The organism is Rhodopseudomonas julia (assembly GCF_030813515.1).
Lineage (GTDB): Bacteria > Pseudomonadota > Alphaproteobacteria > Rhizobiales > Afifellaceae > Afifella > Afifella julia.
Window position 1 is genome coordinate 1,301,432 of record NZ_JAUSUK010000002.1, and the last position, 113,603, is coordinate 1,415,034.

Genomic DNA, 113,603 nt, shown 5'->3' on the forward strand with positions numbered 1-113,603 from the left:
AAGCGGTCTCGCCTGGGAGGCTCCGGCGCCGTTTGAACCTGGCAGGAGCCTCGCGCAGGCGCTTCTGGAGCCAACCCGCATCTATGTCCGCCCTCTCCTTTCGGCGATCCGTGAGACGGGCGCCGTGAAGGCTCTGGCGCATATCACAGGCGGCGGATTGCCGGAGAACCTGCCAAGGGTCTTGCCTGACGGGCAAGCGGTTCGCATCCACCTCGACGAGATTCCGCTGCCCCCGGTTTTCTCCTGGCTCGCGAAGAGCGGACCAATCGAAGAAGCCGAGCTCCTGCGCACATTCAACTGCGGTGTCGGCATGGCCGTCATCGCGGATGCCGATGCTGCCGAACGAATCATGGCGCATCTGACGGCTGCGGGTGAAAAGAGTTTCCGTCTCGGCGAGATCGAGCCGCGGGAAGACGCGGCCGTCGTGTTCGAAGGCAAGCTCGCGCTGGACGAGAAATAACAGTGAAAACAGCGATTTTGATTTCCGGGCGCGGCAGCAATATGCGCGCCCTCGTCGATGCGGCGCGAGAGCCCGACTTTCCCGCCTCGATCGAGCTGGTCCTTTCCAATCGCGCCGATGCTGCCGGTCTCACCTATGCCGCCGATGCGGGTATTGCGACCGCGGTACTCCCGCATCGCGATTATGAGAGCCGTGAAGCCTTTGAAGCCGCCCTCGATACGACGCTGCGCGAGGCCGGAATCGAGCTTATCTGTCTTGCCGGCTTCATGCGGCTCCTCTCCGATGAATTCGTCGAGGGATGGCGCAATCGGGTGATCAACATCCACCCGTCGCTCTTGCCGGCCTTTCGAGGCTTGAGGACGCATGAACGCGCCCTGGCGACAGGCGTGCGCGTGCACGGAGCGACGGTCCACTACGTCCGGGCCGAAATGGACGATGGACCGATCATCGTTCAAGGCGCCGTGCCGGTCCTTGCGGACGATACCTCAGAAAGCCTCGCGGTACGCGTCCTGGCAGCAGAGCACCGGATCTACCCGCTCGCTCTTTCCTGGGTCGCGGGACGCAAGGCCCGGGTCGTGGCCGAGAAGGTCATTCTCGAGGGACTGCCGACATCGGAGGATGCCGTTTTGATTGTGCCCTCCGGTGAACAGCAGGATTGAGGCTCCATCTCCTCAGCGCGTGCAGGCCTCGAAAGCCTGAACGTATTTCGCCTGTGCCGTCTTCGGAATCTGACCGCTGGTGACGAAGGCTGCGGCTTCGGGTTCGCTCATCTGCGGCTCAAGCCGCTTGGCGAGACACGAACAATCCCTTGTCACACTCTTCAGCGCGTCCCCTTCCCGCTTGCGCCATTCCGCGTAAACGCATGCGTCGGCCAGACGATTGCGCACCGTCTCATGCGTCATGCCGGCCGGCAGCGTCGTAGGCGCGGAACCTCCCTGGCAGGCTGCCAGCGTAAGGGTCGCAAAAACGAGGGAAGGAACCGCCGAGAACCGCATCTTCATCTCCAGAAAAGAGGCGCGATATTCTCCGCACTCCTCACTCAGTCAAGCTGCACTGGAGCAACACAGGGCGCAATTCGCACCGCATTGTCATGGAAGGCAGCCCCGCCATAAGGCGCGACCGCATCGGCGCCCGTCAGTGCGTTGATGCCGCGTCCTCCTTGATGCGCCTTATTCGGCCAGATGCCTTCGGCAATCAGAGTACCGCGCTGCTGACCATCGCTCAGGCGCACATGCAGCCGACAAGCGCCGCGCCGGCTGGTGAGCTCCACGAAATCCCCATCGTTGAGGCGGACAGCTTCCGCATCGAGCGGATGCATCATCACCTCGGGGCGTTTCTCGCGCGCCCGACCGGAGGGCGTTTCCGAGAAGGTGGAATTCAAAAATGAGCGTGCCGGCGCGGTGACCAGGCGGAAGGGATAGTCCTCATCGGCCGTCTCGATCGCCTCCCACTGATCGGGAAATTCGGGGAGAGATTCCCAAGGTCCGAGCGCCTTGCCGTCCTGCGGGCGGTTCGGAGCGGCAAAGCGGCCCCAATCGGGCGCGAACCGGAACTTGCCATCGGGAAAGCCGAAGCCGTTGAGATAATGCGCCTCCTCGAAGCCCGGCTGACAATCGATCCATTTGTTCTTTTCGAGCGTTGCGAGGTCACCCCAGCCGGACGCCTTGAGCAGCCAATCGATATGCTCGCGTGCGCTCATGGCGAAGCCTGGATGCTCGGCGCCAAGACGCTTAGCGAGGCCCGTCACGACCTGGTGGTTCGTGAGGCAACCCTGCGGCGGCTCGACGAGTTTCGGCCCGAACAGGATGTTCTGATGGCCGCCGCCTTTGTAGATGTCGTCATGTTCCAGGAACATCGTCGCCGGCAGCACGATGTCGGCCATTTCTGCCGTGTCCGTCATGAACTGCTCGTGCACGGCGACAAAGAGATCGTCGCGCATGAAGCCGCGCCGCACCTGTTCCTGGTCGGGCGCGACATTCATCGGATTGGTGTTCTGAATGAGCATGGCGCCTACGGGGGGACCGCCCTTGAGATCGGCGTCATTGCCGCAAAGGATCGGGCCGATGCGCGACTGATCGAGCATGCGCACGGAGGGGTTGAGGCGATCGAGGCCGGCGATCATCGTCTCGTCGAGATGATAGATGCCACCGTTGTTGTGAAATGCCCCTCCCCCCTCATGGCGCCAGGCGCCGGTGACGGTGGCGATACATGAGGCGGCGTGCATGGCGACGGCGCCATTGCGGCTGCGCGTAAAGCCGTAGCCAAGGCGCATGAAGGTCTTTGGCGTCTTGCCGATCCAGGCGGCGAACGTCTCGATGTCCTCGACGCAGAGGCCGGTGATGGACGATGCCCATTCCGGCGTCTTTTCCTCAAGATGGCGTGCGAAGTCCTGAGGGCGATCGCTGAAGCGATTGAGATAGTCCCAGTCGGCGTGGCCATCGCGGAAGAGAATATGCATGACTGCGCAGGCAAGTGCTGCGTCGGTGCCGGGTTTCAGGCAAAGAGCGAGGTCCGCCTGTCGCATCGTGGCGTTTTCATAGACATCGACCACGACGAGCTTCGCTCCGCGGGTTTTCCGAGCCGTGGTCGCATGGGTCATCACATTGATCTGCGTCGCGACCGCATTGGTGCCCCAGATGACGACGAGATCGGATTTTGCGATTTCGCGCGGGTCTGGTCCGGTCAGGCTGCCGGTGCCGGCGACATAGCCGGTCCATGCCATGTTGGTGCAGATAGACCCGAACTCTCCAGAATAGCGCTTCACGTGGCGAAGGCGGTCGAGCCCGTCGCGCTGCACCAGTCCCATCGTGCCGGCGTAATAATAAGGCCAGACGGCTTCAGACCCGTATTTCGTCTCTGCCTTGACGAAGGCCTCGGCGATCTCGTCGAGTGCTCGTTCGGCAGAGATTTCCTGCCACGCGCCGTCCCCCTTGGCGCCCTTGCGCTTCAGGGCCTTCGTGAGCCTGTCCGGATGATGCAGGCGCTCCGAATAGCGCGCGACCTTGGCGCAAATCACGCCTGCCGTATAATCGTTCTCGGAATTGCCCCTGAGCCTGCCGACGCGCCCGTCGGGCAGAATTTCCACCTCAAGTGCACAGGTCGAAGGGCAATCATGCGGGCAGGCGGAATGGCCGGTTCTGACCGGCGTCATGTCATTCATTCGAATTCTCCAAGCGACAACAGTCGCTTACCTGCTCCGGCAGGTCAAGATGCTCAGCTGGAGGTGGGTCTTGCGGCATGCCGGACAAGCAGGCCGAACAGAATCAGCGCCACCGCCTGGTGGGCGAGCGCGATCGGCCATGGAACGACGAGAAGGAGCGCCAAAATTCCAAGCGCCACCTGACAGATGACGACGGCCAGGATCAGCGCGAGATCGGAGGACCAGCGACGGACCGCAAGGCGCCACAGACCATATCCGATCACAAGCATTGCCAGCACATAGCCGCCGATGCGGTGATCAAACTGAACGGTCGTGATGTTGTCGGTGAAATTGTGCCAAAGCGGCTGCATCGCAAGAAGGCCTGCAGGCACGAAGCGCCCGTCCATCAGCGGCCAGGTGTTGTAGGTCAGGCCGGCATCGTGCCCGGCGACGAGACCGCCAAGAGCAATCTGGACGAGGGCCGCGATAGAGATGAAGCAGGCCGCAATACTGCCCGCAGTGGCGCGCCGCACGACTTCAGCGCCGCCAAGGCGCGCATGCGTGGCAATCAAAAACCCGAAGAAAAGGCTCGCGAGCGTCAGATGCAATGACAGCTTGACGGGCGCGACCGCGATCATCCCCGGTTTCAAACCCGAGGCCACCATGATCCAGCCGACGAGGCCTTGAAGCCCGAGAAGGAGCCCGCCGGCGAAAAGCCACAGGCCGAGACGGAGCGTCAATTTCCCGGCAATGGCGAAGCCTAAAAGGCCGACGAGATAGACGGCACCGATGAAGCGACCCAACTGGCGGTGCGTCCACTCCCACCAGTAAATCTGCTTGAACTCGCCGAGGCTCATGCCCCGGTTCATCAGTTCGTATTGGGGTGTCGCCCGGTACCGATCGAACTCGTCTGCCCAGGCCTCGTCCGACAAAGGCGGCACGGCACCCACGACCGGCTTCCACTCGGTGATTGAAAGACCGGAATCGGTCAGCCGCGTCATGCCCCCCACAAGCACCATGACGAAAACCAGAAAGGTCAGGATCGCCAGCCAGAGCCTGACACTGCGCAGCCGCATCCAGGAAGATGTGAATGTTTTGGAACGCGGCCCAAAGGAAGTCTGCGCAAAGGGCAAAATGCTGTCATCAAAGGACATCGGCGTCGTCCCGTCTGATATGCCTGTGAGCCAGTTCTCGCCTACGCGACACCGCGGCCCGGCACAAGAGATTGAAAACGACGTCCATTGCGGCTAGCTGCCTCTATGCGTCAGAAATACCGCAAACCGATCGGCACCGTTCTTCTTGTCGTGTGGGTGATCTTCTACAGCCTCACCGCGATGACAATCGGAGCCGCAAAGCTTCCCGGCACAAGCGGGCTCGTGCAGCTTGCCTATTATGCGGTTGCCGGTATTGCCTGGGTGATCCCAGCTGGCGCCATTATCTGGTGGATGGCACGTCCCGACCGCGCTTGAAGGCATTTTTTGCCTGCAAGAGCGGCTCCGCGATCCGCCATAGGCCGGGTGCGAGCAAGATCTCCTGATAATCGACATCCTGGTAATAGCCGTTCACCGAAACCCGCGGCAGGAAGCGCGGATCGGAAGACGCTCGGAGCGTGCCTGGCGTCGTCAGGAAAGCGGCCGTCATTCCTGCTTGTGCGGCAAGCTCGGCCTCGCGCATCCCGACGGCACCGGGAAACCCGTAGGGATAGGCAAGAAGGTCGGGCCGTCTTCCTGTCTCTTCGGCAATGCGATCCGCGCCTTCCTTGATTTCTGCAAGCGCGCTTTCCGCTGACAGTTTGGCGAGCGCAGGATGGGTCATGGTGTGGGCACCGATCGTCGCGAGAGGATCTTCTGCGAGCAGACGTACCCCGTCCCAATCCAGAACCAATTCCTTGGTCAACGCTCGTTCATCGAAATCATGGGCTTCATAGAGACGTCCCATGACCTGGCGATGTCGGACACCATCCAGGTCGAAGAGCAACGCATGCCGCCACGCAGCAAAGGCCGCATACTTCTCCCCGGCGGTTGAGGTCGGCATCCGGCCCGGCCCCTCGCCTTTCACCCCGAATTCTACATTCGTTGCAATCATGCGCTCCAGTGCGACCCACCAAGGTGCGGCGGTGCGGTCGCAAAATCCTGCGCAGATGAAGGCCGTGAATGGAGCCTGATGCCGTCTGAAAACGGGAAGCGCGTCCTCTAGATTGTTGCGGAAGCCATCATCCAGCGTGATCGCGACATCCTGTGGGGATGCACGTCCCGCCATCTGATTGGCCACCATCTCTCCAAGAGGCACGATGCGCCGGCCTGCGCCTTTCAGCAATCTCAGAAGCGCATCCAGAAAATCGGGCGCAATCACGAGACCCGCATTGGGAGCGAACGCAGCGGGAGGTTCCGGCTTCACTTCGTGCAAAGTGAGAACAAGCCCGCTGCCTTTAGGCTCCGCCGGCAACCAACGCGCCGCCTTCGTGAAGGCAAGACCGTTCAGCGCCAAGTGAATTGCCTGGTGACGTCGACTCACCTCATACCTCGTTTTCGCTTCCCTCTCTGCAGGACCTTCAAGCAGCCTCTTCGGCCGCCTCCGGCTCTGCACCATCCTCGCCCGATCGCTGCAGGAGAATGGCATTGCGTGCGCCCGCTTCGGTCGCCTGGCGGTGAAGCCTGCGGCGTGCGTCCGCTCCCATATCTTCATCGCAAACGAGGACGGCGAGATCTGGCCGAACATAGTCGCTCGGCCAATCCTCAAAGCGGTCGGCCAGGAGGACGACACGGTCATACGTGTTGCTCAAGGCTCCGATGACGAGGCTGAGACGCTGCAAGGGCGGATCCTCGGCCATCGATCCGAGAGGAATGAAATGGACGCGGCTATCGCCGTCGAGACGAATGGCATCGCCGAAGGGTGCGTCACCGCTCAACAGGTCACCCAGTCCCGGGCCGCCGTCGCGGTCGAGTGCCGAGGCGGGCTCCACTCCGATGTCGAGGAGAATAATGCGCAGCGAAGCCGTGCGAACCGCAAGACGGCAGGCGCCCAGTGCTGCATCTCCGGCGGTTGGGCCGCCGTCACCCGCAAAGAGAACCGTTTTCAGACCTTCCGTCGCGATGAGATCTGCAAGCTCGGCGAGGCCCGGAATCTCCTTGGCCGCATCAAGGCTCGGCGTTCCGCCGGGAGGAATAGCGCCCAGCACCAAAAGGGGCTCTGCCGGAACCTCTCCGGCCGGCGGCACCTCGATGTCGTCTAGCGGGCGGAACGCACGACCGGAGGCGAATTCGCGCACGATAACGATGGCCATGGCGAGGAAAAGGGAGCCAAGGACGGCCGCGGCCGTCAGCAGCCCTTTCTTCGGCCAGGACGGACGCCGCGGCGGGATCGCGCGTGAGATGATCCGCGCATCCGCCGGCAGATAGTTGGAATCGGTGCGTGCGGCCGCTTCTCTATAGCGCGCCAGAAATGTCTCCAGGAGATCGCGCTGAGCGGCGGCTTCGCGCTCAAGCGCTCGAAGCTCGATGCTCTCCTCGTTGGAGCGAGAAACGGCGGCCTTTGTCTCGTTCAGCCTTGCTTCGAGGGTATCAACCCGAGCGCTCGCAACGCGCGAGGCGGTTTCCAGCGATTGCAGGATCTTACGAACTTCGGTGCGAACCTGCCCATCCAGATCCGCAAGCTGGCTCCGCAGGGCCTGCAGACGCGGATGCTGCGGCATGAGGCTGGTCGAGAGCTCGGCGATCTGGGCGCGCAAGGCGACCTGCCGCTCGCGGAGCCGCTGGATCAGCTGTGAATTCAAAACCTCTTCGGCGGAATCGAAGGAGCCCCCTTCGCGCAACAGTGACCGGAGCAATTCGGCCCGTGACTGAGCTTCCGATTGTGCAGCTTTGGCACGTCCGAGCTCCGCATTGAGCTCGCTCAGATCCTGTTTCTGTAATGTCGTTTCCGGTTGGGTCGACGTATTGACGTCGAAAAGGTTGTTCTCGGAGCGGTATGCGGCGACCGAGCCTTCCGCCTCTTTGACGCGCTCGCGCAAGCGGTCGATCTCAGTCTGCAGCCAGGCCGTCGCGGCCGAGGTCGACTGTCTCTTGGCTTCGCTTTGCAGGTTCACGAACGCCTCCGCCACCGCATTTGCGATCTGCGCCGCAAGCTCGGGATCGTGTGCGTTGAACTCGACCGCAATCACTCGCGATTTGACGACGGAATAGACAGAAAGGCGCTTGTAGTAAGTCTCGAGAACACGCTGCCGAATCGTATTTTCGGCCGGGCCCTTTTTGAGCCCGGAGGCAATCAAGACTGTATCAATGAGGGACGGTGAGAGCGCCGGATCGAAATCGGGGCGATGGGTCAGGTCGAACTTGTCGATGATGGTATTGGCAATGTCCCGAGAGCGCAGCACTTCGACTTGGCTTGCGATCGCCGATTCGTCCAACTGCACCGTCAGGTTTTCCGCGCCCGAGTCGCGGGGCCGCGTCAGCGGTGACTCCCGCGCCTCGATCAAAATGCGTGAGTCGCCAGTATAAAGCGGGTCGACGAGCGAGAGACCGAGATAGGTTCCAGCCCCGACGACGATCGCCACCAGGCCGAAAAGCCAGGCACGGCGCCACAGCGCGGCGGCAATTGCAGAAATGTCCATTTCCATCGGACGCGGCTCGGCCATAGCGTGGCGACTCCTTGCTGGCTGAAGGCAAGATGCGTCGATTACGGTTAGGAGGCGGTTAACGGGCACCTTACCTCTAGTTCCAGGCAATTTTAGCGCGGAATTAACTATGGCTCGGCATATTTCAGCCGATCATAGGTCGGGTGCTCGCAATGAACGCGGTTCGTGTCGCCATTATAATCACGCTTGTTTGTCTTCTCGCGTCTTGCATGGGCGAGCGGGCGCCTTTGGCGACTGGTTCACCGACAATCAAAGGCCCCTATCGACTGGATACCGGCGACGAACTCCGCATCGTCGTCTTCGACCAGAGCGAACTCACCAACGTCTACAAGGTCGATCAAGCCGGCTATGTGACGATGCCTCTGGTGGGCGAAATCGCCGCCCGCGGCGCCAGTACCGACGAGCTGGAGGGACGCATCCAGAGTGCGCTGTCGACCCGCTTCGTTCGCAATCCCGACGTGACCGTTGAGGTCGCCTCCTATCGTCCCTTTTTCATTCTCGGCGAAGTAAGCAGTCCCGGCCAGTACCCATATGTGCCAGGTATGACGGTGGAAAATGCCGTCGCAGTCGCGGGAGGCTTCACGCCTCGCGCGAACGAACGGGTGGTGCGGCTGAGCCGCCAGCTGAACGGAGTTCTCTACGAGGGTCGCCTCGCCGTCACCCAGCCGATTCGCGCCGGCGATACCGTCTATGTCGGAGAACGCCTGTTCTGATCTGAGTTGATTAACTCTAGCAGGCGGAACAGATTGAATAAAATCGCTCAAGACAGACAGCTATCGGCAATTCCGAGCGGGATTTTGGACAGTGACATCGAGCAATGCACCGGCAGAGGAAAAGCCTGGAGCGAAGCCGCCTGGCTCCGGCCGCTCAGCTCTTAACCTCGCCGCCGCGCGCGTTGCCGCGAACCTCAAATACCGCCCTGTTTCGGCTGGTTTTCTCGCAGCGCTTCTCCGCCTTGCGGACTTCACGGCCCTCGTCGGCCTCGGCACCCTGATCCACTATTTCTGGGTCACGCCAAGCGATGGTGAGTTGTCTCTCCGCTATCTCCTGCCGCTGATCCTGCTGCCAGTGCTGACGATCTCGCTTATCGGCACATTCAAAGGCTATACCCTACCCGCCTACAGGCACCCGCTGAAACATATCGGTCGCGCCGCGGGGCTTTGGGCGGTGGTCTTCGCCTGCTTCACCCTGGTCGCGTTCTTTCTGAAGATCGGCGACGATTTCTCCCGCCTCTGGCTCGGCGCCTGGTTCTTTCTGGGATTTGTCGCCCTGGCAGCAGCGCGCGCGCTGCTGGCACGTCTCGTGCGCGTTTGGACACGCGTCGGCCTCCTGGAGCGCCGCGCGGTTCTTGTTGGAGGCGGGCCGGAAGCGGTCTCGCTGATCCGTGCACTCGACGCCGAACCCGAGAACGACATTCGTATCTGCGGGATCTTCGATGACCGGGGTGGCGACCGTGCGCCGGCAATCAAGGAAGGCTATCCACTGCTCGGCCGAATCGACGAACTCGTCGAGTTCGGTCGTCAGGCGCAGATCGATCTCCTGATCATCGCGCTGCCGCTGACAGCAGAGAACCGGCTCCTCGAAATGCTCAAACAGCTCTGGGTGTTGCCGGTCGACATTCGCATGGCCGCGAATACGACGCGCTTGCGGTTCCGCCCGCGGTCCTATTCCTTCATTGGCTCTGTGCCATTTCTGGATTTGTTCGATCGACCGATTGCGGGGTGGGATTCCGTTGTAAAGCGGGTGTTCGACATCACCTTCGCCAGCCTTGCCCTCATCCTGCTGTCGCCGGTCATGCTGGCTGTGGCTGCCGCAATCAAGCTCGACAGCCGGGGCCCCGTCCTCTTCCGTCAGGACCGGTACGGCTTCAACAACGAGCTCATCAAGGTCTTCAAGTTCCGCTCGATGTATGTGGATCAGGTGGACCTCAACGCGGCAAAGCTCGTCAGCCGTGACGATCCCCGCGTGACGCGCGTCGGCCGCTTCATCCGAAAGACCAGTCTCGACGAACTGCCGCAATTGTTCAACGTCTTGAAGGGCAATCTGTCCCTCGTCGGCCCCCGCCCGCACGCGCTCCAGGCCAAGGCCGCCAACCAGCTTTACGAGCAGGTGGTCGACGGCTATTTCGCCAGGCATCGCGTCAAGCCGGGCATCACCGGCTGGGCCCAGGTCAACGGCTGGCGCGGCGAAACCGATACGCAGGAAAAACTCGAGCGGCGCGTAGAGCACGACCAGTTCTATATCGAAAACTGGTCGGTGCTTTTCGATCTCTATATCCTGCTTTTGACTCCGATCCGGCTCGTCACTGGCGAGAACGCTTATTGAGAGCGACCCAGCGATGCAGCCCACCGCTTGATGGGTCTCCACAGCCCTACCTTACGAGCTCGCTCCTCCGCTCCGGTGCACGACATTCCGTTCTTTCTGGAGGCTGATCGTGAGCGAACGGAGCGACGCGTTCAGAGACTGGCGACGCGGCTGTCAGTTTCGCCATGCAAGAGCGCCTTCCCCACCCGGTCTTTTCGCCCTTCTGCTTCTCTAGGAAGAGACGGCCCGGCGCCCGTTCTGGGTAGGACGTCGGTTGCTGACGATTGCAAGCTTCATTGATTCCACGGCGCTACGTGGACGGGCGGCGTTCGCCTTCGCGGTCCCGTGGAAGCGCGCCGGGTTGAAGCCCCAGAGGATACCGAGAAGAAGCCAAAGATGGCGCCAGTGCTCGCCTTCGTGAAGGGATGCGCACATGAGCGGCGCCATGAAGGCGACCAGAACGGCGACGGCCGCCGGATGCGCCGTCGCGCGGTAATTCCCAAGTCCGAAAAGGACTGAGAGGAAGATCAGTGCGAGCCACGCAAAGCCGGCAACCCAACCGTAATTCATGAAGGAGCTCAGCCAAATGTTATGGATGGGCTCCAGAAAGATCAGGTTCTGCTGATTGATGCCGATGCCGACCGGATTGCTGAGGATCATCGGGATCGACCGAGCATAGCGGCCGTAGCGGCCTTCGCGTCCCGCGTCGTAAGATTCCTCCAATGTCGCCCGCTGCTCGAACTTCTTCGTGAAGGTCGGCGAGACGATGATCGTGGCGCCGAGAATGATGCCACCGAAGATCGCCATGACCGTTGCGTAGGCGAAGAGCCTCAGGAGGTGCTGGCGATAGATAAAGACCATATAGCCGGAACAGCACAGGATGAGCGATACTGTCGCCGCTCTGGAGAACGACAGCAGCACGCCCAGGCAGAGAATCCCGATGATGGAAAAAAGCACGGCCCGTGGCCACAACCGCTGCTGCACCAGGTAGATCGCCATCACGACACCCGGCACCAGGAACGACGCATACATGTTCGGGTCGTCGATGAAGCCTTTCGAGCGGCCGTCCCACAGCAGGGCCTCGATGCCGAATGCGAATCCCACGATCCCGAGAATCGCCGCGATCACGCAAGAGACCACATAGACCCGCATGAACGTATTCAGCTGCCGCGGTCCCCAATCCATGGATACGTAGCAGGCGGTTATGCCCAAAACCACGACGAAGGTTTTCTTGAATGCCTCCTGCCGCACATCAGGATCGCCGAAGAAAGGGACCGAGGCGTACCAGAACGAAAGCGTCCACAGGAGCAAAAGCGTAAATAAGATGAAGAAGGTCAGCCGAACCTTCTGCAGCACCACGATCGATAGCGCCAGAGAGAGCATGAACAGAAAGTCTACGGGCGACGGCCGCGACAGCGTATAGTTCATCGCCAGCACGGCAATGAAGAAAACGAAGTTCCTCACCGAGGTCGGATAAAGACGTGGACGATCGGCGTCTGGCTGCATGGAAGCCGGGTTCTCGCGCGGAGACGTGCTGTGCGAGCGAGTTAGGCGCGAAAGCCTTAAGATTTGCTGATTCCGGGACATATCGATGCTGTTCGCCGGCGCATATCGAAGCGCTGGGCGATCGCGAAATAATCGCAGAAAACTGCGCCTTATGTGCATTGCGCCGAGCCTGTGTGCTCTCTATAGTCCGCGCGCGTCGGAGCGTAGCGCAGCCTGGTAGCGCACTTGCATGGGGCGCAAGAGGTCGTGGGTTCGAATCCCGCCGCTCCGACCATTCCCCACTGATTTTGAGATGAAATTACGCCGCCAGCGCGGCATGCTGCGCGGACAATGCGCGGCCGGGATATCCTGTCAGCTAGCGACGGCGTCGTGGAGAATCCGGCGCGCTTCGAGCAGATCGTTGAGCACGGCTTGAAGACGCTCGCGGCCATGGTGATCGACGCGGTGAGTGACGGGTTCGTCCGCCGCCTCTTCTGGCAGCAAGGACGGCTGCAGGTCGTCGTCCCCGTCTCCAGCTTCTTCGCGAATCGCCTCTGCCCTCGCCGGGGCCACATCGCTCGCCCGCTCGGCGTCAAAATCGGCCTCGACCGGCGCCACCGTCTCCACATTGCCGCTTTGCCCAACGGCGATGACGAAGCGCACGCCCTTCTCTTTGAGAAGACGCTGCACGCCCTTGATGGTGAAACCTTCGCCGTAAAGGAGCAGGCGAATGCCCTTGAGAAGATCAACGTCTTCAGGGCGATAATAGCGCCTTCCACCGCCGCGCTTCAGCGGCTTGATCTGGGTGAAGCGCGTTTCCCAGAAACGCAGGACGTGTTGCGGAAGATCGAGGTCCTCCGCAACTTCACTGATCGTCCTGAACGCGTCCGGTGACTTTACGCTCACGTCGTTGCGACGTCCGCTTCAGCGGCTTTGAGACGCCGCGCATTGCCGGCATCAGCACCGCTGCTGATCGCGGCTCCGCCCGTCTCTTCTTCCGGGGCGAGGCACTCGTTGATGCGCTGCTTCATGATGTTGCTTGGTTTGAAAACCGTCACTCGGCGTGGCGGAATCGGCACTTCCTTGCCGGTCTTCGGGTTGCGGCCGACGCGCTGCCCTTTGCTGCGCACGACGAACGAACCGAACGAGGAAAGCTTGACCGTCTCCCCCGATATGATGGTGTCTGAAATCTCCGCGAGCACCATTTCCACCATGGCGGCCGATTCCGTCCTGGAAAGGCCAAGCTCCCGATAAACCGCCTCTGCGAGATCGGCTCGCGTGACGGTGCGCCCCTCAGGGCGTAGTTCATTTGCCTCCACGCAACACGCCTCCTGCACATCCTTAAGCAACGTATTCGCCTGTCGAAATGAGGTCAACACGCACCCCCCAGCGCGTATCGCCCGCTACCAGCGTATCAGAGCCGAGCCCCAAGTGAAGCCACCGCCCATCGCTTCAAGCAGCACAAGGTCGCCTTTTTTGATGCGGCCGTCACGTACTGCGACATCAAGCGCCAGCGGAATCGAGGCTGCAGAGGTGTTGCCGTGATGCTGAACCGTCACCACGACCTTCTCCTCTGCGATGCCGAGCCGCTTGGCACTCGCATCGATGATGCGTCTGTTGGCCTGATGGGGCACGAACCAGTCGATCGTGTCGGCCGATTCGCCCGTCGCTTCAAATGCGTCGGTGATGACATCGGTGATGGTTGCAACCGCATGCTTGAAGACCTCACGGCCTTCCATGCGCAAATGCCCGACGGTCCTCGTCGAACTCGGGCCGCCGTCGACGAACAGCTTGTCGCGGAAATGCCCGTCTGACCGCAAATGCGCGGTGAGAAGTCCGCGTGGCGTCGCCTCCTCGCCAGCCTCATGGGCTTCCAGAACGACCGCGCCGGCCCCGTCGCCGAACAAGACGCAGGTGCCGCGGTCGCTCCAATCGAGAATCCGAGAAAACGTTTCTGCGCCGATAACGAGCGCACGCTTTGCCGAGCCGGCCTTCAAATGCGCATCGGCTGTGGTGAGTGCGAACAAGAAGCCCGAGCACACCGCCTGAACGTCAAAGGCATATCCGTGATGCATGCCGAGCCGATCCTGCACCGTACAGGCGGTCGCCGGGAATGTCTGATCCGGTGTGGCGGTCGCAAGGACGATCAGATCGATGTCGGCCGAGGTCAGGCCTGCATCTGCGAGGGCTTTCTCGGCCGCCGCCAGTGCGAGGTCGGAGGTCGTTTCGCCCTCGGCTGCAATATGGCGCTCTGAAATGCCGGTGCGCTGGACGATCCACTCGTCCGATGTGTCGACAATGCTCTCGAGATCGCGATTGGTAAGAACTTTCTCCGGCAGGGCGCTGCCAATGCCGACGACTAAGGAGCGTTTCATGCGGTCTGTGCCTGCGCGGCGGTTTGCTCGGCGAATTGCTTGCGCATCGATCCGAGGGTGTATTCCAAATCGTTGGCGATCTTACTGGTGAGACTTCCGAGCACCATATCGCGGCCGAGCTCGATGGCGGCAGCAAAGCCTTCCGAATCCGTGCCGCCATGGCTCTTCACAACCAGGCCATTGAGGCCAAGGAAAAGACCGCCGTTGACTTTGCGTGGGTCCATCTTTTCCCGAAGGCGTGCAAAGGCAGAGCGCGCGAAGAAATAGCCGATCTTGGCGGACAGCGTGCGCGTCATCGCCGAACGGAGATATTCGGCGATCTGCCGTGCGGTCCCCTCGGCGGTCTTCAAGGCGATGTTGCCGGAAAAGCCTTCCGTGACGACGACGTCGACCGTTCCCTTGCCGAGATCATCGCCCTCGACGAAGCCATAATACTCGAAGTTGGGATGGTCGATGGCGCGCAGAATATGGCCCGCCTCGCGCACCTCTTCGACACCCTTCACCTCTTCTGCGCCGATGTTGAGAAGGCCGACTGTGGGCCGCTCCAGCCCGAAGAGTGCACGGGCCATGGCCGCGCCCATGACCGCAAAATGGATCAGCATTTTCGCATCCGAGCCGATCGTGGCGCCAACATCGAGCACAATGCTCTCGCCGCGCAGCGTCGGCCACATGGCAGCGATGGCCGGCCGGTCGATATCGGGAAGCGTGCGCAAACAGAACTTCGACATCGCCATGAGCGCGCCGGTGTTTCCCGCGGAGACAGCGACATCCGCCTCTCCGTCCCGCACGGCCTGGACACACCGCCACATCGACGACTTCCAGCGTCCGAGGCGAAGCGCCTGACTCGGTTTGTCGTCCATGCGCACGGAAATCTCGCAATGCACGAACTGCGAGGCGGCGGCGAGATCGGGATAGCGGGCAAGCAGCGGCTCTACCGCTTCGGATTGGCCATAAAGGATGAAACGCAGATCCGGCCGACGCTTCAACGCCACGGCTGCGCCAGGGATCACCATTTCGGGACCGGCATCGCCGCCCATGGCGTCAAGTGAGATGGTGAGAGGTGACGGCATCGCTTTCTTCTGGTCGGGTCGCCGGCCGCGGGACAATACCCACTCGCCCGGTCATGACAAGCCGTTTGGAGAAAAAGGCTGGCTAGGTGCGTCAGTTGCGTTGCTGCTTCAGACGCTCCAACACGGCAAAGGGAGATGCCTCCACCGTATCATCCTCCACATGTTCCTTAAATTCCGCTCCCGCAACCCTCGGATAGGGGTCGAGACCAAGCGCCACATATTCGACGAGCAAAGGTCCGAGGTCGACCCTATCTCCGAAATAGGGTTCGGTGTCTTCTGCTCCATCAACCTCAACCTCGAACGGATCGTGTGAACGCTCACCGCTCGCCTCGCCGCCGCCATCGCGCGATTCGCCGGGCTTGGGCGGCCGCAGGACAAGGTGCACATCCTCGGACACTTCTTCCTCAAGAGGCGTCAATGTCACGACGCAACGCCGCGCCACACGGCCGGAAATGTGTCCCTCGACCCGGTAATGGTCACCTGCCATCGGCGTCACGGCGACCTCAGCAGAAAGCTCTTCCACGGAGGGGATACCAAGCTGAGCGGCAATTTTCTCGCGCTCAGCCGGATTTGCCTCCAAATGCAGTCTGCGTCCGGAGGCGGGTATCTCGACCAGGCGCAACGGCTTGGCGAAAGACGCGGTGTTCATTTCAGTTGTTCTCCGCAACGAGGCTGATGGGGTCCGGGAATACGATGTGCCCATCTTTCAGGGTTGCACTGGGAACATCGTCCAGCCAGGCAAGCAGCGCACGCAGATATACCGCCAAGCGCCGGGACGCACCCGAATCATTTTCTCCACCAAAGATATTGCGGGCAATCGCACCTTCAAGCGCGTCGTCGTCTCCAGATAGCGCGGAGCCATAGGCCCCGAGCCTGCCGCCATAGGAGGAGAAAAGCGTCTTCATCCGCTTTGGGATACGTCGATCGCTGACACCGATGTCTCGGTAAGTGGCATCCATGTCGACGACGAAGGCTTCCGTGGTCAGGCGAGCAAGCTCCGGCTCCGGATCGGGCCCAAAGGTCAGGCGATGAACAACCGCAAAGAGATGCAGGGAGAGCATCTCAAAGCGGCCGTCGACCGTGTCATCGACACCATATTCTTCGTAGAGTTGCGGATGACGCGCAGCAGCAGCCGTCGCCCAATAAAGTGCGCCTGCGCGCTCGCGCTCCTGCCGTTTGCGGCTTTGAAACCAACCCATCGTGCCATCTATGCCCTTATAAGCCCTCAAGACAACGTGGCCGCCCCCGCGAAGGCCATTGCAATGCCACATTCACCCCGCTAGCAAGCGGAGTTCAACGGGACCGCCATGACCAAAAAAACTCACGTTCTCGCCCTTCTCGTTTCGGTCGCCGCAGCCGGCGCCCTGGGGGGCTGCATCGGGGAAACCCAGCACCGCGGCTATATCGCCAACGAGCTCGCCCTGGAACAGATTCCGGAAGGATCGAGCCGCGACCAAGTGCTGATCGTGCTCGGCACCCCCTCCACGACCGCCGATTTCGGCGGTGAGGTGTTCTATTACATCTCGCAGACGGCTTCGCGACCGGTCGCATTCTTGAACCCGCATGTCGTCGACCAGCGCGTTCTCGCCGTCTATTTCGGCAAGGATCAGACCGTCACGCGCGTTGCAAATTACGGCTTGAAGGACGGCAAAGTCTTCGACTTCGTCTCTCGCACCACACCGACAGCCGGCAAGGACTTCTCGTTCGTGTCGCAGCTTCTTTCGGCCGCTGGACGGGTAGCGTTCTAGACACGCCGTGCCATTCATCGGCTAGCTTCGGTCGATCAAAGCTCCTTGCGTGTAGAGCTTTGATGGAAGGTCGCATCACGCAATATCGACAAGAGGCGGCCTCAACTGGCCGCCTTTTTTCGTGCACGAGCCAATGACGCGGCTGCCCCTATTTGACTCGCGCACGCTGCACCTCGTGATCACTGCCCGCGGAAAAGAGGCATATTCCGCAGTCGTTTCTAAAAATATAAATTATTTATATTAATTTATATTTTTAATATATGAATCCAAATTTTATTTCGGATCTATATATTTCATACAAATTATTTCTAGCGCGCCTTTCCAGATAACTTCATTACTCTATTGTAATCGCAACGCCGATCCATGACGACTTACCTATACATCCCTTCTCCTCATCGATCGGTACTTTATCGATGAAAGTAGACAATATACCGAGCATCACATCTCGCGAAGGAGGTTATGTCTATGGCCAGTGTAAAGATCCCGCAAATCGTCGGAGAATGGATCCACGTCGTTCCTCGCATGACGCGCACGGCGACCCGCCTCAATGATGATGCCGCAGCCGCAACAGCGCGTGGCTCAACTCTTGGGGACAACAATTCCGATCCCCAGGCCAATGGCAGCGAGATCTACTCCGAGCCGCAGAATCTCCCGACCGCGATATCGAGCATCATGAACCACGCACAGAAGCGCGCGAATTTTCACCCGGCAAGCACTCCGCCGGAGGAGCTCTATGAGAGATACAACGACTACATAACAGAGGTCGACGACACGCCCTTCTTTCATCTTGAGAAGCACGATTACGTCAAGCAGACCTTCTATTCGAAGGACTACAACAAGCTGATCGATCAAATCGTCAGCCTTTATGATTCCGTCAGTGCAGGCGACCAGGAGAAGCTCAAAGAGGATATCACCGACATGGCCAAGTCGGTCTTCGGAGAGGAGAAGTCCGAGCAATGGCGCAATCTGTTCTCCCAATCGACGATCGACTTCTCCAATCTCTCGAGGCCACGCGTCTTCATTTATTACACGACGCTCTACATGCGCCACGAAGAGGATGGAAAATCGGAGGTCAACAGGCAGGAATACACGGTCAATAGGACCGAATATGCCGTGCTCTCCGACCTCATCCACGCCTACGCCAACGAGCTGGCAAGCCTCGACAAAAAGGCGGTGGATGACTGGCTGAGCGATTCGACGACGCCTGAACGCGAAGACGCGGCGTTATGTTTCAAATGAGCGTCGGTGGAACGCGGAAAGCCCTTCAGGCGGTATTGCACCCACAACCTGACAGGCCTCGTGCCGCACTCAGGGCACGCCCAGAACGTGCCGCCCCGAGGTGATGCGCATCGATGCGTCAGGCGCCACGGAAGTGGCGCCAGCGGGCTGATGAGAGATTCGTGTGATAGCGATTTACCGCGGCGATCCTGCCGTGAAGATCTGCGTCTAGGTGAGGATACCGCCAGAGTGTGGCCGGCTCCTTCGTAGCGCAAGAGCCGAGCCGCAGACATAAAAAAGGCCCCGCAGCATGCCGCGGGGCCCCTTTTTGGTTCGTGCGATCCGCTTAGTGGGCCAGGACGGCCAGAAGCAGAAGCGCAACGATGTTGGTGATCTTGATCATCGGGTTCACCGCCGGTCCGGCCGTGTCCTTGTAAGGATCACCCACCGTATCACCGGTCACCGCAGCTTTGTGGGCATCGGAGCCTTTGCCGCCGTGATGTCCGTCCTCGATGTACTTCTTGGCGTTGTCCCAAGCGCCACCGCCGGCCGTCATGGAGAGGGCGACGAAAAGGCCGGTGACGATCACGCCCAGGAGCATAGCGCCCAGAGAAGCGAACCCATTCGACTTGCCCGCGATCAGATAGATCACGAAGAAGCAGACGATCGGTGACAGGACCGGCAGCAGAGATGGCACGATCATTTCACGGATCGCAGCCTTGGTCAGCATGTCGACCGCACGCTTATAATCCGGACGTTCGGTGCCCTGCATGATGCCGGGCTTCTCACGGAACTGCCGACGCACTTCCTCCACGACCGCGCCGCCAGCGCGACCGACTGCCGTCATAGCGATGCCGCCGAAGAGATACGGCAGCAGACCGCCAAACAGCAGGCCGACGACGACGTATGGGTTCGACAGCGAAAAGTCGACGCTGACACCGTCAAAGAAGGTGCCCGGCGCCGCTTCTGCGGCAAAGAAGTGGAGGTCCGAGGTATAGGCCGCGAAGAGCACCAGGGCACCCAGACCGGCAGAGCCGATGGCGTAGCCTTTGGTGACGGCCTTCGTGGTGTTGCCGACGGCGTCGAGCGCGTCGGTCGTGTTGCGCACTTCGGCCGGCAGATCGGCCATCTCCGCAATGCCGCCGGCATTGTCGGTGACGGGGCCGAAAGCGTCCAGGGCCACGACCATACCGGCAAGAGCCAGCATCGTCGTCACTGCAATGGCGATGCCGAAGAGGCCGGCAAGACCATAAGAGGCCAGGATGCCCGCGATGATGACGATCGCCGGAAGCGCCGTCGATTCCATCGAGATCGCAAGGCCCTGAATGACGTTGGTGCCGTGACCCGTGACGGAGGCATCAGCGACCGAGCGCACCGGGCGATAGTTGGTGCCGGTGTAATACTCGGTGATCCAGATGATCAGGCCCGTCACGGCAAGACCGACGAGACCGCAGAAGAACAGGCTGCCGCCCGAGAAGGACGGACCGACAGGGCTCGTAAACACGGTGCCCCAACCGGTGAAGAAGAGCACAATCAGCGCCAGGGCCACGGCCGACAGACCGGCGGTGGCGATGAAGCCCTTGTAGAGCGCGCCCATGATGGAATTGTTGGCGCCGAGCTTCACGAAGAAGGTGCCGGCAATCGACGTGATGACGCAGGTCGCGCCGATCAGCAGCGGGAAGAGCATGAGCGTGATGGCCTGCTCGCCCGTGAAGAAGATCGAGGCCAGAACCATCGTGGCGACGATCGTCACCGCGTAGGTCTCGAAAAGGTCGGCTGCCATGCCCGCGCAGTCACCGACATTGTCACCGACGTTGTCGGCGATCGTGGCCGGGTTGCGGGGATCGTCTTCCGGAATACCGGCTTCGACCTTGCCGACGAGATCGCCACCGACGTCTGCACCTTTGGTGAAGATGCCGCCGCCGAGACGGGCGAAGATGGAGATCAGCGAAGCACCGAAGCCGAGAGCCACGAGAGCATCGATCACCACACGCTCGGTCGGGCCGTAGCCGATGAACTGGGTCAGGATGGTGAAGTAGCCCGACACGCCGAGAAGTGCGAGGCCGGCCACGAGAAGACCCGTGATGGCGCCCGACTTGAAGGCGATCTCGAGACCGCCGCCGAGCGAGATCGAAGCCGCCTGGGCCGTACGTACGTTCGCACGCACCGACACCAGCATGCCGATGAAGCCGGCAGCTCCGGAGAGCACCGCCCCGATCAGAAAGCCGATCGCCGCCTCTGCAGAAAGAAGCCACCATGCCAGGATGAAAACGACCACACCGACGATGGCGATGGTCGTGTACTGACGCGTGAGGTACGCGAGCGCACCCTCACGGATCGCCCCGGCGATCTCCTGCATGCGCGCATTGCCCGCATCGGCTGCCATGACGGACTGGATCGCCCAGATGGCATAGACGATGGACAAGACACCGCATGCTATGACGAAATAAAGCAAAATCATTGATTTCCCCCGGAAGATGGCCGGCGGATTGCCGACCGGGAATGGAGGCCGGTCCCTCCGACAGAGCCGGGGGCGGCTTCCTGTATCGCGGCGGGGTATTGACGAAAGAACAAGCCCCGTCAAGGGCTGCAAAATCGCGCTACCCGCCTGGTTTAGCGGGATGCCTCCTGACGGCCACGCCGCAAGAGAAGCAATGCAAGCCCAAGAAGAGCGACGACAGCGATCGGTATCACTGTCAGCGCCACTGCAGACCAGCCGCCGATAGACAGAATCTGGCCCGAAGAAAACGACGCCAGCGCCACCGTCGCAAAGACGAGCAGGTCGTTAAGGCCTTGCACCCGCTCCTTCTCGACCGGCTCATAAGTGGTTGCCACAAGTGCCGTCGCGCCGAGAAAGCCAAAATTCCAACCAACGCCCAAAACAACGAGCGCGCCCCAGAAGTTGATGAGGTCTATGCCTTGAAGGGCGATGAAGCCGCACAGGATGAGCAGCACAAGCCCGGCTGCGACCACGCGCTCTGCTCCAAAACGCAGGATCAAAGACCCAGTAAAGAAGCTTGGAGCGAACATTGCGATGACATGCCACTGGATGCCAAGAACCGCCGCATCGGTCGGAAAGCCGCAGCCGACCATCGCCAACGGTGCGGCCGTCATCATCAAATTCATGAGGGCATAGGCGGTCACGGCACAGGCAACGGCCACAATGAAGCGAGGCTGAGCAGCAATCTTCCGCAACGGGCGCCCTGCGTGGGCATGGACGGCCGTCACACTCGGGGCATGCAAGAACGCGAGCACGATTGCTGCAAGCAGCATCAGTCCGGCGGCACCGACATAAGCCCCGACAAACTCGATCGGGAAGGCCGCGCGGGTGTGGATGACCGTTTGCGGGCCGATGATGGCCGCCATCACGCCACCGATCAGCACATATGACATCGCTTTCGGCCGGAAGGACGGACTAGCCGTATCGGCCGCAGCAAAGCGAAACTGCTGCACGAAAGCAGCGGTGAAACCCATCATGAAGGCGCCGAGGCACAGCATCGGGAACGAGAAGACCGTGACGGCCACCGCTTCCATGAGTGCGCCCATTGCGCCGATCAGCATGCCGCAAATGAGGCCGAACCGACGCCCGATTCGCCGCTGCAGAAGCGCAGCCGGCATGGTTCCGATCGCAGTGCCAACGACGAAGGCGCTGAGCGGTAAGGTCGCCCAGGACTTGTCCGGCCCCAAGAGCATGTGGGCCGCAAGCGAAGATATGGAAAAGTTGATCGGGGCTCCGGCGCCGGCGATCGCCTGCGCCGCGGCAAGCACCACGACATTGCGTCGGGCGACCCGGTCGTCCACCGGGGGGTGCGCGACGACGTCGGGGGACGTGTCCATTACAGCTGGCCGTGGACGAAGGATCGACGGGAAAAGGCCATCTCCTCCCCGTCTTTCAGAATCACGGCTCGATCGCCATTCGCCTCGACGCGGCCGATGGCGGTCACCGGTATCTCGGCGCGTGCGGCAGCCTCTTTGAAGGCGTTCTCCTCGCCCGGCGGGATTGCTGCCAGAATCTCGTAATCATCGCCGCCGGTCAGCGCCTTCTCCAACGAGAAACCATGGTCGAAGAGCTTGCTTAACGCGGGGTCGAGCGGGACGTGCCGTGCTTCGATCACGGCGCGGACGCCGCTTGCGGAGGCGAGTTTGTCGGCGTCGCCGGCCAACCCGTCTGAAATGTCGAGAGCCGCACTGGCGTGGCGACGGACGGCCTCAGCGAGGCCCGTGCGCGGCTGTGGCTCGCGATAACGCAGAACGAGCCGTGCCCTGTCTTCTTCATCAAGCTCCGCACCCGATCGGTCCTGGAGAAGCGAAAGGCCGGCGTTCGATCCACCGATCGTTCCCGAAAGATAGAGAATGTCGCCGGGCTTCGCCCCGGAGCGATGCACCATGGTGCCCGTCGGCAGCGTGCCGATCGCCGTGATCGAGACCGTGATCCGATCCGGGGATGCGATCGTGTCGCCACCGATCAACGCGATACGGTAGCGTTCTTGATCGCCGGCAAGCCCCTCGCAGAAAGCTTTGAGCCAGGGCTCGTTGCAATGGGGGGGTTGGGCAAGAGCGAGAAGATAGCCGAGAGGCTTTGCCCCTTTGGCTGCAAGGTCTGAGAGATTGACCCGCAGTGCCTTGCGCGCCACGGTTTCCGGAGGATCGCCTGGAAGGAAATGCACTCCCTCGGCGATCATGTCTTTGGTGACGACGAGATCCCGGTCTGAAGACGGGCTCACGAAACCCGCGTCATCGAGAAGCCCGAGCGCACCTTCTCCCGCGAGCGGACGGAAGAAGCGATCAATCAGTTCCAGCTCATCCATGAAGATTTAGCCGGCACCCGCTTTGCCGAATTCGTCAGGCCTCACATCCCGCGCCACCTTGTCGAGCACCGCATTGACGAGGCCCGGCTCTTCTTTTTCGAAGAAGGCATGGGCCACATCGAGGTACTCGCTGATCACGACACGGGCCGGCACGTCGCGACGCGACTTCAACTCGTAGACGCCGCAGCGCAAGAGCGATCGCAGCGTCACGTCCAGCCGCGCCAAAGGCCAGGTGGGCGGCAACGTCGCATGGATAAGCGGATCGATGACCTCCTGCTCTTCCACGACGCCCGCAACAAGAAGACGAAAGAATGCAGCATCGGCGCTGCGCAGTGTTTCGCCTTCCAGCTCCTGACCGAGGCGGAAGGCTTCGAACTCAGCAACGACCCGCGGCAGGCTCACCCGCCCGACGTCCATCTGGTAGAGCGCCTGCACGGCTGCGAGCCGCGCGGCACCGCGCTGATTGGCCCCTCTGGCCGCTATCGCTGGCTCACTTTCCGGCAAGACCCCACCTTTCACGCAACTCGGCCATTTCACAGGCCGCCGCAGCCGCAGCCGCGCCCTTGTTCTTCCCATCAACGCCGGCCCGGGCCCATGCCTGATCGCCGTTTTCAACGGTCAAGACGCCGTTTCCGAGCGCGAGGCCGTAGGCAGAAACCAGATCCATCACGGCGCGTGCCGATTCTACGGCAACGATATCGTAGTGCGATGTCTCTCCGCGGATCACACAGCCCAGGAGAACGAAACCGTCATAGGCGCTTATGTTTCCCTCTTCGGCCGCAATCAAGGCCATAGAAAGGGCGCCCGGAATTTCGAGCACGCCCGGGACGGCGATGCGGTCGTAGGTGACGCCACGACGTTCCAGCTCCGCGATTGCTCCGCGGGCGAGCTCGTCTGAGAGGTCGCGGTAGAACCGCGCCTCAATCAACAAAAAATGACTCATCTGAGTTTTGCCGAAGCCTTATGCGCTTTGAAGACGGGCGAGGTAGCGCGCCATGAGGTCGATCTCAAGGTTGACGTGATCGCCGACTTTCTTTTCGCCCCAGGTGGTGGCCTGGAGTGTGTGAGGAATGAGCATGATGGTAAACGTGTTGCCTTCCACCGTGTTGACGGTGAGCGACGTGCCATCAAGGGCGACAGAGCCTTTTTCGGCGATGAAGCGCGCGAGATCATCGGGAACGGCGAAGGTGAACTTCGCCATGTCGCCCTCGTCCGCGCGCTCAATGATCTCGGCCACTCCGTCGATATGCCCGGTCACGATGTGGCCACCCAGCTCGTCGGAGGCCCGCAGCGCGCGTTCAAGATTGATCCGCGTTCCCGTCTGCCAGCTGCCAAGGGCGGTGCGTTCCAAAGTCTCCGTCGAGGCTTCGACCGCAAACCAGCCACCGCCTTGGGTCGTGCCGAGCTCGATCACCGTCAAGCAGGTGCCGGCGCAGGCAATCGAGGCACCGATCGCGATCGTTTCCGGATCGTAGGTTGTGGCGATCTCGAAGCGGCGCCCGGCCGCAAGGTCGGAAGTGGTCAGGACTTCGCCGACATCGGTGATGATGCCTGTGAACATTTAGGCTGCTCGCTTGTAGCGGATGAAATCATCGGGTCCGAAACGCCGCCGCTCGACGGCACGGAATGGGGCGATCATATCGGAAACAGGTCCGTTGGCAAAAGCGGCAATACGTTCGCCGCCGAGGTCAGCAGAGCTGCGAAAAAGGAGCAGCTCGTCGACGAGCCCGGCTTCGAGGAACGCGGCGGCGGTTTGCGCCCCGCCTTCGACCATTAAGGTGTTGATGCCGGCCGTGCCGAGGCGGGCGAGCGCCGCGCCGACATTGTCGCCCTCCCCGTTCAGCACAAGCCACCGCAACGCACCGTCGCGTGCCTCCATCAGCTCTTGCATGACGAGCGAGGGAGGGCGCGGGCTCAATACCCAGGTGTCAGGACCGGCGACGAACATTTTGGCGTGCTCAGGCAAAACGCCCGACCGGCTCAGGACCGCTCGAACCGGCGATCGCGCCATCAGGCCCGGCAGCCTGCAGGTCAGAAGCGGATCGTCCGCCCTCAAGGTTCCAGCACCAACGAGAATGGCATCGACGCGGCTTCGCAGCGCCTGGACGTGGCGTCGCGCGAGCGGTCCCGTGATGGCAATCTGTCCGCTCCCCTTGAGGCCGATGCCTTCGTCCGCCGAGACCGCCAACTTAAGGAGAACATACGGCCGGCCCTCGATGGTCCGCATCAGATACCCCTGATGGGCCTCTTCGGCCGCCTCCGCCAGAAGACCTTCCCGCACCTCGATGCCGGCCGCGCGGAGCTTTGCGACACCTTTGCCGTCGACCCTCTGATCGGGATCGCGGATCGGCATCACCACGCGGGCAATGCCCGCGTCCACGATCGCGTCGGCGCAAGGCGGCGTCCGGCCATGGTGGGCGCAGGGTTCCAGAGACACGTACAATGTCCCTCCCCGCGCTCTGTCGCCGGCTTCGGCAAGTGCCGCCGTCTCGGCATGCGGGCGACCGCCGATCGCGGTGCGTCCGCGCCCGACGATGGCGCCATCCTTTACGGCGATGGCGCCCACGGCGGGGTTTGGCGCCGCCTCTCCAAGCGACAAGCGACCGAGCCGGATTGCGGCGGCAAGAAAGCGACTGTCGAGATCCAGAGGCTGGGCCTCAGACATCGTCGTCGAAAGGACGCTCGGGAAGCTCCAGACGCTCCTTGATGTCGCGGTTGAGATCGTCGTGGCGGCCGCCGCTGATTTCCGTCAGCAATTCCTCGAAGTCTTTGGCTTCGCGGAAATCCCGATAGACGGAGGCAAAACGCACATAGGCCACGTCATCGAGGCGGCGCAGACCCTCCATGAGGAGAATGCCGATATCGCTTGAGGGAATTTCCGATTCACCGCGCGATTCGAGCTGTCGGACGATCCCCGATACCATGCGCTCAACGCGATCTGGATCGACGTCGCGTTTTCTCACCGCGACCTGGACCGAACGCATCAGCTTGTCGCGATCGAAGGGCACGCGACGACCGGACTTTTTCACGACGGTGAGCTCGCGCAATTGCACGCGCTCAAAGGTCGTAAAGCGGCCGCCGCAATCGCCGCAGACACGCCGTCTGCGGATGGCATTCCCGTCCTCCGTCGGCCGGGAATCCTTCACCTGCGAATTGTCGGCCCCGCAATAGGGACAGCGCATGGCGCCTCGCTCAGTCGTTGTAGATCGGGAAGCGATCGGTCAGAGCCGCTACGCGCTCGCGCACCGAGGCCTCAACAGCCTCATTGCCGTCTTCGCCATTGGCGGCAAGCCCGTCGAGGACTTCCACGATCAGCTCACCAACCTCTTGGAATTCCGAAGTGCCGAAGCCCCGAGAGGTCGCCGCCGGCGTGCCGAGGCGAATGCCGGACGTGACCGTCGGCTTTTCCGGATCGAAGGGAACGCCGTTCTTGTTGCAAGTGATATTGGCGCGGCCGAGTGCGGTCTCCACCACTTTTCCGGTCAGGCCTTTGGGGCGCAGATCGACCAGAAGAAGGTGCGTATCGGTGCCACCGGAGACGATATCGCAGCCACCACGCTGAAGCGTTTCCGCAAGCATTTTCGCGTTCTGGACAACGTTCTTCGCGTATTCTTTGAACTGCGGGTGAAGAGCCTCGCCGAACGCGACCGCCTTTGCCGCGATGACATGCATCAGCGGCCCGCCCTGCAGGCCCGGGAACACGGCCGAATTGATTTTTTTGGCGATCGCCTCGTCATTCGTCAGAACGAGACCACCACGAGGCCCACGCAGCGTCTTATGCGTCGTGGACGTCACGACATGCGCATGCGGGAACGGACTTGGGTGAACACCGCCCGCAACGAGACCGGCGAAATGCGCCATATCGACCATGAAGTACGCGCCGACCTTGTCGGCGATCTCGCGGAACCTCTTGAAGTCGATCTCGCGGCTGTAGGCCGACCCGCCGGCGATGATGATCTTCGGCTGATGCTCCTGCGCAAGTTCGGCCACGACGTCTTCGTCGATGCGGCCATCCTGCTTGCGGACGCCATATTGCACGGCGTTGAACCATTTGCCGGAAAGGTTCGGCTTGGCTCCGTGGGTCAAATGCCCGCCGGCATCGAGGCTCAGGCCCATGACTGTGTCGCCCGGGCTTGCGAGCGCCAGAAGAACCGCTTGATTGGCCTGGCTGCCGGAATTCGGCTGCACATTGGCAAAGTTGCATCCGAAGAGCTTCGTCACCCGCTCGATCGCCAGGTTCTCGACAACGTCGACATGCTGGCAACCGCCGTAATAGCGGCGGCCGGGGTAACCCTCGGCGTATTTGTTCGTCAGAACCGAGCCCTGCGCTTCCAGAACGGCGCGCGAGACGATGTTTTCAGACGCAATCAGCTCGATCTCGTGCTGCTGACGACCGAGCTCGGCCTTGACGGCTGCGGCGACGTCCGGATCGGCATCGCGCAGAGAGGCAGAAAAAAAATCAGAGGGCGTGGCGCTCACAGGCCGGGCGACATCTTGCATGGGCGAAAATCCGTTGACTGGCATCGGCCGTTATGCGCCACGAATGCGCGGCAGGCCGGCAAGGCGGCGATAACACAATCGCCCGGGGACGGAAAGCGCGGAGGCCCGGAGTATATGCCACGCATGGACGGCCTCGTCGCGGGATGTGCGAGGCCATCCAAAATGCGGTGCTGCAATGTGTTGCTGCCGTCAGTTGGTGAGGTCGGCGCCCTCGAGGCGCATGAAGATCGTCTCACCGTTGGAATCGTCGACCCCATCATTGTCGGTCACGATGTAAGCGACACCGTCCTTGTCGAGCGCAAAGCCTTCGATCTTGTCCACGACATAGCCGTGCGTCGACTTGAGGTCCTCCAGAAGATCGTGCACCAGCGTCTTTTCGACGATCGGCGCCTCGTCGCCAGGCGCGGACGGCGTTACTCCTTCATGCGACACCGCATAAAGCCGTTTGATCCTGGCAGCTTCCCCGATCTGATTGTCTCGTTCTATCATGAGGAGGCGCCCCTCTCCCGCGGCCGTGATTTCAGATAATCCGACCCAGCCTTTTTCCGCCTGCTCAAGCGGATAGTGCACGACGCCCCAGGTCTCGGTCGCGGGCTTGTAGGACAGGAGCTTCACGAGGCCCTCCTCGTCATCCCCCCACGGCCGCTGGACAGCAAGCCAGACCGTCTCCTCATCGCCGGCGCCGATAACCGTGACGCCTTCCAGGCCGAAACGCGAAGCCTTCGACGATATCTCTTGGGGAAGCGCAATATCTTGCTCGACCTCGCCTTTAACAGAAACACGTAGAATCCTGTTGTTTCTGCCTTTTTCAGGGTTGCCCTCAGAAGCAAGCCAGAAACCTCCGGCGCTGCGGGCGGCAATGCCTTCCAGGTCGAGGTTTTCAACGGGCTTTCCGTCTTTGCTGACGGTGACTGCCGAGGTGATCCTTGCAGGGGCCGCGGTGGCGTCGATCGTGAAGATCTTGCCGTCTTTATAGAAGCTGTCGGAGACAGCATAGAGCTTCCCGGCGACGCCCGAATCCGCTGTGAGGCCGGAAAGCGCTCCCCAGCCGCCGACGTCTTCAGCCGCTTCAATCATCGGATATGAGGCAGCTTCCCGGCTCTGCTCATAGATCATCACCGTGGCGCGAGCACCGCCATCCTCGACCAAATCCTCCTCGTTGGCAGTCACAACGAGCTTGCGTGAGGGAATGGCGAGAAGGCCCTCCGGGCCGATCCCGGATGGCAGCACCTGGAGAAATTGCGGCTCAGCGCCGGTGTCCCGGTAGACGGCGACGAACGAAGATCGTTCCGTGCCCACAAAAATCAGTCGGTCATTGCCGAAGGTCGCGACTTCGATGGCCTCCGGCTCGGTGCCTTTCTTGGCAGAGCGCTTTTCCGGATAATGTCCGATGCGCATCGCCAGATGCTCGAGCGCATTGCCGGAATCCCAGAGAACGCTGCCACCCTTCTCGAAAATCGTGAAGCCGCGCGAGCCACCTTCGTAATCGCCTTCATTGGCGGTGACGAAGCGATCTTCATCCAACCATTGGACGCCATCGGGTTCGCGCTTCGCACCCTTCAGGCTGCCTGTCGGTGAGATGCGGCCGTCCTTTTCGACATCGATTGCATCGACATCGACAGAGCCCGCCGAGAAGCCGCCTTTGACGTCACCCGTCGCCATATCGACGATCGCGATCGCGTTGTTCTCCTGAAGCGTCACGACGGCCTCCCCCGCCTCATTCACGTCGACGAATTCCGGTTCGGCGTCGTCCGGGGCGATCTCTGAGATCCCGGTCAGATCGATCCTCTGCATCCCCGAGCAATCGACCATGCCCTTATCGACCGGGAAGGTCACGAGAAGGCCCGTCGGCGCCTGCGGGATCGCGCCCTCATTCAGGTCTTCATCGCGCTCGTTCTCGATGACCACCGCAATCTTCGTGGCGTCCGTCGTCAGAGCAACGGAATCTGGCTGACCCGGAAGCGCACAGGTCGCTTCCACGGATTTCCCCGAAATATCGACCGTTGCGATCTCGCCGGAAGGCTCTGCGTAGCTTTCGGAGGTCACAACGGCGACGAGCGCCTTTCCGGATGTCACGGCAACCGAAGTGGGCTCGCCTGCAAGCGCCACGAAGCCTCCGGGCTTCGGTGCATGGGCGTCGGCGATATCGATGATGCCGACGGCCTCCTGGGCCGCATCCGTGTAGACCAGCGTCTCGCCGTCCTCGGTCGCAGCAATGATCTCCGCCACGGTGGGTGAAGCGGCATCACGCTCGGCCGGCATGTTGGCCGCGACGGGGAAGGTTGCGATCCGGTTGAAGACTTCAGGGTTCTGAGCCGCCGCCGGCAGGCTCCAGGCTGCGGCAAGGGCGAGCGCGCTGGTGGAGAGGAAGAGGCGCATCGGATCTCCGATCAATCAGGATGGGCGTCGAGCCGTTTTGGCTTCAAACCTCTTATGATCGGGAAATCACGCTTCGATGACAGAAACGCCCCACGGAGCCTCGGATCTCGCCAAGCCAGTCCCGCAGCTCGCCGTTTCCAATCACCGTCGAAGTGCGAGAATGCCGGCCCCCACGATGAGCGCCATGCCGCAGAGGGTGATGAGCGAGGGAACTTCCTGGAACAACAGAAGGCCCCAGATGGCGGCGAAACCGACATAGGAGAAATCGAGCGTGCCGATGACGTTCGATGGCGCGCGCTGATACGAAAAAGCAGCACCCAGACTGCCGATGATCATGGCAGCCGAGAGAACGACCAGCGTGCCGATCTCAGCGGCACCAAGCGGCAGCCAGCCGGTGGTGAGGTAACCTCCCTCCCCGCTGTTCTCCTGGAAGACACCAACACCGCCGAGACCGACCACCACGAATGCGAGATTGAGTGCGAGGGACAACGTCAGCGGATGTTCCTCGCGGCATTTCGTGCGCGTCAGAATCATCGCCAAGGCGTAGAGGACCGCCGAGAGAAGCGGCAGCAAAGCATAAGCGTTGAACGCTGCCGCGTCCGGCCTCAGGATCAGAAGCACGCCGCTTAGTCCCAGCGCCACCGCCATCCAGCCGATCGGCCCGACACGTTCGCCAACGAACAAGGCGGAGAACAAGGTGATGAAGACGGGCAGCGTGTAATAGGAGACTGCGGCCACAGACAGCTGCAGATGCGGAAGCGCCGCGTAATAGGCAAGCCACATCAAGACCAGCATCAGACTGCGCAGCGTCGTCCAGGCCAGGGCCCGCGGCCGAAGCGTCGCGCCCGAGCTCGCCAGGACGGCAGGAACGAGCAACGGCAGCGCCATCAGCGAGCGCAGGAGGAAGAGTTGCCAGACGGCGATCGTACCGCTCGTCAACTTGATGAGCGCGTCGCCGAGCGACAATGCGAGATCCGTCATCAAGATGACGCCCGCCGCCGCGGCCAGATTGTCGGCAGCAGCCGACTGCTTCCGCGAGATTCGTACCGTCATCATGCCCCTGGATCGTTCGGGGACACGTAAAGGGAACAGCTGCGGCAGGTCAACGCACGCCTCCCGCTGCGGCGGCCACATCTAGATCCACAAAAAACCCCGCGAGGATCGCTCGCGGGGTCGGAAATTCGATAGAGCCGAGGCTTATTGCGGCAGCGGGGAGCCGATCAATTCTGACGGCTGATTGAGCGCGACTTCGCCCGGAGCATCAAAATTGTAGATGTCGTCGCGGAAGTGCACGACGCCGTCACCAGTCGTCCAAGCCGTAAAGTAGACCGTGTAGAGCGCCGGCGGATTGGCCACATCCACATCGAGACGCTCGCCCGAGCGGATCGTCTGGTCGACAGTTGCGCGCGAATAACCGTTGTCGCGCAAAATCCAGGCGACGAGCTCGCGCACATTCATCACCCGCACGCAACCCGACGATTCAAAGCGGTAGTCGGAGCCGAAAAGGCCTTTCGACGGCGTGTCGTGCAGGAAGACCGAATAAGGGTTGTAGAAGTTCATCCGCACCGAACCGAGCGAGTTCTGATCGCCCGGGTCCTGCTTGAACATGTAATTGACGGCTTCGTCCGAATGCCAGTTCACCTGGCTCGGCTGCAGCTCTTCGCCCTTCTGGGTGAAAATGCGGATGCGGTTGCGCGTCAGATACTCCGGATCCTTCTGCATCTTCGGGATCAGATCCTTGCGGATGATGGAGTTCGGGACCGTCCAGTAAGGATTGAAGTTGATCTCATGGATCTTGCTGGACAAAAGCGGCGTCTGACGGTCCACCTTGCCGACCACCGCGGTGTGCCTGGAGACAACCTTTCCGTCCTCGACCACTTCGATCTGGGCGCCAGGGACGTTCACCATCACATAGCGGTTGGCGGGATCCTTCATCGCGGCGATGCGCTCGCGATTGACCCGCAATTGATTGAGGCGAACCGCGGCCGGAACGTTGAGAGCCTTGAAAGTGCCTGCACCGACGACGCCATCGGCAGGAATGCCGTGGCGCTCCTGAAAGCGCATGACGGCCGACTGCACATAAGAATCGAAGGCATCGGAGCCAGCCGTCTGCCGCAAATCACCTGAAGCGATAAGACGCTGACGCAGCGCCAGGACATTGGGGTGGCGCATTCCGATTTTGAGCGTCGGCTCTGAGGGCACAGAATTCCAGCCGCCGGCATCAACCAGGCCCTGATACCATTCGATAGCCTGATCCATGGCGGGAACGGTGTAAGGCGAGAGAATCGGGACGGTCGAGGTCACCGGTGCCGCCGTCCGAGGCCCCGTATCAAAGGATTCGCTCCATTCCGACTGATTGACGGGCATCATGTTCTGCGCCTGGGCGGCCAGCGGAAACATAAGCGCCGCGGCGCAAAGGGAGGATCGCAGAAGCGAAAAAACGGTCATAGGAATGGTGTGCCTCTCGTCAGACAAATGCCGGTGAATGCGCCCCCGAACGCACTCTTCGAGCACGGATTACCATCAAGGACCCGTACTCCACAAATGCATCGCACCCAGCGATCAACACTGTGAATCATTCGAAGCGCTCAAATGCCCACCTTTCATGGATTTATGGCCAATCCGTGATCGAAAACAAAAGGGCCCGGTCGTGCCGGGCCCTGTTGCAAAGATGTCAACGTCGGTCTCTCAGAGACGGTAGAGAATCTGATCAGTCCAGAATCGCTCCAACCGATGCAGGGTCTTATTGAGGTGCTTGAAGTCGTCCTCCGAAACACCCCCGACCTTTTCGATCGAACCGATATGGCGATCATAGAGGCGGTCGACCACATCGGCGACCTCCTTGCCCTTCTCCGTCAGCGAGACCCGTACCGACCGACGGTCGACACGTGAGCGCTCGTGATAGATGTAGCCGGCGTCGACTAGCTTCTTCAGATTGTAGGAGACATTGGAACCGAGATAATAGCCGCGAGTCCTCAACTCGCCTGCTGTCAGTTCCGCATCTCCGATATTGAACAGAAGAAGCGCTTGGACGCTGTTCACGTCGGAGCGGCCCATCCGATCAAATTCATCCTTGATGACATCAAGCAGCCGTCGATGCAGCCGCTCCACCAAGGTCAGAGCATCAAGATAGAGTGTCTTGATGTCCTCCGGCTCAGACTCGCCCCTCTCGTAGGCAAGCGCTGTCCGCTCTGCTAGCAACATTACGCCTCTCCGTCATTTTTCTTCGGCCTTCTCCCCATTACTTGTGCAGGATAGAGAGCCAATTTAAATGGAGATTTAAGCGTCAGCATGAATGAAATGTTGCTGGGAAAAGGGTAAATTTTTTGCTGTCGTACGCCGACGCCCGCCGAACGCCGATGCTCGGCGCTTTCTGAGCGGTCCGCCGCCGGCCTTGTAAAGGGCGCGAACGCCGCCGGCCTTGTAAAGGGCGCGAACGCCGCCGTCTCTTCAGTCTCATCTGCCGCCGCGCGGTGGCGCCACCGCCGCCTCGCTACTCGTCCCGGCGGCGGCGTCGGTCGCCCAGGAGAACTGCGATGTAGAGGCCCATCATGGCCGCGTGCGCGAGGATTCTCTCCTGGTGCTGTCCGTAGATATCCCGAAACAGCGTGTACATCGCTATCTCGGTGATTGCGGCCACAGCCCAGATGACTGGGCCCCACACGGCGTTGATCCAAAGGCCGACAGCCGCAAGGAGGTCGAGAATGCAAAGGACGATCATGGCGGCCTGCCACGGTCGTTCAAACGTCAGGAAGTGACCGGTATCAAGGCCGACACCCATGATCTGGGCCGCCCTCATCAAGCCCGCAAAGAGCAGGAGGAACGCGACGACACGCAGATAGTAGCGTGTCATGCGACCGCGGTTGGGGTCGTAGTCAAGGAGATCGACAGCGTCACTCATCCCCGATCTCCCGGTAAAGCGAGCTCTTCTTCGAGCGGAGCAAGATAGGCGTTGATCTCGGTCTCTTTCACATCGGCAAGGCCAGCGGGGTACCAGCGCGGTGCATGATCCTTGTCGATCAGCTGCGCGCGCACCCCTTCGTAAAAATCCTCTCCTGCAAGGATGCGATTGACGATGCGGTATTCCAGACGCATCGCCTCGGCAAAATCCATCTGCCTGCCAAGCCGCATCTGACACAGCGCAATCGCAAGGCTTGTGGGCGACATTCGGCCGATTGCTTGCAAAGCCTTCTGGCCGCGTTCCCATTCGGGCTTCGCCGCAAGGCGAGCCAGGATCTCGGCAATCGATGAGGCCGAGAAAGTGTCTTCGATCAGCTCGGCATCGTCGGCCAGGGCAGATCGTTCCTCTTCAGGGGCCTGCGCATATTCCTCAACCACTCGCCGGTGATCGTCTTCGCGCACCAGACCCTCGATCAGGGCGTCGAAACGGCGTGCAGGCACGGCATGCGTGGCGATACCGCTCCAGAGGCAATCCGCGCGGCCAATGCGACTTCCCGTCAGAGCGAGGTAGGTCCCCACGGAATACGGCATCTGAGGAAGGAAATGCGTCGCACCGACATCAGGGAAGAAGCCTATGCCGACCTCAGGCATGGCGAAGTTGATCCTCTCACCGGCAAGACGCACGCTTCCATGGACCGAAACGCCGAAACCTCCGCCCATGACGATCCCATCGACCAAGGCGATGTACGGTTTGGGATAGGTTTTGATGAGGTGGTTGAGACGGTATTCCTCTTGAAAGAACGTCAACGGCAGCGGCCCACCTTCGACCTTCGCCCAAAACCCTGCTTCCCATAGACGATGCAGATCGCCGCCAGCCGAAAATGCCTTCTCGTCGAGCGAGCGGATGGCCACATGCGCGACTTCGTCATCGTCACGCCATGCGCTCAGCGCGCTCAGCATGGCCTGCACCATATCGAGGTTGAGAGCATTCAGGGCACGGCCGCGGTCGAGACTGATGAGACCCAGCCGCCCACGTTTCTCGATACGGATGTCGTCGTCGGCTTTCAGCATCTCAGCAGCCATTTGCTGTTGCATCCGTTCTTCCTGGTGGAGGCGGAAGGCGACGGACCCGTTTCGGCGAGCAGCTGCGCAGGGAGCGCCATTTCGTCGCGCTCTACGCCCTGCACTCCCGCCCCGAGCGGGAGCCGATCGCCGCAAAGGTCAAATTTCATGCTGGAGCTTTATGCAGCGCCCGATCGAGCGTCAATGACGCCGCGGCTCTGCAGGTGAGCCATTCCCTTGGCGCGGCGTTTGCGCGGGTCTATGGTCGGAGCGACGAAACCGGGGGTTTCTATGAACTTGTCCTTTCACAGTGACGCGCTGCCCGATGTCGATCGCATTACGGGGCGGCGGCGCATGCGCCGCAATCGCCGCACCGACTGGTCACGGCGTCTTATTCGCGAAAACCGTCTGACACTCGACGATCTGATCTGGCCGATCTTCGTCATCGAAGGCGAAAACAAGCGCGAAACAGTCCCTTCGATGCCAGGCGTGGAGCGCTTTTCGGTCGATCTCGCGGTCAAAGCCGCAGAGCGTGCGAGAGAACTCGGCATTCCGGTACTTGCACTCTTCCCGAACACGCACCCCGAAAAGCGTGACGATCAAGGCAGCGAAGCGCTCAACGATTCCAACCTCATCTGCCGGGCATGTCGGGAGATAAAGGCGGCCGTGCCCGAGGTCGGCCTTTTGACCGACGTCGCGCTCGATCCTTACACGAGCCACGGGCATGACGGGCTTCTGCGCGAAGGCGAGATCATCAACGACGAAAGCGTCTCAGTACTTGCACGTCAGGCGCTCGTGCAGGCTCAGGCCGGTTGCGACATCGTCGCGCCGTCCGACATGATGGACGGGCGCGTCGGCGCCATCCGCGAGACGCTGGATTCCGCCGGTTATGGCCATGTGCAGATCGTTGCGTACACGGCGAAATACGCCTCGGCCTTCTATGGGCCGTTCCGCGACGCCGTCGGCTCCGGAACCATGCTGTCGGGCGACAAGAAGACCTACCAGATGGATCCCGCCAATTCGGACGAGGCTTTGCGCGAGGCCGAACTCGACATCGCCGAGGGCGCCGACATGATCATGGTGAAGCCCGGGCTTCCCTATCTCGACATCATCCGGCGTCTGAAAGACACGTTCGGGATGCCGACGGTCGCCTACAACACGTCCGGCGAGTATTCGATGATCCAGGCGGCTGCAGCCAATGGCTGGCTCGACGGCGAACGGGCGATGATGGAGCAGTTGGTCTCGTTCAAGCGGGCGGGCGCCGATTCCATTCTCACCTATTTCGCCCCGCGTGCCGCAGAGATCCTGCGCGCCAGCCTCTAAAAGCTGCGCCTAGCAGAACTTGAAGCCGAGCATGGGCCTCCCCACTTTCTCAAAGATCGAAGGAGAGGCCCATGACTGCAATCCACGACGTGATCGACCTGGACGAGACGCGGATGCTTGACCCCACACGGCATCCGGAACTCTACGACAACGTCAGAACACGCCGCATTTCGGCCTTTCTGGTCGATGCCGTCATTATGGTCGTTCTGATGACGGTGTCGTTTGTCGCGATTTCTTTTCTCGGTCTCTTCACGCTGGGTCTCGGCTGGCTTCTTTTTGGACTGATCTGGCCGGTCGTTCCGATCCTCTACACGATGTTCACCCTGGGCAGTCCCGAATCGGCCACGCCCGGAATGCGCGCAATGGGGATCGAGATGCGCACCTTCGACGGCGGTCGCATGTACAGCCTGCTCGCCTTCGTTCATGCTGTCCTCTTCTGGTTCTCGGTGACGGTGCTGACGCCCTTTGTTCTGCTTGTTTCGCTGTTTTCTCCGCGCAAGAGGCTTCTCCACGACATCGTTCTTGGAACGACGGTCATCCGCAGGGATGACAGCCGGCGTTGATGCGCTCCGCGCCCATGCTCGAAGCCCTTCGCCGCAACAATCTGGGATTGTAGGGGCTTGACTCCGCCGGTACTTTGCCGACGGAGCCGGGCATGACTTTTTCCGATTTGCAGATGTGGCTCACCTTCGGGGTGATCGCACTGACCATCGTTGGCTTTTCGCTCGAGCGGCTGGCGGTCGAGACTACTGCGCTCGCCTCGCTCGTTCTTTTGACGCTGGTCTTCGTCGTCGCTCCCGGAGCGTTCGACCTCTCGTCCCCCTTATCGTTTGAAGATCTGCTGCAGGGCTTCGCCAACCCGGCGCTTGTGGCCGTGCTCAGCTTGATCGTCGTGGGACAGGGCCTGTTCCAGACAGGCGCCCTCGACGCCCCAAGCCGCCATCTTGCGCGCAACACCCGCCTGCCGCCCTCAGCCGTGTTCGTGCTCCTCATCGTCTTTGCCGGAGCTCTCTCGGCTTTCCTCAACAACACGCCCGTCGTGGTGATGATGATCCCGGTGCTGATGTCGCTCGCCCGAGAGCAGCGGATCTCACCGGCGAAGCTTCTCATGGCGATGAATTTTGCGACCATCATCGGCGGTTCGACCACGCTGATCGGATCATCGACCAATCTTCTCGTGGCGCAGGTGGCGCATCACGAAGCCGGCATCAATCTTCGGCTCTTCGATCTTGCAGCTCCCGGTCTTGCCATCGCCGCTGTGGCGGTTCCCTACATCCTCTTCGTCATTCCCCGGCTCTTCGGAAAACGCCCTCAGGAAGCCGTCAAGTTTGCGAGCGGCAAGCAGTTCATCACCGAGATCGTTCTGCCGGAGGGACATCCGCTCGTCGGCATGCGCTCGGTTGCCGGCCTGTTCCCGGGACTTCGCGACATCACCGTCCGGCTGGTGCGGCGCGGCGGCACCATCCATCTGCCTCCCTTTGAAGATATCGAGCTTCAGCCAGGCGATCTCGCGGTTTTCAGCGGCATCCGCGAGGATCTCGCCCGTCACGGCATCATCAAGCCGGCGCGCGGCGAACGCAGCACCGAGACCGCCGGTGGCGGCACACATTCCGTCGGCGAAGCAATCGTAGCGCCCGGCGGCCGCATCATCGGTCGCTCGCCGGCCGAGACGGGTATCGAGCAGACGAGCGGCATCAGTGTCGTCGCCGTCGAGCGGCGCGGCCGCATGTCCCGCCAGGCGTTCTCCGACGTGCGGCTTGAAGAAGGCGACGTGCTGCTTCTTTCCGGTACGGACGCCGCCTTCGATCGGCTGCGCGGCAGCCGTGATCTGCTTCTGCTCGAAAAATCGTTCGCGCCGCTGCCGGCGCGGAGGGATACACTTCGCTCGATCCTCATCTTCACAGGGCTGATCGTCCTCGCGGCGACCGGGCTTGTCCCCATCGCCATTGCAGCCCTCGGGGCGGCACTTCTCATGCTCGCCTTCGGATGTCTCAACATCCGCCAGGCGCGGCGAGCCTTCGACAGTCGCATCTTTATGCTGATCGGCGCATCGATCGCCCTTGCAACCGCACTGGAGCGGACAGGCGGCGCCCAGTTTCTCGCCGAACATCTCGTGGCCGTGACCGAACACGGAGGGCCGCGCCTGCTCCTCTCGGCCCTGTTCGCGTTGATCGCAATCCTCACCAACGTCTTGTCGAACAACGCGACGGCCGTACTTTTCACGCCGATCGCAGTGTCGGCCGCTGCAGCGATCGGCGCTCCGCCCCTGCCTTTCATCATGGCGGTGATCTTCGCCGCCAACGCATCCTTCGCAACGCCGATCGGTTACCAGACAAATCTTCTCGTCATGGGCCCCGGAAATTATCGCTTTGTCGATTTTCTCTTGGCCGGCGGACCACTCACCATCATTTCATGGCTTGTGTTTTCACTGTTTGCGCCGTGGTATTATGGCATCTGAGTGAGGTTCATATGACGCGGCCGATCGCAGAAGCTCAGCAATTCTATCTCACAGCCCCCGGCCCCTGCCCCTACCTTCCCGGTCGGCAGGAACGCAAAGTCTTCACCCAGCTCGCAGGTCCGCACTCGGCTCCTTTGAACGACATTCTGAGCCAGGGCGGATTCCGACGCAGTCAGACGATCGCCTATCGCCCGGCCTGCGACCGTTGCGCGGCTTGCGTCTCGGTTCGCGTTTGCGCCGACCTGTTTTCGCCGACCCGGTCGATGCGTCGAATCACGCAGCGCAACCGCGATCTCGTCTCCGACTGGCGCGACAACATTGCGACCACCGATCAGTATGCGCTGTTCTACCGCTATCTCGAAGAGCGCCATTCCGGTGGCGGGATGCTGCAGATGACGGTCCTCGATTATTCGCTCATGGTCGAGGACAGCCATGTCGAGACGAAACTCGTCGAATACCGGCGCCGCACTGCCGACAGTGCAACCGGGCGACGGGGCGACGGCGACCTCATCGCCTGCGCCCTGACCGACGTGCTCGCCGACGGGCTCTCGATGGTCTATTCGTTCTTCGATCCAGAGGAGAAAGACCGCTCCCTCGGCACCTTCATCATCCTCGATCACATCGAGCGCGCCAAGCGGCTCGGAAAGCCCTATGTCTATCTCGGCTATTGGGTCGAGGGTTCCCGAAAGATGGCGTACAAATCGCGTTTCCGACCGCAGGAACGGCTGACCATGCGAGGCTGGGAACGCTTTTGCTGAGAATTCTCGTGTGGGTGGGGCTCGTCGGTGTGGTGCTGGCGAGCCTGATCAGCTTTGGCGGCTATTGGTGGCCGTCTCTCGACAGCATCAATCACTTCCGGCCCTTTCTCTTTGCTGGGTTCGCGCTTGTCGCGGCACTCGCCCTCTTTGCCCGCTTGAGGCTGGCCTTCGCACTCGGCGTCTTCCTCGCGGTCGCCCAAGGCTGGTTCCTGATCGCGGAGATCTTGCCCGAAGCGCATTTCGGAAGCATCGCAGCCGAGACCGCCGGCGTTCCTCTGAAAGTGATCAGCTTCAACATGCTCGACAAACGCGTCGACGCTGCGGGGCTCGCCCGGATGGTCGAGCGGGAGCGCCCGGACGTCCTCGTCTTGATCGAGGCCTGGCCCAATACGGCGCATGTTCTGGAGAAGCTTGCGCCCTTTCTGCCCTACAGGCTCGATTGCTTCTCGGCGCATTTTTGCGACGTCGCGATCCTCGCCCGCCATCCGTTCACCAAGACCTATGTGTGGGATCCTCCGGCCGGCGAGCCGCGGGAGAACAACGTCTCGCTCATGAGTGTCACGTTTGAGAAGGAGGGTATTCCCGTCACCGTCTGGGGCACGCATCTCGACTGGCCGGTACCGGCGCGCGGCCAGACGATGCAGTTTGAGGCCATGAGGAAGGATCTGCAGGATGCGGGGCCTAACACGATCCTCGCCGGCGATTTCAATTCAACGCCCTGGTCCTTCGCCTTGCAGCGATTCGGCGCAGAGATCCCGTTGCGGCGCATCACGCGTGCCATGCCAACCTGGCCGAGCGAGAAGGCCGTCTTTCGCGGCCGTCACACGGTTCGCGCCTTCGGCCCCTTCATGCCGCTCGACCATATCTTCATCGGCAAAGCCATTCGCACAACCGATGTGCGGCGGGGCCCCTATCTCGGCTCCGACCATTACCCGGTGATCGCCGACCTCAAACTGGTCAACTGAGAGCCCTCAAGAGGCGGGGCTGAAGCGGTTCGACTTCGGAAAACCCTGCGGGGCCATCCGTCCCGCCTGCGCGCGTTCACCGAGCCACTCAGACAGATCGCCATAAGAGCGCGCATGCGTACGGCCGGCAGAATCGCTCCAGGAGAGTCCCTGTTCGCCTTCAAAGACGCGCACGTCCGAAATGCCGCCATCCTTGTAGCGCTGCAGCCTGAGGCCCTTGCCGCGCGTCATTTCCGGCAGCTGCTCCCTCGGGAAAATCAGGAGTTTCCGGTTCTCTCCGATAACGGCCACATGATCTCCTGCGGCGGGAACACATATCCGTGCCTCGTCTGCCCCCGAGACGTTCAATATCTGCCGGCCCTTACGGGTATTTGCTACCATATCAGTTTCGGCAATGATGAAGCCGTTGCCTGCAGACGACGCAACCAGGCGCTTCACCTGCGGGTCGTGCACGAAGGCCGCAAGGACGTCGCTGTCCTTGTCCATCTCCACCATGAGGCGCACCGGTTCGCCCTGGCCACGGCCGCCGGGTAAACGGGCAGCCTCCAGGGTGAAGGCCTTGCCGGCGGTGGAGAAGAACAAGATCTTGTCGGTCGTATGCGCTGCGAAGGCGATCTTGAGGCGATCGCCTTCCTTGAAGCTCAGCGACGAGAAGTCGGTCATATGGCCACGCATCGTCCGCAGCCAGCCCTTTTCAGACAGAATGACGGTGATCGGCTCACGCTCGATCATCGCCTGCTGGATCTCCTCGACGTCGATCTCCGGCGCATCGGCAAACGTCGTGCGGCGGCGACCAATCTCGGTATCCGGACCGAATTTCTTCTTCACTGCGGAGATCTCGAAGGAGACGCATTTCCACTGCCGCTCTTCCGATTCAAGGAGGCCCGTCAGATCTGTCTGCTCGGCGGTCAGAGCCTCGTGCTCCTTGCGGATCTCGATCTCTTCGAGCTTTCTCAAGGCGCGCAGGCGCATATTGAGTATCGCCTCCGCCTGGACATCGGTCAGATCGAAGGCCTGCATCAGCTCCGGCTTGGGCTCGTCGCTTTCGCGGATGATGCGGATCACCTCGTCGAGATTGAGATAGGCGATCAGATAGCCGCCCAAAATCTCCAGACGGTGGGCGATCTTATCCAGACGATGGCGGGTACGGCGCAGAAGCACGTCGCGCCGGTGGTGCAGCCATTCGTTCAACACGTCTCGTAACGACATCACCTTCGGCACGCGGCCTTGCGAGATGACGTTCATGTTGAGCGAGAAGCGCACTTCGAGATCGGCTCGCTTGAAAAGCGATTCCATCATCAGGTCTGGGTCGACAGTGCGGCTCTTCGGCTCGATGACGATGCGCACATCCTCTGCGCTCTCATCGCGAACATCGCCGACGAGCGGCAGCTTGCGTGCCTCGATCTGATTCGCGATCTGCTCGATCAGCCGTCCCTTCTGCACCTGATAGGGGATTTCGGTGATGATCGCGGACCAGGCGCCGCGGCTGCCTTCCTCTTTTTCCCAACGCGCACGCACACGCATCATGCCGCGCCCCGTTGAATAGGCTTCGAGGCGATCAGAGGCTGGAGAGACGATCACGCCACCGGTCGGGAAATCCGGGCCCGGGACGAATTCGAGCAGCTTCTCCGGGCTCGCATTCGGGTGCTTGATGAGATGCAGAGCCGCGTCGCACAACTCAGCCGCGTTGTGCGGGGGGATGTTGGTTGCCATGCCGACGGCAATGCCGGAGGCGCCGTTCGCCAAAAGGTTCGGAAAGGCTCCCGGAAGAACGATAGGTTCTTCGTCCTCGCCGTCATAGGTGGCGCGGAAATCGACGGCATTCTCGTCGATGCCTTCAAGCAGAAGGTTCGCAACTTCGGTCAGCCGCGCCTCGGTGTAGCGCATGGCCGCCGCGTTATCGCCGTCGACATTGCCGAAATTGCCCTGCCCGTCGACGAGCGGATAGCGAACCGCGAAGCTTTGGGCGAGGCGAACCATGGCGTCGTAGATCGCCTGGTCGCCATGCGGGTGAAAATTACCCATCACCTCGCCGACGACCTTCGCCGACTTCTTGAAGCCCGAACCCGGCAGAAGCCGCATCAGCCGCATGGCGTGAAGGATGCGCCGATGAACGGGCTTCAGCCCGTCGCGCACATCCGGCAGCGCCCGATTCATGATCGTCGAAAGCGCGTAGGCGAGATAACGCTCTTCAAGCGCTTCACGCAGATTGATGGGGACGATGTTCCCGTCGCCCTCGCCTCCGCCTGGAGGCGGAATCAGTTCTTTGCCCATGGCGCCCTATGTGGCGAATTCTTGAAGCGGCGACAATGCACGCCGGCCGTGCTAGGCGAATCGAATGGCTGCTGACCTCACAATCGAAGAGTTTTCCACCGCCGCCCCCATCGGAACGCGGCTTGCAGGTCTCGACCTCGGGACGAAGACCATCGGAATCGCTGTCTCTGACCCAGGTCAGAACGTTGCGAGCCCGGTGACGACCATCCGTCGCGTCAAGTTCGGACAGGATGCGGCGAGCCTCCTGTCACTTTGCACGGCGGAGAAAATCGGCGGCCTGGTCCTCGGCCTGCCAGTCAATATGGACGGCAGCGAGGGGCCGCGCTGTCAGGCGACGCGCGCCTTCTTACGAAATCTGAAGACGCTCACCGACTTGCCGGTCACCTTGTGGGACGAGCGCCTGTCGACGATGGCGGTCGAGAGGGCGATGATCGCAGCCGATCTGTCACGGCGCAAGCGTGCCGAGCGAGTCGATGCGGCGGCCGCCGCCTATATCCTGCAAGGTGTCCTCGACCGTCTGGCGACGTTTCGGCGCCAACAGGTCTGATGATCACGGCTCCGGGAATGCGTAATCCAGGAGTGCGCGCATGTTGAAGCGCCGATCGAGCATCCCGTAAGTCGAACGCCAGGGTCTCCCGAGGCGCGTCTCGATAAAGGCATCGGCGAAGACAGGCGGAAAATCGCGCCGCAGCGCGGCCGCTGCCGCAGTCAATGCCAATTGCTCGGTCAGCACGCGCGCGCTTCCTTCATCCTCCAGGGCGACCTCGGCCGCGGCAGCGAGAACATCGACGGCCGCACGGCCATTGTTGCCGAGTTCCTGGCGGAAGTTTTCCAGAACCATCGCCAGGATCTGAGGATCACGACCGAGCACGCGCAGGACGTCGAGCGCCATGACGTTCCCGGAGCCTTCCCAGATGGCGTTGACCGGTGCCTCGCGCACCAGGCGCGGCATGATGCTTTCCTCGACATAGCCATTGCCGCCGAGGCATTCCATCGTCTCGGCCAGGAAGGGCTGAGCCGATTTGCAGATCCAGTATTTCGCGACCGGCGTCATGAGCCGCGCGAAGGCATCCTCTTCGGGCCTGTCGGCAGCAAGATCGAAAGCCTCCGACAGGCGGAAAGACAGAGCGACCGCGGCGGCAAGATCCAGGGTCAGGTCGCATAAGACCCGCTGCATCAGGGGTTTGTCGATGAGTTCGGAACCGAAGACATGGCGGTGACGGCAATGGTGGACGGCCTCGGCGAGCCCTGCCCGCATCAGCCCTGTCGAAGCCACGGCACAATCGAGACGGGTATAGGTCACCATCTCGATGATGGTGCGGACGCCCTTGCCTTCTTCGCCCACCATCCAGGCATGTGCACCGTCGAATTCCGCCTCCGACGAGGCGTTGGAGCGATTGCCGAGCTTATCTTTTAGGCGCTCGAAGCGGATGGCATTTGCCGTTCCGTCCGGCAGAAAGCGCGGCATCAGGAAGCAGCTCAGCCCGTTTTCTGTCTGTGCAAGGACGAGGAAGGCGTCCGACATCGGCGCCGACATGAACCATTTATGGCCCGTCAGGCGGTGGAAACCCTGGTTCGTCGGCTCGGCATGGGTGCGATTCTGGCGCACATCCGTGCCACCCTGCTTCTCCGTCATTCCCATGCCGATCGTCACGCCCTGCTTTTCGGCAGGATTGCGCGAGGCACGGTCGTAGGTGCGCGACAGGAGCCGCGGCCCCCATTCGCTCAAGAGCTCCGGGCTGTGCCGCAAGGTGGCGATCGACGCATTCGTCATCGTCATCGGGCAAATATGGCCGCACTCGGCCTGCGCGGTCATATAGAGCCGGGCGGCGCGCGCCCGGTGACGGACGGGTTCTTCCTCGCCTCCCCGCTCCCAAACCGAGCAATGCAGGCCCGAGGCGACAGAGCGACGCATCAAGGCATGATAGGCCGGATGGAATTCGACCTCGTTGATGCGCCGGCCCCAGGAATCGTAACGCTTCAGTTCCGGCAGATCGCCATTGGCAAGCCGCGCGAATTCCCGGGCCTCGCCGCTTCCCCAGAACCGGCCGTTCTGTTGTAGATTTTCGCGGATCGGGTCGGCGAACCCGGCGCACATCAAATCGAGGAGCGGGTCCGTCTGAAACAGGTCAAGATTGATGCGCGGCGGCGTCTGATTGAACACCGCATGCGTGGCTTCCCGGCCTGGATTCATTGTCTCTGTCATAGGGTGAGCCTGCACGAATCCGCACAATATTAAAGCTTTTTCCGCAGGGCTTTAAGCGGCGCTCATAGACCCGTCCACCAGCCGCAAACGCAGGGGAAAAACGCCGCGGGCGCTTGCTCTCATGTTGCCGTGCCGGGCGATTGTGCCTATAGGCACCCCTTTAATGACCCCAGTTTCCTCTTTCCCCCATCAGCACCTTCTCGGTATCGAAGGGCTGTCTCCGCTCGAGATCGGTTCTCTTTTAGATCTCGCTGAGGAGCAAATCGCCGTCTCTCGCCAAATCGAAAAGAAGAAGCAGACGCTGCGCGGACGCACGCAGATCAACCTGTTCTTCGAGGCGTCGACACGAACGCAATCGAGTTTCGAGCTCGCAGGCAAACGGCTCGGCGCCGATGTCATGAACATGGCCGTCTCGTCTTCCTCGGTGAAGAAGGGCGAGACCCTCATCGACACGGCGATGACCTTGAATGCCATGCGGCCGGATATTCTGGTCGTCCGCCATCATGCGGCGGGCGCCGTCGAGCTTCTGGCTCAGAAGGTCGAATGTTCGGTGATCAACGCTGGTGACGGTGCCCACGAGCATCCGACGCAAGCGCTCCTCGATGCTTTGACGATCCGCCGTCACAAAGGCCGCCTCGACGGGCTGACGGTCGCGATCTGCGGCGACATTCGACATTCGCGCGTCGCACGATCGAACATCCTTCTGCTCATGGTAATGGGCGCCCGCATCCGTCTGATTGCGCCATCCACTCTGCTGCCGTCCAACATCGAATGCTACGGCGCGGAAGTCTTCAACGACATGCGGACCGGCCTCAAGGACGCCGATGTCGTCATGATGTTGCGGCTCCAGCGCGAACGCATGACAGCCGCCTACGTCCCGAGTATCCGAGAATATTTCCGCTATTACGGGCTCGACGAGGAGAAGCTCGCCCTCGCCCGGCCGGATGCGTTGGTCATGCATCCCGGCCCGATGAACCGCGGCGTGGAGATCGATCCTCTCGTGGCCGATGGCCCGCAAAGCGTGATCCGCGAACAAGTGGAGATGGGCGTGGCCGTCAGAATGGCCGTCCTCGAAGCCCTTGCCCAACACCTGCCCAATCACTGATCCAATGGCCCGTCCAATTCTTCTTACCAATGCCCGCATCGTCGATCCCGCACGCGGTCTCGACAGCCCGGGCGCCGTCGTCGTCTCCGACGGGCGCATCGTCGCAGCGGGTCCCGAAGCTCATAACCACGGTGTTCCCGAAGGCTGGGAGGTCGTCGACTGTACCGGCAAGACGATCATCCCGGGCCTCGTCGATATGCGGGTCTTCGTGGGTGAACCCGGCGCTGAACATCTGGAAACGCTGGAGACCGCGAGCCGTGCGGCCGCTGCCGGCGGCGTCACCACCATCGTCACCATGCCGGATACGGATCCGGTGATCGACGATCCCGCACTCGTCGATTTTATCTTGAGACGCGCCACACACAACGCGCTCGTGCATGTCCATCCGATGGCGGCGATCAGCAAGGGCCTCAAGGGCGAGGAACTTTCGGAGTTCGGCCTCCTTAAGGATGCGGGCGCCGTCGCCTTCTCGGAGGGACGAAAATCGCTGCGCTCCGCGCAGGTGATGCGCAACGCCCTCACCTATGCGCGCGACTTCGAAGCGCTCATCGTCCACCATACCCAGGACGCCGATCTCGCCCGCGCAGGCGTCATGAATGCCGGTGAAGTCGCGACGCGGCTCGGACTTCCGGGTATTCCGCGCGAAGCGGAAACGATCATGCTCGACCGGGACCTGAGACTGGCGAGGCTCACGCGCGGGCGCTATCACGCAGCCCAGCTTTCCTGCGCGGATTCCATTGCCGTGCTGCGGCAGGCGAAAGAAAATGGCGTCGGGGTCACAGCCGGAGCAGCGATCGCGCATCTCGCTTTGAACGAGGGCGATATCGGCTCCTATAGAACGTTCTTCAAAATGTCGCCGCCTCTCAGAAGCGAGGACGACCGGCAGGCGATCGTGGCCGCGCTTGCCGACGGAACCCTCGACGTCATCGTTTCGGCGCACGACCCGCAGGACGTGGAAGGAAAGCGGCAGCCTTTCGCCGAGGCCGCGGACGGGGCTGTGGGCCTGGACACCCTCCTCTCGGTTGGGCTGCGTCTGGTCCATAGCGGCGAGGTCAGTCTGATGCGTCTCATCGAAGCCATGGCGACGACGCCTGCACGCCTTCTCGATCTGCCGGTTGGGACACTTCGCCCAGGTGCGCCGGCGGATCTCGCGATCATCGACCTCGACAAGCCATGGGTCGTGAAGGAAGAAAGCCTGCATTCGCGTTCAAAGAACACCTGCTTCGAAGGGGCGCGGCTGACCGGCCAGGTGGTTCGCACACTGGTTGCCGGCAAAACCGTCTATCCTTATGGAGATGGGCAACGAAATTAGGCCACAGACACGGGGGCAGAAGCTGTGACCGCCGATGCGAGCAATTGGACACTTCTCCTGCCAACCCTGATCGGTGGCCTTGTTCTCGGCTATCTCTTCGGGTCCATCCCGTCCGGCCTGATCCTTTCAAGGCTTGCCGGGTTCGGCGACATTCGCAAGATCGGCTCCGGCAACATCGGGGCTACCAACGTTTTGCGCACCGGCAACAAGAAGCTCGCGGCCGCGACGCTTCTAGCCGATGCCCTCAAGGGCACAATCGCCATCCTGATTGCCTGGCAATGGGGGTTTGAGGCAGCGCTCGCCGCAGCCTTCGGCGCCTTTCTCGGGCATTGCTTTCCGGTCTGGCTCGGCTTCAGGGGCGGCAAAGGTGTCGCCACCTTTTTCGGCATTCTCCTTCCGCTCTCCTGGCCGACGCTGATAGCGGCTGCGGCGATCTGGATCGGGACGGCCTGGCTCACCCGCTATTCGTCCCTTGCAGCGCTTTTGACAAGCGCATTGACGCCTGTGATCCTTTTCGTCAGCGGCCAGACGCTCCTAGCTGAGCTCTTCCTCGCGGTCACTTTCATCTTATGGTACCGGCATCGGGAGAACCTGCGGCGTCTCCTCAACGGCACCGAATCGAAGATCGGTCAGAAGTGAGCACGCCGACCCCAGAGGGCGTCCGCCTGACGGCAGAGCAGCGACGTTCCTGGCTTCGTCTCATCCGCAGCGAAAACGTCGGCCCACAGACATTTCGGTCTCTGATCAATCATTACGGCTCAGCCTCTGCCGCGCTCGAAGCGCTTCCCGATCTCTCCCGCCGCGGCGGCGCGAGACGCAACATCAGGATCGCCAGCGAGGACGAAGTCGATCGCGAACTCGCCGCCGCAGAGCGTGCCGGCGCACGCTTCATCGGTATGGGGGAGCCCGACTACCCGCCATGGCTGCGTCACGCGGATCAGCCACCTCCACTTCTTTGCATGCGGGGCGCATCCGAAGTGCTGGCCCGTCCGGCCATTGCCATCGTCGGCGCGCGCAATGCCTCCCTTGCCGGGCAGAGGATGGCCCAGCGCCTCGCATCGGGGCTCGGAGAGGCCGGCTTCTCGATCGTTTCTGGCCTTGCCCGCGGGATCGACCAGAGCGCGCATCAAGCCGCTCTTGCGACTGGGACGGTCGCGGTCTTTGCCGGCGGTGTCGACGTCGTCTATCCGGAGGAGCATCGTCCCCTCCTTGACAAGATCCTCGCGCAGCAGGGCGCCGCCATCAGCGAGATGGCGATGGGCTGGCAGCCGCGGGCTCGGGACTTCCCGCGCCGCAACCGAATTATTGCGGGGATGAGCCTTGCGACCGTCGTCGTCGAGGCCGCCGAACGGTCGGGCTCGCTCATCACAGCCCGGCTCGCACTGGAACAGAACCGCGAGGTCATGGCAGTCCCCGGATCGCCCCTCGACCCCCGTGCCGCCGGCACCAATCGCTTGCTTAAACAGGGCGCCCATCTGATCACGGATGCGGCCGACGTCATCGGAGCCTTGCCGCAAACACTCGCACCGCCGACGCGAGAAGGATTCGAACTGCCTTCAGAGGAACCCGAAAAGCAACCTTTGGTTGAGCCCGCAAGCGATGATCGCAGCCTTATCCTTGAGGCGCTGGGACCAACTCCGGTGCATGTCGACGAATTGATCGCCCATACAAAACTCTCTGCCCGGCTCGTGGCCGTGATCCTTTTGGAACTCGAACTTGCAGGGCGCCTGGAGCGCCATCCCGGTGGTCGGATCTCTCTCGTGTACTGAAAAAGTGCGGCAGCTCCGTCTCCACGCTCAGTTTTGGGGATTGATATCGTTCAGATTTTCTTCCGTGGCTTCACGCCAGGCTTCAAGGACGACCATTTCGATGAGGTAGGCGAGGAATGGCAGATTCGCCTCGTCCGCACGGCGGCGCCAATGGCTTGCCTCAACAGCGATGTTCTCGGCTAGATCCCGCCGTTCCTGTTCATTCAATGTTTGCAAGACGCGGTGCATTTTTAGCGCGATTCATAAATCATAATACACGCTTTAGTTGATTTTAAACTGAGAGAATAGGGGGCGAAAGTGCTTCCTCGACCCGCCTTGTCGTACCGCGGCCTTGACCCCGCCTGTTTCCCAATCCAAGTGAGGCCGTGCGCGTGCCGCCTTTTTCCCCGCCCAATGGAGTACCCGTATGGACCTCGTGATTGTCGAATCGCCCGCTAAGGCGAAGACGATCAATAAGTATCTCGGCCCCGATTATCGGGTGCTCGCCTCCTATGGGCATGTGCGAGATTTGCCTTCCAAAGACGGCTCGGTGCGTCCCGACGAGGACTTCGCCATGTCGTGGGAAGTCGCCGACAAGGCCAAGAAACGTTTGAGCGACATCGCCGAGGCGGCCAAGTCGGCCGACCGCATTCTGCTCGCCACTGACCCCGATCGCGAAGGCGAGGCCATATCCTGGCACGTGCTGGAAGTGCTGCGCTCCCGCAAAGGCTTGAAGGACAAGCCTGTGGCCCGCGTCGTCTTTAACGCCATCACAAAGCGTGCGGTAGAAGAGGCAATGGCGCATCCGCGCATGATCGACGACGCGCTGGTGGAAGCCTATCTCGCCCGGCGTGCGCTCGATTATCTCGTCGGCTTCTCGCTGTCGCCGGTTCTCTGGCGCAAGCTGCCGGGCGCGCGTTCGGCCGGACGCGTCCAATCGGTGGCTCTGCGTCTCGTCTGCGAGCGCGAATCGGAGATCGAACGGTTTCGGCCGCAGGAATATTGGTCGCTCGCGGCCAACCTCGCGACGCCGACCAAGGATACCTTCGTCGCCCGCCTGGTCGCCGCAGACGGCAAGAAGCTCACCAAGCTCTCGATTGGTGACGAAGCGCAGGCGACAGGTCTGAAGACGCTTCTTGAAGGAGCGGACTTTTCTGTTGCGAGCATCGAATCGAAGCCGCATTCGCGCAATCCGCAGCCACCCTTCACGACCTCCACACTGCAGCAGGAAGCGCAGCGCAAGCTCGGCTTCGACGCGAGCCGGACGATGCAGGTCGCCCAGCGCCTTTATGAGGGCGTGGATATTGGCGGCGAGACGATCGGCCTCATCACTTATATGCGAACCGACGGCGTCGACATGGCGCCGGAAGCGGTCGCGGCTGTGCGCGATTTGATCAACGGCGATTTCGGCAAGCGCTATCTCCCCGATCAACCGCGCCGCTACTTCGTCAAGGCAAAGAATGCGCAGGAGGCGCACGAGGCGATCCGGCCGACAGATCCGGCGCGCTTGCCCGCCCATGTCGAACGTCAGCTCGATCGCGATCAGGCGAAGCTCTACGAGCTCATCTGGAAGCGCACCGTCGCAAGCCAAATGAGTTCCGCCGAAATGGAGCGCACGACGATCGAAGTCGATGCGAAAAACGGCGAGCATCGCCTCGGCCTTCGAGCGACGGGTACGGTCGTACGTTTTGACGGCTTTCTGACCCTCTACCAGGAAGGTCGCGACGATCCCGACGAGGAAGAGGACGGGCGTCTGCCGGCCGTCACCGCAGGCGATGGTCTGGATGCAAAATCCATCAGCTCCGATCAGCACTTTACGGAACCGCCACCGCGTTACACGGAAGCCTCTCTCATCAAGAAGATGGAAGAGCTCGGCATCGGCCGTCCGTCCACCTACGCGCAGACGATGACCGTTCTGCGCGACCGTGGCTACGTGCGGATGGATAAGCGGCGCCTCATGCCTGAGGACAAGGGTCGGCTCGTGACAGCCTTCCTGGAGAGCTTCTTCCGCCGCTATGTGGAGTACGACTTCACCGCCGACCTTGAAGAAAAACTCGATAAGGTCTCAGCCGGCGAATTGTCGTGGCAGGCCGTGCTGCGTGATTTCTGGCAGGACTTTCAGGGCAATCTTGAAGACATCAAGGACCTCCGCGTTTCGCAGGTTCTCGAAGCACTCAACGAGATGCTGGGCGACTTCGTCTTCCCTGCCCGCGAAGACGGCAGCGATCCGCGCAGCTGCCCCAGCTGCGGTGATGGCAAGCTGTCGTTGAAACTCGGCCGTTTCGGCGCCTTCATCGGCTGCTCCAACTATCCCGAGTGCAGATACACACGACAGATCACCGAGCCTGATGCGGAGGGTGAGGTCGCGCAACAGGCGATGACCGCGGAAGGCATGCAGCTCGGCGAGGATCCGGAGAGCGGAGAATCGGTGATTTTGCGCTCCGGCCGATTCGGCCCCTATGTTCAGCTCGGTCCCGATCCCGCGAAAGGCGAAGAAAAGCCGAAGCGCTCGAGCCTGCCGCGTGGCTGGCAGGCCGACGAGATGACGCTTGAAAAAGCCCTTCAACTGCTCTCGCTGCCCCGCGAGATCGGCAGCCATCCGGAAACCGGCAAGCCGATCACGGCGGGTCTCGGGCGCTACGGCCCGTTCGTCTCGCATGATGGCAAATACGCCAATCTGGAGAGCATCGAAGACGTTTTCACTGTGGGCGCGAACCGAGCCATCTCTCTCCTCGCCGAGAAGAAAGGGCGCGGACGTTCCGGGGCGAAAGAGCTGAAGGCACTTGGCGAACATCCCGATGGCGGCGCTGTCGCTGTGATGGAGGGGCGCTACGGCCCCTACGTCAATCACGGCAAGATCAACGCGACGTTGCCCAAGGACAAGGATCCGCAAACGATCACGCTGGAAGAAGCGCTCGAGCTGATCGAGGCTAAGGCAGCGAAAGGCGGCAAGACGAAGAAGGCCACCGCTCGCAAGACACCAGCCAAGAAAAGCCCCGCGAAAAAGCCGGCTGCATCCAAAACCAAAAGCGCCACGGCGAAAGCCAAGGCAGAAGGCTGAGCTTGCCGAAAAAACCCAAGAGCACACGTCCGCGCCTGCCGAGCGAGCAGGATATCCTGAACTTTGTCCAAGACGCCGAGGGCAAAGTCGGCAAGCGGGAGATTGCGCGTGCTTTTGGGATCACTGGCCCCGACCGTGTGGCGCTCAAGCGCACCCTCAAGGAGATGGCGGACGAAGGTCTGATCGCCTCACCTCGGAAGGCGATAAGGGCCTCCGGCACCCTTCCCTCCGTCACCGTGTTGCGCGTGATCGACGTCGACGACGATGGCGATCTGGTCGGAACGCCGGAGCAATGGGATGAGGCGGAAGGCAAACCTCCGCGGGTGAGATTGCCTTTGCCGCCGGCCGGCAAGCGACGCGGCAAGCCCACGGCAGGCATCGGCGACCGGGTTCTGACCCGCATCGAGCGAAGCGGACATGATGGCCCTTATCGCGGCCGCATCATGAAGCTTCTGGAGCGTGTGCCCGATCGGATCGTCGGCATCTTCAAGGCCGATGCCGGCGAACAGGGCGGTGGACGCATCGTGCCCACGAACCGGCGCGCGAAGGAATATATCGTGCCGCCGAGCGAAGCTGGCGGCGCAGTGGATGGCGAGCTTGTCGCCGTCGAGCCGCTTTCCAAAAAGCGTCTCGGCCTGCCCTCCGCGCGCGTGTCGGAACGCATCGGAGATGTCTCCTCGGAGAAGGCAATCAGCCTGATCGCGCTTGAGGAAAACAACATCCCCTATGTCTTTCCTCAGCGCGTGGTCGACGAGGCGGAAGCCGCGAAGCCGGCGAACATGGCTCACCGGGACGACTGGCGCGATCTCCCTCTCATCACCATCGATCCGGCCGATGCACGCGATCACGACGATGCGGTGCATGCGAGGCCCGATCCCGACAACGAAGGTGGCCATATCGTCACCGTGGCGATCGCCGACGTCGCCTATTACGTGCGCCCCGGTTCGGCCATGGACAAGGAGGCCGTGAAACGCGGCAATTCCGTCTATTTTCCGGGACGAGTCGTGCCGATGCTGCCCGAGCGCATCTCCAACGATCTGTGCTCGCTGCGAGAGGGAGAAGACCGGCCTGCGCTCGCCGTGCGCATGGTCTTCGACAAGAACGGCCGCAAGACCTCGCACCGCTTCAGCCGCATCATGATGCGCTCGGCCGCAGCCCTCTCCTACGAAGAGAGCCAGGCGGCGATCGACGGACGTCCCAACGAGCGGACGCAGCCGCTTTTGGACACCGTCCTGAGGCCGTTGTGGGATGCCTACGGGGTGCTGAAAGCGGGACGAGATTCGCGCGAGCCGCTCGAACTCGACGTGCCTGAACGCAAGGTCCAGCTGGACGAAAGCGGTGCCATTCAGCGGGTCTATGTGCCGCCGCGCCTGGACGCGCACAAACTCATCGAAGAATTCATGATCCAGGCGAATGTGGCAGCCGCCGAGGAGCTCGAAGGCAGGCACTCGCCGCTCGTCTATCGCATCCACGACGAGCCCTCCTTCGACAAGCTCGAAGGGCTGCGCGATTTCCTCGGCTCACTCGACATGTCTTTGCCGAAGAAAGGCAGTCTGCGCCCCGCCGAGTTCAATACGATCTTGAAGAAAGTTGCCGACACCGCCCATTCGATTCTCGTCAACGAGGTCGTGCTGCGCTCGCAGAGCCAGGCACAATATTCGACCCAGAACATCGGTCATTTTGGCCTCAACCTGCGCCGCTACGCACATTTCACCTCGCCGATCCGTCGTTATGCCGACCTCCTGGTGCATCGGGCACTGATCTCGGCTCTCGGTGCCGGCGAAGGCGGTCTCGGCAATATGGACGAGCCAACGATGGAGAAGATCGCGGCGGAGATTTCACTCGCCGAGCGCCGCGCAATGACGGCGGAGAGGGACACCCTCGACCGTCTGGTGGCCTCCTGGCTCTCGGAGCGGGTGGGCGCACGCTTCTTCGGCCGCATTCGCGGCGTGACCCGAGCCGGTCTCTTCGTCGAACTGGAAGAAAGCGGCGCGGACGGGTTTGTGCCGATCTCCACTCTCGGCAGCGAGTTCTTCATCTATGACGAAGCCCTGCACCGGCTTTACGGTGCCGATAGCGGCACCACCTATCAGCTCGGCGACCGTGTGGAAGTGCGACTTGCCGAGGCAACGCCCTATGCCGGCGATCTCAGGCTCGAGATGCTGAGTGAGGGCACGCGCGGCAAGCCCGGCGCGAGGCCCTCGGGGCGTAACAATGCCGGACGCAAACGCCCTGGCACCACGAGGCCACGGGGACCCAAAAGTCCCAAACGGGGAGCCCCTTCCCGAAAACGCAAATAGCGGAAAGGACGTGTATGAAGCGACCACGCCCAGTGATCGGCTCCATTCTCCGGGGCCTTGCCGGCCGATGTCCGCAATGCGGAAAAGGTTCTCTTTTCCGCGGCTTCCTGCGGGTGCCTGACAGCTGCGCGGTCTGCGGCGAAGAGCTGCATCATCATCGCGCCGACGATGCTCCACCGTATTTCATCATTCTCATCGTGGGGCATGTGATCGTGGCAATGGCGTTGGCCGTGGAACTGATGTTTCAACCTCCGATCTGGGTCCACATGGCCTTGTGGGTGCCTCTCGCAACGCTTCTTTCCCTTGCCCTTATGCGGCCGGTCAAAGGCGGTGTTATCGGCCTGCAATGGGCGCTTCGGATGCATGGCTTCGATCCCGACAACGCCGATGCAGCCGATAAAAACGTGGACACTGCCTGGCAATGAGCGCGTCGCAAGAGCCTGAAGCGTCGCGGCATTTGCCGGCTTCCGAGAAGTCGCCTCGATTGCGCCCGAAACCCGCTGCCACCTTGATCATTCTCAGCGGCGAAAGAGGCAAATGGCGTGTCCTCATGGGCAAGCGCTCCGAGCACCACGCCTTCATGCCCGGCAAATACGTCTTTCCAGGAGGGCGGGTCGAACGAAGCGATTATTCCGCGGCGATGGCGAGCGATCTCGACCCGGTCGTCGCCGCGAAGCTGAAAGCCGGGCGGGCCGCATGTGCAACACACCGCCAGGCGCGTGCGCTCGCGCTTGCTGCAATCCGTGAGACGTTTGAGGAAACCGGATATCTCGTCGGCGAAAAAGCCGAACCGGCAGCCGTTGCAACAAGACCATCCAATCCGGCATGGCGGGCCTTTACGCGTGCCGGTGCGCTGCCCGCACTTTCTCCAATGCGGCTGATCGCGCGCGCCATCACGCCGCCCGGCCGGACACGGCGCTTCGATGCGCGGTTCTTCGCGGTGTTCGAAGAATCTGTCGTGGGCAGGCAGGAGAGCCTCGACAAAGAGCTTTTGGAGCCGCGCTGGCTGACATTCGAAGAGGCCTACGAAACCGGTCTCGCGAATATCACACGGCGCGTCTTGACGGATCTTTCAGCACGTCTGGAAGAGGATCCCGAGCTGCAGCCCGGAGCTGGCGTTCCCTTTCATTTTATGCATTACGGTCGCAGACAGAGCGAGATTCTGTAGGAGTTTGAGGTGAGCTTAAGCACCGCGCTCGGTGGACGCCTCGCTGCACTGGGGCTGACCAGGGGCGCGATCGCTGCAATTTCCACCATGATCGCCGTCGGCACAGCGATCAGCCTTTTATCTCCTCTCCTTGCCTTGACGTTGTCCGGCCGTGGCGTGTCGGAGCGCACGATCGGCTTTCTGGTGGCGACCCTTGCCCTCTCCGCTCTGTTTGCGACTCCCTATGCACCGCGGATCGCACACCGCTTCGGAACCGCAAGAACCATTTCGTATCTGTTGCCGGCTGCGGCATGCCTCATCCCCTTCGCCTGGTACGTAACGGCGCTGCCCATCCTGTTTGTGCTGTTGTTCGTCTACGGCATGTGCGTGTCGATCTGTTTTGCGCTGTCGGAATTTTGGATCAACGCCGTGACACCGCATCATCGACGCGGCATCGTCATGGGTATCTACGCCACCTGCCTGTCCATCGGATTCGCGTTCGGGCCGGTTCTGATCTCGATCACCGGGCTCTCCAGCCCCCTTCCCTTCTTTCTGGGCTCGGGCTTATTCGTGATTGCCGCCATCCCGACATGGCTGGCGCGCGACGTGTCTCCCGATTTCTCGGAGAAGCCCTCAGGTTCTTTCTTCTCATTCATCTTCGCCGTGCCAATCGCAACTTTCGGCGTGCTCGTGTTTGCTATGGCCGAATCGTCCGGCTTTGCCTTCCTTCCGCTCTGGGGCCAGCATCTTGGATATGCTCCGGCCATTTTTCCGCTGCTCGCCTCGGCGATGACTCTCGGCAATGTCGTCTTCCAGATCCCGCTCGGTATCATCGCCGACAAGATCGACAAGCGCTTGATTCTGCTCGTCTGCGGCCTCGTCGGTTGCCTCGGCATGGTGATCGCGAGTGCGGCGACGACAGACTGGCTGACGCTTGCCGCCGTCCTGTTTCTTTGGGGCGGCGCATCGGCGGGCCTTTACACGGTCGGATTGGCACATCTTGCGGCGCGTTTCTCAGGCGGCGACCTCGCCTCTGCAAATTCCGCGTTCGTCTTTTGCTATGCTCTCGGGATGCTCATCGGTCCCGTCATGGTGGGCGATGCCATGAATCGCATGCCCACTGCCGGGTTCCCGATCTCGATCGGGGCTGCCTTTGGCGCCTATTGCATCATCGCCGCAGCGCGCCTGGTACGTTCGCGCACCGAGACGCCTTGACTTCCGGAGCCAGAGGGGTCATGTCACGCTCAAATTCCCGCCATTGAGCAAGGACTGAAGCGATGGCCAAGGCCGCGACCATTAAGATTCGTCTGGTGAGCGAGGAAGGTACAGGCACCTTCTACGTCACCAAGAAGAATGCGCGCACGATGACCGAGAAGATGACGAAGCGGAAATATGATCCGAAGCTGAAGAAGCACGTCCTCTTCAAGGAAGCGAAGATCAAGTAGCTTTGCGGCATCAGCGGATTCAAGAAAGGCGCCCTGCGGGGCGCCTTTCTTTTTGTGCGTTTGGCGTGCTGCTTACGGAAAAATGTGGCCGGCCGGTCGCGACAATCGAGGAGGCCACGTGTCGCGGCCGGACCGGCCGACCCCACGGCGCCCAGGAGATGCGGCGGACCTGAGCAAGTCCATGGGGTATCTCGTAAAACTCTAAACCCGATCGGTGGGCTCAATGTGCAATTGAGCGCAAGGGACCGCGCGAATCCAGCCTGCGGTAAACAATTGGTAAATTCTAACGTGCGCAATTGTGCCAAAATAGAACAGCATTGCGCGAATCTCCGAAAAGACTAGCCTTCTTAAGCACATAGCGCGAACCGGAAAGTTGGGGACAACGTGCACAACACTCCGGCACGCGAGATCATCAGACAAGATGGGATTGCCGGCTGAACGACACCAAGCGGCACGTTGCTCAGGCGGCCTGAGCCACCCGGTTACGGCCTGCGGCCTTCGCCTCGTAGAGAGCCTTGTCGGCGCGCTTGATGAGTTTGCCCGGCGTATCCTCGGGCCCCTCCAAACGAGACAAGCCGATACTTACCGTCACGGGAAGCTTTTGCCCCTCGCGAGTGGTGAACGGCTCCGCCTCGACGTCACCGCGCAGGCGCTCGGCAATCTGCACCGCGTGCTCGATGCCGGTCTCCGGCATGACGACGAGGAACTCTTCCCCGCCGAATCGGACGATGAGATCGATGCCACGCACCCCCTTGCGCAGGCGGGTGGAAAACTCCCTCAAGACGTCGTCTCCGGCATCATGGCCGTAACGGTCGTTGATGCTTTTAAAGAAGTCGATATCGAAGAGAAGGATGGAGACCGGCTTGCCGTGCTCAACCGAACGGCTCAGCAGCGAAACGAGATGGCTGTCGAGATAACGGCGGTTGTGCAAACCGGTCAGAGGATCGGTAATGGCAAGTTCGACGGCGTTGGTGACCATCGACCGCAGCCGGTCCGAATAACGTTTGCGCCGCAGCTGCGTCGTCACACGCGCCCGCAGCTCTGCTTCGTCGAGCGGGCGGACGATGTAATCGTTTATCCCGAACTCGAGCGCGCGACGCAGCTTGGCGCTTTCGTCTGGATCGGTCACGATGAGGATTGGAACGTAACGCAGATGGTCGATCGATTTGATCTGCGAGCATAAGCGCAGACCGTCCTGCCCCGACAGAGAGAGACTTACGATGAGAAGATCGTAGATCGAGGTCTCGACCGCTGCGAGGGCCTCCGGGGCTGTGGTGACGAAATCGGCGTCGACGTCGCGACCAAGCGCCTTGCGCAGATGGCGTGTGGAGCTCTCCCGGTCATCGACGACCAGGATCCGCGAGCCTTTGAGCTGGGGGCTGGTGAAAATGGCCCGCGTATCGACGCCGACCGACTGCATGGCGGCGGCGCGCAGATTGAGCTCGTCCGTGACACTCTTCAGCCGCACGAGACTGCGCACGCGTGTGAGCAGCTCGATTTCACTGACTGGCTTGGTCAGGAAATCGTCGGCTCCACAGCGAAGCCCTTTGACCTTGTCTTCCGCAGAATCCAGGGCCGTCACCATGATGATCGGAATATCGGCCGTTTCCGCCTGATTCTTGAGGGCTTTGCAGACATCGAAACCGCTCAGTCCCGGCATCATCACATCGAGGAGGATGAGGTCGAGACGCTCGCGCGAGGCGATCTCGAGAGCGGCTTCGCCGGAGAGCGCGGTCCGGACGTCGAAATAGTCCAACTGAAGCCGCGCCTCGAGCAACCTCACATTCGCAGCAACATCATCGACGACCAGGATACGCGCTGTCACGTTTCAGCCCTCATGCGTCGCCGATATAATTGCGAACGTTCTCAATGAAGGAGGCGACAGAGATCGGCTTCGACAAATAGCCTTCGCACCCACCCTGCCGTATGCGCTCCTCGTCGCCCTTCATGGCGAAAGCTGTTACGGCGATGACGGGAATGTGCTTCAGCTCATCGTCTTGCTTGATGAGGCGCGTGACCTCCAACCCCGAAATCTCAGGAAGCTGGATGTCCATAATGATGAGATCGGGCCGTTCGGTCTTCAGTGTCTCCAGCGCTTCGTATCCGTTGCGCATGGGGAGCGTCCCGTAGCCCTTGGCCCTCAAAAGATCGTTGAAGAGCTTCATATTGAGCTCATTGTCTTCAACGATCATGACTGTCTTCGGCATGAATACGCCTCTTTGGACGATGGGTCGAAGCGGTTGAGGATCCGCCCAAACCACGCATAATTTGACATAAGCCTTTTAAGGAAAGGCAAACACAACATGACCAGAGCCCACCGCATATCCAGAGATCGCGCCGAGGAAATCGCCGTGATGGCCCTCGCCCATATCGCCTCCCGGCCGGACTTGCTCGGTCGTTATCTCGACCTGACAGGGCTGCGACCCGACGGCCTCCGGAAAGCCGCGACCGAGCCGGGCTTCCTCGCCGGCACTTTGGCCTTTCTGCTGGCGCATGAGCCGGACCTTTTCGACTTCGCCGAAGCCGCAGAGTTGCATCCAGAGGAAATCGCCGAAGCGGCGCGCCAGCTGGGGGCGAACGAGGTGCATCAGGAGGGATGAGCGGGACTGTGCAAGGGGCTTTCTCAAAGACGCTCTGCCGCGACTGCCTCGCCCGCTACGCCAGTTCGGTATCGCGCTGCCGGGCCTGTGGGAGCCCCCGGGTCGTGCAGCATGGCGAGCTCTTTGAGCTCGCCATCGCGCATATCGACTGCGATGCCTTCTATGCGGCGATCGAGAAACGCGACGATCCGAGCCTCGCCGATCGCGCCGTCATCATCGGCGGAGGCAAACGGGGCGTGGTCGCGACCTGCTGCTATATCGCCAGGATCAAAGGCGTGCGCTCGGCAATGCCGATGTTCAAGGCTCGCCAGCTTTGCCCCGAAGCCGTCGTTATCCGTCCAGACATGGCAAAATACGCCGCTGTCGGCCGCGACGTTCGGGCCATGATGCTGGAATTGACGCCGGCCGTCGAACCGCTCTCGATCGACGAGGCCTTCCTCGACCTCTCCGGGACCGAAAGGCTGCATCATGCCCCGCCGGCGGCGGTTCTCGCCGCCTTTGCGCAGCGGGTGGAAAAAGAGATCGGCATCAGTGTCTCCGTCGGCCTCAGCCACAACAAGTTTCTCGCCAAAATCGCTTCTGATCTCGACAAGCCACGCGGTTTTTCCGTTCTCGGCAGGACCGAAACGATGGCCTTCCTCGCTCGCCAAAAGGTGTCTGTCATTTGGGGCGTGGGTGCTGCGATGCAGCGCCGCCTGGAGAAAGACGGCATCGCCACGATCGGCCAGATTCAAGGCATGGAGGAAAGCACTCTCGCGCGCCGCTATGGCGCCATGGGATTGCGGCTCGCCCAGCTTTCGCAGGGGCAGGACGCGCGGCCCGTGAAATCTGAGCGGGAGGCCAAAAGCATTTCAGCCGAAACCACATTCGAAAGCGACCTCGCTCTCGAAAGCGAATTGATGCCCGTCTTGCGGCGTCTCTCCGAAAAGGTCTCATCTCGTCTCAAGGAAAAGACGCTTGCCGGCCAGACCATCGTGCTCAAGCTCAAGACATCGGACTTTCGCACTCTGACCCGCAGCCGCGCCCTCAGCGATCCGACGTCTCTCGCCGATAAGATTTTTCGCAACGGGCGCGAACTCCTCCTGAAAGAACTCGGGGGGTCTTCCTACCGCCTGCTCGGCATCGGCGTCAGCGAACTTCAGGATGCCGCGCGGGCCGATCCGCTTGATCTTCTCGATCCGGAAGCCGACCGCCGCGCTCAGGTGGAACATGCAATCGACAGGATCCGCGCGAAATTTGGCGCGCATGGCGTCGATTTCGGCCTCACCTTCGAGGCGGGAAAGCCCAAGAAGCGAGAAGACGACACGCGCGTCTAATCGCGTTCTTTCTGAGCGCTGTATTACTGGCTCTTGCAGGGTTTGCTGGCGAGCTGTTCGATCCGCTGCAGCTCTCCAGTGAGAACATAGTCGCCATAATCCATCACCAGATTGCGGGTGACACCGTTCTCGTAGAGCGTGAAGCTCATCTGATAAGCTGGCATTTCCTCACCGCTTTCAGCCTTCACTTCGTCGCCGTCCTTGAAGTAGGCAACAGATACCGGCCAGTGCCGGCACCTGACGAGCGGGCTGTCGGGCAAGCCAGATTGAGCCCTGTCAGCGGTCAGTTTGTCCGGCAGTCCGATGACGGCCGTGGCCGTGTCCGCCGTCTCACCAGAGCCTGAGCCTTCATAGATCACGCTCGACAAAAAGCGTTGATCGGTTCGGGCGGCCGCGAGCAGCGCGTTGAGATGCTGGCCCGGGAAAAGCGGGGCGGCGCCGAGCTCGAACGTCTTGTCCTTGGGTGTCGTCAGGTCGACGACCACCTTACCGTTCTCTCGGTGCGCCACGCCCTCGACCTGCTCAACCACCTGATCATTAAGATAGGTGTCTGAGGAAAAGCGGAAGAGCCCGCCCTGGCCGTCTTCGAAAGTCGACACACGGAAGTCGAGGAGGCGATCTCCTGCTTCTCCACCGATCAAATTCACGACGAGACGCTGTGTCATCGTATAGCCTTCGCAGGCGTTGCCGGAGACCTCGAAGACCATACGCCCGCGGGCATCGGTGATGCCGGAGGCATCCGTCGACTTCGCGAGCGTGATATCGTAGACGGCGCGATGCGGCACCGGTGCGGTCACCGGCTCCGGCGCCGGGAGAGGCGTTGCGGCGGTGAGAAAACCCGCGGCGAGCATCGCGACGGCAAGATGAACAGGGCGGATCGTCTGCATGGGCGGCTTCAAAACCAGGAGTGCGGCGAAAGCGAGACGGCTTTCGTTTCTGCCTTCAGAATGAACGCGACTGGCAGAAAATCAACCGATTAGACAGCAGCGCGAAATGCACAGGAGATACGGGATGAGCGTCACGGACAAGCTGGCATCGCTGGGCCTCACACTGCCGCAGGCCGCGGCACCGGCCGCCAACTACAAGACTTATCGCCGTCATGGCGATCTCCTATTCATTTCCGGTCAGCTGCCCATCGACGCGGGTCGCCTTGCCGTGACGGGCAAGCTCGGCGGCGCGCTGGCCGTGGCGGACGGACAAAAGGCAGCGCGCCTTTGTGCCATCAATATCCTGGCGCAAATCAGCGCCGCCCTTGATGGCGATTGGGACAGGCTCGGCACTCTCGTGAAGATCACAGGCTTCGTCGCCTGCGACCCTTCGTTTACTGAGCAGCACCTCGTCATCAATGGCGCCTCCGATTTCCTCGTCGAGATCCTGGGCGAGCGCGGGACGCATTCTCGTTCGGCTGTCGGCGTGCCGTCGCTGCCGCTCAACGCGGCGGTCGAGATCGAAGCCATCGTGGCGATCGGCTGAAGCCATGTCGCGTTTCGGCCCCCTCTCGTTCATTGCCTCGCATCCCCTCGCCCATCGCGGTCTGCACGATGTTTCGAAAGGACGGCCGGAAAACTCGCTCGCAGCTTTTGAGGCCGCGATCGCCCATGGCTACGGAATCGAATGTGATGCGCATCCCTCTGCCGATGGCGTGGCAATGGTCTTTCATGACGACGAGCTGGCGCGCCTGACGGGAGCCGAAGGCGCTTTTCGCGACCGCAACGCCAAGGATCTTGTGCCCCTTCGGCTTTCGGGCACCCAAGAGACCATCCCGAGGCTCTCCGACCTTCTTACGCTCGTGGCGGGTCGCGTCCCTATCGTTCTTGAACTGAAAAGCATTCCGTCGCGGGATGCGGGATTTGCGGAGGTGATCGGCGAAGCGATTGCCGATTATGACGGCCCGCTCGCCGTTATGTCGTTCGATCCCTTTTTGCTCCACGACATGCAGCGGGTGACACGCGCGCGCCCGCTCGGCCTGACGCTCGAAGGCAACGTCACCGCCTGCCATTGTCATATCGCGGCGATCCAACGACTGGAGCTCGATTTCGCCTCGTGCCGGGTCGCCGATCTTTCTCATTTTGCCCCGCTCTTCCGGCATGCGGCGCCGAACAAACCGCTCATCTGCTGGACCGTACGGAATCAAAGGCAGCGCGAGACCGCCGAAAGGTGGAGCGACCAGATCACGTTCGAGGGTTTTCTGGCCTGACACGCTTCTTGCGATTCTTGCCTCCCCGGCATTGCGGCAGCCTTCTTTCGCATTACCATTGCCCGCATGGAGAACGGCTCCTCTTCCATTAATCTGCGTGTGATCTCCGGCTTGAACGAGATCGAGCGCTCGGCGTGGGATCGCTGCGCCAATCCGCCCGGCACCGACTTCAACCCGTTCCTATCCTGGGACTTTCTGGAGGCGCTGGAGCGAGCCGGCTGCGCAACGGCTCGCACCGGATGGGCGCCCCGCCACCTCATTGCGGGTGATGAGAGCAGCGAGCCCTGGGGCGTTGTCCCCTGCTATCTGAAAAGCCATTCCCAAGGCGAATACGTCTTCGACTACGGCTGGGCGGATGCTTTCGAGCGGGCGGGCGGCCGCTATTATCCAAAGATCCAGGTCTCCGTCCCCTTCACCCCTGCCACCGGCCGCCGCCTTCTCGTGGCACCCGGGCCTGAAGCCGAGGCGCAGCGCCAAATCCTTGCCGCCGGTATTGCCGAAGTCACACGGCTGCACGATGCCTCCTCGGCCCATGTCACCTTTCTGCCGGAGGCGGAGGCGTCAGAACTTGAAGATGTCGGCTTCCTCGTCCGCACCGACCAGCAGTTTCACTGGACGAACAACGGCTATGAAACGTTCGACGATTTTCTGGGCGACCTCTCCTCGCGCAAGCGGAAGGGCATCCGCAAGGAGCGTCGAGAGGCCCTGGAAGATGGGATCGAAGTGGAATGTGTCACGGGCTCAGACCTCACCGAGGCGCATTGGGACGCCTTCTTCGAGTTTTATATGGACACTGGCGCCCGCAAATGGGGTCGCCCCTATCTCAATCGCAGGTTCTTCTCGCTGATCGGCGAACGCATGGCCGATCAGATCGTCTTGATCCTCGCCCACCGAGCCGGTCGCTACGTCGCAGGCGCGCTCAACTTCGTCGGCAGCGACACACTCTACGGTCGTTATTGGGGCTGCATCGAGGAGCATCCCTGCCTGCATTTCGAGCTCTGCTACTATCAGGCAATCGACTACGCCCTGGCGCACGGGCTCACGCGCGTGGAGGCGGGCGCTCAGGGTCCCCACAAGCTCGCTCGCGGCTATGTCCCGGTCACCACCTATTCGGCCCATCTTATCGCCGAACCGCGATTTCGCCGCGCCGTGGCAGATTACCTTGCAAGCGAGCGGCGACACGTGGAATTGGAAAATCGCATCCTCGCCGAGCACACGCCGTTCCGAAAGGGAGAGGCTTGAGGCGAGCCCAGCGGCATATTCAAGGAGCGCGCAATGAGCCAGTCCTACGACAACGACAACGTCTTCGCCAAAATTCTGCGTGGCGAGATCCCGGCGATCAAGCTCTTCGAGGACGACCACACCCTCGCCATCATGGACATCATGCCCCGTGGCGACGGTCACTGCCTGATCATTCCGAAAGCGCCGTCACGCAACATTCTCGATATCGACCTGGAGGACCTTCAGCATGTCGTGGCCACCGTGCAACGGCTCGGCCGCGCTGTGGTCAAGGCCTTTGAAGCCGATGGGCTGACGATCAGCCAGTTCTCCGAGCCGGCAGGCGGCCAGGTGATTTTTCACACGCATTTCCACGTGCTGCCGCGATTTGAGGGCGTCGAGCTCAAACCGCACAGCGGCGATATGGCCGACCAGGCTGTGCTCCAGGAACAGGCAGTGAAGATCAAAGCCGCACTCGGTGGAGCTTGATCACGACGCACTGAAAGCCCAGGCGGCGCCAAGCAGCGCCGCCTCTGCGGCGAGCACTCCGACAAGAACGCTCTTCCGACCAAGCCAGAAAGCCACATAGCCGAAGATCCCCGCGCCAAGGCGGATCAGGAGCGGCACTTCGGACAGAGCCCCGCTCGGCGAGACGATCAGATTGCCGATGACGCCAGCGACGAGGGCCGTCGCAACGGCCCGGACCCATAAGAGAAGATCCGATTCCTCTTTGAGGCGCGCGCCGACAAGGACACCAAGCCAACGCCACACATCGGTGGCGAATGTGCCGGCCACGAGAATGAAGAGATAGGGCCCAAGATCGCTTTGCGTCATGTGCCGGCCTTCTTGGAACGCAGCAGAAGCTTGTGTCCTGCAAAAGCCAGCGTGCCGCCGATCACTCCTGCCCAAAGAAGGTCGAAGCCGAGCCCGGACGCCCGCAAAAGCGGCCCGAGAACGAGGCCGAACACAAGAGCGAGACGCTCCGCGGCTTGGCGCGCCGAGGCCGTCAGAGCGGTCAAAAAATAGATGGGCGTGAGGAAGAAAAGGCCCGCAGCCAACAAAGGCGGCAAAGAAGCCGCACTCACATAGCTGATTGCCGTGATGCAAACATTCACCGTGATGAGCGTCGCACCGAAGCCCGCAAAATAGGCCGCGCGCTTATCCGGCGGCGTATCGCGCAGACGCATCACGCTCCACACCCAGGCCGTCACCGCAACGCAGTGAGACATGAGGATGAGCTGCCATTTGCGGGTCTTCGGGCCACGCACAAGCGGCACCCACGCCGCCGTCATCGGCATCAATCGGATGGCAGAGAGCGCGACGGCAACGCCGGCAACGATGACAGGTGATCCTGCCGCGATCGCGCCCACGAGCACGAGCTGACTGGGCAAAGCCCAGACGAAGCCCGTCATGAAAACGGCCTCACCGAGCGTGATGCCCGATTCCCGGCACAAAACGCCAAAACCGACAAAGGACGCCATGAGAATGAAGGCCGGCACCGAGACGATGCCGCCTACACCGCGCAGGAACCAGCGCAGTCCTGTATCTTCGTCGCGCATTGTCTCCTGCATTCTTCGGGAGATGGCGGGAGGTTCGCGAACGTCCCGAGACGGAAGATCGCCGGACGCTGCATGGAAAAGCCGGCACGCCAGAAGGCGGACCGGCCCGCGTTGGAGAGGAAGACGATGGGCCTGAAGCCCATCGCCCTTTTTGAGGGTATTACTCCACTTTCAATGGCACGCTCGGCACCGAGCCTCCGCCCTTCTTCGGCGGCTTCTTGCTTTCAGCCTTGGCACGGCGAGAGCTCTTGCTCTTGAGGGCGGGCTTCGGCTTCGGTCGGGCATTTTCGTCCGGGATCGATTCGAGCTTCAGACCCGTCGTCCCGTCTTCCTTCTCCTCGACCGTCACCTTGACGATGCCGCCCTTCTGCAAGCGCCCAAAAAGCACTTCCTCGGCCAGCGGCTTCTTGATCACCTCCTGGATGAGGCGACCAAGCGGGCGAGCGCCCATACGTTCGTCGTAGCCGTTCTCCGCAAGCCAAGTCGTGGCCGCCTCGTCGAGCTCGAACGTAACGCCGCGATCACCGAGCTGAGCCTCGAGCTGCAGAATGAACTTCTGCACGATCATGTTGACGACAGCCGGCGGCAACGACCCGAAAGCGATCGTCGCGTCGAGACGGTTGCGGAATTCCGGCGTGAACAGGCGATTGATCGCCTCTTCGTCGTCACCGGTGCGCTTGCTCGATGAGAACCCGATTGCCGGCTTGGCCATATCGGCGGCACCTGCATTCGTCGTCATGATCAGAATGACGTTGCGGAAATCGACCTGCTTGCCGTTGTGATCAGTCAGCCTGCCGTGATCCATCACCTGCAGAAGGATATTGAAGATATCCGGATGTGCTTTCTCGATCTCGTCGAGCAGGAGCACGCAATGCGGGTGCTGATCGATGCCATCCGTCAGGATGCCACCTTGATCGAAGCCGACATAGCCCGGAGGCGCACCGATCAGACGCGAGACGGTGTGCCGCTCCATGTATTCCGACATATCGAAACGGAGGAGATGCACACCGAGCAGGTCCGCAAGCTGACGTGCGACTTCCGTCTTGCCGACGCCGGTAGGGCCAGAGAAAAGATAGTTGCCAATCGGCTTTTCCGGTTCACGCAGACCCGCTCGAGCGAGCTTGATCGCCGAAGAGAGGGCGTCGATCGCCCGCTCCTGCCCGAACACGACGCGCTTCAGGTTGGTTTCCAGATGCTGGAGCACTTCTGCGTCGTCCTTCGAGACGGACTTCGGCGGAATTCGCGCCATCGTCGCAATCGTCGATTCGATCTCCTTCACGCCGATCAGTTTTTTTCGCCGGCTTTCCGGCATCAGCTTCTGCGAAGCGCCGCTCTCGTCGATGACATCGATCGCTTTGTCGGGGAGTTTACGGTCGTTGATATAGCGAGCCGAGAGTTCCACCGCCGTGCGGATGGCATCATTGGTGTAGCGAACCTCGTGATGCTCCTCGAAATAAGGCTTCAGACCTTTGAGGATGTCGACGGTATCGGGGATCGAAGGCTCGTTCACGTCGATCTTCTGGAAGCGCCGGACGAGCGCCCGGTCCTTCTCGAAGAACTGACGATATTCCTTGTAGGTGGTGGAGCCGATGCATCGGATGGAACCGGAAGCCAGAGCCGGTTTCAAGAGGTTGGAGGCATCCATCGCACCGCCCGAAGTCGCACCCGCACCGATCACGGTGTGGATCTCGTCGATGAACATCACCGCGCCCGGAAATGCCTCGATCTCCTTGATGACCTGCTTCAGACGCTCCTCGAAGTCACCGCGATACCGCGTGCCGGCGAGAAGAGCCCCCATGTCGAGGGCAAAGATCGTGGCGTCCTTGAGAACGTCCGGCACATTGCCTTCCACGATGCGCTTGGCCAGTCCCTCGGCGATGGCCGTCTTACCGACGCCCGGATCGCCCACATAGAGCGGATTGTTCTTCGAGCGCCGGCACAGAACCTGAATGGTGCGACGCACCTCGCCCTCACGGCCGATCAGGGGATCGATCTTCCCGCGGATCGCCTTGTCATTGAGGTTGACGCACCAGGCGTCGAGCGCATTGCCGGCGGAAGCCTCGCCTTCCTCATCCGGCACGGCCTTACCCGGCGTCTCCGGAGCCCCCTTGGAAGGCCGCGGCTCCGACAGTCCGGGACGTTTTGCGATGCCATGCGAGATATAATTCACCGCGTCGTAGCGGGTCATGTCCTGCTCTTGCAGGAAATAGGCCGCATGGCTCTCCCGCTCTGCGAAGATCGCAACGAGGACGTTGGCGCCCGTCACCTCTTCACGGCCGGAGGATTGAACGTGGATGACGGCACGCTGGATGACGCGTTGGAAGCCGGCTGTCGGCTTCGAATCGTCCTCCGTCTGGCTCACAAGGTTGGCAAGCTCGGTATCGACGTATTCCGTCAGATCAGCTTTCAACCGGTCCAGATCGACGCCGCACGCACGCATGACGGCGGCAGCGTCTTTGTCATCTACGAGCGCCAGGAGCAGATGCTCCAGCGTTGCGTATTCCTGACTACGTTCGTTTGCCGAAGCGAGCGCTCTGTGCAGCGCCAGCTCCAGTGAGCGGGAAAATGATGGCACGTCTTAGCCCTTCCGATCGACTCCGTTCGCTACTTCTTTTCCATTACGCATTGCAGAGGATGCTGGTGCTGGCGTGCAAAGTCCATCACCTGAGTCACTTTTGTCTCTGCGACCTCGTAAGTGAACACGCCGCACTCGCCGACACCGTTGTTGTGTACGTGAAGCATGATCTGCGTCGCCGCTTCCTGGTTTTTCTGAAAGAAACGCATCAGAACGTGCACGACGAACTCCATCGGCGTGTAATCGTCGTTGAGGAGAAGGACGCGGTAGAGGTTCGGACGCTGGGTCTTCGGCTTCGTCTTTGTGACGACAACCGTCCCGGTGCCATTTTTGTTGCCGGAATCGTCGCGGTCGTCTTTGGCCATGAAACGCCTCGGTCTCCCCTGATCATACCCTCCTGCCAGCCTTATTTAGGTAGGCACGACGAGAATGTTAGAGCCGTAATGGGGCGGTGGGTAGGGGTGGGGATGCAGGAAATGAAAAACGCCCGGTCGGCTGGTACATGTCACCTGCGACACGCCTCCGCATAAACCGGGCCACAAAAAAGCCCGGCGCTGGGCCGGGCTTCGAGAGACTGGAAAGTCAGGCGGAACGTTCAGGCGCGCTTTGCAGCGAAGTCCTCGAACGGCTTGATCATGTCGCGAGCGAGGTCGACGTAAAGCTCACCAAGGCGCGTCGCCTGAGCAACTGCGCCCTCGTAGCTCGAGCGCGCATATTGCGTCTGGGCTTCGATCGCTTTGTCGAGCGAATTGACGCCCATCAAGCTCTCCACGTGAGCCGCCGTATCCTCGAACGACTTCTTGGAATAATCCGCCGTTTCCGAGGCGATGGCCTGCATCCGCTTCGACACCAAGCCGAAGCTCTGCATCGCTTTGTCCATGCCGAGCGTGCTCATTTTCTGCAAATCTTCGAATGCGTTCATCATCACAAACCCCCAAGTAAGTGGCGCTGCACAGGCCATTCGTTAGGCCCCGCTAATGCGTGTCCGTATATATATGTGCGTTGCACAAAATCTGCAAGCGGTATGTTGCATCGCAACATGGAAAAGACTTACCCCCGGTTGCCAATCGCACGCAATTCAGTGCAATCAAAAAGGCGTTTGTTTACCGTCCGGTAAGGACGCTCCTCCTAGCTTGGGGCAAGCATATGCACGGAGGATCAAGGGGTAACGGCGTCATAGGCTACCGTGCGGCTGACGTCAGTGGGGTCAAAATTGAGACAGGGTCGTCTAAATCCGGTCGAAGGAATCTTGCGCTCGGGCACATGGGTGACCATTGCCGTGGCGGTTTTCCTTGTTGCGTTTGCGGGCAGCGCCTCGGCCAATGAGAAATACGCTGGTCTCGTAATGGACGCGAAGACGGGACGTATCCTCTATGAGGATCGCGCCGATGAACTTCGTTATCCTGCATCCCTGACGAAGATGATGACCCTCTATCTCCTCTTCCAGGAGCTGGACAGCGGTCGCCTCAGCCTCAACAGCCAGCTGAAGGTCTCCAAGGAGGCCGCGAGCCGTCCTCCTTCCAAGCTCGGCCTGCGTCCGGGCCAGACGATCCGTGTCGAAGATGCCATCAAGGCTCTCTGCGTGAAATCGGCAAACGACGTCGCGGTGGTCGTGGCTGAGAATATTTCAGGCTCAGAAGCGGCTTTTGCCCGCAAGATGACAGCCAAAGCCCACAGCCTCGGGATGATCTCCACCACATTCCGCACGGCAAACGGCCTGCCCAACTCCGAGCAGATGACCACCGCGCACGACATGGCCCGCCTCGGCCTCGCTCTCCACGACCGTTTCCCCCGCTACTTCAAATATTTCGGCACCCGCACCTTCACCTGGAAGGGCCGCACATACCGCAACACCAATCATCTTCTCGGCAAGGTGAATGGCATGAACGGTATCAAGACGGGTTACACCCGCGCCTCGGGTTTCAATCTTGTCACGTCGGTTGAGCGCGACGGTCGCCATATCATCGCCGTGGTGATGGGCGGCCGCAGCGGCGCCTCCCGCAACTCCCATATGGTCGATCTCATCCATCGCTATCTCGACGATGCGAAGCCCGGCCTCAGGACTGCGCCGATGGTCGTGGCAAATGTTCCAGAGCCGTCGCGGCTTCCGCATGCCCGTCCGGCGATGGCGCCGACGATGGCCTTTGCTTCGGCCGCTCCAGGCATCAGCTCCGGAGATTCTGCGCAGGCCGCTATCCTGGCCGTTTCCGCGCCGGCGAACCGGCCGACCGCGCCACGGCAGCTTGCGAAGGGATACGATCCGATCGCAGCTCGCATTCAGGAGGCGACGGAGGTCGCGCGCCTCGCCTATGCGACCGACTCGGCTGGCGAAGATCCGATTGCCGCCCTCACGCGGATGGCAGATCGCCGCGCCGCCGCTCTCGGCGAACCTGCCTTGCACACGGGTGAAGGCGCCGCAGACGAGGAACCGCTCGTTTCTGTGCGGACCAACAGGGGCTATTCGGAGCCACGTCTTGCGCCCGGCGGTTGGCACATCCAGATCGGTGCCACGCCGAGCGAAGAAGGCGCCCGCAGCCTTCTGGACAAGGCCAAGCGCAACGGCGGAACGGTGCTTGCCTCTGCAACTCCCTTCACGCAGCCGGTCGAAAAGAGCGGTGAGACCCTCTACCGCGCCCGCTTTGCTGGGTTCGCCGGAAAGAGCGAAGCACGTGCTGCATGCGCAAGCTTGAAGCGCAAATCCTTCTCCTGCCTCGCCCTACCGAACTGATCCCGTCCTCTGGAGTGTTCGTTGCGTAAACGGAGTTCAGCGGTGTTCTCTCAAAAGCCACTCTTTGGCTTGGTTGATTCTGGCAGCCAGGGCGGCGGAGCCGCCGCGGTCGGGATGGACCTGCTTCATCAGCCGTCGATGGGCCTGGCGGATTTCCGCCTCGCCGGCGCCCGCCTGAAGCCCCAGAATATCATAGGCTTCCTGCGTGCTCATTCCGCTCGAGCTGCTCGCCGTGCCTGCCCCCATGTCGGCATCAGCCTGCATGTCGTCTCGCCATCTGGGATGCGCCCGGTCGAGATAACTTTCCAGAAGCCTGAGTGATTCCGGGTCGCCCGTCATATCGTGGGCGACCAAGGTCAATTCCTCAAAAGTGAGCTCCGACAAGACCCGTCCCTCGTAGCGGCCAGCGAGGACCGTCCCGTCAAGGTCGCCGCTCACATGATCGAGTGTCATTTCGAGGCCGGCCGAACGAACCGTAGAAAGGTGGGTTGCTGCCCCTCCCCGCCGCGACCAGCTCTTGCGCAGAATCGAGAAGGCAAAAATGGCAACCGGCAGGGCGAACGCGAACTGGCCGACGATCAAAAGGCCGAGTGCGATGAGCCCTAACGCAATCCCGCTTCCCATGCGTAACGTCCCTGCGAGCCTCGCCGGAGACGCCGTCAGGAAGACACGAAAGAGCAGATAGATCGCGGCCACAACCGCAATCAGGATGAATAGGCCTCTGATCATCGCGGGCTCACTTCAGGGACGGCAACAGCCGGCGGGCCGCTGACGAGCCCGAGGCTTCGAGAGCCTTGAGACCGCCTGCCGCATAAGTCGCGACCGCCCCCAGCAGATCTTTGAGCTCTGAGGCAGAAGCTGCATTGAACGGGAGATAAGCCCCCCGTGTCAGACGCGCGATCTCGCGGAACGCCTGTTCCGCATTGGGATCCCGCCCTTCGTGGAACATGAAGGCCCGCACGCCGAGAAGACCGAGTTCACCCGCGATATTCGACAATTCGTCGATATCCTCTTCCATGGCATCGCCCACATAAACGAGCGCGGCGACCGGTTTTTTCTCCGTCTCGCGGCGGGCATGGGCGAGCACTTTCTTGATCTGCGTCTTGCCGCCCCGGCAGCTGATGCGCACCATCAGGTCCCGCAAGGCCGCCGGATCAGCGACCCAACGGGAGGCGCGGCTTTCGCCGAAGCCGCGAAAATAGACGAGCTGCACTGTCAGGCCGCCCACGTCGGCCGCCGCCTTGAACATCTCCGCCTGCAAGCCGCAGGCGAGATCCCAGGTGGGCTGCCGGCTCATCGTGGCGTCGAGCGCGAAGACCAGGCGGCCGCGCGCGTCGCCGCCCACGGGCGCCAGGCTTTTGGCCTGTTTCAAAAACGCGTCTATTTCGCCACGGCTCGAGCGGTTTCCTTCAGACGGGAGGTCCGGTGAGCGGTTCGTAATATCTTTGCCCTTGGTCATCGCCTTGCGCATCTCCTTTTCGCAGGATGTGGTCTGAGCGGCACCTTGCGCAAGTCAGCATGGCCGATTACCGCTTCGGCAGCTTTCACATATCCGAGGATCGACGTGCACCCCGATATCGCGACGAGTATCGCCAATCTCAGGGACCGGATCGACAGCTGGCGTGCAGCTGAAGAGACAATCGCGCTGGTGCCGACGATGGGTGCTTTACATAGCGGTCATCTCCAGCTCGTGGAGCTTGCGAGCGAACGCTGCGACCGCGTGGTGGTGAGCATCTTCGTCAACCCGACGCAGTTCGGACCCGAAGAAGATTTCTCTCGCTATCCGAGGCGGCCGGAAGCCGACCTGGAGGCGCTCGCAAGGGTCGGCGTGCCATTGGTCTTCGCACCGACCGCCGATGAAATGTATCCGTCCGGATATGCCACGACCGTCAAGGTCGGAGGGCCAAGCGAAGGGCTGGAGAGCGATTTCCGACCGCACTTCTTCGAGGGCGTCGCGACCGTTGTCTCGAAGCTTCTGATCTCGTGCTTCCCCGACGAGGCGGTGTTCGGTGAAAAGGACTATCAGCAGCTCCTCGTCGTCCGACGCCTCGTGAGCGATCTGAGGCTGCCCACGCGCATCGTTGCGGCACCAACGGCACGTGAGGACGACGGGCTCGCTCTGTCGTCACGCAACGCATATCTGAGCCCGGAAGAACGGCGCAGGGCGCCGCTGATTTATTCCTCTCTGCAACGGGCAGCAGAGGCTCTGCGCGCGGGTGCCCCCGCCGCCAGCACCGTCAATGACGTCAAAGAGCGGCTGACTGAAGCGGGTTTTCGCGTCGACTACGTCTCGCTCCGACATAGTGAGACATTGCAGCCGCTCGCAGAGCTCTCGGAAGGCCCGGCCCGCCTCCTCGCAGCCGCCTGGATGGGAGGCACACGCCTCATCGACAATATCGCGGTCTAAGGCCCTTACAGCAGGCCGAGCGCCGCGAGCTCACCGCGCAGCTCTGCGGGAAGCTCCCCGAAGCCGTCGACGTCGCCGCCGAGATCTGCAGGAGCATCTTCAGGCTTCAGATAACGCCACCCCTGGAAGGCGCGCCGCGGCTGCCAGGCCGTCGGCACCAATTCCTGCTCAAGCACGAGACGGCAACGCTGGACACCTTCGCTGTCCTGAAAGACGCGGATATCCGAAAGCCGCTGACGGACCTGAACATTGCCTTTGATAACCCAGTAGAGAGAGCCGCCCGCAAGAAGCTCGTCGCGACGGCGGGGCACCATGCGCGTGACATGAACGTGCTCGGCCGGCTCGCCGGTCCGCTCCCGCTCGGCGAGCCGCCGTTCGATCCAATCCTTGAGATCGTCGATTGATTCCGCGCCCACACAGAGCTTCAGGAGATGCAGCGCCATCTCTTCGATTTAATCCTCGCGGCTTCGCCCGTGAAGGGCAAAGCCATCGCCCTCCCCAGCTTCAGCAGTCGCATTAGGTGGCAATCGTACGATCGGAAGCCCCCAAGGAGCGGCGACTTCGAGCCGAGAGGCCTCAGCACTCGATGACGTTGACCGCAAGACCGCCCGTTGAGGTTTCCTTGTACTTCTCATGCATGTCGCGGCCTGTCTGGCGCATCGTCTCGATGCATTTGTCGAGCGGGACGAAATGGTCACCGGTGCCGCGCATGGCGAGAGACGCGGCGGTGACGGCTTTCACCGCCCCCAGTGCGTTGCGCTCGATGCACGGGACCTGAACGAGCCCCGCAATCGGATCGCAGGTCATGCCAAGATGGTGTTCAAGCGCGATTTCGGCGGCGTTCTCGATCTGCGCATTGGTAGCGCCGAGGGCCGCTGCAAGCCCCGCCGCCGCCATCGCCGAGGCCGAGCCAACCTCCCCCTGACAGCCAACTTCCGCCCCGGAAATGGAGGCGTTGTGCTTTATGATGCCGCCGATCGCCGCCGCCGTCAGAATGAAGGTACGGACACCGTCGCGCGATGCCCCGATGCAATGGTCGAGATAGTAATGGACGACCGCCGGCACGACACCTGCCGCCCCATTCGTCGGAGCAGTGACGATCTTGCCGCCGGCGGCGTTCTCTTCGTTGACCGCCATGGCGTAGACGCTCAGCCAATCCATCACGCGGTGCGGCTGCAGCGCGTTGGCACCGCTCTCGTGCTGCAGACGATCATGGAGTTCGCGCGCTCTGCGCTTGACGCCAAGGCCACCCGGCAAATCGCCTTCGCCTGAAAGCCCGCGCTCGACTGAGGCACGCATCTCGTCCCAGATGCGTTCAAGGCCCGAAACGAGGTCGGGGCTCACCTGCCCTCGGGAAAGCTCGTTTGCCTCTTTCATCTCTGCGATGCTCAGCCCCGAGCTCTCTCCCATCGCCAGCATCTCCCTGGCGCTTGCGAAAGGATAAGGCACGGCCGAGGTTTCGGTGACCGGTGAATCGTCGGCGGAGGTGCGCGCCAATTCCTCGTCGGTGACAACAAAGCCACCGCCGACCGAATAATAAATCTGTTGCACGAGGCGGCGCCCGTCAGCCGCAAAGGCGGAGAAGCGCATGCCGTTCGCATGACCTGGGAGCGGCGTATCAAAGTCGAAGACGAGGTCTTTTCCGGGATTGAACTGGTAGGCCGGGTGCCCCAACGGGGTCACCATCTCGGTTGCATGGACCGCGGCAATGATCTCGTCGATGCGGAACGGGTCGATGTCTCGAGGGCTCTCGCCCATCAGGCCAAGAAGGATCGCACGGTCGCTGCCGTGGCCTTTGCCTGTGAACGCAAGCGACCCATGCAGGCTGACCGCGAGGCGAGCGGGCTCAACGCCGGCAGGACGCGGCCAGTCGCCGTCACGGATGAGACTGAGAAAGCGCCCCGCCGCCACCATCGGACCCATCGTGTGCGACGAAGACGGACCGATGCCAATTTTGAAAATATCGAAAACCGAAAGAAACATCCGGGACCTCTCACACAACACCACGCTATCTCAGCCTGCTGCATGCAACGTTCTGGGCCCGACAAAAGCTGCCGAACCATTCTTCCGCGCATTTTCGCCGTTTCCGGAAAGGCGCGGTTTACCATCTTGCAAGGCTTCTTCTCTATCTTGTGGAGAACCCAGGGGGATGGGACATGCGCGATTCCACGAGACGATTTTGGCGCCATGAAGCCGGCAACAGCACGACCGAATATGCGCTTATTGCAGCGCTGATCGCCGTCGTCTCAGTCGCCGGTGTCAAGCTCACCAGCTATAATCTCGACAAACTTGCGACGGAACTGGCGATGCAGAGGATGGACACTGGCGCGCTCGTCGCCGCAAAGGAAGATCCGGAAGACACCATCATCACCGGCTCCATCCGCCGCTCCAGATAGCTCAGCCGGGGTTTCAAAGAGGCGTTGCTCCCGCCTGCCACTCGCGCACCGCATCGAGCGGCCACAACAGCATCAAGACATTCAAAGTGAGATTGTCGCGGATCAGCCATCCGACCAGGAGCTCCATCGCGGCGGCAATCATCACGGTCGCCCATACGGGCAATATACGTGCGAACCAGAAGCCCGCGATCATCGCCAGGATGTCCGACATGGAATTGATGACGCTGTCGCCATTGTAGCCGGCGGCGATCGTCACTTCGCGATAGCGGTCGATGATCCAGGGCGAATTTTCGACGATCTCCCAGGCCGCTTCGACCAGAGTCGCCAGGACCAAACGCACTCCGATCGGCCTGACTGCGGACCAGTTCCGGGCCAAGAGCCACAGCGCACCGTAAAACAAGAAGCCGTGGATGATATGCGAGGGCGTGTACCAGTCCAAAAGGTGCTGGGAATTCCCCGGCCCGTTCGGATCGCCGTACCAGAGATCGACATGGCCACATTCGCAAATCGGAATCCGCCCCATGGCAAGGAGGATGGCGGCCGTCAGGGCAAGGATGCCTGCAACCGCCAGTCCCGCCCGCAATTGCGGGCGGTCACTTATGAGACGCATCAACTCTGTGCCGCTCAGATCAGCAAGGTCATCGGGTTCTCGATATAGCGTTTGAAAGCGGCAAGCATCTCGGCTCCCAGCGCTCCGTCGACAGCACGATGGTCCGTCGACAACGTCACCGTCATGATCGAAGCGACCGTCACCCTGTCGTCACGGACGACGGCCCGCTTTTCACCGGCGCCAACGGCCAGGATGGTCGCGTGAGGCGGATTGATCACCGCCGCGAAATCACGGATGCCGTACATGCCGAGGTTGGAGACTGCGGTCGTCCCGCCCTGATATTCTTCGGGTTTCAGCTTCCGCTCCCGCGCCCGGCCCGCCATATCCTTCATTTCGTTCGAGATGACAGAAAGGGTCTTCTTCTCCGCATCGCGAATGACCGGCGTGATCAGGCCGCCCGGGATCGAGACGGCGACGCCGACATCCGATCCTTTGTGCTTCAGCATCGCTTCTTGCGTCCAGGTGACGTTCGCCTCCGGCACGGCCTGCAGCGCCATGGCCATCGCTTTGATGACGAAGTCATTCACAGACAGCTTATAGGCCGGCTTGTCGTCTATGGCGGGCGCGGCCGCATTGATCTCGGAACGCAGCTTCAGAAGCGCATCGATCTCGCAATCGCTTGTCAGATAGAAGTGCGGGATGGTGGTCTTCGCTTCGACCAGGCGGCGGGCAATGGTGCGCCGCATGGAATCGTGCGGCACAACCTCGTAGCTGCCCTCGGCAAACATTTTGCGGATCTGCTCGTCGCTCATACCGGCCGGTGCCGGTGCCGGCGTCTTTGGCGCGGACGTGGGTGCCGTTTCTGCGGCAGTTGGGGCCGCGGCCTGACCTCCGCCCTTTTCAACAGCTTCCTCGATGTCCTGTTTGACGATGCGCCCGTGAGGGCCGGACCCCGAAAGCGCCGACAGGTCGAGGCCCTTCTCCTTCGCGAGGCGCTTTGCCAGCGGCGAGGCAAAAATTCGGCCGGACGACTTTCCGTCCGACTTCCCCGAGTCGGAAGACGGCTGCAAATTGTCCGAAGAGCCTCCCTCGTGGAGACCCTCGCGCGGGACGGCTTCACCGCCCTCTGTCTCTTTCGGTTCCGGAGGCGCCGCATCAGCGCCCTTGCCGTTTTGAGGTGCCGCGGCTTCCTCTGCAGGCGCTTCGACGGCGTCCGCGTCCTCGCCTTCCTCGGCGAGGATGGCGATCACATCGTTGACCGCGACGTCCTCGGTTCCCTCGCTGACCAGGATCTTGGCGACCGTGCCCTCGTCGATGGCTTCCACTTCCATGGTCGCCTTGTCAGTCTCGATCTCGGCAATGACATCGCCCGGAGCGACCGCATCGCCCTCCTTGACGTGCCATTTGGCGAGATTGCCCTTCTCCATGGTGGGCGACAGGGCGGGCATCAGGATATTGATCGACATAAACCGGTTCTCCGGAAATTCTTTATTGCGCGTTGGGCGAAGTTTCGCCCTCGACATCGAGCGGCCAGAGCGCGCTCAGCGGAAACGTCATGACGTCAAACGGGGGCGCAGCGACATCGTCCCCGTCGCGGAAGGTGTCGACGAGCAGCCAGCTGTCGCCGGCGAGCGCGAAGACCTCCAGAACCTTGGAGCGCGGGTCCAGCAGCCAGAGATGCGAGACACCGGCGCCAGCATAAATCCTGCGCTTCGACACCCGGTCATAGGTTTCGGTCGAGGCCGAGATCACCTCGCAAACCCAGTCCGGAGCCGTCTCCAGATATGCCGTCTCAGGCAGGACCGACAGGCGCTCGCGGCGCCACCCGGCGATATCGGGGACGACGATATTGTGGCCGAGGTGAAGTTCGGGCTCGTCCATAAATATCCACCCCCCCGGTCCATCACCGCCGAACTGGAAGCCGCCCAGTTTCATGCCCAGCACTGACGAAGCAACGCTGTGCCGTGGTGCCGGCCGTGGATGCGTGACGAGCGTTCCGTCGATGATCTCGGCGACGAGATGCGAGGGCACCGCCTGAAGATCGGCATAGGTCGCCTGTCTTTCCGCCGGCTCAGCCATCGCTCAATTTCGGCTCCACATTTAAACGGCAAGAATCGGAGAGAGCGGGGCCCGCCAGAAGAGTCCCGCCCAACACTCCAAACGCCAGCCTAGTCGGCATAGCTCACCGCTTTCACGGCTTCGACCACCTCCTTGGCGCTCGGCAGAGCGAGCTTCTCCAGATTGGCGGCGTACGGCATCGGCACATCCTTCCCGGTCACCGACAGGACCGGCGCATCGAGATAATCGAATGCCTTCACCATCAGTTGCGAGGCGATCCAGGAGCCGATCGAGTTCTGCGGCCAGCCTTCTTCCACCGTCACGCAGCGATTGGTCTTCTTCACGGAACGAATGACCGCCTCGATATCGAGCGGCCGCAATGTTCTGAGATCGATCACTTCGCAATCGATGCCCTGTTCGGCCAATTGCTCCGCCGCCTTCAGCGCGTGGGTCATGCCGATGCCGAAGGAGACAATCGTCGCATCCGAGCCTTTTCGCGCGATTTTCGCCTTGCCGATGGGCAGGACGAAATCATCGAGCTTCGGAACCGGGAACGACTGGCCGTAAAGGATCTCGTTTTCCAGGAAGATCACGGGATTCGGATCACGGATCGCCGCCTTCAGGAGCCCCTTCGCGTCGGCCGCCGTATGCGGCTGGATGACTTTCAGGCCCGGGATCTGTGAATACCAGGCCGCGTAATCCTGGCTGTGCTGTGCAGCGACGCGAGCGGCGGCACCATTCGGTCCTCGGAAGACCATGGGGCAGCCCATCTGACCGCCCGCCATATAGAGCGTCTTCGCGGCCGAATTGATGATCTGATCCATCGCCTGCATGGCGAAGTTGAAGGTCATGAATTCCACGATCGGCTTCAGACCGGCGAACGCCGCCCCCACGCCGAGGCCGGCAAAGCCATGCTCGGTGATCGGCGTATCGATGACCCGGCGCTCACCAAACTCATCGAGAAGCCCCTGGGTGACCTTATAGGCACCCTGATACTCAGCTACTTCCTCGCCCATCACGAAGACATCGCCGTCGCGGCGCATCTCTTCCGCCATGGCATCACGAAGTGCCTCACGCACCGTCTGTTCTTCGAACTCGGTGCCCTCAGGCACTTCCGGATCTTCCGGCGGCTCGGCCTTGTCCATCGCCACGAGCACGGATACGGGTCCGTCCTTGCGGCCGAGCTTTTCGTCCTCCTTTTGAGGTTCCTTCTCTTTGGCCTCCGGCTCCGGCGCTGCGGGAGCAGAGCCGCCATTGGCCTTGCCTCCCTTGTCTCCAGAGGAGGCTTTTTCGAGATCGCTTTCGTTTTCGTCCTCGCCGAGCAACAACGCGATCGGCGTATTGACCTTGACGGCGTCGGTGCCCTCTTCGACGAGAATTTTGGCAATCTTGCCCTCGTCGACGGCTTCAACCTCCATCGTCGCCTTATCTGTTTCGATCTCGGCGATCACATCGCCGGCGGCGACTTCGTCGCCCTCCTTTACCGTCCATTTGGAGAGCTTCCCCTCCTCCATGGTCGGCGATAGGGCCGGCATCAAAATCTCGGTCGGCATTCAGCAGGGCCTCACGCTTCTACGTACACGTCCGTCCACAATTCGGACGGATCGGGCTCGGGATCGTTCTGGGCGAATTCCGCCGCCTGGTTGACGACGCCGCGGATTTCCTTGTCGACGGCCTTCACGTCATCTTCGCTCAGGCCGTGGCTTTCCATCAGCCGCTTCTTCACCTGCTCGATCGCATCGTGTTCGGTGCGCATCTTCTGCACCTCCTCCTTCGAGCGATACTTGGCCGGATCCGACATCGAATGGCCGCGATAGCGGTAGGTGAGCATCTCGAGGATCATCGGGCCTTTGCCGGAGCGGGCATGCTCGGCGGCAAAATCACCGGCGGCCTTCACGGCACGCACATCCATGCCGTCCACCTGATGGCCCGGGATATCGAAGGATTCGCCCCGCTTGCACAATTCGGTGGTGGCCGAGGCGCGCGCCACCGACGTTCCCATGCCGTACTGGTTGTTCTCGATCACGTAGATGACGGGAAGGCTCCAGAGCTTCGCCATATTGAAGCTCTCGTAGACCTGCCCCTGATTGGCAGCACCATCGCCGAAATAGGTGATCGAGACGCAATCGTTCTCGCGATAGCGATTCGCGAAGGCGAGCCCCGTCCCGATCGGCACCGAGGCGCCGACGATGCCATGTCCGCCGAAGAAGTTCTTCTCCCGCGAGAACATATGCATGGAGCCGCCCTTGCCGTGCGAATAGCCGCTGCGACGACCCGTCAGCTCCGCCATCACGCCTTTTGGGTCCATACCTGTCGCAAGCATGTGTCCATGGTCGCGATAGGTGGTGGTGACTTGATCACCCTCCTTCAACGCCATCTGCATGCCGACGACGACGGCCTCCTGGCCGATATAGAGATGGCAGAATCCGCCGATCAGGCCCATGCCGTAGAGCTGGCCTGCCTTCTCTTCGAATCGCCGCACGAGAAGCATCTCGCGATAGGCTTTCAGATCCTCGTCCTTCGAAAAGACGATCGGATCGAACGCCGACTTCTCAGCGGTTTCGGTGTTCGGCCGCTCGGCCGTTGCACCTACCGGGGGATTTCCGTTCTCATTCGCCTTCCCGCGGGGCTTCGCGGAAGAGTTTTGCGAGCGCGAGCGTGACCTACGCTGGCCGGTCCCCGTCTGTGACGGGGTCTTGGCTGCCGCCATTCCAGTCCTCCTGAAATTTCTGCCGCACACTATTACGGGAAAATGGGCGGGGAAACCCGTTTCGCAAGACAGGCAGGGTTGCGTGCCGTCCTACGCATCGGAGGATGGGGAAAAGGCGGCTCGATAGAAGCCGAAGATCAGCTGCCGTCGGCGGCGTCGTAAATGACGATATCTGTGGGATGAACGAGATTGAGCGCCTGGCGCGCGCGCTCATCGAGCATATCGCGGTCGAGGCTGTCGGGCCGCAAAAGAGCGACACGCCGCTCAAGCTTGGCGCGCTTCGCAAGCAGCTCATCGAGCTCTTTGTTGAGATCGACCTTGCGCGCTTCGAGCGTCTCCAGCGCCTCCAATCCGTAATGCCCTTCAACAGCATGATAGGAAAAATAGGCGAGCACAAGGAGGCAGCCCAACGGAAGGGCAAGCGGCTTAAGCTTCGACTGTTTACGCTGCCGGGTTGCCATCGGCCGCTCTACCCCAACGCTCACTCAGACTGGAGGTGATCGGTGGGGACGTACGCAAAACCCTTCCGTCCCCACGAGTTGGACATTAGAAGATCCAGGGTAAAGAAACGGTGTGACGGCCGGCATGGGAGTGTCCCAAATCGGGGCGGCTTCCTTGCTTTCATGTTAAGACATCGAGGCCGACGATGCGGATGCCGGGCGCGCTTTCACCCGCTCTTTCCCGCAATCTCCTGCCTTTCCGTCCCTTTTTCCGAAGTCTTTGAACCAAGGTGGGTCCGAGACCGCTGGCCGCCTCCGTCATCATGCGTTCAGAAAGGGAGAACAAGGAGACTGGATTCGCAGCCGCATCTGACGGCATATGACGCATGCGTGCCCAAAAAGCCGGATTGAGAGGGACCTCCCATGGCCTCGAGCATGTCACAGAACGTTCTCATCGACCGCCAGTTCGGGATTCGCGCCGCGTCATACGTGGCAAGCGCCGTTCATGCGAGCGGGTCCGATCTTGCCTATCTCGGCGAGCGCATCGCCGAGCTCAACCCGGAAACGGCCGTCGATCTTGGCGCCGGCGGAGGGCATGTCAGTTACACGATGGCAGGCTTCGCGCGCCGTGTCGTCGCCTGCGATCTATCGCAGGAGATGCTCGCTGCCGTTGCCGAGACGGCGCGAAATCGCGGGCTTTCCAACATCGAAACGCAAGTTTGCGACATCCACGCCCTGCCCTTCGGCGATGGCGAGGCCGACTTCGTCGCAAGCCGCTTCAGCGCCCATCATTGGACAGACCTTCCAGGCGCGTTGCGGGAGGCGCGTCGCATTCTGAAGGAGGGTTCGACGGCCATTTTTATGGATGTCGTATCGCCGGGCACGCCGCTTCTCGACACCCATTTGCAAACGGTTGAGCTCTTGCGGGACCCGTCGCATGTGCGGGATTACTCGGTATCAGAATGGCTGCGCGAACTTCAAAGCGCAGGTTTCTCGCTTCGTCGCAGCGTGGGCGCGCGTCTGCGGCTCGACTTCGCGTCATGGGTGGAGCGGATCGGAACCGACCCGGAGTTCACGTCCGCGATTCGTCTCCTGCAAAAGACGGCGAGCGGCAATGTCGCCCGCCACTTCGCCATCGAGGACGACGGCTCGTTCACAATCGATACGGCCGTTTTCGAGGTGCTCGCGGCCTGAGTTTCGAAGGCCCGCCACGTCAAGCGTAGCGGGCCTTCGGCAGATCACTTCTTCAGAACCGCGCGGCCGGCATAATGCGCTGAAGCGCCGAGATCCTGTTCGATCCTCAGAAGCTGATTGTACTTCGAGGTCCGATCGGCGCGTGCCAGCGAACCGGTCTTGATGCGTCCGCAATTGGTGCCAACGGCAAGATCGGCGATCGTCGCGTCTTCCGTCTCACCGGAACGATGCGACATGACGGCGGTGTAGCCGGCGAAATGCGCCATCTCGACCGTCTCCATCGTCTCCGTCAGCGAGCCGATCTGGTTGACTTTGACGAGGATCGAATTGGCGATGCCATCGTCGATACCGCGCTTCAGGCGCTTGACGTTGGTCACGAAGAGGTCGTCACCAACGAGCTGGCATTTGTCGCCCAGCTTGTCGGTCATGATCTTCCAGCCATCCCAATCGTCCTCGGCCATTCCATCTTCGATCGAGACAATCGGGTAGCGAGCGACAAGATCGGCATAATAGTCGACCATCTCTGCCGGCGAGAGCGTCCGCCCCTCGCCTTCCAGCACATATTTTCCGTCCTTGAAGAACTCGGATGATGCCGGATCGAGCGCCAGGTAGACATCTTCACCCGGCTTGTAGCCGGCCGCCTCGATCGCCTTCACGACGAAACCCAGCGCTTCATCCGTGGACGCGAGCCCTGGCGCGAAACCACCCTCGTCGCCAACATTGGTGTTGTGACCGGCATCGTGGAGGGAGGCTTTCAAGCGGTGAAAGATCTCGGAGCCCATGCGCAGCGCGTCGGCAAAGGTGTCGGCGCCAACCGGCATGATCATGAATTCCTGGAAATCGATCGGGTTGTCGGCATGCGCGCCACCGTTGACGATGTTCATCATCGGAACCGGCAGTGTGCGGGCCGCAACCCCGCCGACATAGCGGTAAAGCGGCAGACCACGGGCAGCGGCAGCCGCCTTGGCAACTGCGAGAGAGACACCAAGGATCGCATTGGCGCCGAGACGGCCCTTGTTCTCCGTCCCGTCGAGCTCGATCATGGCACGGTCGATGGCGATCTGCTCCTCGGCCTCGCGGCCGCCGATCGCCTGAAAAATCTCGCTGTTGACCGCCTCGACGGCCTTCAGCACACCTTTGCCGCCGTAACGTGACTTGTCGCCGTCGCGCAGCTCGTGGGCCTCGTGTATGCCGGTCGAAGCTCCAGATGGCACCGCGGCGCGTCCCGTAGAACCGTCTTCGAGAAGCACGTCGACCTCTACGGTCGGGTTGCCACGACTATCGAGAATCTCGCGGCCGATAATGTCTATGATCGCAGTCATATGGGATCCCCCTTCAGGGCGGTTTCCTATTCGATGTAAGCGCGCAACAAAAGCCCCCTGGCGGCAGAGCTGCCGCGCAGTTCACGGTCTTCGCCGCGCATTTCCGCAGGACTTTTAGCTCGACCGGCCGAGATCGTCAGCGCAGAAGAACGACGTTTCACCGCGATAGGTGACGACGACCCGTTTGGACGCCGCGCAACCCTCAGACGGCCAATCGACCCAAAAGTGCGGACTTTGCCCAGTGGCCATTCGAATCTCATGTCGGGGAGCATCGATCGCCGGTGTCGACCGCACATCGGCCTGACGGCCCGCCAGGACGGCCGCAGACACAAGCGAAATCGCGAGAACGACAGGAACGAGAAGCACGCGCATCAATATCATCCCATCTTCGTTTCGACCGTGGCTGGAATTGCTATCGCCCAACCCTTCGCGGCCTCACGCTAAGGGAGATGACGCGCCCGAACGAATGAAAAAAAGATAATAAAAGGCTGTCCGCAAACGGCCGCATTCCCTCGAAATGCACGCCCGATGGCGCGATCTCGTCAAAGACTTGGAGGCAATGCGGCGGCGCCCGGACCAGCCCTCAGGCATATCGGCATCGACGAGACACGGCCACGTTTTCGCCGCCAGGTTTACGTGACCTTATCGGCCGCCCGCTGAGGCCTTCACCACCGCGTCGAGCGCCATCAGCTGTTTGAGCATCGCTTCCATCTCAGACAGCGGTACCATGTTCGGCCCGTCCGAGGGCGCGTTGTCAGGATCCTGGTGCGTTTCGACGAAAAGGCCCGCGACGCCCACCGCAATCGCTGCGCGAGCGAGCACCGGCACGAACCGACGATCGCCCCCAGAGGAACCGCCCTGCCCGCCTGGCTGCTGCACTGAATGCGTCGCATCGAAAATGATCGGAGCACCGGTCTCCGCCATCTGCGGCAGAGACCGCATGTCGGACACCAGCGTGTTGTAGCCGAAAGAAACGCCGCGCTCGGTCAAAAGGACGTTGGGATTGCCACTCGCCGTGACCTTGGCGACGACGTTCTTCATGTCCCAGGGCGCCAGAAACTGGCCCTTCTTCACGTTCACCACCCGGCCCGTCTCTGCGGCGGCGATGAGAAGATCCGTCTGCCGGCACAGGAAAGCCGGGATCTGGAGAATGTCGACGACTTCGGCCACCTCCGCGCATTGGCCGCGCTCATGCACATCGGTCAGAACCGGCAGGCCGAGCTCCTTGCGAATATCGGAGAAGACGGGCAACGCCGCCTCAAGCCCGACGCCGCGACGTCCGGAGAGACTCGTGCGGTTCGCCTTGTCGAAGCTCGTTTTGTAAACGAGGCCGATACCGAGCCTTTGCGTCATCTCTTTGAGTGCGCCCGCCATATCGAAGGCGTGATCGCGACTCTCCATCTGACAGGGGCCCGCGATGAGCGAAAACGGCAGGTGATTGCCGAAGCTGACGCTGCCGGCTTCAACGACCGCATTGGGGACTGATGGCTGCGCAATCTCGTTCATTGGTGTTCCACGAAAGCAAGGACGGTTCCGAGACCTGGCGCCGGCGGCACGACCAGCCGCTCTGCATGGCGCATCCCGTCTGGCGCAAACTGGCGCGTCTTCTCAACATTGTCGACCAGGACCTCGAAGGCCGCAAAGACAAAGCCATCGCCTGGATCGGGAGCGGCAACGCCATAACGGTTCTCAAAGCCTGCCGGCGTCATCAGCAGCAGCTTCTTGCTGCCAAGATCGGCCTCGACGAGGAAAGAGGTCGCCCGCAGCTCACGCTGGCCGGTCGCCGCCGACAGAAAGACATGGAAGTCGGCCGGATTCTTTGCGACCGCCGCAACGGCGACGACACCTTCCGCTCCGTTCGGATGGTCGCAATAGTGCGTGCCGGTATTCACGCTCATGCCGACAGGCTGACAGACGAAGATCGCAGCCTCCGGCGCTTTCGGGTCGGCCGCAAAAGCAAGGCGCACCCCATATTCGGTTTCTTCGCCGGCATCGTTGCGCGCCTTGCCGACGAACGAAAAGAGATCCCCGACGCCAAAGCCCTTCTGCCGGTAGGCGTCCAGAGCTTCCTCCGCATCGTCGCCCTTCAAGGCGAGCATCGCGAAGCCTTCCGGGGCACGAGCGCTCGCCTTCTCGATCCTGTCGAGGAAGACCAGCCCTTCTGCGATCCCCTTGTCGACCACGGCTTGATCGAGCGTCGCGATTGGCTCCAGATAGGTGCGGTTTTTGAAGAACACGCGCGCATTGCCCGTGCCGAACGGATGCCGTGCGTCCGGCGAAACCTGGAAGCCGAGCTTGCTCAGACGCTCGCGCGCCGAAGCGAGCGCCGCAACCGGCAAGACGAGGTGATCGATCGGACGCATGGCGGGCTTTCGGCAATCATTTCAGGATCGCAGGGATAGGCGCCGGCAAAAGCTCGGGCAAGCGCGGCACCGGCACGGCCCGCGCTTGCGAGATCAAACCAGCCGGCTCTGCTCCACGGCCGCGGCGATGAAGGACGCAAAGAGCGGATGCGGCTCGAACGGCCGCGATTTCAGCTCAGGATGGTACTGCACGCCGATGAACCAGGGATGCTCGGCAAGCTCCACCGTCTCCGGCAGCAGCCCATCGGGCGACATGCCGGCGAAGGTGAGCCCCGCCTCCTCCAACCGCTTGCGGTACTCGATGTTGACCTCGTAGCGGTGGCGATGGCGTTCGGAGATGTTTCTGCGACCGTAGATCGACGCAATGCGACTGCCCTCGGACAAAGAGGCCGGATAGGCACCAAGTCGCATCGTGCCACCGAGATCGCCCTGCTCTGCCCGCTTCTCCAGCTGATTGCCCTTCAGCCATTCCGTCATCAGGCCAACGACCGGTTCGTCGGTGGCTCCGAACTCCGACGAATTGGCGTTCTCGAGGCCAGCCATATTCCTGGCCGCTTCGATCACCGCCATCTGCATGCCGAAGCAGATGCCGAAATAAGGCACCTTGCGGGTGCGTGCGAAGGTCGCCGCAGCGATCTTGCCCTCCGCTCCACGCTCACCGAAGCCGCCGGGCACGAGAATGCCGTTGACGCGCTCGAGCCAGGGGGCGGGATCTTCCTTCTCGAAGATCTCGCTCTCGATCCATTCGAGATTGACCTTCACCTTGTTGGCGATGCCGCCGTGGAACAACGCCTCGCTCAGCGATTTGTAGGCGTCCTTCAAGCCGGTGTATTTGCCGACGATGGCGATCGTCACCTCGCCTTCCGGATTGTGGATGGTGTCGGAGATGTCCTGCCAGCGCGTGATCTCCATGCCGCGGGCATAGTCGATGCCGAAGGCGGCCAGCACCTCGGCGTCCAGCCCTTCGCGATGGTAGACGAGCGGCACATCGTAAATGGAGCCGACATCTTCCGCGGTGATCACGGCGCTCTCACGCACATTGCAGAAAAGCGCCAGCTTGCGCCGCTCTGCTGCCGGGATCGGGCGGTCGCAGCGCACCAGAAGGATATCGGGCTGAATACCAATCGAGCGCAGCTCCTTCACGGAATGCTGCGTCGGCTTCGTCTTCAATTCGCCGGCCGCAGGAATAAACGGCATCAGCGTCAAATGGATGAAGATCGCCTGGCCACGCGGCAGCTCGTTGCCGAGCTGACGGATCGCCTCGAAGAACGGCAGGCCTTCGATGTCGCCGACCGTGCCGCCGATCTCGCACAGAACGAAGTCATAGTCTTCGTTGCCGTCGAGGACGAATTCCTTGATGGCATCCGTCACGTGCGGGATCACCTGAACGGTGGCGCCGAGATAGTCGCCGCGCCGCTCCTTGGCGATGATTTCCTGATAAATCCGCCCGGTCGTGATGTTGTCCTGCTGATTGGCCGAGCGACCGGTGAAACGCTCGTAATGGCCAAGATCGAGATCGGTCTCAGCGCCGTCGTCGGTCACGAAGACCTCGCCGTGCTGATAGGGGCTCATCGTACCCGGATCCACATTCAGATACGGGTCGAGTTTGCGGAGGCGGACCTTATAGCCACGGGCCTGCAGCAGCGCGCCGAGCGCTGCGGATGCAAGACCTTTGCCGAGGGAAGAGACCACGCCGCCGGTGATGAAGATGTACCGCGCCATGGGCCTCAACGCTTACCTAAGCTGGAACGATTCGTGGAGTCGAAAATGAAACAGCCGTGCAGAAGGGCACGGCTGTGACGCAAAGGCACCACCGCCGCGGTGAACGCGGCGGGTGCCCAGGAGACAAACAACATTATTGGGCCGAGCCTCCGAGCGGCTGAGCCGGATTCTCCGAATCCGTCGAATTGTCAGAGCCCGACTGCGCGTCTTGGCTTGTCGGGGCATCCGCATCGGATGGCACAGCCTCGCCCGAAGGCGCGGCGTCTGCCGCCGGGCTATCCGTGCTGTCGCCCGCCGACGAAGCGTCCGAGGGCGCAGTCTGCGCGGGCGAGGTCTCGGCCGGTGCCGTCTCGGCCGGCGCCTCAGAGGGCGTTTCAGCCGGAGGCGTCTGCGGGCCGGACGTCGTGGGCGACGTCGGCTGCATCGGCTGCGGAGAGTTCGACAAGCTCTTCAGAGCGTCGAGGACGCCCGGCCCATCTTGCGCTCCGCTCGGCGCGCTCGGCGGCGTCACAGGCTGATCGCCGGACGTCTGTGCAGGCGCTGCCGGCGCATTCGGCTCGGTCGTCGTCGCGGGCGCGACAGGACGGTTCTGCAAGCGTTCGAAGATGTCGCTCGGCCCGGTATCGAGCCTCGCCAGGACCGTCAGCCCGATCGAAGTCGCAAAGAACGCCGCAGCCAGAATTGCGGTCGAGCGCGTCAGAAGATTGCCCGCGCTTCGCCCGCTCATCATGCCGCCGCCCCCGCCGATGCCGAGCGCACCGCCTTCCGAGCGCTGCAGGAGTACAAGGGCGATCATGGCCAAAACCACCATCAGGTGGATGACGATCACAACAGTAGTCATCAGATCAATTGCCGTTTTTGGAATTTGGTCGGCCTTCTACACGAGGCCGGTGTCGACTTAAAGGCGGTTAGGCCGCTTCTGCTGCCGCAGCCGCTTTGGCGATCGCCAGGAAGCTCTCTGCCTTGAGGCTCGCACCGCCGACGAGACCACCATCGACGTCGGCAATGGACATAATGGCTCTGGCGTTGTCCGGCTTCATCGAGCCACCATAGAGAATGGGAACACGCCGCCCCGCCTCGCCGTAGCGCTTCACCAGACGCGCGCGAATCTGGCCGTGCATGGCGCCGATATCGGCCTCCGTCGGCACACGGCCGGTGCCGATCGCCCAGACCGGCTCATAGGCGACGATCAGGTCTTCATTCTCCTGGGTCGGCAGAGCATCAGGCAAGGAAGCGGCGAGCTGCTCTTCCACCACGACCTCTGCACGGCCCGCATCCCGCTCCGCTTCGACCTCGCCGACGCAGACGATCGGCGTCAGAGCGGCGCGCCATGCGGCATCGACCTTCGCCCGCACCTCTTCGTTGGTCTCACCATGGTCCGTGCGGCGTTCCGAATGTCCGAGAATCACTGCGCGCGCACCCGCGTCACTCAGCATTTCGGCTGCGATATCCCCGGTATGAGCCCCTGATGCTTTCGCATGGCAGTCCTGCCCGCCGAATTCCAGCGGCGTGCCAGCGCAATGCATGGTCATACGTGCGATCAGAGTCGCGGGCGGGCAGATCATGGAAACGACTTTGCCGGTCCAGCCGCCGACGCCGTCTCCGATCGAACGGGCCTCATGAAGGCTCTCCGAAAGGCCGTTCATTTTCCAATTGCCGATCACCCATTTCATCATGCGTCGTCCCTGTGGGTTGAAGTGGCGGCGGCGCTGTGCTTGGCAGGGCACCGACCGATGCCTATGATGCGCGGGCCGGGCGCTCTTGCCCGGCGTTTTTGTTGGGCCGAGGGTGTTCCATGCTGGATCGAATGCGTCAAGCGACAAGCGGCTGGATGGCCAAGCTGCTCCTGGGGCTGCTGGTGGTCAGCTTCGGTATCTGGGGCGTGGCAAACCAGTTCAGCGGCTATGGCCGCGGCACGCTTGCCTCTGTCGGCGACGAAGAAGTGACGGCGGTCCAGTTCGACCGCGCGCTGCGCCAGCGCATGCAGCAATTCTCGCAGCAGATGAATCAGGTGATGACCATGGAGCAGGCCCGCAATATCGGCCTGCCCCAACAGGTTCTCTCGCAACTCGTCTCCGAAGCGGCGCTCGACGACCAAGCCTCGCAATATAATCTCGGTGTCTCCGACGATAAGCTTGCTCAGGAGATCGCCTCGGATCCGACGTTCCAGGGCATTGGCGGGCGCTTCGACCGGCAGCGTTTCCGCGCCCTCCTCGCCAATGCGGGACTGCGCGAGGAAGACTATATCGCCGATATGCGCGAACGGATGGTGCGCCGTCAGATCGCCTCCGCTATAGCCGGCGATGTCAGCGCGCCGAAGCCCATGCTCGATGCCTTCTATCGGTATCAGAACGAGGCGCGGACGATCTCTTATGTGACCGTCGACACCAGTGCGATCGAACCGGTCGGCGAGCCAGATGACGCGACGCTTCAGTCCTTCTTTGAGGACAATCAGTCGCAATTTCGGGCGCCGGAATACCGGTCTCTCGGCGTCATCGCGCTCGAGCCGGCCGCCATCGCGGATCCGGCCTCCATTTCGGAAGACGACGTCAGGCAGGAATACGCAAGCCAGTCGCAGCGTTTCTCGACGCCCGAGCGGCGCAGCGTGATCCAAGTGCGGTTCAACGACCCCGAGGATGCCAAGAAGGCAGCCGACGAAATCTCCTCAGGAAAGACGCTTGAAGAGGTCGCGACAGAGAGAAATCTCACTGCGGTCGACCTTGGCCTCAAAGCAAAGGCCGAGATCGTCGACCAGAGCGTCGCCGACGCCGCCTTTTCCGCCGACGAAGGGGCAACGGTGCCGGTCCTGGACGCCCGCCTCGGTCCGGCAATCATCAAGGTCGTGAAGGTCGAAGAAGGCTCCACACAACCGTTCTCGGCGGTCGAGCCCGAACTGCGCAAAGAGATGGCCGAGCGCCAAAGCTCCAACGAGGTTCTTTCGCTTTACGACCAAATCGAGGACGAACGCGCCGGTGGCGCAACGCTCCAGGAAGTCGCCCAGAAGCTCAACCTTCCCTACCAGAAGATCGAGGCGGTTGCCGCGGATGGGACCGGGCCGGACGGAAACGAAGTCTCCGTGCCGGGCGGCCGGGATTTGATCGCGGACGCCTTTCAAAGCGATGTCGGGCTCGAAAACGACCCGATCCACGTCGGCACGAACACGTTCTATTTCTACGACGTGACCGAAACCACACCAGCTCGCGACCGCACACTCGATGAGGTCAAGCCGGACGTCGTCGCCGCATGGCAGGCCGATCAGCGTGCCGAGCGGATCCGCGACCGCGCCAATGCCCTGTTCGATCGCCTCAAGAACGGGACGCCAATTTCCGAGATCGCCTCCGAAATCGGGAAAGACGTGCAAAGCGCCGAGGGTGTGACGCGAACTGCCTCGCAGCAGCCCGACAGCCCCCTCAGCCCGAATGCCGTCGCACAAGCCTTCGCCGGTCCGCAGAATCACGTGGCCAATGCAGAAGGCAAAGATCCCCAGAACCGGGTCCTCCTGCACGTCGACAGCGTGACGGTGCCTGCTTATTTCGAGGAAGCGGCGGGGGCGACGCAATTGCGGGAGAGCCTTGGGCAAGCCATCGCGGGCGACCTGTTGCAGGCCTATAATGCCCATCTCATCGATGAGCGATCGATCTCCGTCAATCAGGCGATCTACGGGCAGATCGTCGGAGAAAGCCAGCAATAACATGCAAGTCGAGCCAGCCTTCGGCGCCTTCGAGCAGCTTTACGGCGAGGGCAAAGCGCAACTGCTTTACACTCGTTTGGTCGCCGATCTTGAGACACCCGTCTCCGCATTTCTGAAGCTCGCCGCCGGGCGCGCCAATTCCTTCCTCCTGGAATCGGTTGAAGGCGGTGCCGTACGGGGGCGCTATTCGATGATCGGCCTTCAGCCCGACCTCATCTTCCGGGCGGAGGGAAGCCAGGCCGCGATCGCACGCGCGCCCGATCTTGAGGACTTTGTGCCACTCGACGAGCCGCCCCTTCAGGCGCTGCGTACGCTCCTTGCCGAAAGCCGGGTCGATGTGCCGGAAGGTCTGCCTTCGATGGGCGCCGGTGTCTTCGGCTATCTCGGCTATGACATGGTCCGTCAGATGGAGCGTTTGCCGAACGTTCCACCGGACAGTCTGAACCTGCCAGATGCCGTTTTGATGCGTCCCCAGGCCGTCGTCGTCTTCGATGCGGTCAAGGACGAGCTCACCGTCGTCACGCCCGTCAGGCCGACCCAAGGCGTCGCGGCGCGCGCGGCGTATGAGACGGCCGTCAACCTGCTTACGGAGATCGTCGACGCGCTCGATCGACCGCTGGAGCGCGGCGTCGAAACTGCCGACGTGCCGCTCGCGTCAGAGACAACCTCAAACACCACGCCAGAAGCGTACAAGGAGAAGGTTCGCCGCGCGAAGGAATACATCGCCGCCGGAGACATTTTTCAGGTGGTGCTGTCGCAGCGTTTCGAAACGGCCTTCCCGCTTCCAGCCTTCTCGCTCTACCGCGCGCTGCGGCGGGTCAATCCGGCACCATTTCTGTATTTTCTTGATTTCGGCGGCTTCTCCATCGTCGGCTCAAGCCCTGAAATCCTGGTGCGGGCGCGCGCCGGCAAGGTCACCATCCGGCCGATCGCCGGTACCCGTCCGCGCGGCGCCACTTCGGCGGAGGATAAGCGCCTCGGCGAAGAGCTTCTGGCAGACCCGAAAGAACTTGCGGAGCATCTCATGCTCCTCGATCTCGGCCGCAACGATGTCGGGCGGGTCGCCGAGATCGGTTCGGTGCACGTGACCGACAAGTTCTTCCTCGAGCATTACAGCCAGGTGATGCACATCGTCTCCAACGTGGAAGGTGACCTGCGCAAAGATTGCGACGCAATCGATGCGCTCGCGGGCGGGTTTCCGGCTGGCACCGTTTCAGGAGCACCAAAGATTCGGGCGATGCAGATCATCGACGAATTGGAAGAATCGAAGCGCGGCCCTTACGCCGGCTGCGTTGGCTATTTCACCGCCGACGGCGACATGGATACCTGCATCGTCTTGAGAACCGCGGTCGTCAAAGACGACACCATCTATGTTCAGGCCGGGGCCGGGATCGTCGCCGATTCCGACCCGGATTCAGAACAGGCGGAATGCGTGAACAAGGCGAAAGCGCTGTTTCGGGCCGCCGAAGAAGCGCGCCGCTTCGCCAATCAGGCCGGGCGCGGGCAATAGCTCATCTCTGTGCGAGTGAGCAGCCGCTTGCATCCGTGCGGCGCGGCGTTTCTTGACCGCCGCGCCCTGCCCGCCTAATCCGTGCAGATGACAGACAAACGCGAGCCGCCCATGCTCATCGTCATCGACAACTACGATTCTTTCACCTGGAATCTCGTGCATTACCTTGGCGAACTCGGCGCCGAGACGAAGGTTCTGCGCAATGACGAATGGTCGACGGAAGATGTGCTCGCCGCAAAGCCCGAAGGCATCATTCTGTCTCCTGGCCCGTGCACACCGAATGAAGCCGGCATTTCGCTCGACTTGATCAAGAAGGCGAACGGCCAGATGCCGATCTTCGGCGTGTGCCTTGGCCATCAAGCCATCGGTCAGGCCTATGGCGGCGACGTCGTGCGCGCGCCGTCCCTCATGCATGGCAAGCTCTCCCTCATCGAACATGAGGGCGCGGGCGTGTTCCACGGCATCAACGGACCTTTCCAGGCAACCCGCTATCACTCTCTCACCATCTTGCCGGAAAGTATGCCGGAAAGCCTTGAGGTGACAGCTCACACGGCCGATGGCGTGATCATGGGCGTGCAGCACCGGTCTCATCCGGTCTACGGGGTGCAGTTTCATCCCGAGAGCATCGCCTCCGAACACGGTCATCGCATCCTGGACAATTTCCTGAAACTCGCCGCAAGCTTCCGTCAGACGACGGGCGCGGCAGATGCCAGCCCCAAGGTGCTCTCATGAGCGATCTCAAGCCGCTGATTGCCAAGCTTGCCAACCGCGAAAGCCTGACCGAAGCCGAAGCGCAGCAAGCCTTCGACGTGATGATGTCGGGCGAAGCGACGCCGACGCAGATCGGTGCCGTTTTGATGGGCCTCAGAGTCCGCGGCGAGACGATCGAGGAGATCGCCGGCGCGGTCACCTCCATGCGCTCTCGCATGACGCCGGTCGAGGCTCCCGAAGGCGCCATCGATATCGTCGGCACGGGCGGCGACGCCTCCGGCACGTACAACATCTCGACGGGTGCAGCACTTGTCGTGGCCGGCGTCGGCGTTCCGGTCGCCAAACACGGCAACCGTGCCCTCTCCTCGCGCTCCGGTGCCGCCGACTGCCTCATGGCACTCGGCGTCAATGTCGATCTCAAACCCGATGGCATTGCCCGCTGTATCCGTGAGGCCGGGATCGGCTTCATGTTCGCGCCGAACCATCATGCCGCCATGCGCCATGTCGGTCCCTCACGCGTCGAAATCGGCACGCGGACGATCTTCAATATCCTCGGCCCTCTCGCCAACCCGGCCAAAGTGAAGCGCTACATGCTCGGCGTCTACTCCAAGGAGTGGGTCGAACCCATTGCCAATGCTTTGAAAAACCTGGGTGCAGAAACGGCCTGGGTGGTGCACGGAACCTATGGCGATGCGGGCGGTATCGACGAGGTTTCGACCACCGGGCGCACCTATGTGGCGGAGCTCAAGGAGGGGCATGTCCGCACATTCGAGATCTATCCGCAGGAGTTCGATGTCAAAGAAGCCCTGCCGGAGGATCTGAAAGGTGGAACGGCGGAGGAAAATGCCGCCGCCCTGAGCGCTCTCCTCGATGGCGAGATCGGCCCTTACCGCGATGTCGTCGTCGCCAACGCGGCAGCCGCTTTGATTGTCGCCGGCAAGTCCGAGCTCGTCGAGGAAGCCGCCGACATGGCCGAAGAATCGATCGATTCCGGCAAAGCGAAGAAAGCGCTCGAAGCGCTCATTCGTGTTTCCAATGAAGCGGCGTCAGCCTCGTGAACGACATCCTCAAGAAAATCGAAGCCTACAAGCGGCAAGAGATCGAGACCGCGGAGGCTGCCGTCCCGCTTCAGGAGCTCCGGGCTCGTCTTGCCGATCAGGAAGCGCCGCGAGGCTTTCTAGCGGCTCTGCAACGCAAGGCGGAGGCGCGCCAGCCCGGTCTCATCGCCGAGATCAAAAAAGCGAGCCCGTCGAAGGGATTGATCAGGCCGGATTTCAATCCGCCTGAACTCGCGCAAGCCTATCAGGCAGGCGGCGCGGCCTGCCTTTCTGTTCTGACCGATGCTCCGTCTTTTCAGGGCGCGCCCGAATTCCTGACCTCGGCACGAGCGGCCGTGTCGCTGCCGGCGCTGCGTAAGGACTTCATGTTCACGCCTTACCAGGTGGCCGAGGCGCGCGCCTGGGGCGCCGATTGCATCTTGATCATCATGGCTGCCGTCTCCGACGACGAAGCGAGAGCGCTCGAAGACAGCGCCTTCGAATACGGCATGGATGTCCTTCTCGAAGTCCATAACGAGGCGGAGCTTGAGCGTGCACTCGCCCTCGCTTCGCCGATGATCGGCATCAACAACCGCGACCTGCGCAGCTTTCACACCGATCTCACGACATCGGAGAGGCTTGCGAAATTGATTCCGGAAGACCGCCTAATTGTTGGAGAAAGCGGTATTTTTTCGCCGATGGATATCGCCCGGTTGAAGGCCTCCCGCATCCATGCCTTCCTCGTCGGCGAAAGCCTGATGCGCTCAGACGATGTCGTCGAGGCGACCCGTCAGCTTCTTGCCTCACCGGCCCCACAGGACGCCGAATGAAGGATCACCTCACCCATCTTTCCGAAGATGGGCGCGCGGAAATGGTCGATGTCGGGGACAAGGCCGTCACCATGCGGGTGGCCGTCGCGAGCGGATGCGTGCACATGGCGGCACAGACGCTGCGCCTGATCGTCGACGGGGACATGAAGAAGGGCGACGTCATCGCGACGGCGCGCATCGCCGGCGTGATGGCAGCGAAGCGCACCTCAGACCTCATCCCGCTTTGTCATCCTTTGGCGTTATCGAAGATCGCTGTCGATATTCTCCCGGATAAGGAGCTGCCGGGGCTGCGGGTGCGCGCGATGGCAAGGGTCGAAGCCAAGACGGGCGTCGAAATGGAAGCACTCACAGCGGTTTCGGTCGCCTGTCTCACCATCTACGACATGGCGAAGGCCGTCGATCGCGGCATGACGATTTCGGATATCCGCCTTGAGGAAAAGAGCGGTGGCGCTTCCGGCGATTGGCGTTCGGACAGATGAGTTTGATTTCCGTCGAGGATGCCGTTGCCCGCATGCTCGCAGGCGTCACGCGACGGGGTGAAGACACCGTTCCCCTGGCGAAGGCGCGCGGTCGCGTGCTTGCATGCGATCTCTCCGCAAAGCGCAACCAACCGCCGTTCCGTGCCTCCGCAATGGATGGATATGCCGTCCGCGCGGAAGATACCGCCGCCGGCGCAGTGCTGCGCCAGATCGGCGAAGCACGCGCAGGATCGCATTTTTCCGGCACGATCGGCACGGGCGAAACGGTCCGGATTTTCACCGGTGCACCGGTGCCCGCCGGAGCGAACGCCATCCTCATTCAAGAAAATGCCAGAGCCGACGGCGAGTGCATCGAAGTTCTGGAGCCAGTGGCGGCGGGCCGACACATTCGCGCCGCGGCATTCGACTTCCGAGAGGGCGAAACGCTGCTTCCTGCCGGGCGTCGGATCGGGACCCGCGAGACGGCGCTTGCCGCCGCCATGAACCATGCCGTCATTGCGGTCGCGCAGAGACCGATTGTGGCCATTCTTTCCACCGGCGACGAACTCGTCGAGCCCGGAGAAGAACCGGGGCCCGATCAGATCGTTTCGTCGAACGGCATGGCGATCGCCGCGATGGTCGCGGCCTGTGGCGGTGTCGCGCGGGACCTCGGTGTCGTCATCGACGACAAACAGGCGATTGTGGATGCCGCAGCGGGGGCGAAAGACGCGGATATCCTGGTGGTGATCGGCGGTGCTTCGGTCGGAGATCACGACCTCGTCCAGCCGGCGCTCTCCGAGAAAGGTCTGAAGGTCGATTTCTGGCGGGTCGCCATGCGACCGGGCAAACCGGTCATGTTCGGTACGCTCGGGCGCACCCGGGTACTCGGCCTACCTGGAAATCCCGTCTCTGCCCTCATCTGCGCGCTCGTTTTTTTGAAGCCGCTTATCGCGGCAATGCAGGGCGCCGAAGGTACCGAGCAAACGAGGCTGTTGCCGCTTGCAGCAGCGTTGCCCGAGGTCGGTGACCGCCAACAATATTTGCGCGCGCGCTTCATCGATTGCCTGGGGCGAACGGCCGTCACCGTCGCCGACGACCAGGATTCGTCGCTTCTTGCGACGCTTGCCCGTTGCGACGCCCTCATCATCCGTCCTCCCTTTGCTCCGGAGGCCAAGGCGGGCGATGTGGTTTCCGTCATAGATCTCGCGCAAGCCCTCTCGTAACCCGCGCGGCGCTCCCCGAGGCTTGTGGAACACGCCATGAACAGGTAGTGTGCGTTCGTGATTTGTACACGAGACGCGACTCGCATCGCGAGGGGACGGCAATGCTGACAAAGAAGCAGCTCGAGCTTCTGCTCTTCATCAATGAAAGACTGAAGGAATCGGGCGTGCCGCCCTCGTTCGACGAGATGAAGGACGCGCTCGATCTGAAGTCGAAATCGGGAATCCATCGCCTCATCACAGCCTTGGAAGAGCGTGGCTTCATCAAGCGGCTGCCCAATCGCGCGCGCGCCCTGGAAGTTCTTCGCCTCCCCGATGCGGTCAATCCCAGCTTCGGGCGACCGCAGCAGCGCGGCTTCACCCCGAGCGTGATCGAAGGGCGACTCGGCAAGGCGCCGCAACCGGCTGAGGAAGAAGCGTTCGAAGAGAGCGAGCGCGGCGCAAGCGTCCCGGTCATGGGGCGGATTGCGGCAGGCGTTCCGATCTCCGCCATTCAGAACCAAAGTCATTCCATCGTCGTGCCGCCGGATCTCCTTTCGAAGGGCGAGCATTTTGCACTCGAGGTGCGCGGCGATTCCATGATCGAGGCGGGTATTCTCGACGGGGACACCGTAGTCATCCGCCGCCAGGACAGTGCCGATAGCGGAGATGTCGTCGTTGCGCTGATTGACGACGAAGAAGCGACGTTGAAGCGATTGCGTCGCAAAGGCGCGTCGATTGCGCTCGAAGCCGCCAATCCCGCCTACGAGACCCGCATCTTCGGCCCAGACAGAGTCCGGATCCAGGGCCGCCTCGTGGGGCTTTTGCGCCGCTACTGAGCGCTCGTCGACCTTCCTGGTCTCGACGTCATCTGAGCGCCGGCGGCCCATGCCAGGGTCGCCGGATCGATGGGCGTGACATACGAAGTTCGAGGTGCGGAGTGGCCCTGTCCGGTCCCCTGTGAGCAATAAATAGAGCGTGGGCTCCGTGGGCGGCGAGCGCAGAGCGATCGATGACAAACCGCGCCGCGCAATCTGCGGGCGCGCGCAGTTGTGTCACGATAATCTCGGCGCGATGGCAATCTTCCGAAAAGGCCACAGGATCTGTGACGCGCGACAGGGTCAACCCTTCCGGCATCTCCAGAACGCAGGCTTCGTCATCGCAACGAAAGCCTGGAGCTCCGGCGGGGTCATCTTCCGGCTCTCCCTCGCGCCAGACATCGTGAAGGAAGGAGCCTTGCCGCGCACCGACGACGTGGAGGTGGCCAGAAACGTCGCGGGCTGCAACCGCCCTGCCCGCCTCGTCCACCAGAACGTCGGGCTCGGCGCCGAGCAGCCAGGCAAGGAATGTCCCCACCAGAAGCGGCGCTATACCGTAGAGGCGGAGCTGCGAGCGCCACAGGCTGAGCCACAGAATCCCCCCGCTCATCAGCATGAGCGCGATTGCAGGAAACGGTGGGACAAGAACCGTGGCGCCGGGCAGTGACGCCACAAAATGCGCCGAGGCGAGGACGAGATCGATGCCCCATGCCATGACGGTCAACGGCAACACTTCCAGACCGAACGGCATTGCGATCAGGCTGATGAGCCCCGCCGGCATGACGAGGAGCGAAACCAGCGGCATCGCGATGAGATTGCCCAGAAGCGAGTAGGACGCGAGCCGTCCGAAATGGAAAGCCGCAAACGGCGATGTCGCCAGGCCCGCAACGAGCGTGGTCAAGCCGACCGTACCGATCGCAACGATAGGCCTGCGGAGAAGCCGCGCGAGCCCTCGGGCGGGTTCTGCAAGATCATGGCGCGGACGGTCGCGCCAGGCCTCCCAGGCCGCCACCAAGGCTGCAACGGCCAGAAAGGACATCTGAAAGCCCGGTTCGAGCACACTCTCGGGTTGGAGCGCCACCACCACGAACGCCGCAATCGCGAGGTTGCGCAATGACAGAGCGGGACGATCCAAAAAGACGGCCGTCAGCATGACCGCGATCATCACGAAGGCTCGGATCGTCGCGACGTTGCCGCCTGAGATCGACAAATAGAAAGCGCCGACTGCAAGCGCGATAGCGGCCGCGATTTTACGGATCGGCAGAACGAGCGCAGCATGTTCGGAAAGCGCTAGCACCGCACGCATGAGCCAGAAGGCCGTGCCGGCGATCAGCATCATATGCAGGCCCGAAATTGCGAGAATATGCGCAAGCCCCGCGATCCGGAGCGCATCGACGTCCGCATCCGCGATCTGGCCACGATCACCGACGAGAAGCGCTGCGGCGATCGCAGCAGCGGGGCCCGCCACGGCGTCGGTAATCCGCTGTGCGATCGCTCGACGGATGGCGGCAATCGCCACGAACACATGGACGCCGCTCACTGGTTCGACGACCGTCAACGCACCAAAGACGAAACCGGAAGCGCCGATCCCATCGAAGAACGCCGCCCGCGCGGGATCGTACCCTCCGGGCATCGCCGGGCCCGGCAGCGGTGCCAGCCTTGCACTGCCCTCTACCCTCGCCCCAAGCGGCGGCAGATCGGTGCGCAACGTGAGCCGGATCTTGTGTGGCGTCTCCTCTGCAGGAAGCCGCTCGATGCTCACCTGGTCGAGGACCACCCGCGGCGTTCGTTCAGCACGTGTCTCCACCGCCACCACCCGGCCGGTAAGCTGGCCACTCAGCGGATGTTCGACCATCGGCGCTCGAAGGCTTTCGACGCGAAGTTTGCCCGCAGACATCCCGGCCAGAAAGCAGGCGACGAGAACCAACGGATAGGCGCCACCACCGCGCCGCCACGCAAGGAATGCGGCAAACACCGCAGTGCCGGTTGCGAGCAGAAGCGCCGAAAGCAAAGGCTCGCGTGGCAAGATGAAATAGGTGGCCGCGCCACAAGAGAAGCCTACGGCCAGAAACAGAAAGCCGCGCCGCTCCTCAAAATCGTGCGCGACTTGGTCTCTCAGATGTGCCGCATGAGACGCAAGGCCGTAGCCGAAGCGGGTAAGCCGGCCAGGCGGCAAAAAGCCTTCGATGCGGCGACCGTCTTGCGAGGGCCGCTCCCCATCCGCCGCGCTTGACTGTCCGCCGCTTGGTTCCATGCTTGCAAGCATCCGGCGCTGTGGCTAGACCGAGCCAATCTTACACGTGGGCCGGGCATCAACCAATCGCCCCGCCCCTTTGCCAGCCAAAACCACCATGTCATCTCATCCGATTACCCGCTTTGCTCCCTCGCCAACCGGCTTTTTGCACATTGGCGGCGCACGTACGGCGCTCTTCAACTGGCTCTATGCGCGGGGCCGCGGCGGCAAAATGCTGCTCAGGATCGAGGACACCGACCGCCAGCGCTCGACCGATGCTGCCATCGCAGCCATTCTGGACGGACTCTCCTGGCTCGGCCTCGATTGGGACGGAGAACCCATCTCCCAATTCGCCCGCATGGAGCGCCATGCCGAGGTGGCCTGGCAGCTCGTTGAAAGCGGCCACGCCTATCGCTGCTATGCCTCACAAGAAGAGCTGGCGGAGATGCGCGAGACCGCGCGCGCCGAGGGACGGCCTCCCCGCTATGACGGGCGTTGGCGAGACCGCGATCCGTCCGAAGCGCCGGAAGGCATCAAGCCGGTCATCCGCATCAAGGCTCCGCAGGACGGAGAGACGGTCGTCGAAGACCATGTGCAGGGCCGCGTTACCTTCCCGAACCGCGACCTCGATGATTTCATCATCCTGCGCTCGGACGGAACGCCCACCTACATGCTGGCCGTCGTGGTCGACGATCACGATATGGGCGTCACCCACGTTATTCGCGGCGACGATCACCTCACCAATGCCGCCAGACAGGGCATCATCTACGAAGCGCTTGGCTGGCAGGTGCCACAATGGGCGCATATCCCGCTCATCCATGGCCCGGACGGCGCCAAGCTCTCCAAACGTCATGGCGCGCTCGGCGTGGAGGCTTATCGCGCGATGGGTTACCTTCCGGAGGCGCTCCGGAACTATCTCGCACGCCTCGGCTGGGGCCATGGGGACGAGGAGATTTTCTCCTCAGAGCAGGCGACGGAATGGTTCGATCTTGACGCGATCGGCAAGGGCGCGGCGCGCTTCGACTTCGTCAAGCTGCAAAACCTAAACGGGCATTATATCCGACAGGCGGACGATGCACGGCTCGTTGCCGACATGCTCAAGATCCTTCCTGAGATGGAGACACCACCGGCGTTTCCGGCGGAATTGAGTGCGGCGCAGCGTACGCAGCTCATGCAGCTCATGCCGGGCCTGAAAGAGCGCGCGAAGACGCTGGTCGAACTGGTGCACAATGCGACCTTCCTGTTCGCGGCGCGGCCATTGACACTCGACAGCAACGCAGAAGGGTTGCTCGACGAGGACGCTCGCCGTCGCCTCGGTCTTCTGCGGGATGCCCTCGGCAATTGCGCGTGGGAAACCGAGCCGTTGGAAGGCGCGGTGCGTACTTTGGCAGAATCGGAAGGCATCAAACTTGGCAAGCTGGCACAGCCCCTGCGTGCTGCGCTGACAGGCTCGACATCGTCGCCAGGGATCTTCGACGTGATGCTCGCCCTTGGACGTGAAGAGACGCTCGCCCGTATCGCCGACCAGGCAAGCGTTGCGTAATGCTCATGGCGGACGCGGCGTCCTCAGGCGCCGCCCCTGCCCTTCACGTAAGCTCAGCGCCCGCTCTCATCTTGCGGTGCAGCGCAAAAGCCGATAGCACTCGGGACAGCTAAACATCCACGACGCGGACTCTTCCGGGGGGAGGCGCAGCTCAAGTTGCGCATGCTGGAGTCTCGCGTCGATCCACAAAGGGGTGAAGTGTATGAGCGACTCCAAGGCGACCTTGAGCATCGGTAATGAGAACTGGGACTTCCCGGTTCGCGAGGGAGTAATCGGGCCATCGGTCGTCGACATCTCATCGTTGTATCGAGAAACCGGGCGGTTCACCTACGATCCTGGTTTTACCTCAACGGCCGCTTGCGAATCTGAAATCACTTATATCGACGGTGACGAGGGCACCCTTCTTTACCGCGGCTACCCGATCGAACAGCTTGCCGAACACGGCGATTTTCTGGAGACCTGCTACCTCCTGCTGTACGGCGAATTGCCGACGAAGGAGCAGAAAGCGGACTTCGACTACCGGGTCACGCACCACACGATGGTGCACGAGCAGATGTCGCGCTCCTTCCAGGGCTTCCGGCGCGACGCGCATCCGATGGCCATCATGGTGGCGATGGTCGGCGCAATGTCAGCCTTCTACCACGACTCCACCGATATCGCCGATCCTTACCAGCGCATGGTCGCCTCGCTTCGGATGATCGCCAAGGTGCCTACCATCGCGGCGATGGCGTATAAGTACCACATCGGACAGCCCTTCGTTTATCCGAAGAACGACCTCGATTACGCTACGAACTTCCTTCGGATGTGCTTCGCCGTTCCCTGTCAGGAATACGAGGTCGATCCGATCCTGTCGCGCGCCATGGACCGGATCTTCATCCTCCATGCCGATCATGAGCAGAATGCATCGACGTCGACGGTGCGGCTTGCCGGTTCCTCCGGCGCCAATCCCTTTGCCTGCATCGCTGCGGGCATTGCCTGCCTCTGGGGCCCTGCTCATGGTGGCGCCAATGAAGCCGCCCTCAACATGCTGCAGGAGATCGGCACGCCGGAGCGGATTCCGGAGTTCGTGGCCCGCGCGAAGGACAAGAACGATCCGTTCAGGCTTATGGGCTTCGGTCACCGGGTCTACAAGAACTACGACCCGCGCGCGCGCATCATGCAGCGCACCTGCCACGAGGTTCTCGAAGAGATCGGCGTCAAAGACGATCCTCTTCTGAATGTGGCCATGGAGCTCGAGCGCGTCGCACTGACTGACGAGTATTTCCTGGAGAAGAAGCTCTATCCGAACATCGACTTCTATTCGGGCATCACCCTGAAGGCACTGGGCTTCCCGACGACGATGTTCACGGTTCTCTTCGCCGTTGCTCGTACCGTTGGGTGGATCGCCCAGTGGAAGGAAATGATCGAAGATCCGAGCCAGCGCATCGGCCGTCCGCGCCAGCTCTACACGGGCTCGCCGAAGCGCGATTACGTCAATCTGTCCGACAGGACAGCCTGAAGCCTCCTCGGCTCACCTCGGAATGCTGGAAGGGCGGCCACTGGCCGCCTTTCCTTTTTGTGCATAGTCGAGAACGATGTCGGCAGCTCGCTCGCTCGGCGTCTGGCCATCCGGCGTTTCCATCAGCGCATCAAGGCGCGCAAAACCGGAAAGCTGCGCCTCGCGAGCCGGCCCCTCCTCCAGGAGCGCCAGGATTTCGCCGGCGAGCACCTCTGGAGAGCCGGCGTCATCCAGGAATTCAGGCACCGTATTGTCGCCCAGTACGAGATTGGCGAGCACGATCGAGTGCACTTTCAAAAGCCATTTCAGGCTGCGCGCCAACCACTCCACACGGTAAGCGACAATCATGGGAACCTTGGCGAGCGCGAGCTCAAGCGTCACAGTTCCAGAAGCCGCGAGCGCCGCGCTCGCCTGTCTGAAGGCGGCGAGCTTTGCCTCTTCGCCGACCACAAGTTCCACTTGCACAGGCCAATCAGCCACGCGCCTTTCGAGCTCCGGCCGCAAATGGGTGACGGCCGGCAACACGAAACGCACATTCGGCTTAGATCGCGCGATCAGGCCGGCTGTTGCACCGAACGGCTCCATCAACCGCTTCACTTCGCTGAGACGGCTGCCCGGCAGGATAAGGACGTGCGGCTCCTCATCGACACCAGCCCGTTCTCCGGGCGCCGGACGGAGCTTCTCGCGGTTCTCGATCAGCGGATGGCCGACATAAGTGCAGGGTGGCCCGCCCAAAAGTCTATGTGCCTCCGGCTCGAACGGCAGGAGGGCCATCACGTGGTCGATGTACCGCGCCATCTTCCGCGCCCGCCCCTTCCGCCAGGCCCAGACGGAGGGTGACACGTAATTGACGATCGGAAGATCGGGGAGCTGCCGCGCGACGCGCTTGGCGACGCTTTGCGTAAAGCCAGGGCTATCGATGATGACCAGAACGTCCGGCCTCTCAGCGACGATGTGGGCGGTCGTTTCTCGGATTCGTCTAATGATGCGCGGAAGACGTGCAACGACCGCGCCAAAGCCCATGACAGCGACGTCACCGAGGGGAAACGGGCTCTCGACGCCGGCATCCGTCATGCGCTCGCCTGCGACCCCGAAAAACACCGTGTCGGGACGCCGGGAGCGAATTTCCTTCATAAGAGCGGCGCCGAGATGATCGCCCGAAGCTTCACCGACGACGAGGGCGATGCGAAGCGGACGCGCGGTCATGGGCGTCGGCGAATGCCGTAGAAGAAAAGCCTGGCCGCACGAAAGGCCGCGAACGTCTCATCGCGGCCAACGAGCATGGTACGGCCCGCCTCGCATGCGATTCCGTCAAGGCCCGCCTCACGAGCCATTTCCACTGTCTCCGGGCCTATGGTCGGGATATCGAGCCTCGGGTCCTGGCTCGGCTTCATGCATTTTACGAGAATCCCACCATGCCTCGGGATGCGCTTAGTCAGGCGCATCTCCCGCACGCGCGACAAGAGGCCGTTGGTGCCTTCCGCACCTTCAAGCGCCACAACCCGCCTTCCGCAAGCGACGGCAGCCTGCCCGATATCGAGATCGCCAATCATGCGTGCGGCCTCTGCCGCCTTGGCGAGCTCGTCGGCATCGAGCGACACGCGCCCCTCGACGAGGAGACCGGGGGGACAGGCGAGCTCTGGCGCGACCGAAAGCGGGTCGAGAAGCCGAACGCCGTATTCCTCGAAAATGCCGGCCGCAGATTTGAGAGCGCTGTCATCACCGCTGCGCATTGCGCTTATGATGCGCGGCATCAGCCGCAATGCGCCAAAGTCCGGGCGGATGTCCTTGATCTCCGGGCGCTTCACAGCGCCGACAAGCACCACCTCTTTGCAGCCGTGCTCCTTTAGCAGCCGCTCCAGCCGACCGATCTCGCCCCACCGGATACGGAAGACCGGAAAGCCGTTCGTCTTCGGCTCATCAGCATCACCGGCAAGAGCGAAGATAAATGGCTGACGGCCAGCGCGCGCAGCCGCCTGAGCTACGAGAGCGGGAAGCCCCCCGCCGCCGGCGAGGATGCCAAGCGGAACGCCCTTGGAAATCTCACCCACTTCAGACCTCGCGGCCTCCGCGCGGCGTGCAAATGGCGCGGCTTCCGCCCTCTTCGATGAAGGAGACGATTTTTTGCACATTCGCATCGCCGGCGAATTCCTGCGCCACATCGCGCAGACGTTCGTGGAGCGTGCCTTCCTGCGCAAACAGAAGCCGGTAAGCCCGCCGCAACGCATGAATGGCCTCGCGCTCGTAACCGCGCCGCTTCAGACCGACGATATTCAGCCCTCCTAGATTGGCCCGATTGCCGATGGCTGAGCCAAAAGGAATCACGTCGTTTTCGACAGCCGACATGCCTCCGACGAAGCCATGCTCGCCAACACGCACGAACTGGTGCAGAGCCGCGCCACCGCCGATGATGGCGAAATCGGCAATCGAGACATGCCCGCCAAGGAGGACATTGTTCACGAGGATCACATCGTTTCCGACGACGCAATCATGCGCGACATGGGCTCCGACGAGAAGCAGGCACCGATCACCGATGCGCGTGACCAGTCCCCCGCCCTTGGTGCCGGGATTGATCGTGACGTGCTCGCGGATGACGCAATGCGCGCCGATCTCAAGCCGGCTTTCTTCTCCCTGAAACTTCTTGTCCTGCGGCGGCATACCGACCGACGCAAAAGGAAAAATAGTGGTGCATTCACCGACCGTGGTCGCACCGTCGACCACCACATGCGAGTGCAGCACAACACCAGCGCGAAGTTCGACCTCCGCACCGACCACACAAAACGGACCGATTTCGACATCGTCGGCGAGTTTAGCCCCGTCGGCGACAATCGCAGTTGGATGGATGGAAGCCACGCGCTACTCGTCGAGGACCATGGCGCTCACTTGCGCCTCGGCCACCTTCTTGCCGGCCACTTCCGCGACCGCAGCGTATTTCCAGATCGTACCGCGGCGCTTGAGCTTGTTGACGTGGTATTCGACCGTATCCCCCGGAGTGACGGGGTGCCGGAATTTCGCTTTGTCGATCGTCATGAAAAAGACCCGCTTCGGCGCCTTCGTCTCTGACGAGAGAACGCAGAGCGCCGCTGCTGTCTGCGCCATGCCCTCAATCAGAAGCACGCCCGGCATGATTGGATATCCAGGGAAATGCCCCTGGAAATGCGGCTCGTTCATAGTGACGTTCTTGATGCCGACACCCGATTCATCGCCACGAATGTCGCGAATGCGATCGACCATAAGAAACGGGTAGCGATGCGGTAAGGCCTGCAGAATCCCGTGGATGTCTGTCGCCTCCAACTGCGTCGGCATCTCGTTCATTATCTTCTCCGATTACGGCGCCCTCTGTCCGGCGACGTCAGTCTTTATCCAGCCCCAATTCACGCCGGGCGATGCGGCGCAGAATCGTCACTTCCCGGAACCAATCCTTGACCGGTTGCGCAGGAACACCCCCAAAACGCGCACCCGCAGGAACATCGCCATGGACGACGCTGACGGAGGCAATCTGCGCCCCATCGCCGATCGTGACATGGCCGTTTATGCCGGTTTTTCCGCCGATCGCAACAAAGTCTCCAATCCGAGCAGAGCCGGAAATCCCGACCTGGGCGACAATGACGCAGTGCCGCCCGATCTCGACATTGTGGCCGATCTGAACCTGGTTATCGATCTTGGTGCCTTCACCAATAACCGTGTCGCGATTTGCCCCACGGTCTATCGTGGTCGCGGCGCCGATCTCGACGTCGTCCTGGATGATCACACGCCCGATCTGCGCGACCTTCATATGGCCTCCGGTGCCCATCGCAAAGCCGAAGCCATCCTGGCCAACCTGGACACCCGGATAGAGACGCACACGATTGCCGAGAAGGGCATGCTGCACGGTCGCGTTCGGCCCGATAATGCAGTCGCGCCCGATCGCTACGTCATGAGCGAGCACGGAGCCGGCGCCGATGACGGTGCCACTGCCAATCTCAACGTTCGGGCCGATAATCGCCCCGATTTCCACCCGCACACCCTCTTCAAGACGAGCGGTCGGATGAACGTTGCCGGCAATGAGCGGCTCGTCCGGCGTGCTGGCGAAATTCTTCGGCGCGACAGCCGAAGGAAAAGCCTCCGCCAAAATGCGCGAATAAGCGCGGTAAGGCTCCCCGGTTTCGAGGACGGCCACGCCCTCGGGCACCTTCCCGGAATAGCGCGGCGCGCAAAGACAGGCGCTTGCATGCGTCCCGTCCAGATGGCGCACATATTTCGGGTTGTCGAGGAAGGTCAGATCCCCTCTCCCGGCCATCTCGATTGGAGCGAAGCCAGAGATCTGACAATCCGGATCGCCACGCAAAAGCGTGGCGCCGGAAAGCTCTGCCACGTCACCGAGGCGGAGCGGCCCAAAGGGCGGAAAGAAGCGAGAGCGATCTGTCATGGTCGAAAAAGTTCGGCCGGCACAAGGCCGGCCTGAGGATCAGAATTTGGTGCCGCCGCCGATGCGGAAGAACTGCGTCTTGTCGTAGTCTTCCTTGGTCAGCACATAGGCGAAGTCAGCGCGGATCGGACCAAGCGGCGAGGCCCATAGCAGCGAGGCGCCCACCGATGACCGGATACCCGATTCATCGACGACATTGATGCCCGGAACGTCGGCTTCGCTGATGTCGGTGCCCCAGGCAGTGCCCGCGTCCGCAAAGAGGGCAGCCCGCAGCCCAAGCTCACGCGGCAGTGCCGGGAACGGGAAGACCACTTCAGCCGTCGCAGCCGCGAAGTACTTTGCACCGAGAGCGTCGTCATCATCGGAGGCGATATCGCGGGGTCCGATACCGGAGGATTCAAAGCCGCGGATCGTCTCGCCGCCCTTATAGAAGGCATCAAGCAGACGAACATCCTCGCCGAGGCCGGTGATGTTGCCGCCCTGAACACGGACCATACCGATGACTTCCTGGTCGACCAGAAGCTCGCGATAGAGCGAAGCGGAAGCTGTCGTGCGCACAAAGCTCACGTCGCCGCCGACGCCAGCGATTTCCTGAGTCAGCTTGCCGTACATGCCGTCACGCGGATCAAGCCGGTTGTCGAGCGTGTCGTAGATCATGCTCCACACCGCGGAGGACACCAGCGTGTCGCCTTCTGCCAAGCAAACAGCCTTCGACGAGCTCGTGCATTTGGAGATCGGATCAGTGTCGATATTGAACTTCGGAACGTCGATCTCCTGCTGCTCGATCTTGTAGCCGAGCTGGACCGTGAAGTCCTCGGTGATCGGGAAGCCGAAGGTGATGCCGCCACCTGTCGTGGTGTAATCGTAGGAGCGGTAATCGTTGTCCTCGTAGTCCTTGCGATAGACGTTGAAGCCAGCGGAAACACGCCGTCCGAGGAAGTACGGGTCGGTGAACGCGAACTCGTAGGATTTGGAGGATTCACCCGCACCAACCGCGGCACGAACGAAATAGCCGCGACCGAGGAAGTTGCGTTCCGTCAGAGAAACGTCACCCAGAATGCCGTCGCTCGTGGAGTAGCCGGCGCCGAAGGAGAGTTCGCCCGTCGCCTTTTCCTGCACTGAGACGGTCACGATGACACGATCAGGGGCGCTGCCCGGTTGAGCACCGACAGTCACCTTGTCGAAATAGTTGAGGTTCCGCAGACGACGCTCGGCTCGATCGATGAGAACACGGTTGTAGGCGTCGCCCTCCGAAATATCGAATTCGCGGCGGATGACGTAATCGCGAGTGCGGTCGTTACCAGAGATCTCGATGCGCTCGATATAAGCGCGAGGCCCTTCGTCGACGATATAGGTGATGCCGATCGTATGGTTGACCGGATCACGATCGACGCGCGGCCGCACCTGGGCAAACGCATAGCCCGAGCTGGCGAGCTCGATGGTGATGGCCTCCATCGACTTTTCGACTTTCTCGCTCGAATAGACATCGCCCTCGTCGGTCGAGACCAGGCGCATAAGAGCCTGGGCATCGATACCCGGGATGATGCTGTCGACCTGGATCTGACCGAAGCGGTATTCCGGCCCCTCATCCATCGTGAAGGTCACGAAGAAGGCATTCCGTTCACGGTCGAGATCGGCAACGGACGAAACGAGCTGATAATCGGCAAAGCCACGGTTGAGATAGAAACGGCGTAGCCGCTCCTCGTCCGAGGACAGGCGATCGGGATCATACGTATCGCCAGAGCGCAGGAAGCTAAGAAGGCCGCTTTCGCGCGTCTGAACGACGTTGCGCAGACGTCCGTCGCTGTAATGCTGGTTGCCGATGAAGGTGATGCGGGACACGCCCGTCTTCGGACCTTCGGAAACCTCGTAGACGAGATTGACGCGATTCTCCGGCAGGTCGATGACCTTCGGGGTCACCGAGCCCTGGAAGCGACCGGAGCGGCGATAGAGCTCAAGAATGCGCTGTACGTCGTTCTGCACCTTGGCGCGCGTGAAAACACCGCGCGGCTGGGAGCTCACGACGCCCTTCAGTTGGTCGTCCTTGAACTTCTTGTTACCCTCGAAGTTGATGCGGTTGATGATCGGATTCTCTTCAACGCTCACCACCAGGGTGCTGCCGCGCTGATTGATCTGAACATCGGAGAACAGCCCCGTCTCGAACAGCGCCTTCAGCGATTCGTCGACGTCCTCCGCCGAGAAGCTGCGACCTGGCTTGACGAGAAGGTAGGCGCGAATGGTGTCAGCATCGACACGCTGATTGCCATTCACTGCAACAGAGCTGACGACAGCAGCTTCAGCCTGAGAGACGAAGCCGGGACCGGAGACAAGCCCCGTCGCCATGATCGTCAGGGCGGCGAAAACTGCGCCGCGGATGAAGCCCGCTAAGGATCTATGTTTCATGTGCCGTTTTGCCCGGTCTCTTGTCTGCGGAGCCGCCCAGATACGCGTGAAGGGCCGCGGATTGTGCCGTTCGTATCGCAGGGATACCGGCGCGAAGCAACTGGCAACCCAAGCGATACGGCCGTTTTTGATGGTCAAGTGGCCATTCGGCAACGGCCCTCAAATCCCCGTCATCCTTACGATATCGTTAAACGTCACGAAGACGAAAAGCATGATGACGAGTGCAAAGCCGATGCGGAAACCCATCTCCTGGGCTCGCGGTCCGAGAGGCCGGCCGCGTATCGCCTCGATCAGGTAGAACACGAGATGCCCTCCATCGAGCATCGGGACTGGGAAAAGGTTCAAGAGGCCGATCGAGACGGAGAGAATCGCGGCGAGATGGACGAGCCCCGGGATACCGCCCGATTCGGCCACCACCCCCGAGACCTGCGCCACGCGCAGTGGACCACTTAACTGGTCGGCATTCTCCCGGCCTCTGAAGATGCGGCCGACATAGGTCAGCGTGCGCTCGACCACGACATAGGTTTCCCGCATCCCCTCCCCGATGGCACCGATCGGGCCGAAGCGCTCAAGCCTCACATCGGCCGCCCGCGAGACGCCCAAGACGCCGATGCGTTGCGTGCCACCGAGCCCGTCAGGAATTTCCTGACGCTGCGGGGTCGCGGTCAGTTCAATGTCGCGCCCGTCGCGCTCGACTGTGAAATGAAGCGTTTCGCCCGAGGCGAGCGCGACGACGCGTTGCACGTCGGTGAATGTCTCAACACGACTTCCGTCAATTGCAACGATCGTGTCGCCGGGTTTGAAGCCCGCCTCTTCTGCGGCGCTGCCTGGGTTGACGATCTCCACCAGAGGCGTCGTCACCGGCTTGCCGATCGTGCCGAAAACAGCAGCAAAGAGAACGACGGCCAGAATGAAGTTCGCAAAAGGCCCGGCAAACACGACGGCCGCCCGTTGCCAGACTGGCTTGAAATGGAAAAGACCCGCGCGTTCTTCGGGCGTTGTCGCGGCCAAGACCTCAGGATCTGGAAAACTCGCGCCGTTCTCGTCGCCGACGAACTTCACATAACCGCCGAGGGGAATCGCGCTCACCCGCCAGCGGGTGCCGTGTCGGTCATCGAACCCGAAGAGCTCGCGCCCGAAGCCGATGGAAAATGTCGAGATCTCGACCCCGCACCAGCGCGCGACGAGAAAATGGCCGAGCTCATGGATGAAGACGACGACCGTCAGCACCACCAGCGCAGGCACAACGTAGAAGAAAGCGACCTCACCAGCCGAACTCAGGGTTTCTAGCATGTGTCCGCTTCCTCCTTATCCGTATCTTTGGTCGGCATCCGCCTCGTCTACGCCTGCCGTTCGTGGCAGCCTCAGGCGGCCAACAGACGTCCGGCCGCGAGATCCCGCGCCTGACCATCGAGCACGAGTGCCGCCTCGACCGTCCCAGGCTCCTGCAGCAGCCCCGCCTTGTCGGCTTCTTCCAGCACGCGCTCGACGAGCTGCGGGATGGACATGAACCCAATGCGCCGATCGAGAAAGGCAGCGACTGCAATTTCGTTGGCCGCGTTCAACACAGTCGGTGCTCCGCAGCCTGCGACCATGGCTTCGCGAGCGATCCTGAGTGCGGGAAAGCGCTCCGAATCAGGCTTTTCGAAGGAGAGCGTTCCGACCTCAGCCAGATCGAGATGGCTCGTCGCCCGCTCTGCCCTCTCCGGCCAGTTGAGACAGTAGTCGATTGGGCGGCGCATGTCGGGCGCGCCGAGCTCACCGTGCCATGAGCCGTCGCGGAAAACCACGAAGGCGTGAACTTTCGATTGCGGGTGAATGAGCACGCCGAGCTGCTCGGGTGGGAAACCGAAGAGATGCCGGGCCTCGATCAATTCCAGACCCTTGTTCATCAAAGTCGCAGAATCGACGGTGATCTTCGGCCCCATCGACCATGTCGGGTGATGCAGGGCTTCGTCGACCGTCACTCTGGCAAGCTCGTCGGCCGTCTTGGCCCGAAACGGCCCACCCGAGGCGGTCAGCACGAGCCGATCGACCGATGCCGGATCGACGTCGACCAGCAACTGGAAGATGGCGTTGTGTTCCGAATCGACCGGCAGGATCCGCACGCCTTTTTCGCGCGCCAGTGCCATGAATGACGAGCCGGCGCAGATCAGGCATTCCTTGTTGGCGAGGGCGATGTCGTTACCGGCGCGAATGGCTGCTGCCGTTGGCGCGACACCTGCCGCACCGACGATCGCGGACAGGACGCGATCAGCGGGCTCAGCCGCCGCCTCGCAAACGGCTTCGTCACCGGCAGAGACCCTGATTCCGGACCCGTCCAAAGCGTCTTTCAAGCGACCATAACGGCTCTTGTCACGGATGACGGCGCTTTCAGCCTTGACCCGACGGGCGACATCCGCGAGCTCATCGACCTTCGTGCCCGCCGTCACCGCACGCACCTTGAAGGCCGGGCCATCCTCGCGTGCGAGGTCGCGCTCCATGAGGTCGACGGTGCTCTTTCCGATCGAACCGGTGGCGCCGAGAATGGTGACGATACGTGCCATTTTACTGTGTCCAATCAGGAATAGGGGCGGCAAAACCGCTGAGCGCCAGCAGAACGGCGACGACGGCCGCCGCATAAAGCCCGTCGATCCTGTCCATCAGACCACCGTGGCCCGGAATAAGGCGGCCTGAATCCTTGGCACCGAACCGGCGCTTCATCGCCGATTCCCCGAGATCTCCGA

General features: G+C 61.7%; 107 protein-coding genes and 1 tRNA gene (2 of these 108 running past the window's edge). 44 read left to right on the forward strand and 64 right to left on the reverse strand.

The window, feature by feature from the left end:
* Positions 1-460, forward strand: partial view of a phosphoribosylformylglycinamidine cyclo-ligase gene (gene purM, locus J2R99_RS15370; RefSeq protein ID WP_307155736.1) — the final stretch only. Its footprint begins 611 nt before the window's first position; 460 of the gene's 1,071 nt are visible here — the last part of the coding sequence; its start codon lies beyond the left edge, outside the window; the stop codon is at positions 458-460.
* A gap of 2 nt (positions 461-462) precedes the next feature.
* Complete coding sequence (gene purN, locus J2R99_RS15375) at positions 463-1,119, forward strand: phosphoribosylglycinamide formyltransferase (protein WP_370872384.1); 657 nt, start codon at positions 463-465, stop codon at positions 1,117-1,119.
* Between the two features lie 12 nt (positions 1,120-1,131).
* Here the strand turns inward: purN and J2R99_RS15380 are convergent, their stop codons facing one another.
* Genes J2R99_RS15380 through J2R99_RS15390 form a run of 3 tightly spaced genes read right to left on the reverse strand, consistent with a single transcriptional unit; the run spans position 1,132 to position 4,753 of the window.
* Positions 1,132-1,455 (reverse strand): hypothetical protein, encoded by a 324-nt coding sequence (locus tag J2R99_RS15380; RefSeq protein WP_307155273.1) that lies wholly within the window; start codon positions 1,453-1,455, stop codon positions 1,132-1,134.
* A gap of 44 nt (positions 1,456-1,499) precedes the next feature.
* Complete coding sequence (locus tag J2R99_RS15385) at positions 1,500-3,620, reverse strand: molybdopterin-containing oxidoreductase family protein (RefSeq protein ID WP_307155274.1); 2,121 nt, start codon at positions 3,618-3,620, stop codon at positions 1,500-1,502.
* Between the two features lie 53 nt (positions 3,621-3,673).
* Complete coding sequence (locus tag J2R99_RS15390; protein WP_370872385.1) at positions 3,674-4,753, reverse strand: COX15/CtaA family protein; 1,080 nt, start codon at positions 4,751-4,753, stop codon at positions 3,674-3,676.
* Between the two features lie 105 nt (positions 4,754-4,858).
* Here J2R99_RS15390 and J2R99_RS15395 point away from each other — a divergent pair, with 105 nt between their 5' ends.
* Positions 4,859-5,068, forward strand: coding sequence for a DUF2842 domain-containing protein (locus J2R99_RS15395; protein ID WP_307155275.1), 210 nt, complete (start codon positions 4,859-4,861; stop codon positions 5,066-5,068).
* Here the strand turns inward: J2R99_RS15395 and J2R99_RS15400 are convergent.
* Both J2R99_RS15400 and J2R99_RS15405 read right to left on the reverse strand, forming a co-directional pair.
* The gene (locus tag J2R99_RS15400; protein WP_307155276.1) at positions 5,034-6,086 is read right to left on the reverse strand and encodes a polysaccharide deacetylase family protein; all 1,053 of its coding nucleotides are present in this window, start codon (positions 6,084-6,086) and stop codon (positions 5,034-5,036) included. The genes J2R99_RS15395 and J2R99_RS15400 overlap by 35 nt on opposite strands.
* 64 nt (positions 6,087-6,150) lie before the next feature.
* Positions 6,151-8,232 (reverse strand): GumC family protein, encoded by a 2,082-nt coding sequence (locus J2R99_RS15405; RefSeq protein WP_307155277.1) that lies wholly within the window; start codon positions 8,230-8,232, stop codon positions 6,151-6,153.
* 152 nt (positions 8,233-8,384) lie between these two features.
* Here J2R99_RS15405 and J2R99_RS15410 point away from each other — a divergent pair, with 152 nt between their 5' ends.
* Positions 8,385-8,945, forward strand: coding sequence for a polysaccharide biosynthesis/export family protein (locus tag J2R99_RS15410; protein ID WP_370872386.1), 561 nt, complete (start codon positions 8,385-8,387; stop codon positions 8,943-8,945).
* A gap of 91 nt (positions 8,946-9,036) precedes the next feature.
* The gene (locus tag J2R99_RS15415; protein ID WP_307155279.1) at positions 9,037-10,557 is read left to right on the forward strand and encodes an undecaprenyl-phosphate glucose phosphotransferase; all 1,521 of its coding nucleotides are present in this window, start codon (positions 9,037-9,039) and stop codon (positions 10,555-10,557) included.
* A 210-nt stretch (positions 10,558-10,767) separates the two neighbouring features.
* Here J2R99_RS15415 and J2R99_RS15420 read toward each other — a convergent pair whose 3' ends face one another.
* Positions 10,768-12,042 carry an O-antigen ligase family protein gene (locus J2R99_RS15420; protein ID WP_307155280.1) on the reverse strand — a complete coding sequence of 425 codons (1,275 nt, stop codon included), beginning with the start codon at positions 12,040-12,042 and terminating at the stop codon, positions 10,768-10,770.
* Positions 12,043-12,239: 197 nt separating this feature from the next.
* Between J2R99_RS15420 and J2R99_RS15425 the strand changes: the two genes are divergently transcribed.
* Positions 12,240-12,316 (forward strand) — tRNA-Pro (locus J2R99_RS15425).
* A gap of 77 nt (positions 12,317-12,393) precedes the next feature.
* Here the strand turns inward: J2R99_RS15425 and J2R99_RS15430 are convergent.
* From J2R99_RS15430 to J2R99_RS15455, 6 genes are all read right to left on the reverse strand, one after another.
* Entirely contained in the window at positions 12,394-12,927 is a 534-nt protein-coding gene (locus J2R99_RS15430; protein WP_307155281.1) for a MerR family transcriptional regulator, read from the reverse strand.
* On the reverse strand, positions 12,924-13,340 hold the full coding sequence (locus J2R99_RS15435; RefSeq protein WP_307155282.1) for an integration host factor subunit alpha: 417 nt from the start codon (positions 13,338-13,340) through the stop codon (positions 12,924-12,926). The genes J2R99_RS15430 and J2R99_RS15435 overlap by 4 nt, the downstream gene beginning before the upstream one ends.
* 84 nt (positions 13,341-13,424) lie before the next feature.
* Positions 13,425-14,396 (reverse strand): beta-ketoacyl-ACP synthase III, encoded by a 972-nt coding sequence (locus J2R99_RS15440; protein WP_307155283.1) that lies wholly within the window; start codon positions 14,394-14,396, stop codon positions 13,425-13,427.
* On the reverse strand, positions 14,393-15,466 hold the full coding sequence (gene plsX, locus J2R99_RS15445) for a phosphate acyltransferase PlsX (RefSeq protein ID WP_307155284.1): 1,074 nt from the start codon (positions 15,464-15,466) through the stop codon (positions 14,393-14,395). The genes J2R99_RS15440 and plsX overlap by 4 nt, the downstream gene beginning before the upstream one ends.
* Positions 15,467-15,557: 91 nt before the next feature.
* On the reverse strand, positions 15,558-16,115 hold the full coding sequence (locus tag J2R99_RS15450) for a YceD family protein (RefSeq protein WP_307155285.1): 558 nt from the start codon (positions 16,113-16,115) through the stop codon (positions 15,558-15,560).
* A gap of 1 nt (position 16,116) precedes the next feature.
* Positions 16,117-16,665, reverse strand: coding sequence for a ubiquinol-cytochrome C chaperone family protein (locus J2R99_RS15455; protein WP_307155286.1), 549 nt, complete (start codon positions 16,663-16,665; stop codon positions 16,117-16,119).
* 108 nt (positions 16,666-16,773) lie between these two features.
* Here J2R99_RS15455 and J2R99_RS15460 point away from each other — a divergent pair, with 108 nt between their 5' ends.
* Entirely contained in the window at positions 16,774-17,214 is a 441-nt protein-coding gene (locus J2R99_RS15460; protein ID WP_307155287.1) for an outer membrane protein assembly factor BamE, read from the forward strand.
* Positions 17,215-17,679: 465 nt separating this feature from the next.
* Positions 17,680-18,453: a hypothetical protein gene (locus J2R99_RS15465; protein ID WP_307155288.1), complete on the forward strand. Its 774-nt coding sequence runs from the start codon at positions 17,680-17,682 to the stop codon at positions 18,451-18,453.
* Positions 18,454-18,778: 325 nt separating this feature from the next.
* Here the strand turns inward: J2R99_RS15465 and J2R99_RS15470 are convergent, their stop codons facing one another.
* The 15 genes from J2R99_RS15470 to J2R99_RS15540 all read right to left on the reverse strand — a co-directional run bounded on the left by J2R99_RS15470 (position 18,779) and on the right by J2R99_RS15540 (position 35,114).
* The gene (locus J2R99_RS15470; RefSeq protein ID WP_307155289.1) at positions 18,779-20,893 is read right to left on the reverse strand and encodes a sodium-translocating pyrophosphatase; all 2,115 of its coding nucleotides are present in this window, start codon (positions 20,891-20,893) and stop codon (positions 18,779-18,781) included.
* A 152-nt stretch (positions 20,894-21,045) separates the two neighbouring features.
* Positions 21,046-22,269 carry an MFS transporter gene (locus tag J2R99_RS15475; protein WP_307155290.1) on the reverse strand — a complete coding sequence of 408 codons (1,224 nt, stop codon included), beginning with the start codon at positions 22,267-22,269 and terminating at the stop codon, positions 21,046-21,048.
* A complete protein-coding gene (gene thiL, locus J2R99_RS15480; RefSeq protein WP_307155291.1) occupies positions 22,269-23,240 on the reverse strand; it encodes a thiamine-phosphate kinase in 972 nt (323 codons plus the stop codon). Before thiL ends, J2R99_RS15475 begins: the two co-directional genes overlap by 1 nt.
* A gap of 6 nt (positions 23,241-23,246) precedes the next feature.
* A complete protein-coding gene (gene nusB / locus J2R99_RS15485) occupies positions 23,247-23,744 on the reverse strand; it encodes a transcription antitermination factor NusB (protein WP_307155292.1) in 498 nt (165 codons plus the stop codon).
* A complete protein-coding gene (gene ribH, locus J2R99_RS15490) occupies positions 23,731-24,183 on the reverse strand; it encodes a 6,7-dimethyl-8-ribityllumazine synthase (protein WP_307155293.1) in 453 nt (150 codons plus the stop codon). Before ribH ends, nusB begins: the two co-directional genes overlap by 14 nt.
* Before the next feature lie 18 nt (positions 24,184-24,201).
* Positions 24,202-24,801 (reverse strand): riboflavin synthase, encoded by a 600-nt coding sequence (locus tag J2R99_RS15495; protein WP_307155294.1) that lies wholly within the window; start codon positions 24,799-24,801, stop codon positions 24,202-24,204.
* Positions 24,802-25,905, reverse strand: coding sequence for a bifunctional diaminohydroxyphosphoribosylaminopyrimidine deaminase/5-amino-6-(5-phosphoribosylamino)uracil reductase RibD (gene ribD, locus J2R99_RS15500; protein ID WP_307155295.1), 1,104 nt, complete (start codon positions 25,903-25,905; stop codon positions 24,802-24,804). It abuts the gene before it with no gap.
* Entirely contained in the window at positions 25,898-26,422 is a 525-nt protein-coding gene (gene nrdR / locus J2R99_RS15505; protein WP_128294021.1) for a transcriptional regulator NrdR, read from the reverse strand. Before nrdR ends, ribD begins: the two co-directional genes overlap by 8 nt.
* A gap of 10 nt (positions 26,423-26,432) precedes the next feature.
* Complete coding sequence (gene glyA, locus J2R99_RS15510; RefSeq protein ID WP_307155296.1) at positions 26,433-27,740, reverse strand: serine hydroxymethyltransferase; 1,308 nt, start codon at positions 27,738-27,740, stop codon at positions 26,433-26,435.
* Positions 27,741-27,929: 189 nt separating this feature from the next.
* Positions 27,930-30,119 carry an esterase-like activity of phytase family protein gene (locus tag J2R99_RS15515; RefSeq protein WP_307155297.1) on the reverse strand — a complete coding sequence of 730 codons (2,190 nt, stop codon included), beginning with the start codon at positions 30,117-30,119 and terminating at the stop codon, positions 27,930-27,932.
* A gap of 141 nt (positions 30,120-30,260) precedes the next feature.
* Entirely contained in the window at positions 30,261-31,175 is a 915-nt protein-coding gene (locus J2R99_RS15520) for a DMT family transporter (RefSeq protein ID WP_307155298.1), read from the reverse strand.
* Between the two features lie 141 nt (positions 31,176-31,316).
* Complete coding sequence (locus J2R99_RS15525; RefSeq protein WP_307155299.1) at positions 31,317-32,489, reverse strand: L,D-transpeptidase family protein; 1,173 nt, start codon at positions 32,487-32,489, stop codon at positions 31,317-31,319.
* Positions 32,490-32,807: 318 nt separating this feature from the next.
* A complete protein-coding gene (ldtR, locus tag J2R99_RS15530) occupies positions 32,808-33,323 on the reverse strand; it encodes a transcriptional regulator LdtR (RefSeq protein WP_307155300.1) in 516 nt (171 codons plus the stop codon).
* Between the two features lie 289 nt (positions 33,324-33,612).
* A complete protein-coding gene (locus J2R99_RS15535; protein ID WP_307155301.1) occupies positions 33,613-34,020 on the reverse strand; it encodes a DUF6163 family protein in 408 nt (135 codons plus the stop codon).
* Positions 34,017-35,114 (reverse strand): enoyl-CoA hydratase/isomerase family protein, encoded by a 1,098-nt coding sequence (locus tag J2R99_RS15540; RefSeq protein ID WP_307155302.1) that lies wholly within the window; start codon positions 35,112-35,114, stop codon positions 34,017-34,019. The genes J2R99_RS15535 and J2R99_RS15540 overlap by 4 nt, the downstream gene beginning before the upstream one ends.
* A gap of 258 nt (positions 35,115-35,372) precedes the next feature.
* Between J2R99_RS15540 and hemB the strand changes: the two genes are divergently transcribed.
* From hemB to J2R99_RS15565, 5 genes are all read left to right on the forward strand, one after another.
* Complete coding sequence (hemB, locus tag J2R99_RS15545) at positions 35,373-36,404, forward strand: porphobilinogen synthase (protein ID WP_307155303.1); 1,032 nt, start codon at positions 35,373-35,375, stop codon at positions 36,402-36,404.
* 71 nt (positions 36,405-36,475) lie between these two features.
* Positions 36,476-36,967 (forward strand): RDD family protein, encoded by a 492-nt coding sequence (locus J2R99_RS15550; protein WP_307155304.1) that lies wholly within the window; start codon positions 36,476-36,478, stop codon positions 36,965-36,967.
* Positions 36,968-37,059: 92 nt separating this feature from the next.
* Positions 37,060-38,862, forward strand: coding sequence for a sodium:proton antiporter (locus tag J2R99_RS15555; RefSeq protein ID WP_307155305.1), 1,803 nt, complete (start codon positions 37,060-37,062; stop codon positions 38,860-38,862).
* Between the two features lie 11 nt (positions 38,863-38,873).
* Entirely contained in the window at positions 38,874-39,620 is a 747-nt protein-coding gene (locus J2R99_RS15560; protein WP_307155306.1) for an arginyltransferase, read from the forward strand.
* A complete protein-coding gene (locus tag J2R99_RS15565; RefSeq protein ID WP_307155307.1) occupies positions 39,614-40,585 on the forward strand; it encodes an endonuclease/exonuclease/phosphatase family protein in 972 nt (323 codons plus the stop codon). The genes J2R99_RS15560 and J2R99_RS15565 overlap by 7 nt, the downstream gene beginning before the upstream one ends.
* A 6-nt stretch (positions 40,586-40,591) precedes the next feature.
* Here J2R99_RS15565 and parC read toward each other — a convergent pair whose 3' ends face one another.
* On the reverse strand, positions 40,592-42,859 hold the full coding sequence (gene parC / locus J2R99_RS15570; RefSeq protein WP_307155308.1) for a DNA topoisomerase IV subunit A: 2,268 nt from the start codon (positions 42,857-42,859) through the stop codon (positions 40,592-40,594).
* Between the two features lie 64 nt (positions 42,860-42,923).
* Here parC and ruvX point away from each other — a divergent pair, with 64 nt between their 5' ends.
* Complete coding sequence (gene ruvX, locus J2R99_RS15575) at positions 42,924-43,406, forward strand: Holliday junction resolvase RuvX (protein WP_307155309.1); 483 nt, start codon at positions 42,924-42,926, stop codon at positions 43,404-43,406.
* Positions 43,407-43,409: 3 nt separating this feature from the next.
* On the opposite strand, the gene J2R99_RS15580 is transcribed toward ruvX, so the two are convergent.
* Positions 43,410-45,065 carry an isovaleryl-CoA dehydrogenase gene (locus J2R99_RS15580; protein ID WP_307155310.1) on the reverse strand — a complete coding sequence of 552 codons (1,656 nt, stop codon included), beginning with the start codon at positions 45,063-45,065 and terminating at the stop codon, positions 43,410-43,412.
* A 163-nt stretch (positions 45,066-45,228) separates the two neighbouring features.
* On the opposite strand from J2R99_RS15580, the gene J2R99_RS15585 reads away from it, so the two are divergent.
* Genes J2R99_RS15585 through dprA form a run of 4 tightly spaced genes read left to right on the forward strand, consistent with a single transcriptional unit; the run spans position 45,229 to position 49,251 of the window.
* Entirely contained in the window at positions 45,229-46,170 is a 942-nt protein-coding gene (locus tag J2R99_RS15585) for an aspartate carbamoyltransferase catalytic subunit (protein ID WP_307155311.1), read from the forward strand.
* A gap of 4 nt (positions 46,171-46,174) precedes the next feature.
* The gene (locus J2R99_RS15590; protein ID WP_307155312.1) at positions 46,175-47,482 is read left to right on the forward strand and encodes a dihydroorotase; all 1,308 of its coding nucleotides are present in this window, start codon (positions 46,175-46,177) and stop codon (positions 47,480-47,482) included.
* 24 nt (positions 47,483-47,506) lie between these two features.
* The gene (plsY, locus tag J2R99_RS15595) at positions 47,507-48,121 is read left to right on the forward strand and encodes a glycerol-3-phosphate 1-O-acyltransferase PlsY (protein WP_307155313.1); all 615 of its coding nucleotides are present in this window, start codon (positions 47,507-47,509) and stop codon (positions 48,119-48,121) included.
* Positions 48,118-49,251: a DNA-processing protein DprA gene (gene dprA / locus J2R99_RS15600; RefSeq protein ID WP_307155314.1), complete on the forward strand. Its 1,134-nt coding sequence runs from the start codon at positions 48,118-48,120 to the stop codon at positions 49,249-49,251. The genes plsY and dprA overlap by 4 nt, the downstream gene beginning before the upstream one ends.
* 27 nt (positions 49,252-49,278) lie before the next feature.
* Here dprA and J2R99_RS15605 read toward each other — a convergent pair whose 3' ends face one another.
* On the reverse strand, positions 49,279-49,479 hold the full coding sequence (locus tag J2R99_RS15605) for a hypothetical protein (RefSeq protein WP_307155315.1): 201 nt from the start codon (positions 49,477-49,479) through the stop codon (positions 49,279-49,281).
* 178 nt (positions 49,480-49,657) lie between these two features.
* Between J2R99_RS15605 and topA the strand changes: the two genes are divergently transcribed.
* The 6 genes from topA (at position 49,658) to rpmG (ending at position 57,183) form a co-directional block, all read left to right on the forward strand.
* On the forward strand, positions 49,658-52,291 hold the full coding sequence (topA, locus tag J2R99_RS15610; RefSeq protein ID WP_307155316.1) for a type I DNA topoisomerase: 2,634 nt from the start codon (positions 49,658-49,660) through the stop codon (positions 52,289-52,291).
* On the forward strand, positions 52,246-54,591 hold the full coding sequence (gene rnr, locus J2R99_RS15615) for a ribonuclease R (RefSeq protein ID WP_370872426.1): 2,346 nt from the start codon (positions 52,246-52,248) through the stop codon (positions 54,589-54,591). The genes topA and rnr overlap by 46 nt, the downstream gene beginning before the upstream one ends.
* A 14-nt stretch (positions 54,592-54,605) precedes the next feature.
* The gene (locus J2R99_RS15620) at positions 54,606-55,016 is read left to right on the forward strand and encodes a DUF983 domain-containing protein (protein ID WP_307155317.1); all 411 of its coding nucleotides are present in this window, start codon (positions 54,606-54,608) and stop codon (positions 55,014-55,016) included.
* Between the two features lie 59 nt (positions 55,017-55,075).
* On the forward strand, positions 55,076-55,759 hold the full coding sequence (locus tag J2R99_RS15625) for an NUDIX hydrolase (RefSeq protein WP_307155318.1): 684 nt from the start codon (positions 55,076-55,078) through the stop codon (positions 55,757-55,759).
* Positions 55,760-55,768: 9 nt separating this feature from the next.
* Positions 55,769-56,953, forward strand: a complete 1,185-nt coding sequence (locus J2R99_RS15630; protein WP_307155319.1) for an MFS transporter — start codon at positions 55,769-55,771, stop codon at positions 56,951-56,953.
* A 62-nt stretch (positions 56,954-57,015) separates the two neighbouring features.
* Positions 57,016-57,183, forward strand: coding sequence for a 50S ribosomal protein L33 (gene rpmG, locus J2R99_RS15635; protein ID WP_128294001.1), 168 nt, complete (start codon positions 57,016-57,018; stop codon positions 57,181-57,183).
* Between the two features lie 460 nt (positions 57,184-57,643).
* On the opposite strand, the gene J2R99_RS15640 is transcribed toward rpmG, so the two are convergent.
* Positions 57,644-59,008, reverse strand: coding sequence for a PleD family two-component system response regulator (locus J2R99_RS15640; protein ID WP_307155320.1), 1,365 nt, complete (start codon positions 59,006-59,008; stop codon positions 57,644-57,646).
* Positions 59,009-59,018: 10 nt separating this feature from the next.
* A complete protein-coding gene (locus tag J2R99_RS15645; protein ID WP_092812467.1) occupies positions 59,019-59,390 on the reverse strand; it encodes a response regulator in 372 nt (123 codons plus the stop codon).
* 96 nt (positions 59,391-59,486) lie between these two features.
* On the opposite strand from J2R99_RS15645, the gene J2R99_RS15650 reads away from it, so the two are divergent.
* Both J2R99_RS15650 and J2R99_RS15655 read left to right on the forward strand, forming a co-directional pair.
* Complete coding sequence (locus J2R99_RS15650; RefSeq protein ID WP_307155321.1) at positions 59,487-59,783, forward strand: DUF3572 domain-containing protein; 297 nt, start codon at positions 59,487-59,489, stop codon at positions 59,781-59,783.
* Positions 59,780-61,099, forward strand: a complete 1,320-nt coding sequence (locus J2R99_RS15655) for a DNA polymerase IV (RefSeq protein ID WP_307155322.1) — start codon at positions 59,780-59,782, stop codon at positions 61,097-61,099. Before J2R99_RS15650 ends, J2R99_RS15655 begins: the two co-directional genes overlap by 4 nt.
* Before the next feature lie 23 nt (positions 61,100-61,122).
* Here J2R99_RS15655 and J2R99_RS15660 read toward each other — a convergent pair whose 3' ends face one another.
* Positions 61,123-61,986 (reverse strand): cell envelope integrity EipB family protein, encoded by an 864-nt coding sequence (locus tag J2R99_RS15660; RefSeq protein ID WP_307155323.1) that lies wholly within the window; start codon positions 61,984-61,986, stop codon positions 61,123-61,125.
* Positions 61,987-62,110: 124 nt separating this feature from the next.
* On the opposite strand from J2R99_RS15660, the gene J2R99_RS15665 reads away from it, so the two are divergent.
* From J2R99_RS15665 to J2R99_RS15680, 4 genes are all read left to right on the forward strand, one after another.
* Positions 62,111-62,572: a RidA family protein gene (locus J2R99_RS15665; protein WP_307155324.1), complete on the forward strand. Its 462-nt coding sequence runs from the start codon at positions 62,111-62,113 to the stop codon at positions 62,570-62,572.
* 4 nt (positions 62,573-62,576) lie between these two features.
* Positions 62,577-63,296 (forward strand): glycerophosphodiester phosphodiesterase family protein, encoded by a 720-nt coding sequence (locus J2R99_RS15670; RefSeq protein ID WP_307155325.1) that lies wholly within the window; start codon positions 62,577-62,579, stop codon positions 63,294-63,296.
* Between the two features lie 66 nt (positions 63,297-63,362).
* A complete protein-coding gene (locus tag J2R99_RS15675) occupies positions 63,363-64,538 on the forward strand; it encodes a GNAT family N-acetyltransferase (RefSeq protein WP_307155326.1) in 1,176 nt (391 codons plus the stop codon).
* A 33-nt stretch (positions 64,539-64,571) separates the two neighbouring features.
* A complete protein-coding gene (locus tag J2R99_RS15680; protein ID WP_307155327.1) occupies positions 64,572-65,003 on the forward strand; it encodes an HIT family protein in 432 nt (143 codons plus the stop codon).
* On the opposite strand, the gene J2R99_RS15685 is transcribed toward J2R99_RS15680, so the two are convergent.
* The 5 genes from J2R99_RS15685 to J2R99_RS15705 all read right to left on the reverse strand — a co-directional run bounded on the left by J2R99_RS15685 (position 65,004) and on the right by J2R99_RS15705 (position 69,573).
* Positions 65,004-65,348, reverse strand: a complete 345-nt coding sequence (locus tag J2R99_RS15685) for an AzlD domain-containing protein (protein ID WP_307155328.1) — start codon at positions 65,346-65,348, stop codon at positions 65,004-65,006. It lies immediately after the preceding gene.
* A complete protein-coding gene (locus tag J2R99_RS15690; protein ID WP_307155329.1) occupies positions 65,345-66,073 on the reverse strand; it encodes an AzlC family ABC transporter permease in 729 nt (242 codons plus the stop codon). Before J2R99_RS15690 ends, J2R99_RS15685 begins: the two co-directional genes overlap by 4 nt.
* Positions 66,074-66,233: 160 nt before the next feature.
* On the reverse strand, positions 66,234-68,648 hold the full coding sequence (gene clpA, locus J2R99_RS15695) for an ATP-dependent Clp protease ATP-binding subunit ClpA (RefSeq protein ID WP_307155330.1): 2,415 nt from the start codon (positions 68,646-68,648) through the stop codon (positions 66,234-66,236).
* 29 nt (positions 68,649-68,677) lie between these two features.
* Positions 68,678-69,013, reverse strand: a complete 336-nt coding sequence (clpS, locus tag J2R99_RS15700) for an ATP-dependent Clp protease adapter ClpS (RefSeq protein ID WP_092812489.1) — start codon at positions 69,011-69,013, stop codon at positions 68,678-68,680.
* 230 nt (positions 69,014-69,243) lie between these two features.
* On the reverse strand, positions 69,244-69,573 hold the full coding sequence (locus tag J2R99_RS15705) for a phasin family protein (protein WP_307155331.1): 330 nt from the start codon (positions 69,571-69,573) through the stop codon (positions 69,244-69,246).
* A gap of 354 nt (positions 69,574-69,927) precedes the next feature.
* On the opposite strand from J2R99_RS15705, the gene J2R99_RS15710 reads away from it, so the two are divergent.
* Complete coding sequence (locus J2R99_RS15710) at positions 69,928-71,376, forward strand: SPOR domain-containing protein (RefSeq protein ID WP_307155332.1); 1,449 nt, start codon at positions 69,928-69,930, stop codon at positions 71,374-71,376.
* Positions 71,377-71,412: 36 nt separating this feature from the next.
* Here the strand turns inward: J2R99_RS15710 and J2R99_RS15715 are convergent, their stop codons facing one another.
* On the reverse strand, positions 71,413-72,105 hold the full coding sequence (locus J2R99_RS15715) for a DnaJ domain-containing protein (RefSeq protein WP_307155333.1): 693 nt from the start codon (positions 72,103-72,105) through the stop codon (positions 71,413-71,415).
* Between the two features lie 7 nt (positions 72,106-72,112).
* The gene (locus J2R99_RS15720) at positions 72,113-72,835 is read right to left on the reverse strand and encodes a vWA domain-containing protein (protein WP_307155334.1); all 723 of its coding nucleotides are present in this window, start codon (positions 72,833-72,835) and stop codon (positions 72,113-72,115) included.
* Between the two features lie 99 nt (positions 72,836-72,934).
* Here J2R99_RS15720 and panC point away from each other — a divergent pair, with 99 nt between their 5' ends.
* Positions 72,935-73,783: a pantoate--beta-alanine ligase gene (panC, locus tag J2R99_RS15725; RefSeq protein ID WP_307155740.1), complete on the forward strand. Its 849-nt coding sequence runs from the start codon at positions 72,935-72,937 to the stop codon at positions 73,781-73,783.
* Between the two features lie 5 nt (positions 73,784-73,788).
* Here the strand turns inward: panC and J2R99_RS15730 are convergent, their stop codons facing one another.
* Positions 73,789-74,226: a DUF1489 family protein gene (locus J2R99_RS15730; protein ID WP_307155335.1), complete on the reverse strand. Its 438-nt coding sequence runs from the start codon at positions 74,224-74,226 to the stop codon at positions 73,789-73,791.
* Between the two features lie 133 nt (positions 74,227-74,359).
* Positions 74,360-75,766, reverse strand: coding sequence for an L-serine ammonia-lyase (locus tag J2R99_RS15735; RefSeq protein WP_307155336.1), 1,407 nt, complete (start codon positions 75,764-75,766; stop codon positions 74,360-74,362).
* 173 nt (positions 75,767-75,939) lie between these two features.
* Between J2R99_RS15735 and J2R99_RS15740 the strand changes: the two genes are divergently transcribed.
* Complete coding sequence (locus tag J2R99_RS15740; protein WP_307155337.1) at positions 75,940-76,179, forward strand: Flp family type IVb pilin; 240 nt, start codon at positions 75,940-75,942, stop codon at positions 76,177-76,179.
* A gap of 13 nt (positions 76,180-76,192) precedes the next feature.
* Here J2R99_RS15740 and J2R99_RS15745 read toward each other — a convergent pair whose 3' ends face one another.
* From J2R99_RS15745 to J2R99_RS15770, 6 genes are all read right to left on the reverse strand, one after another.
* The gene (locus tag J2R99_RS15745) at positions 76,193-76,789 is read right to left on the reverse strand and encodes a DUF2585 domain-containing protein (RefSeq protein ID WP_307155338.1); all 597 of its coding nucleotides are present in this window, start codon (positions 76,787-76,789) and stop codon (positions 76,193-76,195) included.
* 14 nt (positions 76,790-76,803) lie between these two features.
* Positions 76,804-78,195 carry a pyruvate dehydrogenase complex dihydrolipoamide acetyltransferase gene (locus J2R99_RS15750; protein WP_307155339.1) on the reverse strand — a complete coding sequence of 464 codons (1,392 nt, stop codon included), beginning with the start codon at positions 78,193-78,195 and terminating at the stop codon, positions 76,804-76,806.
* A gap of 22 nt (positions 78,196-78,217) precedes the next feature.
* The gene (locus tag J2R99_RS15755; RefSeq protein ID WP_307155340.1) at positions 78,218-78,808 is read right to left on the reverse strand and encodes a Uma2 family endonuclease; all 591 of its coding nucleotides are present in this window, start codon (positions 78,806-78,808) and stop codon (positions 78,218-78,220) included.
* Between the two features lie 89 nt (positions 78,809-78,897).
* The gene (locus J2R99_RS15760) at positions 78,898-80,340 is read right to left on the reverse strand and encodes a pyruvate dehydrogenase complex E1 component subunit beta (protein WP_307155341.1); all 1,443 of its coding nucleotides are present in this window, start codon (positions 80,338-80,340) and stop codon (positions 78,898-78,900) included.
* A gap of 11 nt (positions 80,341-80,351) precedes the next feature.
* A complete protein-coding gene (pdhA, locus tag J2R99_RS15765) occupies positions 80,352-81,320 on the reverse strand; it encodes a pyruvate dehydrogenase (acetyl-transferring) E1 component subunit alpha (RefSeq protein ID WP_370872427.1) in 969 nt (322 codons plus the stop codon).
* Between the two features lie 314 nt (positions 81,321-81,634).
* Positions 81,635-81,958, reverse strand: a complete 324-nt coding sequence (locus J2R99_RS15770) for an FtsB family cell division protein (RefSeq protein ID WP_234627881.1) — start codon at positions 81,956-81,958, stop codon at positions 81,635-81,637.
* Positions 81,959-82,360: 402 nt separating this feature from the next.
* Here J2R99_RS15770 and J2R99_RS15775 point away from each other — a divergent pair, with 402 nt between their 5' ends.
* On the forward strand, positions 82,361-83,131 hold the full coding sequence (locus J2R99_RS15775) for a class I SAM-dependent methyltransferase (protein WP_307155343.1): 771 nt from the start codon (positions 82,361-82,363) through the stop codon (positions 83,129-83,131).
* Positions 83,132-83,175: 44 nt separating this feature from the next.
* On the opposite strand, the gene eno is transcribed toward J2R99_RS15775, so the two are convergent.
* The 6 genes from eno to tpiA all read right to left on the reverse strand — a co-directional run bounded on the left by eno (position 83,176) and on the right by tpiA (position 90,214).
* Entirely contained in the window at positions 83,176-84,453 is a 1,278-nt protein-coding gene (eno, locus tag J2R99_RS15780; protein WP_307155344.1) for a phosphopyruvate hydratase, read from the reverse strand.
* A 642-nt stretch (positions 84,454-85,095) separates the two neighbouring features.
* A complete protein-coding gene (kdsA, locus tag J2R99_RS15785) occupies positions 85,096-85,959 on the reverse strand; it encodes a 3-deoxy-8-phosphooctulonate synthase (RefSeq protein ID WP_307155345.1) in 864 nt (287 codons plus the stop codon).
* Positions 85,956-86,816 carry a VOC family protein gene (locus tag J2R99_RS15790; protein WP_307155346.1) on the reverse strand — a complete coding sequence of 287 codons (861 nt, stop codon included), beginning with the start codon at positions 86,814-86,816 and terminating at the stop codon, positions 85,956-85,958. Before J2R99_RS15790 ends, kdsA begins: the two co-directional genes overlap by 4 nt.
* Before the next feature lie 93 nt (positions 86,817-86,909).
* Complete coding sequence (gene pyrG / locus J2R99_RS15795; RefSeq protein WP_307155347.1) at positions 86,910-88,538, reverse strand: CTP synthase; 1,629 nt, start codon at positions 88,536-88,538, stop codon at positions 86,910-86,912.
* Between the two features lie 133 nt (positions 88,539-88,671).
* Positions 88,672-89,379 (reverse strand): preprotein translocase subunit SecG, encoded by a 708-nt coding sequence (gene secG / locus J2R99_RS15800; protein WP_307155348.1) that lies wholly within the window; start codon positions 89,377-89,379, stop codon positions 88,672-88,674.
* Positions 89,380-89,446: 67 nt separating this feature from the next.
* A complete protein-coding gene (tpiA, locus tag J2R99_RS15805) occupies positions 89,447-90,214 on the reverse strand; it encodes a triose-phosphate isomerase (RefSeq protein ID WP_307155349.1) in 768 nt (255 codons plus the stop codon).
* Positions 90,215-90,345: 131 nt separating this feature from the next.
* On the opposite strand from tpiA, the gene J2R99_RS15810 reads away from it, so the two are divergent.
* The 8 genes from J2R99_RS15810 to lexA all read left to right on the forward strand — a co-directional run bounded on the left by J2R99_RS15810 (position 90,346) and on the right by lexA (position 98,813).
* On the forward strand, positions 90,346-92,229 hold the full coding sequence (locus J2R99_RS15810; protein ID WP_307155350.1) for a peptidylprolyl isomerase: 1,884 nt from the start codon (positions 90,346-90,348) through the stop codon (positions 92,227-92,229).
* Position 92,230: 1 nt separating this feature from the next.
* Positions 92,231-93,739, forward strand: a complete 1,509-nt coding sequence (gene trpE / locus J2R99_RS15815; protein ID WP_307155351.1) for an anthranilate synthase component I — start codon at positions 92,231-92,233, stop codon at positions 93,737-93,739.
* Between the two features lie 111 nt (positions 93,740-93,850).
* A complete protein-coding gene (locus tag J2R99_RS15820; protein WP_307155741.1) occupies positions 93,851-94,471 on the forward strand; it encodes an anthranilate synthase component II in 621 nt (206 codons plus the stop codon).
* Positions 94,468-95,508 (forward strand): anthranilate phosphoribosyltransferase, encoded by a 1,041-nt coding sequence (trpD, locus tag J2R99_RS15825; RefSeq protein ID WP_307155352.1) that lies wholly within the window; start codon positions 94,468-94,470, stop codon positions 95,506-95,508. Before J2R99_RS15820 ends, trpD begins: the two co-directional genes overlap by 4 nt.
* Positions 95,505-96,317 (forward strand): indole-3-glycerol phosphate synthase TrpC, encoded by an 813-nt coding sequence (trpC, locus tag J2R99_RS15830; protein WP_307155353.1) that lies wholly within the window; start codon positions 95,505-95,507, stop codon positions 96,315-96,317. The genes trpD and trpC overlap by 4 nt, the downstream gene beginning before the upstream one ends.
* Positions 96,314-96,796: a cyclic pyranopterin monophosphate synthase MoaC gene (moaC, locus tag J2R99_RS15835; RefSeq protein ID WP_307155354.1), complete on the forward strand. Its 483-nt coding sequence runs from the start codon at positions 96,314-96,316 to the stop codon at positions 96,794-96,796. Before trpC ends, moaC begins: the two co-directional genes overlap by 4 nt.
* A complete protein-coding gene (locus J2R99_RS15840) occupies positions 96,793-97,998 on the forward strand; it encodes a molybdopterin molybdotransferase MoeA (protein ID WP_307155355.1) in 1,206 nt (401 codons plus the stop codon). The genes moaC and J2R99_RS15840 overlap by 4 nt, the downstream gene beginning before the upstream one ends.
* A gap of 101 nt (positions 97,999-98,099) precedes the next feature.
* Positions 98,100-98,813 (forward strand): transcriptional repressor LexA, encoded by a 714-nt coding sequence (gene lexA, locus J2R99_RS15845; RefSeq protein ID WP_307155356.1) that lies wholly within the window; start codon positions 98,100-98,102, stop codon positions 98,811-98,813.
* Between the two features lie 28 nt (positions 98,814-98,841).
* Here lexA and J2R99_RS15850 read toward each other — a convergent pair whose 3' ends face one another.
* Positions 98,842-101,046 carry a ComEC/Rec2 family competence protein gene (locus tag J2R99_RS15850; protein ID WP_307155357.1) on the reverse strand — a complete coding sequence of 735 codons (2,205 nt, stop codon included), beginning with the start codon at positions 101,044-101,046 and terminating at the stop codon, positions 98,842-98,844.
* A gap of 97 nt (positions 101,047-101,143) precedes the next feature.
* Between J2R99_RS15850 and gltX the strand changes: the two genes are divergently transcribed.
* The gene (gene gltX / locus J2R99_RS15855; RefSeq protein ID WP_307155358.1) at positions 101,144-102,568 is read left to right on the forward strand and encodes a glutamate--tRNA ligase; all 1,425 of its coding nucleotides are present in this window, start codon (positions 101,144-101,146) and stop codon (positions 102,566-102,568) included.
* Between the two features lie 202 nt (positions 102,569-102,770).
* Positions 102,771-104,066 (forward strand): citrate synthase, encoded by a 1,296-nt coding sequence (gltA, locus tag J2R99_RS15860; RefSeq protein WP_092812551.1) that lies wholly within the window; start codon positions 102,771-102,773, stop codon positions 104,064-104,066.
* Between the two features lie 12 nt (positions 104,067-104,078).
* On the opposite strand, the gene lpxB is transcribed toward gltA, so the two are convergent.
* The 9 genes from lpxB to J2R99_RS15905 form a co-directional block, all read right to left on the reverse strand.
* The gene (gene lpxB, locus J2R99_RS15865) at positions 104,079-105,272 is read right to left on the reverse strand and encodes a lipid-A-disaccharide synthase (protein WP_307155359.1); all 1,194 of its coding nucleotides are present in this window, start codon (positions 105,270-105,272) and stop codon (positions 104,079-104,081) included.
* Positions 105,269-106,117: an LpxI family protein gene (locus J2R99_RS15870; protein ID WP_307155360.1), complete on the reverse strand. Its 849-nt coding sequence runs from the start codon at positions 106,115-106,117 to the stop codon at positions 105,269-105,271. The genes lpxB and J2R99_RS15870 overlap by 4 nt, the downstream gene beginning before the upstream one ends.
* Position 106,118: 1 nt before the next feature.
* Positions 106,119-106,919 carry an acyl-ACP--UDP-N-acetylglucosamine O-acyltransferase gene (gene lpxA / locus J2R99_RS15875; protein ID WP_307155361.1) on the reverse strand — a complete coding sequence of 267 codons (801 nt, stop codon included), beginning with the start codon at positions 106,917-106,919 and terminating at the stop codon, positions 106,119-106,121.
* A gap of 3 nt (positions 106,920-106,922) precedes the next feature.
* Positions 106,923-107,381: a 3-hydroxyacyl-ACP dehydratase FabZ gene (gene fabZ / locus J2R99_RS15880; RefSeq protein WP_128293959.1), complete on the reverse strand. Its 459-nt coding sequence runs from the start codon at positions 107,379-107,381 to the stop codon at positions 106,923-106,925.
* A 37-nt stretch (positions 107,382-107,418) separates the two neighbouring features.
* The gene (gene lpxD, locus J2R99_RS15885) at positions 107,419-108,474 is read right to left on the reverse strand and encodes a UDP-3-O-(3-hydroxymyristoyl)glucosamine N-acyltransferase (protein WP_307155362.1); all 1,056 of its coding nucleotides are present in this window, start codon (positions 108,472-108,474) and stop codon (positions 107,419-107,421) included.
* 39 nt (positions 108,475-108,513) lie between these two features.
* On the reverse strand, positions 108,514-110,877 hold the full coding sequence (bamA, locus tag J2R99_RS15890) for an outer membrane protein assembly factor BamA (protein WP_307155363.1): 2,364 nt from the start codon (positions 110,875-110,877) through the stop codon (positions 108,514-108,516).
* 159 nt (positions 110,878-111,036) lie between these two features.
* Entirely contained in the window at positions 111,037-112,170 is a 1,134-nt protein-coding gene (gene rseP, locus J2R99_RS15895) for an RIP metalloprotease RseP (RefSeq protein WP_307155364.1), read from the reverse strand.
* A gap of 71 nt (positions 112,171-112,241) precedes the next feature.
* Positions 112,242-113,423: a 1-deoxy-D-xylulose-5-phosphate reductoisomerase gene (gene dxr / locus J2R99_RS15900; RefSeq protein ID WP_307155365.1), complete on the reverse strand. Its 1,182-nt coding sequence runs from the start codon at positions 113,421-113,423 to the stop codon at positions 112,242-112,244.
* A gap of 1 nt (position 113,424) precedes the next feature.
* A protein-coding gene (locus J2R99_RS15905) for a phosphatidate cytidylyltransferase (protein ID WP_307155366.1) crosses the window boundary here: on the reverse strand, positions 113,425-113,603 show its 3' portion. The gene runs 706 nt beyond the window's last position; only the last 179 of its 885 coding nucleotides appear in the window; its start codon lies beyond the right edge, outside the window; it ends in the stop codon at positions 113,425-113,427.

What these genes read in the sequence shown, in the direction of transcription:
- J2R99_RS15380 (WP_307155273.1), bottom strand. Translation starts at nt 1,455, where the DNA reads ATGCGGTTCTCGGCGGTTCCTTCCCTCGTTTTTGCGACCCTTACGCTG.
- J2R99_RS15385 (WP_307155274.1), bottom strand. Translation starts at nt 3,620, where the DNA reads ATGAATGACATGACGCCGGTCAGAACCGGCCATTCCGCCTGCCCGCAT.
- J2R99_RS15390 (WP_370872385.1), bottom strand. Translation starts at nt 4,753, where the DNA reads ATGTCCTTTGATGACAGCATTTTGCCCTTTGCGCAGACTTCCTTTGGG.
- J2R99_RS15395 (WP_307155275.1), top strand. Translation starts at nt 4,859, where the DNA reads ATGCGTCAGAAATACCGCAAACCGATCGGCACCGTTCTTCTTGTCGTG.
- J2R99_RS15405 (WP_307155277.1), bottom strand. Translation starts at nt 8,232, where the DNA reads ATGGCCGAGCCGCGTCCGATGGAAATGGACATTTCTGCAATTGCCGCC.
- J2R99_RS15410 (WP_370872386.1), top strand. Translation starts at nt 8,385, where the DNA reads ATGAACGCGGTTCGTGTCGCCATTATAATCACGCTTGTTTGTCTTCTC.
- J2R99_RS15420 (WP_307155280.1), bottom strand. Translation starts at nt 12,042, where the DNA reads ATGCAGCCAGACGCCGATCGTCCACGTCTTTATCCGACCTCGGTGAGG.
- J2R99_RS15440 (WP_307155283.1), bottom strand. Translation starts at nt 14,396, where the DNA reads ATGAAACGCTCCTTAGTCGTCGGCATTGGCAGCGCCCTGCCGGAGAAA.
- plsX (WP_307155284.1), bottom strand. Translation starts at nt 15,466, where the DNA reads ATGCCGTCACCTCTCACCATCTCACTTGACGCCATGGGCGGCGATGCC.
- J2R99_RS15450 (WP_307155285.1), bottom strand. Translation starts at nt 16,115, where the DNA reads ATGAACACCGCGTCTTTCGCCAAGCCGTTGCGCCTGGTCGAGATACCC.
- J2R99_RS15455 (WP_307155286.1), bottom strand. Translation starts at nt 16,665, where the DNA reads ATGGGTTGGTTTCAAAGCCGCAAACGGCAGGAGCGCGAGCGCGCAGGC.
- J2R99_RS15460 (WP_307155287.1), top strand. Translation starts at nt 16,774, where the DNA reads ATGACCAAAAAAACTCACGTTCTCGCCCTTCTCGTTTCGGTCGCCGCA.
- J2R99_RS15465 (WP_307155288.1), top strand. Translation starts at nt 17,680, where the DNA reads ATGGCCAGTGTAAAGATCCCGCAAATCGTCGGAGAATGGATCCACGTC.
- J2R99_RS15470 (WP_307155289.1), bottom strand. Translation starts at nt 20,893, where the DNA reads ATGATTTTGCTTTATTTCGTCATAGCATGCGGTGTCTTGTCCATCGTC.
- J2R99_RS15475 (WP_307155290.1), bottom strand. Translation starts at nt 22,269, where the DNA reads ATGGACACGTCCCCCGACGTCGTCGCGCACCCCCCGGTGGACGACCGG.
- thiL (WP_307155291.1), bottom strand. Translation starts at nt 23,240, where the DNA reads ATGGATGAGCTGGAACTGATTGATCGCTTCTTCCGTCCGCTCGCGGGA.
- ribH (WP_307155293.1), bottom strand. Translation starts at nt 24,183, where the DNA reads ATGAGTCATTTTTTGTTGATTGAGGCGCGGTTCTACCGCGACCTCTCA.
- J2R99_RS15495 (WP_307155294.1), bottom strand. Translation starts at nt 24,801, where the DNA reads ATGTTCACAGGCATCATCACCGATGTCGGCGAAGTCCTGACCACTTCC.
- ribD (WP_307155295.1), bottom strand. Translation starts at nt 25,905, where the DNA reads ATGTCTGAGGCCCAGCCTCTGGATCTCGACAGTCGCTTTCTTGCCGCC.
- nrdR (WP_128294021.1), bottom strand. Translation starts at nt 26,422, where the DNA reads ATGCGCTGTCCCTATTGCGGGGCCGACAATTCGCAGGTGAAGGATTCC.
- glyA (WP_307155296.1), bottom strand. Translation starts at nt 27,740, where the DNA reads ATGCAAGATGTCGCCCGGCCTGTGAGCGCCACGCCCTCTGATTTTTTT.
- J2R99_RS15515 (WP_307155297.1), bottom strand. Translation starts at nt 30,119, where the DNA reads ATGCGCCTCTTCCTCTCCACCAGCGCGCTCGCCCTTGCCGCAGCCTGG.
- J2R99_RS15520 (WP_307155298.1), bottom strand. Translation starts at nt 31,175, where the DNA reads ATGATGACGGTACGAATCTCGCGGAAGCAGTCGGCTGCTGCCGACAAT.
- J2R99_RS15525 (WP_307155299.1), bottom strand. Translation starts at nt 32,489, where the DNA reads ATGATGCCCGTCAATCAGTCGGAATGGAGCGAATCCTTTGATACGGGG.
- ldtR (WP_307155300.1), bottom strand. Translation starts at nt 33,323, where the DNA reads ATGTTGCTAGCAGAGCGGACAGCGCTTGCCTACGAGAGGGGCGAGTCT.
- J2R99_RS15535 (WP_307155301.1), bottom strand. Translation starts at nt 34,020, where the DNA reads ATGAGTGACGCTGTCGATCTCCTTGACTACGACCCCAACCGCGGTCGC.
- J2R99_RS15540 (WP_307155302.1), bottom strand. Translation starts at nt 35,114, where the DNA reads ATGCAACAGCAAATGGCTGCTGAGATGCTGAAAGCCGACGACGACATC.
- hemB (WP_307155303.1), top strand. Translation starts at nt 35,373, where the DNA reads ATGAACTTGTCCTTTCACAGTGACGCGCTGCCCGATGTCGATCGCATT.
- J2R99_RS15550 (WP_307155304.1), top strand. Translation starts at nt 36,476, where the DNA reads ATGACTGCAATCCACGACGTGATCGACCTGGACGAGACGCGGATGCTT.
- J2R99_RS15555 (WP_307155305.1), top strand. Translation starts at nt 37,060, where the DNA reads ATGACTTTTTCCGATTTGCAGATGTGGCTCACCTTCGGGGTGATCGCA.
- J2R99_RS15560 (WP_307155306.1), top strand. Translation starts at nt 38,874, where the DNA reads ATGACGCGGCCGATCGCAGAAGCTCAGCAATTCTATCTCACAGCCCCC.
- parC (WP_307155308.1), bottom strand. Translation starts at nt 42,859, where the DNA reads ATGGGCAAAGAACTGATTCCGCCTCCAGGCGGAGGCGAGGGCGACGGG.
- ruvX (WP_307155309.1), top strand. Translation starts at nt 42,924, where the DNA reads ATGGCTGCTGACCTCACAATCGAAGAGTTTTCCACCGCCGCCCCCATC.
- J2R99_RS15580 (WP_307155310.1), bottom strand. Translation starts at nt 45,065, where the DNA reads ATGACAGAGACAATGAATCCAGGCCGGGAAGCCACGCATGCGGTGTTC.
- J2R99_RS15585 (WP_307155311.1), top strand. Translation starts at nt 45,229, where the DNA reads ATGACCCCAGTTTCCTCTTTCCCCCATCAGCACCTTCTCGGTATCGAA.
- J2R99_RS15590 (WP_307155312.1), top strand. Translation starts at nt 46,175, where the DNA reads ATGGCCCGTCCAATTCTTCTTACCAATGCCCGCATCGTCGATCCCGCA.
- J2R99_RS15605 (WP_307155315.1), bottom strand. Translation starts at nt 49,479, where the DNA reads ATGCACCGCGTCTTGCAAACATTGAATGAACAGGAACGGCGGGATCTA.
- topA (WP_307155316.1), top strand. Translation starts at nt 49,658, where the DNA reads ATGGACCTCGTGATTGTCGAATCGCCCGCTAAGGCGAAGACGATCAAT.
- J2R99_RS15620 (WP_307155317.1), top strand. Translation starts at nt 54,606, where the DNA reads ATGAAGCGACCACGCCCAGTGATCGGCTCCATTCTCCGGGGCCTTGCC.
- rpmG (WP_128294001.1), top strand. Translation starts at nt 57,016, where the DNA reads ATGGCCAAGGCCGCGACCATTAAGATTCGTCTGGTGAGCGAGGAAGGT.
- J2R99_RS15645 (WP_092812467.1), bottom strand. Translation starts at nt 59,390, where the DNA reads ATGCCGAAGACAGTCATGATCGTTGAAGACAATGAGCTCAATATGAAG.
- J2R99_RS15650 (WP_307155321.1), top strand. Translation starts at nt 59,487, where the DNA reads ATGACCAGAGCCCACCGCATATCCAGAGATCGCGCCGAGGAAATCGCC.
- J2R99_RS15655 (WP_307155322.1), top strand. Translation starts at nt 59,780, where the DNA reads ATGAGCGGGACTGTGCAAGGGGCTTTCTCAAAGACGCTCTGCCGCGAC.
- J2R99_RS15660 (WP_307155323.1), bottom strand. Translation starts at nt 61,986, where the DNA reads ATGCAGACGATCCGCCCTGTTCATCTTGCCGTCGCGATGCTCGCCGCG.
- J2R99_RS15665 (WP_307155324.1), top strand. Translation starts at nt 62,111, where the DNA reads ATGAGCGTCACGGACAAGCTGGCATCGCTGGGCCTCACACTGCCGCAG.
- J2R99_RS15670 (WP_307155325.1), top strand. Translation starts at nt 62,577, where the DNA reads ATGTCGCGTTTCGGCCCCCTCTCGTTCATTGCCTCGCATCCCCTCGCC.
- J2R99_RS15675 (WP_307155326.1), top strand. Translation starts at nt 63,363, where the DNA reads ATGGAGAACGGCTCCTCTTCCATTAATCTGCGTGTGATCTCCGGCTTG.
- J2R99_RS15680 (WP_307155327.1), top strand. Translation starts at nt 64,572, where the DNA reads ATGAGCCAGTCCTACGACAACGACAACGTCTTCGCCAAAATTCTGCGT.
- J2R99_RS15685 (WP_307155328.1), bottom strand. Translation starts at nt 65,348, where the DNA reads ATGACGCAAAGCGATCTTGGGCCCTATCTCTTCATTCTCGTGGCCGGC.
- J2R99_RS15690 (WP_307155329.1), bottom strand. Translation starts at nt 66,073, where the DNA reads ATGCGCGACGAAGATACAGGACTGCGCTGGTTCCTGCGCGGTGTAGGC.
- clpS (WP_092812489.1), bottom strand. Translation starts at nt 69,013, where the DNA reads ATGGCCAAAGACGACCGCGACGATTCCGGCAACAAAAATGGCACCGGG.
- J2R99_RS15705 (WP_307155331.1), bottom strand. Translation starts at nt 69,573, where the DNA reads ATGATGAACGCATTCGAAGATTTGCAGAAAATGAGCACGCTCGGCATG.
- J2R99_RS15715 (WP_307155333.1), bottom strand. Translation starts at nt 72,105, where the DNA reads ATGATCAGAGGCCTATTCATCCTGATTGCGGTTGTGGCCGCGATCTAT.
- J2R99_RS15720 (WP_307155334.1), bottom strand. Translation starts at nt 72,835, where the DNA reads ATGACCAAGGGCAAAGATATTACGAACCGCTCACCGGACCTCCCGTCT.
- J2R99_RS15730 (WP_307155335.1), bottom strand. Translation starts at nt 74,226, where the DNA reads ATGGCGCTGCATCTCCTGAAGCTCTGTGTGGGCGCGGAATCAATCGAC.
- J2R99_RS15735 (WP_307155336.1), bottom strand. Translation starts at nt 75,766, where the DNA reads ATGTTTCTTTCGGTTTTCGATATTTTCAAAATTGGCATCGGTCCGTCT.
- J2R99_RS15740 (WP_307155337.1), top strand. Translation starts at nt 75,940, where the DNA reads ATGCGCGATTCCACGAGACGATTTTGGCGCCATGAAGCCGGCAACAGC.
- J2R99_RS15745 (WP_307155338.1), bottom strand. Translation starts at nt 76,789, where the DNA reads ATGCGTCTCATAAGTGACCGCCCGCAATTGCGGGCGGGACTGGCGGTT.
- J2R99_RS15750 (WP_307155339.1), bottom strand. Translation starts at nt 78,195, where the DNA reads ATGTCGATCAATATCCTGATGCCCGCCCTGTCGCCCACCATGGAGAAG.
- J2R99_RS15755 (WP_307155340.1), bottom strand. Translation starts at nt 78,808, where the DNA reads ATGGCTGAGCCGGCGGAAAGACAGGCGACCTATGCCGATCTTCAGGCG.
- J2R99_RS15760 (WP_307155341.1), bottom strand. Translation starts at nt 80,340, where the DNA reads ATGCCGACCGAGATTTTGATGCCGGCCCTATCGCCGACCATGGAGGAG.
- J2R99_RS15770 (WP_234627881.1), bottom strand. Translation starts at nt 81,958, where the DNA reads ATGGCAACCCGGCAGCGTAAACAGTCGAAGCTTAAGCCGCTTGCCCTT.
- J2R99_RS15775 (WP_307155343.1), top strand. Translation starts at nt 82,361, where the DNA reads ATGGCCTCGAGCATGTCACAGAACGTTCTCATCGACCGCCAGTTCGGG.
- eno (WP_307155344.1), bottom strand. Translation starts at nt 84,453, where the DNA reads ATGACTGCGATCATAGACATTATCGGCCGCGAGATTCTCGATAGTCGT.
- kdsA (WP_307155345.1), bottom strand. Translation starts at nt 85,959, where the DNA reads ATGAACGAGATTGCGCAGCCATCAGTCCCCAATGCGGTCGTTGAAGCC.
- J2R99_RS15790 (WP_307155346.1), bottom strand. Translation starts at nt 86,816, where the DNA reads ATGCGTCCGATCGATCACCTCGTCTTGCCGGTTGCGGCGCTCGCTTCG.
- pyrG (WP_307155347.1), bottom strand. Translation starts at nt 88,538, where the DNA reads ATGGCGCGGTACATCTTCATCACCGGCGGCGTGGTCTCTTCCCTCGGC.
- secG (WP_307155348.1), bottom strand. Translation starts at nt 89,379, where the DNA reads ATGACTACTGTTGTGATCGTCATCCACCTGATGGTGGTTTTGGCCATG.
- tpiA (WP_307155349.1), bottom strand. Translation starts at nt 90,214, where the DNA reads ATGATGAAATGGGTGATCGGCAATTGGAAAATGAACGGCCTTTCGGAG.
- J2R99_RS15810 (WP_307155350.1), top strand. Translation starts at nt 90,346, where the DNA reads ATGCGTCAAGCGACAAGCGGCTGGATGGCCAAGCTGCTCCTGGGGCTG.
- trpE (WP_307155351.1), top strand. Translation starts at nt 92,231, where the DNA reads ATGCAAGTCGAGCCAGCCTTCGGCGCCTTCGAGCAGCTTTACGGCGAG.
- J2R99_RS15820 (WP_307155741.1), top strand. Translation starts at nt 93,851, where the DNA reads ATGCTCATCGTCATCGACAACTACGATTCTTTCACCTGGAATCTCGTG.
- trpD (WP_307155352.1), top strand. Translation starts at nt 94,468, where the DNA reads ATGAGCGATCTCAAGCCGCTGATTGCCAAGCTTGCCAACCGCGAAAGC.
- moaC (WP_307155354.1), top strand. Translation starts at nt 96,314, where the DNA reads ATGAAGGATCACCTCACCCATCTTTCCGAAGATGGGCGCGCGGAAATG.
- J2R99_RS15840 (WP_307155355.1), top strand. Translation starts at nt 96,793, where the DNA reads ATGAGTTTGATTTCCGTCGAGGATGCCGTTGCCCGCATGCTCGCAGGC.
- lexA (WP_307155356.1), top strand. Translation starts at nt 98,100, where the DNA reads ATGCTGACAAAGAAGCAGCTCGAGCTTCTGCTCTTCATCAATGAAAGA.
- J2R99_RS15850 (WP_307155357.1), bottom strand. Translation starts at nt 101,046, where the DNA reads ATGGAACCAAGCGGCGGACAGTCAAGCGCGGCGGATGGGGAGCGGCCC.
- gltX (WP_307155358.1), top strand. Translation starts at nt 101,144, where the DNA reads ATGTCATCTCATCCGATTACCCGCTTTGCTCCCTCGCCAACCGGCTTT.
- gltA (WP_092812551.1), top strand. Translation starts at nt 102,771, where the DNA reads ATGAGCGACTCCAAGGCGACCTTGAGCATCGGTAATGAGAACTGGGAC.
- lpxB (WP_307155359.1), bottom strand. Translation starts at nt 105,272, where the DNA reads ATGACCGCGCGTCCGCTTCGCATCGCCCTCGTCGTCGGTGAAGCTTCG.
- fabZ (WP_128293959.1), bottom strand. Translation starts at nt 107,381, where the DNA reads ATGAACGAGATGCCGACGCAGTTGGAGGCGACAGACATCCACGGGATT.
- lpxD (WP_307155362.1), bottom strand. Translation starts at nt 108,474, where the DNA reads ATGACAGATCGCTCTCGCTTCTTTCCGCCCTTTGGGCCGCTCCGCCTC.
- bamA (WP_307155363.1), bottom strand. Translation starts at nt 110,877, where the DNA reads ATGAAACATAGATCCTTAGCGGGCTTCATCCGCGGCGCAGTTTTCGCC.
- rseP (WP_307155364.1), bottom strand. Translation starts at nt 112,170, where the DNA reads ATGCTAGAAACCCTGAGTTCGGCTGGTGAGGTCGCTTTCTTCTACGTT.
- dxr (WP_307155365.1), bottom strand. Translation starts at nt 113,423, where the DNA reads ATGGCACGTATCGTCACCATTCTCGGCGCCACCGGTTCGATCGGAAAG.